General features: G+C 63.4%; 82 protein-coding genes and 1 tRNA gene (2 of these 83 cut by a window edge). 48 read left to right on the forward strand and 35 right to left on the reverse strand.

Translation table 11 applies throughout. The annotated features are described in order from the left end of the window. Together FJ973_RS24595 and FJ973_RS24600 are read right to left on the reverse strand one after the other, a co-directional pair. A protein-coding gene (locus FJ973_RS24595) for a TIGR02302 family protein (protein ID WP_140558122.1) crosses the window boundary here: on the reverse strand, window positions 1-2,087 show its 5' portion. It extends 508 nt beyond the left edge of the window; only the first 2,087 of its 2,595 coding nucleotides appear in the window; the start codon lies at window positions 2,085-2,087; its stop codon lies beyond the left edge, outside the window. A 118-nt stretch (window positions 2,088-2,205) separates the two neighbouring features. Beyond that, window positions 2,206-3,147, reverse strand: coding sequence for a threonine/serine dehydratase (locus tag FJ973_RS24600; RefSeq protein WP_140558124.1), 942 nt, complete (start codon window positions 3,145-3,147; stop codon window positions 2,206-2,208). A gap of 50 nt (window positions 3,148-3,197) precedes the next feature. Between FJ973_RS24600 and FJ973_RS24605 the strand changes: the two genes are divergently transcribed. After that, the gene (locus FJ973_RS24605; protein ID WP_140513877.1) at window positions 3,198-3,500 is read left to right on the forward strand and encodes a metalloregulator ArsR/SmtB family transcription factor; all 303 of its coding nucleotides are present in this window, start codon (window positions 3,198-3,200) and stop codon (window positions 3,498-3,500) included. Between the two features lie 22 nt (window positions 3,501-3,522). On the opposite strand, the gene lysA is transcribed toward FJ973_RS24605, so the two are convergent. From lysA to argH, 3 genes are all read right to left on the reverse strand, one after another. Next, complete coding sequence (lysA, locus tag FJ973_RS24610; RefSeq protein WP_140558125.1) at window positions 3,523-4,791, reverse strand: diaminopimelate decarboxylase; 1,269 nt, start codon at window positions 4,789-4,791, stop codon at window positions 3,523-3,525. Window positions 4,792-4,859: 68 nt separating this feature from the next. After that, entirely contained in the window at window positions 4,860-5,066 is a 207-nt protein-coding gene (locus tag FJ973_RS24615) for a lipoprotein (RefSeq protein ID WP_140525432.1), read from the reverse strand. A gap of 140 nt (window positions 5,067-5,206) precedes the next feature. Beyond that, on the reverse strand, window positions 5,207-6,607 hold the full coding sequence (gene argH, locus FJ973_RS24620; protein ID WP_140558127.1) for an argininosuccinate lyase: 1,401 nt from the start codon (window positions 6,605-6,607) through the stop codon (window positions 5,207-5,209). Between the two features lie 36 nt (window positions 6,608-6,643). On the opposite strand from argH, the gene FJ973_RS24625 reads away from it, so the two are divergent. Further along, a complete protein-coding gene (locus FJ973_RS24625; RefSeq protein ID WP_140558128.1) occupies window positions 6,644-7,324 on the forward strand; it encodes a TlpA disulfide reductase family protein in 681 nt (226 codons plus the stop codon). Window positions 7,325-7,515: 191 nt separating this feature from the next. Here FJ973_RS24625 and FJ973_RS24630 read toward each other — a convergent pair whose 3' ends face one another. Next, on the reverse strand, window positions 7,516-8,274 hold the full coding sequence (locus FJ973_RS24630; RefSeq protein WP_140513873.1) for a Crp/Fnr family transcriptional regulator: 759 nt from the start codon (window positions 8,272-8,274) through the stop codon (window positions 7,516-7,518). Window positions 8,275-8,535: 261 nt separating this feature from the next. On the opposite strand from FJ973_RS24630, the gene FJ973_RS24635 reads away from it, so the two are divergent. The 7 genes from FJ973_RS24635 to FJ973_RS24670 all read left to right on the forward strand — a co-directional run bounded on the left by FJ973_RS24635 (window position 8,536) and on the right by FJ973_RS24670 (window position 16,212). Then, window positions 8,536-8,859 carry a circadian clock KaiB family protein gene (locus FJ973_RS24635; RefSeq protein WP_140500802.1) on the forward strand — a complete coding sequence of 108 codons (324 nt, stop codon included), beginning with the start codon at window positions 8,536-8,538 and terminating at the stop codon, window positions 8,857-8,859. After that, window positions 8,843-10,336, forward strand: a complete 1,494-nt coding sequence (kaiC, locus tag FJ973_RS24640; protein WP_140500803.1) for a circadian clock protein KaiC — start codon at window positions 8,843-8,845, stop codon at window positions 10,334-10,336. Before FJ973_RS24635 ends, kaiC begins: the two co-directional genes overlap by 17 nt. Continuing rightward, window positions 10,333-11,457, forward strand: a complete 1,125-nt coding sequence (locus tag FJ973_RS24645; RefSeq protein ID WP_140558130.1) for an ATP-binding protein — start codon at window positions 10,333-10,335, stop codon at window positions 11,455-11,457. Before kaiC ends, FJ973_RS24645 begins: the two co-directional genes overlap by 4 nt. 412 nt (window positions 11,458-11,869) lie before the next feature. Next, window positions 11,870-13,174, forward strand: a complete 1,305-nt coding sequence (ugpB, locus tag FJ973_RS24650) for a sn-glycerol-3-phosphate ABC transporter substrate-binding protein UgpB (RefSeq protein ID WP_140500805.1) — start codon at window positions 11,870-11,872, stop codon at window positions 13,172-13,174. A gap of 239 nt (window positions 13,175-13,413) precedes the next feature. Beyond that, complete coding sequence (ugpA, locus tag FJ973_RS24660) at window positions 13,414-14,298, forward strand: sn-glycerol-3-phosphate ABC transporter permease UgpA (protein WP_140513871.1); 885 nt, start codon at window positions 13,414-13,416, stop codon at window positions 14,296-14,298. A gap of 8 nt (window positions 14,299-14,306) precedes the next feature. Beyond that, window positions 14,307-15,155: a sn-glycerol-3-phosphate ABC transporter permease UgpE gene (ugpE, locus tag FJ973_RS24665; protein ID WP_140500807.1), complete on the forward strand. Its 849-nt coding sequence runs from the start codon at window positions 14,307-14,309 to the stop codon at window positions 15,153-15,155. A gap of 7 nt (window positions 15,156-15,162) precedes the next feature. After that, a complete protein-coding gene (locus FJ973_RS24670; protein WP_140500808.1) occupies window positions 15,163-16,212 on the forward strand; it encodes a sn-glycerol-3-phosphate import ATP-binding protein UgpC in 1,050 nt (349 codons plus the stop codon). Window positions 16,213-16,257: 45 nt separating this feature from the next. On the opposite strand, the gene FJ973_RS24675 is transcribed toward FJ973_RS24670, so the two are convergent. The 3 genes from FJ973_RS24675 to FJ973_RS24685 all read right to left on the reverse strand — a co-directional run bounded on the left by FJ973_RS24675 (window position 16,258) and on the right by FJ973_RS24685 (window position 20,093). After that, window positions 16,258-17,340, reverse strand: coding sequence for an ABC transporter ATP-binding protein (locus FJ973_RS24675; protein ID WP_140558133.1), 1,083 nt, complete (start codon window positions 17,338-17,340; stop codon window positions 16,258-16,260). Beyond that, window positions 17,337-18,917 carry an iron ABC transporter permease gene (locus FJ973_RS24680; protein WP_181165391.1) on the reverse strand — a complete coding sequence of 527 codons (1,581 nt, stop codon included), beginning with the start codon at window positions 18,915-18,917 and terminating at the stop codon, window positions 17,337-17,339. The genes FJ973_RS24675 and FJ973_RS24680 overlap by 4 nt, the downstream gene beginning before the upstream one ends. A 168-nt stretch (window positions 18,918-19,085) precedes the next feature. After that, window positions 19,086-20,093, reverse strand: coding sequence for an iron ABC transporter substrate-binding protein (locus FJ973_RS24685; RefSeq protein WP_140558135.1), 1,008 nt, complete (start codon window positions 20,091-20,093; stop codon window positions 19,086-19,088). Between FJ973_RS24685 and FJ973_RS31645 the strand changes: the two genes are divergently transcribed. From FJ973_RS31645 to FJ973_RS24700, 4 genes are all read left to right on the forward strand, one after another. Next, window positions 20,092-20,226: a hypothetical protein gene (locus FJ973_RS31645; RefSeq protein ID WP_281407026.1), complete on the forward strand. Its 135-nt coding sequence runs from the start codon at window positions 20,092-20,094 to the stop codon at window positions 20,224-20,226. The genes FJ973_RS24685 and FJ973_RS31645 overlap by 2 nt on opposite strands. Before the next feature lie 164 nt (window positions 20,227-20,390). Further along, on the forward strand, window positions 20,391-20,942 hold the full coding sequence (locus tag FJ973_RS24690) for a sigma-70 family RNA polymerase sigma factor (RefSeq protein ID WP_140500812.1): 552 nt from the start codon (window positions 20,391-20,393) through the stop codon (window positions 20,940-20,942). Window position 20,943: 1 nt separating this feature from the next. Then, the gene (locus tag FJ973_RS24695) at window positions 20,944-21,582 is read left to right on the forward strand and encodes an NrsF family protein (protein WP_140500813.1); all 639 of its coding nucleotides are present in this window, start codon (window positions 20,944-20,946) and stop codon (window positions 21,580-21,582) included. A gap of 238 nt (window positions 21,583-21,820) precedes the next feature. Beyond that, window positions 21,821-23,716 carry a PAS domain S-box protein gene (locus FJ973_RS24700; protein ID WP_224655978.1) on the forward strand — a complete coding sequence of 632 codons (1,896 nt, stop codon included), beginning with the start codon at window positions 21,821-21,823 and terminating at the stop codon, window positions 23,714-23,716. 34 nt (window positions 23,717-23,750) lie between these two features. On the opposite strand, the gene FJ973_RS24705 is transcribed toward FJ973_RS24700, so the two are convergent. The 7 genes from FJ973_RS24705 to FJ973_RS24735 all read right to left on the reverse strand — a co-directional run bounded on the left by FJ973_RS24705 (window position 23,751) and on the right by FJ973_RS24735 (window position 29,161). After that, window positions 23,751-24,629, reverse strand: coding sequence for a 3-hydroxybutyryl-CoA dehydrogenase (locus FJ973_RS24705; RefSeq protein WP_140500869.1), 879 nt, complete (start codon window positions 24,627-24,629; stop codon window positions 23,751-23,753). Window positions 24,630-24,748: 119 nt separating this feature from the next. Then, a complete protein-coding gene (locus tag FJ973_RS24710; protein ID WP_140558136.1) occupies window positions 24,749-25,678 on the reverse strand; it encodes an electron transfer flavoprotein subunit alpha/FixB family protein in 930 nt (309 codons plus the stop codon). A gap of 20 nt (window positions 25,679-25,698) precedes the next feature. After that, window positions 25,699-26,448, reverse strand: coding sequence for an electron transfer flavoprotein subunit beta/FixA family protein (locus FJ973_RS24715; protein ID WP_140525441.1), 750 nt, complete (start codon window positions 26,446-26,448; stop codon window positions 25,699-25,701). Window positions 26,449-26,638: 190 nt separating this feature from the next. Continuing rightward, complete coding sequence (locus FJ973_RS24720; protein WP_140500872.1) at window positions 26,639-27,439, reverse strand: rhomboid family intramembrane serine protease; 801 nt, start codon at window positions 27,437-27,439, stop codon at window positions 26,639-26,641. A gap of 31 nt (window positions 27,440-27,470) precedes the next feature. Further along, entirely contained in the window at window positions 27,471-28,052 is a 582-nt protein-coding gene (locus FJ973_RS24725; RefSeq protein ID WP_140500873.1) for a cob(I)yrinic acid a,c-diamide adenosyltransferase, read from the reverse strand. A 25-nt stretch (window positions 28,053-28,077) separates the two neighbouring features. After that, window positions 28,078-28,269, reverse strand: a complete 192-nt coding sequence (locus tag FJ973_RS24730; protein ID WP_140500874.1) for a twin transmembrane helix small protein — start codon at window positions 28,267-28,269, stop codon at window positions 28,078-28,080. A gap of 25 nt (window positions 28,270-28,294) precedes the next feature. Continuing rightward, window positions 28,295-29,161 carry an SDR family oxidoreductase gene (locus FJ973_RS24735; protein WP_140558138.1) on the reverse strand — a complete coding sequence of 289 codons (867 nt, stop codon included), beginning with the start codon at window positions 29,159-29,161 and terminating at the stop codon, window positions 28,295-28,297. A 58-nt stretch (window positions 29,162-29,219) separates the two neighbouring features. On the opposite strand from FJ973_RS24735, the gene FJ973_RS24740 reads away from it, so the two are divergent. Further along, on the forward strand, window positions 29,220-30,071 hold the full coding sequence (locus FJ973_RS24740) for a YihY/virulence factor BrkB family protein (protein WP_140500876.1): 852 nt from the start codon (window positions 29,220-29,222) through the stop codon (window positions 30,069-30,071). A 97-nt stretch (window positions 30,072-30,168) separates the two neighbouring features. On the opposite strand, the gene FJ973_RS24745 is transcribed toward FJ973_RS24740, so the two are convergent. Both FJ973_RS24745 and gluQRS read right to left on the reverse strand, forming a co-directional pair. After that, on the reverse strand, window positions 30,169-31,065 hold the full coding sequence (locus FJ973_RS24745; RefSeq protein WP_140558139.1) for a DMT family transporter: 897 nt from the start codon (window positions 31,063-31,065) through the stop codon (window positions 30,169-30,171). A gap of 150 nt (window positions 31,066-31,215) precedes the next feature. Continuing rightward, window positions 31,216-32,085: a tRNA glutamyl-Q(34) synthetase GluQRS gene (gene gluQRS, locus FJ973_RS24750; RefSeq protein WP_140558141.1), complete on the reverse strand. Its 870-nt coding sequence runs from the start codon at window positions 32,083-32,085 to the stop codon at window positions 31,216-31,218. A 74-nt stretch (window positions 32,086-32,159) separates the two neighbouring features. Between gluQRS and FJ973_RS24755 the strand changes: the two genes are divergently transcribed. Beyond that, entirely contained in the window at window positions 32,160-32,801 is a 642-nt protein-coding gene (locus FJ973_RS24755; protein ID WP_140513859.1) for a DNA-3-methyladenine glycosylase, read from the forward strand. A gap of 130 nt (window positions 32,802-32,931) precedes the next feature. Then, window positions 32,932-33,489 carry an HNH endonuclease gene (locus tag FJ973_RS24760; protein WP_023677956.1) on the forward strand — a complete coding sequence of 186 codons (558 nt, stop codon included), beginning with the start codon at window positions 32,932-32,934 and terminating at the stop codon, window positions 33,487-33,489. Between the two features lie 364 nt (window positions 33,490-33,853). On the opposite strand, the gene FJ973_RS24770 is transcribed toward FJ973_RS24760, so the two are convergent. Next, entirely contained in the window at window positions 33,854-34,372 is a 519-nt protein-coding gene (locus tag FJ973_RS24770; RefSeq protein ID WP_140513858.1) for a disulfide bond formation protein B, read from the reverse strand. A gap of 84 nt (window positions 34,373-34,456) precedes the next feature. After that, on the reverse strand, window positions 34,457-35,044 hold the full coding sequence (locus FJ973_RS24775) for a YqaA family protein (RefSeq protein WP_140500881.1): 588 nt from the start codon (window positions 35,042-35,044) through the stop codon (window positions 34,457-34,459). A 327-nt stretch (window positions 35,045-35,371) separates the two neighbouring features. Between FJ973_RS24775 and FJ973_RS24780 the strand changes: the two genes are divergently transcribed. Next, window positions 35,372-35,456 (forward strand) — tRNA-Leu (locus tag FJ973_RS24780). Window positions 35,457-35,546: 90 nt separating this feature from the next. Beyond that, a complete protein-coding gene (locus FJ973_RS24785) occupies window positions 35,547-37,043 on the forward strand; it encodes a tyrosine-type recombinase/integrase (protein ID WP_140558143.1) in 1,497 nt (498 codons plus the stop codon). Between the two features lie 24 nt (window positions 37,044-37,067). Here FJ973_RS24785 and FJ973_RS24790 read toward each other — a convergent pair whose 3' ends face one another. Continuing rightward, window positions 37,068-37,586 (reverse strand): hypothetical protein, encoded by a 519-nt coding sequence (locus FJ973_RS24790; RefSeq protein ID WP_210240114.1) that lies wholly within the window; start codon window positions 37,584-37,586, stop codon window positions 37,068-37,070. After that, the gene (locus FJ973_RS24795; RefSeq protein WP_140558144.1) at window positions 37,586-38,209 is read right to left on the reverse strand and encodes a DUF5343 domain-containing protein; all 624 of its coding nucleotides are present in this window, start codon (window positions 38,207-38,209) and stop codon (window positions 37,586-37,588) included. Before FJ973_RS24795 ends, FJ973_RS24790 begins: the two co-directional genes overlap by 1 nt. Window positions 38,210-38,776: 567 nt before the next feature. Between FJ973_RS24795 and FJ973_RS24800 the strand changes: the two genes are divergently transcribed. The 7 genes from FJ973_RS24800 to FJ973_RS31785 all read left to right on the forward strand — a co-directional run bounded on the left by FJ973_RS24800 (window position 38,777) and on the right by FJ973_RS31785 (window position 43,796). Further along, window positions 38,777-39,364 carry a recombinase family protein gene (locus FJ973_RS24800; RefSeq protein WP_140558184.1) on the forward strand — a complete coding sequence of 196 codons (588 nt, stop codon included), beginning with the start codon at window positions 38,777-38,779 and terminating at the stop codon, window positions 39,362-39,364. A 402-nt stretch (window positions 39,365-39,766) separates the two neighbouring features. After that, complete coding sequence (locus tag FJ973_RS24805) at window positions 39,767-40,558, forward strand: ParB N-terminal domain-containing protein (RefSeq protein WP_140558146.1); 792 nt, start codon at window positions 39,767-39,769, stop codon at window positions 40,556-40,558. Window positions 40,559-40,654: 96 nt separating this feature from the next. Then, complete coding sequence (locus FJ973_RS24810) at window positions 40,655-41,434, forward strand: hypothetical protein (protein WP_140558147.1); 780 nt, start codon at window positions 40,655-40,657, stop codon at window positions 41,432-41,434. 485 nt (window positions 41,435-41,919) lie between these two features. Beyond that, window positions 41,920-42,360 (forward strand): hypothetical protein, encoded by a 441-nt coding sequence (locus FJ973_RS24815; protein ID WP_140558149.1) that lies wholly within the window; start codon window positions 41,920-41,922, stop codon window positions 42,358-42,360. Window positions 42,361-42,449: 89 nt separating this feature from the next. Further along, the gene (locus tag FJ973_RS24820; RefSeq protein WP_140558150.1) at window positions 42,450-42,824 is read left to right on the forward strand and encodes a hypothetical protein; all 375 of its coding nucleotides are present in this window, start codon (window positions 42,450-42,452) and stop codon (window positions 42,822-42,824) included. 175 nt (window positions 42,825-42,999) lie between these two features. Further along, window positions 43,000-43,146 carry a hypothetical protein gene (locus FJ973_RS31030; RefSeq protein ID WP_181170953.1) on the forward strand — a complete coding sequence of 49 codons (147 nt, stop codon included), beginning with the start codon at window positions 43,000-43,002 and terminating at the stop codon, window positions 43,144-43,146. 212 nt (window positions 43,147-43,358) lie between these two features. Further along, window positions 43,359-43,796: a hypothetical protein gene (locus FJ973_RS31785; protein ID WP_318013596.1), complete on the forward strand. Its 438-nt coding sequence runs from the start codon at window positions 43,359-43,361 to the stop codon at window positions 43,794-43,796. Between the two features lie 181 nt (window positions 43,797-43,977). On the opposite strand, the gene FJ973_RS24830 is transcribed toward FJ973_RS31785, so the two are convergent. Then, window positions 43,978-44,178, reverse strand: a complete 201-nt coding sequence (locus FJ973_RS24830) for a hypothetical protein (RefSeq protein WP_140525443.1) — start codon at window positions 44,176-44,178, stop codon at window positions 43,978-43,980. 335 nt (window positions 44,179-44,513) lie between these two features. On the opposite strand from FJ973_RS24830, the gene FJ973_RS24835 reads away from it, so the two are divergent. Continuing rightward, window positions 44,514-44,747 (forward strand): polymerase, encoded by a 234-nt coding sequence (locus FJ973_RS24835; RefSeq protein ID WP_140500900.1) that lies wholly within the window; start codon window positions 44,514-44,516, stop codon window positions 44,745-44,747. Between the two features lie 576 nt (window positions 44,748-45,323). Here FJ973_RS24835 and FJ973_RS24840 read toward each other — a convergent pair. From FJ973_RS24840 to FJ973_RS24865, 5 genes are all read right to left on the reverse strand, one after another. Beyond that, window positions 45,324-46,604, reverse strand: a complete 1,281-nt coding sequence (locus FJ973_RS24840; RefSeq protein ID WP_140525444.1) for a GNAT family N-acetyltransferase — start codon at window positions 46,602-46,604, stop codon at window positions 45,324-45,326. Continuing rightward, window positions 46,604-48,004: a lipopolysaccharide biosynthesis protein gene (locus FJ973_RS24845; RefSeq protein WP_140558152.1), complete on the reverse strand. Its 1,401-nt coding sequence runs from the start codon at window positions 48,002-48,004 to the stop codon at window positions 46,604-46,606. Before FJ973_RS24845 ends, FJ973_RS24840 begins: the two co-directional genes overlap by 1 nt. A gap of 176 nt (window positions 48,005-48,180) precedes the next feature. After that, complete coding sequence (locus tag FJ973_RS24850; protein ID WP_210239610.1) at window positions 48,181-48,387, reverse strand: DUF1127 domain-containing protein; 207 nt, start codon at window positions 48,385-48,387, stop codon at window positions 48,181-48,183. Between the two features lie 57 nt (window positions 48,388-48,444). Further along, window positions 48,445-48,942: a hypothetical protein gene (locus FJ973_RS24855; protein WP_140500907.1), complete on the reverse strand. Its 498-nt coding sequence runs from the start codon at window positions 48,940-48,942 to the stop codon at window positions 48,445-48,447. Window positions 48,943-49,360: 418 nt separating this feature from the next. Next, window positions 49,361-49,633 carry a DUF4242 domain-containing protein gene (locus tag FJ973_RS24865; RefSeq protein WP_140500909.1) on the reverse strand — a complete coding sequence of 91 codons (273 nt, stop codon included), beginning with the start codon at window positions 49,631-49,633 and terminating at the stop codon, window positions 49,361-49,363. Between the two features lie 215 nt (window positions 49,634-49,848). Between FJ973_RS24865 and FJ973_RS24870 the strand changes: the two genes are divergently transcribed. Beyond that, a complete protein-coding gene (locus FJ973_RS24870) occupies window positions 49,849-52,434 on the forward strand; it encodes an AAA family ATPase (protein ID WP_140558186.1) in 2,586 nt (861 codons plus the stop codon). Window positions 52,435-52,492: 58 nt separating this feature from the next. On the opposite strand, the gene secA is transcribed toward FJ973_RS24870, so the two are convergent. After that, on the reverse strand, window positions 52,493-55,225 hold the full coding sequence (gene secA / locus FJ973_RS24875; RefSeq protein ID WP_140500910.1) for a preprotein translocase subunit SecA: 2,733 nt from the start codon (window positions 55,223-55,225) through the stop codon (window positions 52,493-52,495). Window positions 55,226-55,484: 259 nt separating this feature from the next. Between secA and FJ973_RS24880 the strand changes: the two genes are divergently transcribed. Continuing rightward, window positions 55,485-56,411 (forward strand): peptidylprolyl isomerase, encoded by a 927-nt coding sequence (locus FJ973_RS24880; RefSeq protein ID WP_140558156.1) that lies wholly within the window; start codon window positions 55,485-55,487, stop codon window positions 56,409-56,411. A 63-nt stretch (window positions 56,412-56,474) separates the two neighbouring features. Here the strand turns inward: FJ973_RS24880 and FJ973_RS24885 are convergent, their stop codons facing one another. Further along, on the reverse strand, window positions 56,475-57,074 hold the full coding sequence (locus tag FJ973_RS24885) for a TetR/AcrR family transcriptional regulator (RefSeq protein WP_140558157.1): 600 nt from the start codon (window positions 57,072-57,074) through the stop codon (window positions 56,475-56,477). Window positions 57,075-57,412: 338 nt separating this feature from the next. On the opposite strand from FJ973_RS24885, the gene argJ reads away from it, so the two are divergent. The 5 genes from argJ (at window position 57,413) to FJ973_RS24910 (ending at window position 60,616) form a co-directional block, all read left to right on the forward strand. After that, the gene (gene argJ, locus FJ973_RS24890) at window positions 57,413-58,654 is read left to right on the forward strand and encodes a bifunctional glutamate N-acetyltransferase/amino-acid acetyltransferase ArgJ (RefSeq protein ID WP_140558159.1); all 1,242 of its coding nucleotides are present in this window, start codon (window positions 57,413-57,415) and stop codon (window positions 58,652-58,654) included. Window positions 58,655-58,683: 29 nt separating this feature from the next. Then, a complete protein-coding gene (locus tag FJ973_RS24895; RefSeq protein WP_140500961.1) occupies window positions 58,684-59,436 on the forward strand; it encodes a GNAT family N-acetyltransferase in 753 nt (250 codons plus the stop codon). A gap of 8 nt (window positions 59,437-59,444) precedes the next feature. Next, entirely contained in the window at window positions 59,445-59,867 is a 423-nt protein-coding gene (locus FJ973_RS24900) for a (deoxy)nucleoside triphosphate pyrophosphohydrolase (RefSeq protein WP_140525450.1), read from the forward strand. Between the two features lie 145 nt (window positions 59,868-60,012). After that, entirely contained in the window at window positions 60,013-60,327 is a 315-nt protein-coding gene (locus FJ973_RS24905; protein ID WP_140500915.1) for a hypothetical protein, read from the forward strand. Window positions 60,328-60,436: 109 nt separating this feature from the next. Then, the gene (locus FJ973_RS24910) at window positions 60,437-60,616 is read left to right on the forward strand and encodes a Flp family type IVb pilin (RefSeq protein ID WP_140500916.1); all 180 of its coding nucleotides are present in this window, start codon (window positions 60,437-60,439) and stop codon (window positions 60,614-60,616) included. 33 nt (window positions 60,617-60,649) lie between these two features. On the opposite strand, the gene FJ973_RS24915 is transcribed toward FJ973_RS24910, so the two are convergent. Continuing rightward, entirely contained in the window at window positions 60,650-61,522 is an 873-nt protein-coding gene (locus FJ973_RS24915; RefSeq protein ID WP_140558160.1) for a methyltransferase domain-containing protein, read from the reverse strand. Between the two features lie 65 nt (window positions 61,523-61,587). On the opposite strand from FJ973_RS24915, the gene FJ973_RS24920 reads away from it, so the two are divergent. The 4 genes from FJ973_RS24920 to FJ973_RS24935 are packed head-to-tail and all read left to right on the forward strand — an operon-like array spanning window position 61,588 to window position 63,978. Then, the gene (locus tag FJ973_RS24920; protein ID WP_140558187.1) at window positions 61,588-62,388 is read left to right on the forward strand and encodes a ComF family protein; all 801 of its coding nucleotides are present in this window, start codon (window positions 61,588-61,590) and stop codon (window positions 62,386-62,388) included. Between the two features lie 27 nt (window positions 62,389-62,415). Next, window positions 62,416-62,685: a glutaredoxin 3 gene (grxC, locus tag FJ973_RS24925; RefSeq protein WP_140500918.1), complete on the forward strand. Its 270-nt coding sequence runs from the start codon at window positions 62,416-62,418 to the stop codon at window positions 62,683-62,685. A gap of 10 nt (window positions 62,686-62,695) precedes the next feature. Next, entirely contained in the window at window positions 62,696-63,556 is an 861-nt protein-coding gene (locus FJ973_RS24930; protein WP_140558162.1) for a carbon-nitrogen hydrolase family protein, read from the forward strand. Continuing rightward, window positions 63,553-63,978 (forward strand): DUF1178 family protein, encoded by a 426-nt coding sequence (locus tag FJ973_RS24935; protein WP_140558163.1) that lies wholly within the window; start codon window positions 63,553-63,555, stop codon window positions 63,976-63,978. The genes FJ973_RS24930 and FJ973_RS24935 overlap by 4 nt, the downstream gene beginning before the upstream one ends. A 4-nt stretch (window positions 63,979-63,982) precedes the next feature. Here the strand turns inward: FJ973_RS24935 and FJ973_RS24940 are convergent, their stop codons facing one another. Next, window positions 63,983-64,468 carry a MarR family transcriptional regulator gene (locus FJ973_RS24940; RefSeq protein ID WP_140558165.1) on the reverse strand — a complete coding sequence of 162 codons (486 nt, stop codon included), beginning with the start codon at window positions 64,466-64,468 and terminating at the stop codon, window positions 63,983-63,985. Window positions 64,469-64,566: 98 nt separating this feature from the next. Here FJ973_RS24940 and FJ973_RS24945 point away from each other — a divergent pair, with 98 nt between their 5' ends. Beyond that, window positions 64,567-65,481 carry a DMT family transporter gene (locus FJ973_RS24945; RefSeq protein ID WP_140558166.1) on the forward strand — a complete coding sequence of 305 codons (915 nt, stop codon included), beginning with the start codon at window positions 64,567-64,569 and terminating at the stop codon, window positions 65,479-65,481. Window positions 65,482-65,487: 6 nt separating this feature from the next. Here FJ973_RS24945 and ubiG read toward each other — a convergent pair whose 3' ends face one another. Next, window positions 65,488-66,237: a bifunctional 2-polyprenyl-6-hydroxyphenol methylase/3-demethylubiquinol 3-O-methyltransferase UbiG gene (gene ubiG / locus FJ973_RS24950; protein ID WP_140558167.1), complete on the reverse strand. Its 750-nt coding sequence runs from the start codon at window positions 66,235-66,237 to the stop codon at window positions 65,488-65,490. 214 nt (window positions 66,238-66,451) lie between these two features. On the opposite strand from ubiG, the gene FJ973_RS24955 reads away from it, so the two are divergent. From FJ973_RS24955 to FJ973_RS24995, 9 genes are all read left to right on the forward strand, one after another. After that, entirely contained in the window at window positions 66,452-67,024 is a 573-nt protein-coding gene (locus tag FJ973_RS24955) for a putative glycolipid-binding domain-containing protein (protein WP_140558169.1), read from the forward strand. Between the two features lie 208 nt (window positions 67,025-67,232). Next, window positions 67,233-68,486: an aspartate kinase gene (locus FJ973_RS24960; protein ID WP_140500924.1), complete on the forward strand. Its 1,254-nt coding sequence runs from the start codon at window positions 67,233-67,235 to the stop codon at window positions 68,484-68,486. An 80-nt stretch (window positions 68,487-68,566) separates the two neighbouring features. Beyond that, window positions 68,567-70,837, forward strand: coding sequence for a phosphoenolpyruvate--protein phosphotransferase (ptsP, locus tag FJ973_RS24965; RefSeq protein WP_140558171.1), 2,271 nt, complete (start codon window positions 68,567-68,569; stop codon window positions 70,835-70,837). Between the two features lie 10 nt (window positions 70,838-70,847). Next, window positions 70,848-71,927: a peptide chain release factor 1 gene (prfA, locus tag FJ973_RS24970; protein ID WP_140558173.1), complete on the forward strand. Its 1,080-nt coding sequence runs from the start codon at window positions 70,848-70,850 to the stop codon at window positions 71,925-71,927. After that, window positions 71,920-72,792 (forward strand): peptide chain release factor N(5)-glutamine methyltransferase, encoded by an 873-nt coding sequence (gene prmC / locus FJ973_RS24975; protein WP_140500927.1) that lies wholly within the window; start codon window positions 71,920-71,922, stop codon window positions 72,790-72,792. The genes prfA and prmC overlap by 8 nt, the downstream gene beginning before the upstream one ends. Before the next feature lie 304 nt (window positions 72,793-73,096). Beyond that, complete coding sequence (locus tag FJ973_RS24980; RefSeq protein ID WP_140558174.1) at window positions 73,097-74,044, forward strand: DUF4167 domain-containing protein; 948 nt, start codon at window positions 73,097-73,099, stop codon at window positions 74,042-74,044. Window positions 74,045-74,263: 219 nt separating this feature from the next. Then, entirely contained in the window at window positions 74,264-76,870 is a 2,607-nt protein-coding gene (gene clpB, locus FJ973_RS24985; RefSeq protein ID WP_140500939.1) for an ATP-dependent chaperone ClpB, read from the forward strand. 61 nt (window positions 76,871-76,931) lie between these two features. Next, window positions 76,932-77,291: an MmcQ/YjbR family DNA-binding protein gene (locus FJ973_RS24990; RefSeq protein WP_140500941.1), complete on the forward strand. Its 360-nt coding sequence runs from the start codon at window positions 76,932-76,934 to the stop codon at window positions 77,289-77,291. Between the two features lie 256 nt (window positions 77,292-77,547). Then, on the forward strand, window positions 77,548-79,038 hold the full coding sequence (locus tag FJ973_RS24995) for a L,D-transpeptidase family protein (RefSeq protein ID WP_140558176.1): 1,491 nt from the start codon (window positions 77,548-77,550) through the stop codon (window positions 79,036-79,038). Window positions 79,039-79,151: 113 nt separating this feature from the next. Here FJ973_RS24995 and FJ973_RS25000 read toward each other — a convergent pair whose 3' ends face one another. Beyond that, a complete protein-coding gene (locus FJ973_RS25000; RefSeq protein ID WP_140513832.1) occupies window positions 79,152-79,784 on the reverse strand; it encodes a TMEM175 family protein in 633 nt (210 codons plus the stop codon). 184 nt (window positions 79,785-79,968) lie between these two features. Between FJ973_RS25000 and FJ973_RS25005 the strand changes: the two genes are divergently transcribed. Further along, window positions 79,969-81,522 (forward strand): MFS transporter, encoded by a 1,554-nt coding sequence (locus tag FJ973_RS25005; RefSeq protein ID WP_140558178.1) that lies wholly within the window; start codon window positions 79,969-79,971, stop codon window positions 81,520-81,522. A gap of 17 nt (window positions 81,523-81,539) precedes the next feature. Here FJ973_RS25005 and FJ973_RS25010 read toward each other — a convergent pair whose 3' ends face one another. Next, window positions 81,540-82,670 carry the 3' portion of a M23 family metallopeptidase gene (locus tag FJ973_RS25010; protein ID WP_181170954.1) on the reverse strand. The gene runs 840 nt beyond the window's last position, so the window shows 1,131 of its 1,971 coding nt (coding positions 841-1,971); its start codon lies off the right edge, out of view; the stop codon is at window positions 81,540-81,542.

Consider the following 82,670-nt stretch of genomic DNA (forward strand, 5'->3'; position numbering starts at 1 on the left):
TTTTGCCCGGCGAGCGGATCGCGGTTCTCGCCTGCGCCCGGTCTGTCCTGACCCTCGCCGCCGCCTTCGCCGAACTGTTCATCGCGGTTCTGGCCGCGCTGGCGCTCGCCGCGTTGCATCTGGTCCATGCGGAAGGTGTCGTTCATCATCTCCTGCTGGCGCCGCAGGATGTCGCCGAGCTTGTCCATCTGCTGGCGCATCTGGCTGTCCTGCTGGCCACCCTGCTGCTGGCGGCCGGCCTGGAGGTTGTTCATCATGTCCTGCAGCTGCGACAGCAATTGCTGCGCCTTGTCGCGATCGCCGGACTTCGCCAGGTTCTCGATCTGGTCCATCATGCGGTCGATGTCGCTCTGGCGTAGTTCCTGGCCGTTCTGCTGCATCTGCGGGGCGTTGGGATTCTGCTTGGCGCGCTCGGCGAATTCCTGCAGGAACTGGTTCATCGCCTCGCGCAGTTCCTTCATCGCCTTTTCGATCTCCGCGTCGCTGGCGCCGTTCTTGATAGCATCCTGCAACGCCTGCTGCGCCTGGCGCAGCCGCTTCTCGGCAGCCGAGAGATTGCCCTCCTCGATGCCGAGCGCGATTTCCCAGAGATAGGAGACCTCGTTGCGCAACTGGTCGTCGCTGTCGGCCATCTTCAACCGGCTGCGCGCGCTCATGATGGCGAGGTAGTGGGACATGTTGTCGAACGTGTCCTCGGGCCGCAGCGTGATCGCATCCATCAGGTCGAGCACGCGCGGCTTGGCGTTGGCGTCGAGCGCCAGCAGGCGGCGCTGCTCGATAACGGCACGCGCCAGCGGATTGGAGAACGGCCGCTCCGGCATCACCAACGTCTTGGTTTCGCTGCTCGCCGTATGCCCGGCATCGTCGGTGGCGACCAGCGTCAGCTTGATCTCGGCGCCAGCCCAGACGTGTTCGGTCAGGTCCTTCGAGGTCCTGGCGGCATTCGCCTTGCCGCCGCGGCGCGGCAGCGTCAGCGGCATGTCAGGCGGACCGTAGAGCGGACGCGCATCGGGAGCCTGCGGATCGGCGAGCGCGAACACGGCCTTGGCGTTGGCGGCGCCATAATCGTCGTCGATCTGGTAATTGAGCTCGAAAGCGCCGTTGACAGCGCGCTTCGGCTCGCCGACGAAACGGATCTGCGGCGGCTTGTCCGGGATCACCGCGAAGGCCCAACGGCCGAGTTGGTCCTCGCCCGACTTCAGCGTCAGCGTGCCATCGCTCGTCAGCTTGCCGATGAACTGGCGTACTTTGGACTGCGCTGCCGGGCTTGCGGCCGGCTTGGCCGCGGCCGTCTGCGGGTCGGCGGGATCGATGGCGCGGGCATTGCCATTCTTGTCGGCATAGGCAAGCGTCTCCTCGCCCGAGCCGCCGGTGACGCGCAGCGAAACATCACTGCCTTCGGGAACGTGGAAAGCCGGCGCCGCCTGGTTGGCGTCTGCGGTCAGGAAGATCGGCGGCTTGCCGGTATAAACGGGCGGCGTCACCCATGCATCGATGCGCGGCGGCACGGCGTCATGCGCGTCCTGGGCGCGGAACGCGTCGGCTATCCGGCCACCGGTCGGTCCGAAGGAAAAAGCGAAGGCGGTGACGAGCAGAAGCGCCGCCACGGCACGCAACCCCCAGGGATCGCGTTCCGGCACGCGCGTGCGCGGCACGTCGGCGCCGAGGCTGTCGAGCCTGTCGGCCATGCGCTTCTGGTGCTCGCGCCACAGAGCCTGCGAGAAGCTGCTTTCGCGACCACTCGGCCGGTCCGTCTGGGTCTGGACGGGGTGGTGCAGCAAATGGTTGGCCGCCTCGATGCGGCGGTCGATCTCGGCGCCGCCCGGCATGCGGAAAAAGCGTAGCGGGTAGAGCGCGGCCAGTGTCGCGACGCCGAAGGCGGCGACCAGCCCGATGCGCGCGGCATCGGGCAGGCGCGGGAAAAGCCCTAGCCAGGAAATGCTGAGAAACAGGCTGGCGACGACGAGAAGCGGCAGCAGGAGCGGCCAGCCCCGTTCGACCATCATCGACACCCGCGTCGCCAGCCGGCTGAGCGCCAGGCGCCCGGCGAGACCGCGATCGCTGCTGAAGATCGGTCGTTCCGTCATCGGCCCTTCCACGGGAGCGGGCGGGATGGCCCGAACCTCACGACTCGAAGAATACCCAGCAAACGCGGCGAAGGCGAGGCAGTTCCTGAAAAACGTGAAGGAGAGAAAGGCGCAGCGATCAGAATTTCGCCGGGTTTGCGTTCGCGCCGCAGACCAGGACGGCGAGCCGTTCGCCGGGTGCCGGCGCATAGCGGCCGGACAGGATGGCGCCGAACGCCGCGGCGCCACCGGGTTCCGAGATGATCCGCACCCGGTCCCACAGCGCCTTCTGGGCGACGACGATCTCGTCGTCGCTGACCAGGATGGAGCGTTCCACGAAGGCCTCGGCGATCGGGAACATCATCTCGCCGACGCGTTTGGGCGCCAGGGAATCGGCGGCGATGCCCTCGGCCGGCGCATCGACCGGATGGCCGGCCTCGAGGGCGCGATAGAGTGTCGGCGCGCCCTCGGGTTCTACGGCAACGATGCGGATACGGCCGGCGAACCAGGCGGCGATGCCGCCGATCAGGCCGCCGCCGCCCACGGCGACCAGCAAAGTGTCGATCTCAGGCAGGTCGTTCTCGATTTCCAGCCCGAGCGTGCCTTGCCCGATAAGCGTTTCCTCCTGGTTGAAAGCGTGGATCTGCAAGGCGCCGGTTTGCTCGGCGAAACGTTCGCTGGCGGCCAGCGCCTCGGCATAGCGGGCGCCGCCGACGACCAGCTCGGCGCCGTAGCTGCGAATGCGCTCCAGCTTGGCCGGCGGGCTCACCTCCGGAACGAAGATGGTCGCCCTGTGGCCGAGACGCATGGCGGCATACGCCACCGCCGCTCCATGATTGCCGCCCGAGGCGGCGACGACACCGGCCCCGGGGACCTGCCGCTCGAGAAGATTGGTGAACGCGCCGCGCGCCTTGAACGAACCGGAATGCTGCAGGCATTCGAGTTTGAGATCGACCGCCAGCGGCGGCCGGTTGAAGTCGGCCATGTCGACGCGCAGCACCGGCGTGTGGCGCACATAGCGACGGATGCGCGGTTCCATCATCGCGATGCGTTCGCGCGTTATGGTGTTGCCGTTGGTCATGGCCATCTCCTTGGGATTGACAGCAATTAGTAACTTGGCAAAATGCCTAAATGCAAGAGGTTGACGTGTTCAAGGCGATTGCCAACGAACGAAGGCTGCGGATCCTCGACTGGCTGAAGGATCCGCGCGCGCATTTCCCGGCCCAGGCGGATGGCGATCTGGTCGAGGACGGCGTCTGTGCGCTGCTGATCGCCGAAAAGCTCGGCATTACCCAGGCGACGCTCAGCGAGCACATGCGTGTGCTCACCCAGGCAGGGCTGTTACGGGCCAAGCGCATCAAGCAATGGACATTCTATCGCCGCGACGAGGACAGGATCGCTGAGACAAGAGCGCTCATCCAGAACCGGCTATAGCTAGGACCGCCTTCGGCGGCTTCTATGCAAGCCAGTCGGGGATCGAATCCAGCCCGATCAGTTCGTCATAGGTCTGGCGCGGGCGCACGACGTGGAAACGATCGCCGTCGACCAGCACTTCCGGCACCAGCAGGCGGGTGTTGTAGGTGCCCGCCTGTACCGCGCCATAGGCGCCGGCGGTGGCGATGGCGACCAGGTCGCCGGACTTGAGCCTTGGCAGGTCGCGGTCGAGGCCGAGATAGTCGCCGGTCTCGCAGACCGGGCCGACGATATCGACCGTCATGCGCGGCGCGTCGGCGGGGGGCAGCACCACCGGTCTTATGTCGTGGAAAGCGTCGTAGAGCGTCGGCCGGATCAGGTCGTTCATGGCGGCGTCGACGACGAGGAAATTCTTGGCATCGCCTTCTTTGGCGAAGATCACTTGCGAGACGAGGATACCGGCATTGCCAACGATCAGCCGGCCCGGCTCGAACATCACCTTCAAGCCAAGCTTGGTGACGTGCTTGCGGACGATCTGCGCGTAGGCGTCGGGGAGCGGTGGCGGGTTGTTGTCGACGCGGTAGGGAATGCCGAGACCGCCGCCGAGATCGACATGCTCGATGGCATGGCCGTCGGCGCGCAGCGCGCCGACCAGTTCCACCAAAAGCGCGAAGGCATCGTCGAAGGGTTGCAGCTCGGTGATCTGGCTGCCGATATGGGTGTCGATGCCGGTGACCTTGATGCCCGGCAATTCAGCCGCGCGCGCATAGACCTGACGCGCCTTCTGCCATGGGATGCCGAACTTGTTCTCGGCTTTGCCTGTCGAGATCTTCTTGTGCGTCCTGGCGTCGACATCCGGATTGATGCGCAGCGAGACCGGCGCCACCTTGCCCAGGGCAACGGCGCGCGACGAGAGCAGTTCGAGTTCGGGCTCGGATTCGACGTTGAAGCACAGGATGCCGGCTGTCAGCGCAAAGTCCATCTCACGCGCGGTCTTGCCGACGCCGGAGAACAGGATCTTGCTGGCCGGGATGCCGGCTGCCAGCGCGCGCCGCAACTCGCCTTCCGACACCACGTCGGCTCCGGCGCCGAGCCTGGCCAGGGTTTTGAGCACCGCCTGATTGGAATTCGCCTTCATGGCGTAGCAGACCAGTGCATCGAGCCCGGCAAATGCCTGGACGAAGACGTGGTAGTGCCTGGTCAGCGTGGCCGTCGAATAGCAGTAGAATGGCGTGCCGACGGTTGCGGCGATGTCCGATATCGCCACGTCCTCGGCATGAAGCACGCCGTCGCGGTAGTCGAAATGGTTCACGAGAGTGGTTCCGAAAAGTTGGAGCAGGGTAGGAGCGGGTTTAGCACTCTAAACCGCTCTGACCGGCTCTAGAGCAGCGGGTCGAGAATGAACTTCTTGTCCGCGACCGGTTTTTCCGGTTCCGGCGGCACAGGCTGGTGGGCCTTCTCGGCGTCCTTGCGTGCCTGCACGGCCGCCTCGTAAGGCGTGTCGAGACCGGACCTTCTGCCGCAAGCCGTAACGGCGGCAAGCGCCGCAAGCAGCGTCAGTGTCACCAAAATCCTGCTTCCGGTCATCGATCCATCCGTCCGAAACTTTTTTCCGCCGCTGCTTTTAGCCGAGTTCTCGGCGCATTGCACCCCGGATATTGCCGTTGCAATATCCTGGATATTGGCGGTTGCAATATCCGGGATATGGCTGGCCGCAATGTCCGGCATCACGCCTTGGCCAGCCGCTTTTTCCAGTAGCGGATCTGCTTCCTGACTTCCGACGGTGCGGTGCCGCCGAAGGAGGTGCGGCTCTTCACCGAGTTCTGCACGGCCAGCACCGAAAAGATGTCCTTCGTGATGCCGGGGTGGATCGACTGCAAGTCTTCCAGCGCAAGCTTCTCCAGGCTCAGTTTCTTCTCTTCGGCCAGCGCCACCGCCCGTCCCGTGACATGATGCGCTTCCCGGAACGGCAGGCCGAGCGTGCGCACCAGCCAGTCGGCAAGGTCGGTCGCGGTTGCGTGGCCGGAGCCGGCAGCCTTCTTCATCGCCGCCGCGTTCACCGTCATATCGGAGACCATGCCGGTCATCGCCGCCAGCATCAGGTCGAGCGTCTCGGCGGCATCGAACACCGATTCCTTGTCTTCCTGCATGTCCTTGCCATAGGTCAAAGGCATGCCCTTCATCACCGTCAGCAGGCCGACCAGATGGCCGGTGACGCGCCCGGTCTTGCCGCGCACCAGTTCGGCGGCGTCGGGGTTCTTCTTCTGCGGCATGATCGAGGAGCCGGTGGAGAAGCTGTCCGACAGCCTGATGAAGCCGAATTGCGGCGTTGACCAGATGATGATTTCTTCCGCCAGCCGCGACAGATGCGTGGCGCATATGGCCGCCAGTCCCAGGAATTCCAGCGCGAAATCGCGGTCCGAGACGCTGTCCAGCGAATTGCGCATGGGCTCGCGGAAGCCGAGCGCACTGGCGGTCTGGTGGCGGTCGATCGGAAAGCTGGTGCCGGCAAGGGCTGCTGCACCGAGCGGGCTCTCGTCCATGCGTTCGATGGCGTCGCGCACCCGCGACAGGTCGCGCGAAAACATCTCGACATAGGCCATGCAGTGGTGGCCGAATGTCACCGGCTGCGCCGCCTGCATATGGGTGAAGCCCGGCATCACCGTCGCGGCGTGCTGCTCGGCCCGCTCCAGCAACGCACTGATGAGACCCTTCAAGGCCTCGGCGACGCGAAAGCACTCGTCCTTGACCCAGAGCCGGAGGTCCACTGCAACCTGGTCGTTGCGAGAGCGGGCCGTGTGCAGCCGGCCGGCGGCCGGACCGATCAGCTCGGCGAGGCGGGCCTCGACGTTCATGTGGATGTCTTCCAGCCTGGTCGAGAATTCAAACGTGCCCGCCTCGATCTCTTTCAGGATCGTGTTCAGGCCGTGAGCGATTTTCTCTTGATCGGCCGCCAAAATAATGCCCGTTTGCGCCAGCATCGCGCTATGGGCGATCGAACCTCTGATGTCCTGCGCATAGAGTTTGCGGTCGAACGAGATCGATGCGTTGATTGCTTCCATGATCGCGGCCGGACCCGAGGCAAATCGTCCGCCCCACATCTGGTTGCTGGTCTTCTTGTCGCTCATGGCTATAAAACCCGTGCTCGGAGCAGTTTTGAGAACATGGCAGACGGAAACAGATTTTTCCCGGCCCCGCGCCTGATCCTCGCCGCCCTGGTGGCGGGAGCGCTGGCCGGCGCGGTCGCGGTATATGTCAGCGAGAGCCAGTCTGGCAACAACGCCGCGTCGCAAGTCGCCGTCGGAGACAGCAAGGACGATGTCGCCTGCGCCGCCAAGAGCGAACGCGCCAAGAAGATCGCCGCAGCCGCCACCGGCGAGGTCGCGGCGCTCTTGCCAGCCGATCCGCCGCAATCGATGAAGAGCCTCGCCTTCAACGGCCCGGACGGCAAGCCGATGACCATCGCCGACCATGCCGGCAAGACGGTGCTGCTCAATCTGTGGGCGACATGGTGCGCGCCATGCCGCGCCGAAATGCCGGCGCTGGACGCCTTGCAGAAGGAGAAAGGCAGCGATGCGTTCCAGGTCGTCGCCGTCAACGTCGATGCCGGCGACGACGTGAAGCCGAAGAAGTTCCTCAAGGACACCGGCGTCGAGGCGCTCGGCTATTACAGGGATTCGACGATGGCGCTGTTCAACGAGCTCAAGACGCGCGGCCTGGCGCTCGGCCTGCCCGTCACCATGCTGATCGACGGCGAAGGCTGCCTGATCGCCCATATGAACGGCCCGGCCGAGTGGTCGGGGCCGGACGCCAAGCGGCTTGTCGAGGCCGCGCTCGGGTCTTGAAGAGGCTGGGACAAGGCTGGGCGCAAGCGCGGCTTGACCACGCAACGGTTCCGCCCAGCCCATCCGCGGCGGCCTGAGCCGACCCGGTCAATTCGTCGAATGCCTGGATCGGCGCCGGCTTGCCGAGATAGTAGTCCAAGCCTCGGCGTCCAGGGACTCACCTTAAGGACATATATGGCGAGCCGTTTGTGCTATCGGCCAGACGAGCCGTTGGTCGGCAGGGGATAGACGCCCTTCAATACTTCGTCGAAGTGATGACTGACCGCCGCATTGCACTCGCAAGCAAGCCACCGCAGGCCGTCGACCTTGCGAACGACGATCCGGGCACGATGGGTCTCAATGAGACCGTGTTCTTTCAGATCGCGTATGACGCGGCTCAAATAGCTCCGGCCGACTCCGAGCATTACGGCGAGCTGTTCTTGTGTCAGCGCCAGATCGGGAGTGCCCGTCCGATCAATGGCGGCCAGCAGCCATTTCGCTGTCCGTTGCTCGATCGAATGCGCGGCATTGCAGGCCACGGACTGGAACATCTGCGCCATCAGGCAGTCCGCGTACCGCGCGAACAGATTCCGTAGCGTCGACGACCTGGACTTCGCCTCTTCAAGGTTAAGCAGGTCGATGCGGAAGAACGAACCTCCCAATTGTACTTCAGCGCGAGCGTAAGCTGGGAGCCTGCCTTGGCTGACAACTCCGCCAATTGCCCCTTCTCGTCCGACCAGAGCCGTCTCGATCGCACGCCCGTCGCTCAGCACGACGAGATAGGAAATCAGGCTGGGACCTCTCGGGAAGTATGCATGGCGAACCGTGTCACCAGGTTCATAAAGCAGTGTTCCGGTGGGGGCCGACCACTCATCCAGCCAAGGCTCGAGGATTGCCCAATCTGCCGCGGTGAGTGCCCGCAGAAGATTGTTGCCGATCATGCCGGAGTCTATGTGGGCGCGGGCTTCCATTTACACTCCTCCGAACGATCGCTTGCGGCCCATATCCCAATAACCGGAGAAATGTCCACTAGTGCGCAGACGCGCAAAGCGCGAATGTCTAAGAAGTGACAGGGGTGCTGATCCAGGCCCCATCGAGCGCGAGCTGTGGCGCGTCGGCTCCAGGCGAAATGCTAGAAGATCGCCCAAGGCGGACAACAAAGCCCTGCGGTTGAATTGCTGGCGTGTCGCGTAGAGCACGTCGATACTGAACCCGTGCAACCAGCGTGAGATATGAACCCGGAACAACCGCCCGCTTCAGGGGCCCATCCCCTTCTCCGGCTCTACATCGCCGGAGACACGCCCGGTGCTCGTCGGGCACTGGAAAGCCGCCTGAAGATAATCGAGGAGATGAGCGCATCCATTGAAATCCAGATATTCGATATCCTGGAACATCCTCATGAGGCGGAGCGAGCAGGGATACTAGCAACGCCGACGCTCTCCGACGAATCCGCTGATCCCCCGCGCCGTCTGGTGGGCGACATCAGCAATATCGCTCAGGTTCTGGACTATTTCGGTTTTCGCAAGAAGGATGATATTCATGACCGCGACGGATGAGATCTCTATCGATCCGGTTCTTGAACGCGTCAATACAGGGATCGAGGCTTTTGACGACTTGGTGATGGGTGGCTTGCCGCGCGGACGCACCACCATCGTGGGCGGCACGCCCGGTAGCGGCAAGACCGTATTCGCCACGCAGTTCCTGGCGCATGGCATCACCGGTCTCAATGAGGCCGGTGTCTTCGTCACTTTCGAGGAGTCGCCAACCGAGATCGAGGTAAACATGGCGAGCTTCGGCTGGGACATCCGCGGCTGGCGAGCGGCGGACAAGCTTGTTTTCGTCGATGCGAGCCCGCGCGATCAGGACCAGGTGGTTGTGGGCGATTTCGACCTCGCCGGTCTTCTGACCCGCATTCTGCACGCGAGCCGAAGCGCCGGGGCAAAGCGCATCGTGCTCGATTCGGTTACCCAACTTTTCGATCATTTCGTAGCCGAGCAGACGGCAGTGCGCCGCGAACTTCTACGTATTGCGACCGCGCTGAAGAAAGAAGGGCTGACGGTCCTTATGACCGCGGAACGCAACAGTGAATATGGTGAAATCTCCCGTCACCGAATAGAGGAGTTCGTCGCAGACAATGTCGTGATCCTTCGCAATGCCCTTGATCGCGAGCGCCGTCGGCGGACCATAGAAGTCCTGAAAATGCGCGGCAGCCGTCACGTTGAGGGCGAAGTGCCCATAACGCTGGTCGCCGAACAGGGCATCGTAGCTGTGCCTCTGTCATCGTTGCGCCTGGAGCAGCAATCAAGCACGAAACGGGTCACCAGTGGTAATTCCGAACTCGACAAAATGTGCAGCGGCGGGTTCTTTCGCGACAGCGTAACCCTTGTCAGTGGAGCCACAGGCACCGGAAAGACTCTACTTGTCACCAACTTTCTGGCGGGCGGAGTGGCTGCGGGCGAACGCGCCTTGCTCGTCGGCTATGAGGAGAGCCGCGGCCAGCTTTTCCGCAACGCGCGTAGCTGGGGCGTCGATTTCGAAGCGATGGAGGCGGATGGTCGCCTGAAGGTAGTCTGCCTTTATCCGGAAGCGCAGAGTTTGCCGGATCACCTTCTGATGATCCGCGAACTGGTGGCGGAGTTCAAACCCGATCGCATGGCAATCGACAGCTTGTCGGCATTGGAGCGCATCGCGCCAGAAACCGGGTTTCGTGAGTTCTTGATCAGCGTCACCTCCTTCATAAAGAAGCGCGAAATTGCCGGCCTTTGCACCGCTACCAACAAATCGCTTGTCGGAGGCCAGAGCGCTAGCGAGCAGCATATTTCCACACTCACCGATTCGATCATTCTGTTGCGCTACATTCAGCAGGAAGAATTCATGCATCGCGGCATGATGGTGCTGAAAATGCGCGGCAGCGAACACGACAAACAGATACGGCGCTTCACCATCGACAGTGGCGGTATGCATCTTGGAAAGCCCTTTGACAGCGCGCCTGATGTGTTCGGCGACTCCGCCGTGGACAACACGTCGACATGAAGAGCGCCTTGAATACGGCGCAAAACGCCGCCGAAATGCTGGAATCGCCCGGAGATACATCTCCGGCTGGCATCAGCCAGCTCAGCTTTCGCCAGTTGATCGAAAATACCGCCGACGGGATGCTGGTGGTCGATTTGGACGGAACAGTGCTCTATGCCAATCCTGCGGCAGCCGTAATTTTTGGACAGCCGCTTGACGAACTCCTCCACGTTCCGCTCGGCCGTCCGGTCGTCTCCGGAGAGATCGCCGAGATCACCGTTCACCGTTCCGGCCGCAAGCCGGCAGAAGTGGAAATGCGTACGGTCGAGGTTACCTGGGACAGCAGGCCCGCATTGCTTGCCAGCCTGCGCGATGTCTCGGCCCAGCGATCAAGAGAAGAAAACGCACGCCAGTCACAAAAGCTCGAAGCCATTGGACGCCTCGCAGCTGGCATTGTCCATGACTTCAACAACCTACTCGCCGTTTTCGGGTCTGGCCTTCGGCTTCTGGAGAAACAGATCGCTAAAGATCCTGCGGATGAGAAAGTCACTCTGCTGGTCGAGGAGATGTTCAGGCGGATCGAAAATGGAGGAGCGCTAACACAGCAACTGCTTGCCTTTTCGCGACGCCAATCCCTGGTCCCGGAACAGATTGATCTCAATGAACGTATCAAGGGGCTGACGACGCTGCTGGAACGGACGTTGGGGAGCGGTATCCGGGTGCAATGCAATCTGGATCCAGCCTTGGACCCTATCCTTATCGATGCCAACCAGCTCGACATCGCCGTTCTTAACCTTGCGGTGAACGCCAGAGATGCAATGAAAGGCAGTGGCACTCTCACGATTGAGACCAGCAATTTTCCAAATGATCTGGAGGATTTGCGTTCAGCGGCGGCTTCATTTGTTCGCGTGACTGTACGCGATACCGGCTGTGGAATGAGCAAGGACACCCTGGCGCGCGTTTTCGAACCATTCTTCACAACAAAATCGGAAGGGCAGGGTACGGGACTCGGGCTAAGCCAAGTTTACGGCTTCATCAAGCAATCCGGTGGGCATGTCCGACTCGATAGCGAAATCGGTCAGGGAACAAGCCTGCATCTCTACTTGCCGCGCGCTTCTGGAACCGAGCGGCAGCAGAACTGAGCGGCGGCAGAACTGAGCGGCGGCAGACCCATTCCCGGCCAGCAGACTGATTGGCCGATGTCAAATCCGTCAGGCTGAGCGCGGGACGGGAATTTCCACGCATCGACCGAGCATTAAACCGACGCCTTTTTCAGCGTTGTCATGTCAGTGTTGTCATGTGCTGTTAGACGCCGTCCGTCGGTGAGGTCGCTGACCGTCTCGAGACAGGTCCCTGGTACATCAATTCAAGCAGCAAGCCGCTATGCAAACCTTTTCCGGGTCACTTTCATCCGGAAGTGAACGCTACTTTAGCCGGACATGAAGTGCGCCTGTCCGCAACAAAACCGTTGTCCGCTGCGCGCGAACGACACATAGTGCCATTGCGGGAGTGCCCCTTTCGCCAATGACAAGCAATGAGAACGGGAGACGAAACATGAAGTTCTTTGGCTTCGCGGCCGGTGTCGCCGTGACCCTGCTTTCCACAACCTCCGCCTTCGCCGTTACGCAGATCAGCTGGTGGCACGCCATGACCGGCGCCAACGCAGAGGTCGTCGACAAGATTTCCAAGGATTTCAACGCCAGCCAGGGCGACTACCAGATTGTTCCGGTTTTCAAGGGCACCTATCCCGAAACGCTGAATGCCGGCATCGCCGCCTATCGCGCCGGCCAGTCGCCTGACATCATCCAGGTGTTCGATGTCGGCACCGGCGTCATGATGGCGGCCCGGGACGCGATCAAGCCAGTGGCCGAGGTGCTGACCGGCGCCGGGATGAACTTTGACAAGAGCCAGTATCTGCCAGGCATCGTCGGTTATTATTCGACGCCGGACGGCACCATGCTGTCCTTCCCCTACAACTCCTCCTCGCCGATCCTCTACTACAACAAGGACATCTTCCAGAAGGCGGGGCTCGACGTGAACAACCCACCCAAGACCTGGAACGAGGTGTGGGAGGATGCCAAAAAGATCAAGGCGAGCGGCGCCGCCGCTTGCGGCTACACCTCGACCTGGCTGACCTGGATACACCTGGAGAACTTCGCGGCGTGGAACGATGTGCCGTGGGCCACGCAGCAGAATGGCCTGGCCGGCGGTGATGTCGAACTCAAGATCAACTCGCCGATCTTCGTCAAACATTTCCAGGCGCTCGCCGATCTGGCCAAGGACGGCACCTTCAAATATGGCGGGCGCACCTCCGAAGCCAAGCAGATATTCCTCGCCGGCGAATGCGGCATCTTCACCGAATCCTCGGGCGGCCTAGGCGACATCGTCAAGTCGGGCATGAACTACGGCATCGGCCAGTTGCCCTATGACAGCGACGCCAAGGGCGCGCCGCAGAACACGACGCCGGGCGGCGCCAGCCTTTGGGTCTTCGGCGGCAAGTCCGACGAGGAATACAAAGGCGTCGCGGCCTTCTTCGCCTATCTGTCCAAGACCGATGTGCAGGAATATCTGCACCAGAAATCGGGATATCTGCCGGTGACGCTCGCCGCCTATGAGGCGACGAAAAAGTCCGGCTTCTACGACAAGAATCCCGGTCGCGAGACGCCGATCCTGCAGATGACGGGCAAGGCGCCGACCGACAATTCGAAGGGCGTGCGGTTGCCGAACCTGCCGCAGGTGCGCGACATCCAGAACGAGGAGTTCGAAAAGATGCTTGCCGGCCAGGAAACCGCCCAGCAGGCGCTCGACAATGCGGTCACGCGTGGCAACGCGGCGATCAAGGAAGCGCTGGGGAATTAGGGCGCGTCCGAACCTATCGAGTTATAGTCCTTGCTCTACGAGGCCCCCCTCTGCCCTGCCGGGCATCTCCCCCTGAAGGGGGGAGACTGGCTGTCGCGACCGTTTTCGGCGATTGTCAAAGCTGGAGAATGGCAGCTGCCGCAGGAACTGCCAATCTTCCTCCAAGAAGGGGAGATGCCCGGCAGGGCAGCGGTGAGCGCCGTAGAGTGCCGCTCGGCTTTCCACGCCGGAGCGGCGCATTGACCCCGCGCGTCGTCTTTCCCAACAAAGTCTTGCCATACCTCCTGGTGGCGCCGCAACTTGCCATCACGCTGGTGTTCTTCTACTGGCCGGCCGGGCAGGCGCTCTACCAGTCGATGCTGAGGCAGGACCCGTTCGGGCTGAGGAGCAGGTTCGTCTGGTTTGCCAATTTCCGCAAGGTGCTTGCCGACCCGGCCTATCTCAACTCGATCAAGGTCACAGTGGTGTTTTCGCTCGCGACCGTGATCGTTGCCATGGGCGTGGCGCTGCTCCTTGCCGTGATGGCGGAAAAGGTGGTGCGCGGCAAAGGCCTCTACCGCACGCTGATGATCTGGCCCTACGCGGTGGCGCCGGCGATTGCAGGCATGCTGTGGCTGTTCCTGTTCAATCCATCGATCGGCTCGCTGTCTTATCTGCTGAGACGTTTGGGCGTCGCCTGGGATCCGCTGCTCAACGGCACCGACGCCATGATCCTTCTGGTGGCGGCGGCCGCCTGGAAGCAGATCAGCTATAATTTCCTGTTCTTCGTCGCCGGGCTGCAGGCGGTGCCGAAAACGCTGATCGAGGCGGCGGCGATCGACGGCGCCGGCGAAACCAAGCGCTTCTGGACCATCGTCTTCCCGCTTTTGGCGCCGACGACGTTTTTCCTTTTGGTCGTCAATACCGTCTATGCGCTGTTCGACACGTTCGGCATCGTCCACGCCGTCACCGGCGGCGGGCCGGGCAAGGCCACCGAGACACTGGTCTACAAGGTCTACAATGACGGCTTCGTCAATCTGATCCTCGGCGATTCGGCGGCGCAGTCGGTCATCCTGATGGTCATCGTCATCGCGCTCACCGCCATCCAGTTCCGCTACGTGGAACGGAAGGTTCATTACGGCTGAGGAGCGCGATGATCGGTCAATCCCCGTTTCGCATTTTCCTTGCACATGCCGTGCTCATCCTCGGCATACTGATCGTGGCCTTTCCGATCTACTACACTTTCGTTGCCTCGACGCAGACGCTGCAAACCATCCTTAGGCCGCCACTGCCTTTCCGGCCGGGCAGCGAGTTCTGGAACAATTACGGCGAGGCGCTGTTCGGCGGCGTCGGCCGCATCGGCGGGCTCGGCGTCGGCAGGCTGCTCCTCAACTCCACGATCATGGCGCTCGGCGTTGCGGTCGGAAAGATATTCATCTCGATCCTGTCGGCCTATGCGATCGTCTTCTTCCGTTTTCCGCTGCGCATGACTTTCTTCTGGCTGATCTTCATCACCCTGATGCTTCCCGTCGAGGTGCGCATCCTGCCGACCTACAAGGTAATGGTCGACCTCGGTATGATCGACACTTATGCCGGACTGATCATCCCGCTGATCGCCTCGGCCACCGCAACGTTGTTGTTCCGCCAGTTCTTCATGACCATCCCGGGCGAGTTGGTCGAGGCGGCGCGCGTCGACGGCGCCGGTCCATGGCGGTTCTTTTTCGATATCCTGTTGCCATTGTCGCGCACCAATATCGCGGCGCTGTTCGTCATTCTTTTCATCTACGGCTGGACGCAGTATCTGTGGCCGCTGCTGGTCACCAACAGCAACGATATGAACACCATCGTCATCGCACTGAAGAAGATGGTCTCCTTCGCCGATGCCGACACCCAATGGCATTTGGTCATGGTCACGGCGATCCTGGCAATCTTGCCGCCAATCCTGGTTGTGGTGCTGATGCAGCGCTGGTTCGTGCGCGGACTGGTCGACACCGAAAAGTGAGAAGCCGATGGCGACGGTCGATCTGAGGGACGTGAAGAAAGTATATGCCGGCGGCGTCGAAGCCGTGAAGGGCGTCTCCATTGCCATTCCCGACAAGGAACTCTGTGTGCTGGTCGGGCCGTCCGGCTGCGGCAAGTCCACGCTTTTGAGGATGATCGCCGGGCTGGAGACCATTTCTTCCGGCACGGTCGCTATCGACGGCAAGATCGTCAACACGATCGGCCCGACCGAGCGCGACATCGCCATGGTGTTCCAAAACTATGCGCTCTATCCGCATATGAAAGTCTACGACAACATGGCTTACGGGCTACGCAATCGCGGTACGCCCAAGGACGAGATCGACAGCAGGGTTCGTTCGACCGCCAAGGTGCTGGAGCTTTCAGCGCTGCTTGACCGGCGCCCGCGCGAGCTTTCAGGCGGTCAACGCCAGCGCGTCGCCATGGGCCGCGCCATCGTGCGCAATCCGAAAGTCTTCCTGTTCGACGAGCCACTCTCCAATCTCGATGCCAAGCTGCGCGGCCAGATGCGGGTCGAAATCAAGAACTTGCAGCGCTCGCTCGGTGTCACCTCGGTCTACGTCACCCATGACCAGTTGGAAGCGATGACGTTGGCCGACATCCTTGTCGTCATGAATGGCGGATTGGTCGAGCAGGCGGGCGCGCCACTCGACATTTACGAAAAGCCGGCCTCGACGTTCGTCGCCTCTTTCATCGGCGCACCGCCGATGAATCTTCTGTCCCTTTCGGGTCCGGCGCTGACCGGCAGCAAGACGAGCGACTTTGCGCCTGCGAATGCCGTCACGCTTGGCTTCCGCCCCGAGGATGCCGATGTCACTTTCGCGGCCGAGGCACCGTCCGGCGCGCTCGTGCTGCCGACAATGGTGGAGGCGGTCGAGCCGGTGGGAGCGGACAGCTTTCTTCACTGTGCGGCAGGAGGCGACCGCATCGTCGTGCGTGTGGCCGCGCGCGCAACAGCCAAGCCCGGCGACCAGTTGCGCGTCGTGGCCAAGGCCGAGAAACTTCACTGGTTCGATCAGGCTGCAAAGAGGGTCGACTGACGCCAATCTTGCATGCTGATCAGCGAGCCGCGAACCGTCGGCCGGTCAGGCGAATACATGCGCCTGTCCCGACACGGTGAGCCGGACGATCTCACCGACCGCCGGCGCGTCCATGCCGGACTTGCGCAGGATCAGCGGCGTGCTGCCGATGGCGGCGGCGTCCGGCGGGTCGGGGCTGTTGAGCAACCGCACCGCGACCGTGCAGGTCGAGCCGGCGAATTCGGATTCCGTTACCTCGCCAAACAGCATGTCCGGCGTGCCGGACATGCCCTCGCGCGATGTCCGCTTCAGTCCGATCTGCTCCGGCCGCAACATGATGCGGGCGACATCGCGGCTGTCCGACGTATCGACGGCGATGCGGCCAAGCGGCGACGTGGCGAAACCACCCGCTATCTTCGCCGGCAGGATGATGGCGTCGCCAAGGAACTCGGCAATCATCCTGTCCTTCGGCTTGAGATAAAGTTCGCGCGGCGTGCCGACCTGCGAGAATCGGCCCTCGCGCATCACAGCGACCTGGCTGGCGAAGGACAGCGCCTCGGCCTGATCGTGCGTCACCAGGATGGTGGTGATGCCGGCGGCTTCGAGCAGTTCCGCCACGGCCTTGCGCATGGAGGCGCGCAGGCCGGTGTCGAGCGCCGAGAACGGTTCGTCGAGCAGCATCAGCCGCGGCTTCATCGCCATGGCGCGGGCGAGCGCCACGCGTTGCTGCTGACCGCCGGAGAGTTCGTGCGGGCGGCGCTTCAGGATCGCCTTGTCCAGCCCCACTATATAGGCGAGCTCGACGATGCGCTCGGATCGCTTGTCCAGCCGGCGGTCCATCCCGAAACCGATATTGTCGCCAATCGTCAGGTGCGGAAACAGGGCGCCGTCCTGTGCAACCAGGCCGATACCGCGGCGGTGCGCCGGAACGGCGCCGCCGCTGTCGGCCAGCATCTTTCCGTCAAGCACGATGCTGCCCTGGTCGGGCGCCTCGAAACCGGCGATCAGCCGCAGCAAGGTGGTCTTGCCGCAGCCGGACGGCCCGACGATGGCCGTGCGGCTGCCGCTGGCGACGTCGAGATCGATGCCGGCAAGCGCCGCGACCGGGCCGTAATGCTTGTGCAAGCCCCTGAGTTCGAGAAAGCTCATCGTCCTGCCATCCGTTTTGACTGGACATAGAGCAGCCAGGTCAGGGGCAGCGACATCGCCACCATGATGAAGGCGTAAGGTGCTGCCGAAGCGTAGTCGATCTCGCCGCTGTAGGACCAGAATGCCATCGCGAGCGTGCGGGTGCCGTTCGGCGCCAGCATCTGGGTCGCGGTCAGCTCGTTCATGATGCCGAGCGCCACCAGCGCCATGCCGGCGGCGGCACCCGGCGCCGACAGGCGGATCGTCGTCGACCACAATGCATGGAGCGGCGACCGCCCGAGGCTGGACGCGGCGCGCTCGAGCTCGACCGGCGCCTGCGCGATCGACGCCCGCAGGCTGATCAGGGCGCGGGGCAGGAACATCAAGGCATAGGCAACCAGGATGGTGAACAGGGTCTGATAGAGCGGCAGGGCGATGCGCACGGTGATGGTGACCAGCGCCAGTGCGATCACGACCCCGGGCAGCGATCCGACGATGTAGTTGCAGCCCTCCAGCAAGCGCTGCAGAGGCCCCGGCGCGCGGATCGAGATCCAGGCCATCGGCATGGCGGCGACGGTGGCGAGCAGCGCGCCGGCGAGCGCCAGGAACAACGTCTGGCCGAGCGCCAGGCCGATCTCGTCGAGCCGCCAGACCTCGGCGCCGCCGGCGGCAAGCCAGCGTCCGATGGTGACGAACGGTACGCCGAGCGCCAGAAGCGTGGTGGCGGCAAGCAGCAGCAGGCAAGGCACGGTCGCCCGGCCGAGCGGCGCGCGCTGTTGGTGGCGCGCGGCGCCCGAACCGACGCGGGCATAGCGCTCTTCCCCGCGCACCAGCACCTCCAGCCCGAGCAGCACGAAGCAGCAGCTCACCAGCACGCCGGCCAGCATATTCGCGGCCGGCCCGTTGAAGGTCGATTGGAACTGGTCGACGATCGCCGTGGTGAAGGTGTCGAAGCGGATGAAGACGTAAAGGCCGTATTCGGCCAACAGGTGCAGGCCGACCAGCAATGCGCCGCCACAGATGGCAAGCCTGAGCTGCGGCAGCACGACGCGCCAGAACACACGCCAGGGACCAAGGCCGAGTGCGGCCGCGGCGTCTTCGAGCGCCGGATCGAGCCGGCGCAGGGCCGCCGATACCGGCAGATAAAGGAACGGGAAATACGCTATGACAGAGACAAGCACGCCGGCCCACAAGCCATGCAGCCCGGGCACCATGGTGATCCAGGCATAGCTGTGCACGAAGGCGGGAATGGCGAGTGGCGCCACGCATAGCCAGGCCCACAGCCGGGCGCCGGGCAGGTCGCTGCGTTCGGTCAGCCAGGCCAGCGCCACCGACAGGATGATGGCGATCGGCACGGCGAGCGCGACAAGCAGGACGGTGTTGGCCAGAAGCTCGCCGACACGCGGCCGGAAAACCAGCGCCGAGACGGTTTCCCAACCGGTCTGCACGGCGACCCAGACGATGAAGGCAAGCGGCAGCAGGGCCAGCAGCGAAACGAAGATAGCGGCGGCAACGATCCATGACGCAGCGCGCCGGCGCGCCCTGCGGCGCGTCCTCGGCGGCAGGCCCGGGCTTGCAATGTCGGCCGCGAACTGCATCGGCTCAGACTTCGCGCCCTTGCCGCCCGGCGGCGGCAATCGAAAGACCACGATCATGGTCGGGAATACAGCGTGTCGTCATCGACGAATGCCATCTCGAAAAAACAAAACGCTCCCGCGGAATTCCCGCGGGAGCACGGCCGGTGTCCTTATTAGGACGAACGGCAACTAAAGCAAGCCGGCCGCCGTCATCAGGTCGGTGGCTTTCTTGGAGTTCAGCGTCGCGGCATCGATGTTCGGCGCCTGCAGGTCGGCCAGCGGCACCAGCTTCGGATTGGACTCTGCGCCCTTGCCGACCGCGTATTCGAAGGACGTTCCGTTCTTCAGCACGTCCTGGCCGCCCTTGCCGGTCACCCACTTCAGGAAAGCCTGGGCTTCCTTGGGATGCTTGCTCGAAGCCAGCACGCCACCGCCGGAGGTCGAGACGAAGGCGCCCGGATCCTGGTTCTTGAAATAATGCAGCGCTACGTTCTTGCTGTTTTCGCCGGTCTTGGCCTGATCGCCGAAGTAGTAGTAGTGATAGATCACGCCGCCTTCGATCTCGCCCGCGTTGACTGCCTTCATCACGGTGCTGTTGCCCTTATAGGCGGTGAAATTCTGCTTCATCGCCTTCAGCCAGTCCGCTGTCGCGGCTTCGCCCTTGAGCTGCAGCAGCGCGCTGACGATAGCCTGGAAATCGGCGCCCGACGGCGAGGCGGCCCAGCGGCCTTTCCAGCTCGGATCGGCAAGGTCGAGCAGCGACTTGGGCAACTGGTCGGCCTTGAGCTTGGTGGTATTGTAGGCAAAGACGGTGCTGCGGGCGGCAACGCCGACCCATTTGCCGCTCGCTGCCTGATAATCCTGCGGAACCTGCGCCAGTGTGTCGGCGTCGACCGGCGCGAACAGGCCGGCATTCTCGACCAGCACCATGGCCGGCGAATTCTCGGTCAGGAACACGTCGGCGGGCGAGGCGGTGCCCTCCGCAACGATCTGGTTGGAGAAATCGCTGTCGCCGCCATTGCGCAGCGTGACCTTGATGCCGGTTTCCTTGGTGAAGCCGTCGGCCCATTCCTTGGCGAGGCTCTCGTGCTGGGCATTGTAGACGATGATGCCTGTATCCTCAGCCATCGCCTGGCCAGCCATCAGGCTGACCGCCACCACCGCGGCGCCGGCAAGGGTGGAAAGAGCGTATTTCATGGGCGTCGTCCTCGATCTCGTTGAACTGGCACGCAGCACCTATCGATACATGACAGGTGTAGTCAACATTTTTGGCCTGCTTCAATCGGCCGCTGGCGGCATAGGCCCATGCCAGGCGGACAATTCCGCGTGATGGCCGCGCGCGACCGACGGTCCAGGACACAGTCGCCGTCGACGAGCCCAAGTTCGCGTTCGCCCGCAATCTTTCGTGACTTGCCGGTAGTTTGCCTTGGACATTATTTCGCCGGCCACGTAACAAATCAGCGCCGAGGCGCGAAGATCGGGGAGTGAACTCTTGTGAGCGGCAAGGACGAGGCCGAGCTTTCCCGGCTGATGCGAGCCGCGATCGCGGGAGATGAAAGGGCCTATGCCGACTTTCTGCACCGGACGGCCGCTCTGGTTCGCGGTTTTGCCAGGCGCAAGATCGTCAAAGGCGGGGTCGATCCCGAGGATGTCGTGCAGGAAACCTTGCTGGCCATTCATGTGAAACGGCACACCTGGCGCCAGGACGCACCTGTGCTGCCCTGGGTCTATGCCATCGCGCGCTTCAAGTTGATCGACGCGTTCCGGCGGCGCGGACGGCGCATCGAGATCGATGTCGACGATATCGCCGAAACCTTCGCCGAGCCGGAAACGGAAACCGTCAGCGAACGCGACATCAGCCGGGCGCTCGACGGCCTGCCGCCGGCACAGCGCTCCGTGGTTTCGTCCGTGTCGGTGGAGGGGCGCTCGATCGGCGACACGGCAGCCAAGTTCGGCATCAGCGAAACAGCGGTGCGGGTTTCTTTGCATCGCGGACTTGCAGCCATTGCCAAGCGGTTCGGGCAGGGGCGGTTTGGGCGGGAATGACATGAGGACCGAGGATCTCATCAAGGCGCTTGATGCCGACGCCCGCAGCAAGGCGATGCCGCTGCGCTCGGCCTGGTGGCTGGCTGCCGGCGTGGCCGCCGTGATCGCGGGCGCGGTTTTCATGATGACGATCGGTCCGCGCCCCGACTTCATGGCTGCCGCACATACGATGCGCTTTCTTTCGAAGTTCCTGTTCACCATCGTGCTCGCCGCCAGCGCCTTCGCCTTCGTCAGGGCATTGTCGACACCGGGAGCATCGACAGGCAAGGCGGCGGCCTGGATGGCGGCTGCGCCCGTGCTCGTGGCAGTGGCCGTGGTGCTGGAGCTTTACGCCGTGCCCGAGGCCGACTGGGGCAGGCGCCTCGTCGGTTCCAACATGATGGTCTGCATGGGGCTCATCCCGCTGATCGGCATCGGCCCACTGGCCATCTTCCTGTGGATGCTGCGCTATGGCGCGCCGACACGGCCGGTGCTGGCCGGCACGGCCGCGGGCCTGCTCGCCGGCGGGCTGGCGGCAACCTTCTATGCCGCGCATTGCTTTGATGATTCGCCGCTTTTCGTCGCCACCTGGTATACGATCGCGATCGCCGCGCTGGCGCTGCTCGGCGCGCTCGGCGGCCGGTTTTTCGTGCGCTGGTAGCGCGACGCCCGCTGCTGCATCCCGCGCATACCGATCCTTAATCATGCCGGCAAATGTTTGCCGGCCGGCGGCATCGCCGATACCCGACGCAACCTTTCCTTAAAATCGATCCGTCAGGATTTTCACGGGAAATGCGATTGCCCACGGGGTGGTACAAATCGTGGCAATGCGAAGGATCATCGGGCCGGCGCCGCACAGACATGCGGGGTTGGCTCTGCTCGTGGGCGGGACAGCGGCGATGACGGCATCGATCCTGCTGTCGCGGCTGGATCCCGGCGCCGAGACGCTCGAATTATGTGTACAGGCGTCGGTCGGTGTGGCAGCCGGCGCACTTCTCCTGGCCTGCATGTTCGCGCGCGTCATCCGCAAGGACCGCCGCCAGATCGCCGAGAGCGAGCAGCGCTTCCGCCGTGCCATGGAGGATTCCTCCATCGGCGTCGCCATCGTCGGCCTCGACGGGCGCATTCTCGAGGCCAACCCGGCTTTCGCTGCCATGCTCGACTACCGCCGCGACGAGATCGAGGCGTTGACCTTCTTCCAGCTCACGCATGCCGACGATCTGGAGATCGGGCGGGAGACGATGGAAGACCTGAAGGCCGGCAAGATCGATTCCTTTCATTTCGAGAAGCGCTATCTCAAGAAGGACGGCACGCCCGTCTGGGCCCGGCTGGCCGGCTCCGTCATTCGCGACGGGAATAGCGGCCGGCCGCTGTATCTCGTCTCGCAGATAGAGGACATCGATGCGCGCAAACAGGCCGAGGCGCGGATCGCCGAGGCCGAAACGCGCTGGAACTTTGCGTTGGCCGGCGCCGGCCAGGGCGTCTGGGACTTCGACAAGCGCAGGGGCGGCACCAACTATTCCTCGACCTGGGTCAAGATGCTGGGTTATGCCGACGGGGAACTCGACGGTGACCCCGATCACTGGCTGGCGATGATACATCCCGACGATCGCGAAGCCGTGGCCGAGGCGGACCGCGCCCATCTCGAAGGCCGCACGCCGTTCTTCGAGGCCGAATTCAGGATGCGCCACAAGGATGGCCGCTGGCTCTGGTTCCTCGACCGCGGCAAGGCGATCGAGCGCGACGAAGAGGGGCGGCTGATCAGGGCGATAGGCAGCCTGACCGACATCACCCGGCGCAAGCAGGCGGAGGAGCGCCTCGCCGTGTCGGCGGCCATGCTGGCCGACGAAAAGGAGCGCCTCAAAGTGACGCTCCAGTCGATCGGCGATGCCGTCATCTGCACCGATGCCGCCAACCGCGTCACCTTCATGAATCCTGTCGCCGAAAAGCTGACCGGTGTCTCTTGCAATGATGCCCTCGGCAAGACGCTCGGCCATGTCTATTGGGCGGTCGACGAGGAGACCGGCCACAGGATCGGCGTGGCGCGGCCTGCGATCGGCGGCCAGGGAGCCGATGACCAGAACAGCCGCGCCGTCCTCATCCGGCGCGACGAGACGCGCTGCAGCATCCGGCAGGTCGTGTCGCCGATCATGAACGAACGCAACGAATTCTGCGGACTGGTCATCGTCTTTCAGGACTTCACCGATGCGCGGGCGCTGCAGCGCCAGCTTGCCCACGCCGCCGCGCATGATGCGCTGACCGGCCTTGCCAACCGCGCGAGTTTCATCCGCGCCATGGAAGAACTGGTCGATCAGGCCCGCAAGGAGGGGATCGGACATCAGTTCATGTTCATCGACCTCGATCATTTCAAACTGGTCAACGACACAGGCGGCCACGCGGCGGGAGACGCATTGCTCAAGCGCGTTGCCGAGGCCGTGCGTGGCGTGCTTGGTCCGCAGGACATGGTCGCGCGTCTGGGCGGCGACGAATTCGCGGTCATTCTGAAGTCGGGCTCGGCTGCCGGGGCCAGAATCGCGGCGCGATCCATCATCGATGCGATACAGGGCCTCGACTTCACCTGGGAAGGCCGTCCTCATTCGATCGGCGCCAGCATCGGACTGGCTCCTATCAACGCAGATTGCGGCGCGGTCGACGAGATCATCGCCAGGGCAGACGCCGCCTGCTACGTGGCCAAGGCTGCCGGTCGCGGATGCGTGTCCATGGCGCCGGAGACCGATGCGAAGGACGACAGGGTCGAAATCGAGACGCCCACGCCCCTGGCCGCCGCGTCGTAAACCCGCGCGGCCAGGCCGTGATCAGTCTGGCGGGTCAGCGTGTCGGAACCGGATGCTCGCCGCGATAATCGTAGAAGCCGCGGCCGGTCTTGCGGCCGAGCCAGCCGGCCTCGACATATTTGACCAGCAACGGGCAGGGGCGGTACTTCGAATCCGACAGGCCGTCATGCAGCACCTGCATGATTGACAGGCAGGTGTCCAGGCCGATGAAATCGGCCAGCTGCAGCGGCCCCATCGGATGGTTGGCGCCGAGCCGCATGGCGGTGTCGATCGCATCGACCGTGCCGACGCCTTCATAAAGCGTGTAAATCGCTTCGTTGATCATCGGCAAAAGGATGCGGTTCACGATGAAGGCCGGAAAATCCTCCGAGACCGTGATCGTCTTGTCGAGCTGCTTCACATAGGTCTTCGCCGCCTCGAAGGTCTGGTCCTCGGTGGCGATGCCGCGCACCAGTTCGACCAGCTTCATCAGGGGAACCGGATTCATGAAGTGGATGCCGATGAAGCGCTCGGGGCGGTCAGTCTGCGCGGCTAGCCGCGTGATCGAGATCGACGAGGTATTGGTCGCCAGTATGGCCTCGGGATTGAGCTGCGGACAAAGCTGGGCGTAGATCTTGCGCTTGACCGTCTCGTCCTCGGTCGCCGCCTCGATGACCAGGTCGGCACCGGCGAGATCGGCCATGGATGGCGCCGCCGCGATGCGCGCCATCGCCTGATTGCGGAGCTTCTCGTCGAGCTTGCCGGACCCCACCTGGCGGGCCATGTTGCCGCTGACAGTGGCGATGCCCTTCTCGATACGGTCGGGCGATATATCGTAGATCAGCACCTTGTAGCCCGAAAGCGCGGAGACATGGGCGATGCCGCCGCCCATCTGGCCCGCGCCGATGATGCCGATCGTTTCGATCTTGCTCATTACACCGATCCCGTCGAAAAAGGCCTTTGCGGCCTGCTTTTTGTGCGGTGCAAACTAAAAGGGTGGGGCGACTTCGTCTACCCCACCCCTCACAATTTAATACGCTTTGCGGCAGGGCGTCAAAGCGCCTTCTGCAACTCCGGCAGGACAACGAACAGATCGCCGACGAGGCCATAGTCGGCAACCTGGAAGATCGGCGCTTCCTCGTCCTTGTTGATGGCGACGATGACCTTCGAATCCTTCATGCCGGCGAGGTGCTGGATGGCGCCGGAGATGCCGACGGCGATGTAGAGGTCGGGGGCGACGACCTTGCCGGTCTGGCCGACCTGCCAGTCATTCGGCGCATAACCGGCATCGACGGCGGCGCGGGATGCGCCGACGGCAGCGCCGAGTTTGTCGGCGACCGGCAGGATGACCTCCTGGAACTTCTCCGAGGAGCCGAGCGCGCGGCCGCCCGAGATGATGATCTTGGCCGAGGTCAGTTCCGGACGGTCGGTCTCCGACAGCTTGTTCTCGACAAAGGAGGAGAGGCCCGGATTGGCCGCAGCGCTGACGGTTTCGACAGCGGCCGAACCGCCCTCGGGCGCCGCCTGGAAGGAGGCGGTGCGCACGGTAATGACCTTCTTGGCATCGGTCGACTGTACCGTCTGGATGGCGTTGCCGGCATAGATCGGCCGCTTGAAGGTGTCCGGCGAGACCACTTCGATGATCTCGGAGACCTGCGCCACGTCGAGCAAAGCGGCCACGCGCGGCGCGACGTTCTTGCCCGACGAGGTTGCCGGCGCGACGATGGTGTCATAGGAGCCGGCCAGCGACACGACGAGCGCCGCGGTCGGCTCGGCGAGACGCTCGGCAAGCTCGTCGGCTTCGGCGAGCAGCACCTTGCTCACGCCCTTCAGCTTGGCGGCGGCGTCGGCTGCGCCCTTGGCGCCCTTGCCGGCCACCAGCACATGCACGTCCGAGCCGATCTGCAGCGCGGCCGACAGCGCCTTGGCGGTCTGGTCGGAAAGGGTAGCGTTGTCGTGTTCGGCGATGAGGAGAATGGTCATTTTATCTGTTCCTTCCGATCTCAGAGCACGCCGGCTTCGTTCTTCAGCTTGTCGATGAGCTCGGCGACGCTCTTGACCTTGACGCCCGCCTTGCGGCCGCCCGGCTCTTCGGTCTTGATGACCTTCAGCCGCGGCTTGACGTCGGCGCCGTAGTCGGCCGGGCTCTTCTCGTCGAGCGGCTTCTTCTTGGCCTTCATGATGTTGGGCAGCGATGCATAGCGCGGCTGGTTGAGGCGAAGGTCGGCAGTGACGATCGCGGGCATCTTCAGCTCAACCGTCTGCAAGCCGCCGTCGACCTCGCGCGTCACCCTGGCCTTGTCGCCCTCCAGCACCACCTTGGAAGCAAACGTGCCCTGCGCCCAGCCGAGAAGGGCTGCGAGCATCTGGCCGGTCTGGTTGGAATCATCGTCGATCGCCTGCTTGCCGAGGATGACAAGGCCGGGCTGCTCGGCCTCGACCACGCCCTTCAGCACCTTGGCGACGCCCAGTGGCTCTGTCTGCTCGTCGGTCTTGACCAGGATGGCGCGGTCGGCGCCCATCGCGAGCGCGGTGCGAAGCGTCTCCTGCGCCTGCTGCGGGCCGATCGACACGACGATGATCTCTTCGGCCTTGCCGGCTTCCTTGAGCCGGATCGCCTCTTCCACCGCGATCTCGTCGAATGGGTTCATCGCCATCTTGACGTTGGCCAATTCCACCGCCGAACCGTCAGCCTTGACGCGAACCTTCACGTTCGCATCCACAACCCGCTTCACGGGCACAAGGATCTTCATTTTCCTGTCACCTCTCTTGAGATAGTTGGGGCGCGCTATACCAGCGTGAACCCTGTCAGAGTTGTCGAAAGCCGACATTCCGGATGGAAATTCTGCTCTTCAACCGCCAAAGGCGGGCGGAAACGCTTCCGTAGTTGCGGCGAACCCGCACGTCAATATGCCACGGCGTCGGACAATTCACTCAATCGGTTCAGTCGGGGCCGGGGGCACTTCCCCGACCCCAGCGTGGCACGGGCTGCGCGGCAATCGGCTCGTTTACGGCCGGATCTACGGCGATGGCGGGCTGGTCGGCGGGTGCGGCCTCTTCGTCCGCGCCCGCAAAAAGCGGCACGCCGCGGCTGCGCAGCACGAGCACCAGCACGGCGCCGGCGATGATGCCGCCTATGTGGCAGGCCCAGGAAATCTGGTCCTCGCCACCGGCGGCGAACATGACGATCTGGAACAGCACCCACAGGAGGAGCGGGATGAAGGCCGGGATGCGCAGCGGAATGCGGGCAAAGGCCAGCACCCAGACCTTCACCCTGGGATAGAGGATCAGGTAGGCGACGACCACGCCGGCGATGGCGCCGGAGGCGCCGATCAGCGGCACCTGCGAGTCCCACGCGATGAGGCCCTGGAAGGCGGCTCCGGCGATGGCGCACAGGAGGTAGAAGATGAGATAGCGGATATGGCCGAGCGCGTCCTCGACATTGTCGCCGAACACCCACAGGAACAGCATGTTGCCGCCAAGGTGGAAAATGTCGGCATGCAGGAATGAGTAGGTGAGATAGCTCAGGCTTTCGGGAATGACGATAAAGCGCGGGTCGAGCTCTGCCGTGTCATGCACCACGGAGGGGATGAAGCCGAGGCCGAGCACGGCGGCATTGGTGAAATTCTCGCCCCCGAGCGCGGTGGCGCAATAGACCAGCGCGTTGGCCAGGATCAGGGCGATCGTCACATATTGCAGCCTGATGTGCCGCAGCCTGTTGGTGTCGTAGAGCGGGATGAACATAGGTGCCTGGCCTCTCCCGCCTTGGCATAGTTCAGCGGTTCTTGCCAGGAACCCATAACACGTCGGCATTTCCATTGTCATTGACCGCCCTGGCGGCGACGAACAGGAAATCGGAGACGCGGTTGATGTATTTCAGCCCGTCGCGGTTGACGTGCTCACCAGGATGCTGTGCGAGCGCCACCATCAGCCGCTCGGCCCGCCGCGCCACCGTGCGGGCGAGATGGAGCGCAGCGGCGGCCGGCGTGCCGCCGTTCAGCACGAAGGATTTGAGCGGCTGGAGGTCGTTGTTGAGGAGGTCGATGTCGTGTTCGACGCGCTCGGTCTGCGCGGCAATGATGCGCAGCGGTTCGTAGCCGAGCGGCTTGCCGTCGTCGGGCACAGCCAGATCGGCGCCGAGGTCGAAGAGATCGTTCTGGATGCGGGCAAGCATGGCGTCAATCGCGGGGTGGCTTGGGGCGGTGTGAACACGAGCCATGCCAATGCAGGCGTTGGCTTCGTCGACAGTGCCGTAGGCGTCTACCCTGAGATCGGACTTCAGCCGCCGCTCACCCGTGCCGAGCCCGGTGGTGCCGTTGTCGCCGGTGCGGGTGTAGATCTTGTTGAGCTTGACCACGTCGCCTCCCGAACGGCCGGTATCCTCATTTGCGCGTGAAATACACGGCCAGCAGGATCAGCGCCAGCGCCACGGCCTGCAGCACGACGCGCGTCTGCATCAGCTTGTTGGAGGTCATGCCGGAACCGCCGCGCATCATGTTGATCAGGCCCCGGACCAGCACGATCACCACGGCGACCATGACCAGGATGGCAAGGATGTTGAAGACGGATGCCATTTTGCGTTTCCAGTCCTTTTCTTGTTCAGGCGCGTTTGGCGAGCAGGCGGTAAAGCATCGATGCCGGCAGGATGCGTTTGAGCGTGGCGCCGACCTTGGCCGGCACTGTTACCACATAGTGCGGGCGCGGGCGCCGCGACAGAAGTGCATGGCGAAGCGCCTTGTGGACCACTTCCGGCCCGGGCTTCAGCGCCGATTGGCTGCCGCCGGTGCGCATCCGTTCCAACTGCGCCTCATAGTCCGCGCGGTGCACGGAATTCTCATGGTCGATATTCCTGAGAAACCAGGCGAGGCCATTGCTGGCGATCTTCGATTTCACCGGCCCCGGCTCGATCAGCGAGACATGCACGCCGCTGCCGGCCAATTCCTGGCGTTGACAGAGCATCAGCGCCTCCAAAGCGTGTTTGGATGCCGAATAGGCGCCGCGAAAACGTACCGGCACCAGGCCAAGGATCGACGAGCAATGAACGATCCGGCCACCGCCCTGGCGGCGCATCACAGGCACGAGCCGGCGGGTCAGGTCGTGCCAGCCGAAGAAATTGGCCTCGAACTGCTCGCGCAAGGCGGCCACCGGCAGATCCTCGACCGCGCCCGCTTGCGCATAGGCGCCATTGTTGAACAGAGCATCGATCCTGCCGCCGGTCCGCTCCAGCACTGAAGCCGCAAGCGCTTCGATGGAGGCAGGTTCGCGATAGTCCAGATAGAACGCCTCGATGCCCTCCTTTTCCAGGGCCGCGATGTCTTCGGGCTTGCGCGCCGTGGCGAACACCCGCCAGCCTTCCGCCTTGAGCGCCCGCGCGCAATAAGCGCCTATGCCGGACGACGCGCCGGTGACGATGATGACGCGCAACGCGCGTGCCGACGGATTCGCCTTATGACCAAGGGTTGCCATTTGCCGCATTCCCTTCCCATATTCGCGGCGTCGAGACAATCGAAGGGGAGCGCGGTTCTTGTTGCGGAATATCGTCGCCCTGCGCCGCGTGCTCTACGACGCGATCGGTCATTTCAACACCGATGACGGCTGGGCGATGGCCAGCCATCTGGCAATCACCTCGCTGATGGCGCTGTTTCCGTTCCTGATCTTCGCCACCACGCTGGCGAGCTTCCTCGGCGCGCAAGCCTTCGCCGACACGGCCGTGCACCTGGTCTTCGACACCTGGCCGGAACAAATCGCCAAACCGATCGCGCGAGAGGTGCTGAACGTGCTCACCGTGCGACGATCGGATCTGCTCACCTACGGCGTGCTGCTGGCCGCCTATTTCGCCTCGAACGGCATCGAGGCGCTGCGCACCTCGCTCAACCGGGCCTATCGCGTCACCGAGACGCGCGGCATCATCTATCGCCGCGTGCAGAGCATCTTCTTCGTGCTGATCGCCACGGCAGGCTTCCTGGCGATCAGCGTGCTCCTGGTCTTCGCGCCATTGCTGGCGCGGCTGGCCGAGGCGCATTTCGAGTGGATAAAACCCTATACGGGCACCATCACGCTGTGGCGCTACGTCATCGCCTCGACCGTCATCGTCGGCGGTCTGTTTTCAGTGCATTACTGGCTGCCGGCCGGCAAGCGCCGTTTCGTCTCGCTGATCCCCGGCATCGTCTTCACGCTCGCCGCATGGCTGATCGGCTCGACCATTTTCGCCACCTATCTCGACCATTTCTCGTCCTATGTGACGACCTATGCCGGGCTTGCCTCGATCATGATCGCGGTGGTCTTTCTCTACATCGTGTCCGCGATCTTCATTCTCGGCGGCGAACTCAACGCAGCAATCAGCCGCTATCTCGAGGCACGCGCGCGGGTGGGATGACCGGCTGAATTGAAGAACTGGAGAATTGGAGAATTGGAGAATTGAAGAAGAAACCCCCAGCGCCAGATGGCACCATTTTCCTCAATTCCTCAATTCCTCAATTCCTCATTTCTACAATTCTTCCCTTGGTCTGCCGCGCCGTTGCCAGACCGACACCGAAGGTCGTGATCGCCATGCCGGCAATCTGAAGCGCGTTGAGCTGCTCGTCGAACAAGGCCCAGGCGATGACGGCCGTCACCGCCGGCACCAGATAGAACAGCGAAGCGACCTTCGACATCTCGCCGTCGCGGATCATCACCATCAGAAGGAAGATGGCGCCGATCGACAGCACCAGCACCAGCCAGGCCATGGCGAAGATCAATTCGCCGTTGATGACGACCGTGTGGGTCTCGAAGGCCAGTGAAGCCAGGATCATCACCGAAGCGCCGCCGACATATTGCCACATGGTCGCGGCGACGAGGTCGCCGCCGGAAGCAAAACGCTTCTGCCATATCGTGCCAGCGCTCATGCCGAGCACCGAGACGAGCGAAGCCGTCAACGTGGCTGACGTCACGCCGCCGCCGAGCGCGCCGAGCTTTGGCCAGAGCACGATGACGACGCCGGCCAGGCCGACCGCGAGGCCGGCCCAATGGCGCGGCAGGATCGCCTCGCCGAGAAACTTGCCGGCGAGCACCGCCGTGATCAGCGGCTGCAGGCCGACAATCAGCGCCGACAGCCCGGCGGGCATGCCCCTGTGGATAGCCCAGAAGACCGCGCCGAGATAGACGCCATGCATCAGAATGCCGGCCCCGGTGGCGTGCAATGCCTCTTCGCGGGAGGCTCTCTTGGAGCCAAGCACGACCACCAGGCCGGCGAACAACGCCGTCGCCAGGACGAAGCGCGCAGCCAGGAACGTAAACGGTTCGGCCCACGGCATGGCATAGCGGGCGCCGATGAAGCCGGTCGCCCACAGGACGACGAAAGTGGCGGGGATGAGCCGCTTGACGCTGTGCATTTTCCGGGGACCGCGCTTGATGAGAATTGAGCCGTGGCGAAGCTCTAGTCCGGTTCAAGCCGGCGCGCAAAACGAAACGATTGATCCATGCATCACCGGAATTCAACCAGCCGCCTTTTCTGCAAGCTGTCTCTTCGGCCTTCGCCTGCGTCAGAGACCGACCATCCGCCTGACATCGTGAGCCGACACGCCCGCTTCGCGCAAGACGGCAAGGCCGGTGTCCTTCAGGCTTTTCGACAGCTTGCGCCCGTCGGGTCCCAGGATCAGCCGGTGATGGAAATAGGCTGGCTGCGGCAGGCCAAGCAGTTCCTGAAGCAGCCGCTGTACCCCGGTGGCGGAATAAAGATCCTGGCCGCGCACGACATGGCTGACGCCCTGCAGCGCATCGTCGACGACGACGGCGAGATGATAGCTGGTCGGGATTTCGCGGCGCGCCACGATCACGTCGCCCCAATCGCGCGGGCGGGCCTCGACGACGCGCGTCGCGGAAAGCGATTCGTCTGAAAATTCGTTCCATGACAAATCCTTGCCGACGCGTGCCATCGCCGCATCGACATCCAGCCGCCAGGCGAAGGGAGCGCCCTCGGCAATGCGGCGCCGGCGTTCCTTCGCCGGCAGAGCCTTGTCGACGGCGGGATAGACCGGCACGCCGTCGGGATCGCGCGGCCAGTCGCGCTTTTCGCTCTCGGTGATGAAAGCCCGGATCTCGCTTCTGCTCATGAAGGCGGGATAGACAAGGTCCTCCCGGATCAGCCGGTCAAGCACCGTCTCATAACAGGCGAAGTGCTCGGATTGCCGTCGTACAGGCTGTTCCCAGGCAAGACCGAGCCATCTCAGATCGGTAAAAATGCCCGCCTCGAATTCCGGCGAGCAGCGCGTGGTGTCGATATCCTCGATGCGCAGCAGCAGGCGGCCGCCGACCGCTCGCGCCAGTTTCTGGTTGAGCAGCGCCGAAAAGGCATGGCCGAGATGCAGTTCGCCATTGGGACTGGGCGCGAAACGGAATGTCAGGAGTGTCATCTCTTGAGCGGCAATCGGGTTGTGCGGCGGTTTTGCCAATTGCTACCGTGCGGCCGGTTCAGGAACAAGAAAGCATGCAACGTATCGCCACATTGGACGACATCGCCCGGGGACTCGACGCGCTTTGCGCGATCGACCCAAGGCTGGAAAAGATCCGCGGCATGGCGGGCGAGGTGCCGCTACGGCTGTCCCAACCGGGATTCTCGAGCCTTGCCTCGATTATCGTCTCGCAGCAGGTGTCGCGCGCCAGCGCCGATGCGATCTTCGGCCGGCTGACGAAACTGGTCGACCCGTTGACGCCGCTGGCGATCCTTGCCGCCGGCGAGGACATGTTTCGCGAGGCGGGCCTGTCGCGACCCAAGCAACGCGGCCTCCTCGCCGCCGCCCAGGCGGTGGCGGACGGCCTCGATCTTCATCATTTGTGTTCGCTTGACGCCGGCGAGGCAATCACGACCATGACGGCCGTGCCCGGTATCGGTCCGTGGACGGCGCAGGTGTATCTGCTGTTCGCCGCAGGCCATCCCGACATCTTCCCGGCGCGCGATGTCGCGCTCCAGACCGCCGTCGGCCATGCGCTCGGCATCGACCCGCGTCCGCAGGAGAAAACACTGATCCAACTCGCCGAATCATGGAGCCCATGGAGAGGTGTCGCATCGCGGCTTTTCTGGTCCTATTATCGCGAATTGAAGGGCAGGGATGCCGCACCCCCGGCCTGAAAGCGCGAAAAAGCATCAAAATCTCGTTTTTTTGTGCCTTCGGACGCGTGACAATCCGCTTCACATCCCTGTCATGTCGGGCTTACAGTATCCGCGCCATTCAGGTTAGAGAACCAAGGAGGCCAACGACGTGACGGTTGCCGTATCTCCGGATGGGCTTCCAGCGCTGGTGCTGAATGCGGATTACCGTCCGCTCAGCTATTACCCCCTGTCGCTCTGGTCGTGGCAGGACGCCATCAAGGCGGTGTTCCTCGAACGGGTGAACATCGTCGCCGAATACGAGCACGCGGTGTCCTCGCCGACCTTCTCGATGAAGCTGCCGAGCGTCGTCAGCCTGAAGGCCTATGTGAAGCCGTCGCGGCATCCCGCCTTCACACGCTTCAATGTCTTCCTGCGTGACCGCTTCCAGTGCCAATATTGCGGCACGCCCGACGATCTGACCTTCGATCACGTCATCCCCCGCCACCGCGGGGGTGCTACGACGTGGGAGAATGTCGTGGCCGCCTGTTCCCCCTGCAATCTCAGGAAAGGCGGCATGATGCCTGCGCATGCCAAGATGTGGCCGTTGCAGAAGCCCTACCAGCCGACGGTGCACGACCTGCACAATAATGGCCGTCTGTTCCCGCCCAACCATCTGCATGAAAGCTGGATGGATTATCTGTACTGGGATGTCGAACTCGAACCCTGAGAGCGTCCGACAATTCGGGACGCTGGCCGTCTGAAGCGATTGTCTCCATGATAGTCTGACATACCCTGATATCGGACCAGCTCGGCCGCGCTCACTTATCAGCGGCTTCGCGTTTTGAGGACCGGCTTCCCCCACTCCGTCGCTGCTTCGCAGCGCCACCTCTCCCCCCTCCGGAGGGAGAGGAAAGGAGCCTGAGGCAATAGGTTCGCGCCATTCCTCTCCCCCGTCGATCGGGGGAGAGGTGGCTCGGCGAAGCCGAGACGGAGTGGGGGTCGACCTGGCTCGGACGTCGAGAGCCGCGCTATCCGACTCGGCCCGCCGGATTTCTGCTCGAACTCTTGTCGTGCCGTTCGGTTGAACGGACTCAGTCGCGCGAAAGAGCGCTGCGGAAGGCCACGGCCGCGAGGACAAGGCTGGCGATGGCGTTCCAGCCGGCGAGCGACAGGCCGAGGATGCGAAGCGCGGCCTTGTCGCAGGAGGGGGGCACGAATTTGTCGAGCGCGTCGAGCACGCCTTTGCCGCCGGTGTCGACCGGGCCTCCGCCCGCGGTGCAATCGGCCGGGCCCTGCCACCAGGCCCACTCCACGCCGGCGTGATAGATGCCGAGATACAGCCCATAGAGCATCAGCAGGCCGCCGATGGCCAGCAAGCCGCGCACCACCCATGCCGGCGCGTGCAGCGCCGATGCAAGCAGCGCCAGCAGCATCAGCGGCACGCCGATATAGTAGGGCGTGCGCTGTTCCAGGCAGAGATGGCAAGGGATGTAGCCGCCAATGTACTGGAAGGCGAGCGCGGAGCCGACAGTGGCGGCCATGGCTACGGCAAGGAACAGGGCCGTCATGGTCCGCTGGCGTCCGGTGTTGGCAGTCATGGTCGCAGTCATGGGGTCTTTCGTCCGTTGTGTTCGCCGCTCGCCCGGTCTTGTGGTCCATGTCGCCACGCCGCCGCGCGGTTTGGGCGACATGAATCAGAAGGCGTATTTGACCAGGATATAGAGCAAAATCAGGGCGGCTGCCGCCGCACCCGCGATCAGGCCGAGGCGCTTTTCGATGAACTCGCGGATCGGCTCGCCATAGCGGCGCAGCAGCCAGGCCAGAAGCAGGAAGCGCCCGCCGCGCGCCACGATTGCCAGCGCGATGAACAGCAAAAGATTGACGCCGATGACCCCCGAAAGGATCGTCACCACCTTGATCGGCGGCAGATGGGCGGCGCCCGAGGTGATCAGCATCAAGATGATGAAGCCGATGCCCGAAGAGACGCGCAGCGCCTCGAACTCGTCATACTTGCCGTAGAATTCGAGGATGGGCCGCGCCAGCGCGTCGTAGGCGTAGTGGCCGATGAACCAGCCGGCGATGCCGCCCAGCACGGAGGCGACGGTGGCGATCAGCGCATAGCGATAGGCGCGATCAGGCCGCGACAGTGCCATCGGCAGATAGAGCACGTCGGCCGGCACCAGGAACACGGAACTCTCGACGAAGGCGATGAAGGCCAGCCACCATTCGGCGGATTTGCGCGCCGCCAGCGACAAGGTCCAGTCGTACAGTCCGCGAAGCATCGGCTCTCCTAATGTCGTAAATGCCTACCGCACGGCGCCCACATGCACGGCGTGGCCGGCATAAGAGCAGGCAGAAAACCAGGGGCATGGATGAAACAGGTGCATGCGTGAAACCAAGACCCGAAGCGCGCCGCGTTCCTTCTTCCGGACGCCAGGCGCTTCGACACGACGTCTGTCTAGAAAGATTTTCCGCGCCGCACAATGGCAGTGCCCGCAGGAAACCGAAAGGGGCGGTTTGGTCGCGGCTCCGCAGGCTATCGGCAACAGGCCAGTTGACGAACAGGCCTCCAACCGTATAGTCCGCGCCATCCAGGCCGCCCGGCCTGAGCCCCTATGGCGGAATTGGTAGACGCGCTCGACTCAAAATCGAGTTCCGCAAGGAGTGCTGGTTCGATCCCGGCTAGGGGCACCACTGGACCTTCTTCGGGCCAGGAAATTCAACAGCATCAAGGGCTTAGAAGTCCCCTGAGGTACAACATTTGGTACCGAAAGAGGGACGGTTATGGTCAACGTGACGATGAAGTATCTGCAGGAGCGACAGGGCAAGAAGCGCGGGACGCTCTCATACCGATACCGCCGCCCGGTGCCTGGGGCGCTCAAGGAGCATCTCGGCAAGGGCGAGTTGGTCGTGCCGCTGGGCAAGACGCTTGTCGCCGCCACGAAGGCTTACGGAAAGGTCGACAAGGAAGTTGAGAAGGCGCTGGCCGAAGCGTGGGATGTGGTGAACGGCAAGGCCAAGCCCCCCAAGGCCCAGCCGGTGAAGACGGCGCGAGAGCTATTCAACGACGCGATTGATCGGGCACGGGACCTCGGCATCAACCCGTATCGTCATGAAAACGACGACAGCGAGGAGGGCGACGACGAGGCGCGGCACCTGATTGCTGACGGCATCGCTGAGAAGTATCGCCCCGGTTACCGGGCAGCGGGCGGAGCCTATGCGACCGGCGTTGATGAGCCAGACGAGCCGGTAGGGGTGACGAAGGCTGACGCGGCATTGCTGCGGGTGCTGATGACGACAGACCCCAAGGCCCCTCCAGTGACCATCATGGACGCCAAGAAGCGTTACCTAGAGAACCGTTTTGCGCTGAGGCAGCCGGGCGAATTAGAGCGGAAGAAGGATGAGCAGCGCGCCGACAGGGCGGCGGACGCCATCGTCGAGGCGCTGGGCCGGATTGCCACGGTGACAAGCATCACGCGGGAAGAGGCCCGCAAGGTGCAAACCTATCTTAAAGGCAAGGTCTCAGCCGCGACCGTGGATCGCTATCTCAACGACATTCGTTCAATCATCAACCACGCCATTGCCGAGTTTCCCGATCTTCACGGGCTCAAGAACCATTTCACGGGGCTGCCTATCCTTGCGGGCGGACGCTGGGGCGGACCCACGGTAGAGGAGGAGGGCAGGCCACTGACGGTCGAGGAAGCGACGGCAATCCGTGACAGGATTGAGCGATTATCCAGACAACCCGACCTTATCCTTATCTGGCGGATGTTGGAGGGCACCGGGTGCCGCCTTGCTGAGGTGACCGGACTGCGGGTTGTTGACGTCGTGTCGGATGGCGACATGCGCTATCTCGACGTCAAGCCGCATGATCGGCGTGGGCTCAAGACTGTGGCATCAATCCGGAGGGTGCCGCTTGTGGGTGACGCGCTCGACGCGGCACGGGCTGCGCTCAAGCTGGTACGTGATAGCGACATGCTGTTCCCGCGCTATGGCGTGGAGGGTGGCAACACGGCTGCTTCGGCGGCGCTCATGAAGCACGTTAGAGAGATCACGCACGACAGGCTGGCGAGGGTGCATTCGTTGCGCCACAACATGGCCGACAAGCTCAAGACGGCTGGGGTCGAGGAAGCAGACCGGAACCTTGTTCTTGGTCACACGCTGGGCGGGGAGGGGAAACGTTATGGTGGCCCCGAGGCGCGGCTTGAGGTTGCTACGAGGGCGGTCAGGAAAGCCTTTGAAGCCATCACGCCGCCCGCCTCAGAGCTCAAAGAAGGCTGACGCTTTGGATGCCCGCGAGGAGCGCTATTTCGAGAGCGCGGCAAGGAATAGAAGCTCTTGCACCACAACTCGAATTTCAGGCAGCAACTGTTGCACGTCCGAAGCCTGAGCGATGAACCTGCGACTATGAGCGGACTTGTCACCGACGTCCTTGAGACGCGGCAGTGCTGCTTTGCAGTTTCGTCCGAGGTTCCACGTCTGCTCCTTCAACGTCTGCTCGATCATGTCACGAAGAAACAGGAAATCCCCGGATGGTCCCTTGATCCGATCAGCGATTTGGTGTGCCTCGAACGCTTCGATAATCAGGGTCTCAATTAGCCGCCTAATCATTACCGCGCTCGCGTCGTACCAACCATGCTCGTAAGTGCCGTTGATCTGGTTCGCCACCTTCTCGATGTAGCCCCGAGTGCCCCTGACAAGTGACATCGGCACGACAAGCTGGCGTTCTGACGGGAGCCCGGTCTCGGGCGGTCCCAAAACAGCGTCAATCTCGGTTTTAATGCCCTTCGCAAGCCGGATCGAATTGGTGACGTCGGCAGCCATTAAGAGCTAGTTCCGTATAGGTGCTTCGCCATACTCGAAAAGACCTTGTCGATCTGTTCGAGGGAGGCATCGGATGAGATGTGGACCTGAATGTCGATGTGAAGGGAGGGTGAAGCCGGGTTGGGCCGCTGAGGTTGCGCCGGGGCGGCAGAAGCAGGCTGGCGCTTTGCCGGTGTATCATGGCCGGGGGGGTCTTGAGGCTCAGCCGCGTCGTCAAAATCGGCCTCCTCAACGAGCGTTTTGAACGTGCTTACGGTCTTGGAGATTGCCTGCTTTCCCACCGACGAACGCGAGGCGAAGACATTTTCCAGTTCCGCATTGCTTCTTTTGTTGGCATCCGGGTAGACGGCAAATAGTTCGGAATAGCCCGACTTAATTCCTTCGCCCAAGACGGCGCGATGCTTAGATGTTCGGTACTCGGACCATCTGGGAGTAGGGACGCTTTGGCCGTCGATCATACCGGCTACGCGTAAGACGGGGACCAGCGTTCCATCATTGCTGGAAGTGAACCCAATTCCCTTCAGCCAGTTTACAGTAACCTTTGATGGAATGCCTGTTCCTCTGATTTTCATCAGAAGGGTTTTGATTTTTCCCGGTACTGTCGTGTAAACAATGTCAACCATTCATCCCTCCGTCCCATCCTGTTTTGCACAGTTGTCTTTGTTAACACAGAAGACTGCAAGCAGGGATGATCACAATCCCCTGGGAATGTTTGGAACAAAAATGTGAGCGGGTGATCGGATAACTGGCACGCGCGCCGACCCCCCGTACCCCTCTTCACTCACCACGCGCCACGTCATGGCGCACCAACCCCACACATTCTCCACGTTTGTCTGACAAACCGTGTAGGGTGATCCATGATTGATGACCCATGCCTCCACACTGTCCTAGCTGGCGTACTTCGCGGCACCCTTAGGGAAACCCGCGTGAACATGGTTCGAGCGCGCGCCGCTCTTACCGAAGCTCGCATGATCGTGAGGGACGACACTGCGCGCCGGCATCATGTCCGCCTAGGTCTCGCTCTAAAGGTGCCCTTCCATCGCCCCTGATCGGTCTCTAGCTCCGCGCGGCTGCCACGACTTAGAACGTGCCGTACACAAACCTATACGTTCGTGAACATGCCGCTTGACATGTGCACTAATCGTCTACTAAGTATCGTTCACCAACTGCCTAAGAGGATAGTGAACACCGTGATCATCGGCTACGCTCGCGTCTCGACCACTGGCCAAGACCTCGACACCCAGCTTGAGAAGCTGACGGCTGCCGGAGCCGAGAAGGTCTTTAGCGAGAAGCGGTCGGGATTGGACGAGACGCGACCCGAGCTTGAGAAGGCGCTGGAGTTCGCCCGCGAGGGTGACGTGTTCGTGGTGACCAAGGTGGACCGTCTGGCGAGATCAGCGGCGCACCTTCACCAAATCGTCAAGACGCTCGACAAGAAGGGCGTTGGGTTCAGGGTGCTGGACGACGCCTCGCTCGATACGACCACGCGGACGGGGAAGCTGGTGTTTGGCATCCTCGCCAGCATTGCCGAGTTTGAGACGGCGCTTCGCAAAGAGCGGCAGATGGAAGGCATCGCCAAGGCGAAGGCTCAAGCCGAGGCCAAGGGTGAGCCGTGGAAGACCGGCAGGCCCGTTACGCTCGACCATGAGCTGATCAAGGCCCTGAAGGCAGAGGGACGGTCTGTGAGGCAGATTGCTAAGGAGGCCGGGTGTTCACCCTCAGCGGTGCAGAAGGTCCTCACAGCGGCGGGAATGCCATTACCCCTTCCACTACATTAGAGACCGCTGAATAAGGTGACCACTGGCACCTACGAAGGCGAATAGGACCCCCACTGGCACCTACGCAGGGCGATAGCCCCACCCAATAGCACTACTGGGGCGAATAGGTTGCCCACTAGCTCTACGCAACGGCCCTGCCCCATCGGGCCTCCACTAGGTCTACGCAACGCAAGGCCATCGGGCCGAGCCCTCGCTCTTCTCCAAGATCGACCATCCTGTTGCAGACCCGACAGGCACCCCTGTTGCTCCTTCCGGGGGCGCTTAAAGGTGTCTCCGGGCGGTCGGTCTTGGTGAGGCGCGGAGGCTTCGCAGGCATCGCGGAATGTTCTGACGCGTGTCTGCCTATCCGTGCATTTCACGGTGGACAGGTTTGTCCTGAAGAGCACAACAGAAGGAGCAAGAATGAACGCTGGAGATCACCTCCAGGAATTGATGAGCCAATTCATAGGGCCAGCCCAAGGTCCCCGTGAGTTACGCCTTCAGGACATCGAAACGGTGCCCGAGTTGTTCCAGCCAAGGGGCGGGATCAGCGAACGGCACGTGTCGGACCTGATCAAGGCGATCAAGGCAGTTGGACCGCTCGACCCGGTGACCGTCATGATGGTCGGGAACAGGACCATTCTGATCGATGGACATCACCGGATCGAGGCATACAGGGCAGCCAAGTGGGCCACTCCGGTGCCCGTCAGGTACTTCGAGGGGACACCTGAGGAGGCCGTCTTGTTGGCTGGTGAGGCCAACTCTAAGGCCAAGCTGCCGATGGACAACACCGACCGGCAGAACTTCGCTTGGCGGCTGGTTCTCATTGACAGGCATAGTATCGCGAAGGTGGCGAGAGCGTCCGGTATTTCGGCGGCTCAGGTGACCATCATGCGGCGCGCTAAGCGGACCTTAGGCGAACAGGCGGGGGACCATGTGTCGTGGTTCCGGGCTCGCCTTGCAGCCAACGGCAAGGAATACGTCAACAGCGGAGATGACGACGAAAGGGACCAATGGATGCAACAGGTTGCTGACCGATACGCCGACGAGTTGACCAAGAAGTTCTCAACCAAGCTGGCACTCAATCCCGAGATCGCCGCCATGGCACTGGCGAGCTACTTTGGGCGGAAGCTCCCGGAGGTCTACGGGTTCCTTAGGGAGCATCTAGGCGAGGACGACAGAAGGGCCATTGAGGTCGAGAACGACGAGTTCTGAGGCCCCCACATCCCTAATCACTACGCTCCCTACTTTAGGGAGGCAGAGCGTTCCAGACCGGGGCGCTCTTTCCACATCAAGGCCCGAAAGGAGACGATGAGCCCAGATGAGAAAGCGCTGGTCACGCTGAGGGGGCCCGGATGGGACCCTAACGACCACGTTGACCGCTACGTTACCCATGAGGCCGTCACGATGTTCATGGCGCAATACCTCGACCGGCACCTAGACGGCACGCCCGTGACCGAACACCGGCCAACCTATCCATGGCAGGGCATGGTCAGCGAGACTGGCTCGTGCGTCTATTGCCCGACCGCGTTCCAGATCATGCAGGCGCATGACGACCCCGCAGGGCTGACCGATCGGGAAGTGCTGTTCTTGGTCATGACCTCGACCGAGGGCGAGAGCTACACCAAGGCGGATTGGCACGCGATGGTCGAAGGCAAGATTGCCGGGGCCAAGGTGCGCCAGGACGCGGACAAGCGCGGCAAGCGGCACAAGCTCGATCACGACGACAGGGCCGAGCGAGGAGGGCGGGAAAGGCTGACCCTCGACCACCTACCGGGCCAGCGGGTGATCCCCGACGAGGCCCTCTCACAGCGCGCCAAGATGCGCCGAACGAAATCACTGAAAGCAGCACAGGAGCGAAGGAAATTGAGACGAATGATAGCGCGGGGCATCGTGGTCCAGCCGAGCAAGGATGAGTGGCGGGCGATGAGCCCGACCGACGTCAAGCAATACCACCAGACGATTGACCGGCTGGTTGCCATGGGCACCCTCGACCCGTTCGCGGTGGACGAGATCGAGAACCCCGAAGGATCGCCGATTGCGTATCTCTACCGCATGGGTCGGATGACCGCCAAGGGTGACCGGGCATGACCCCGGATCAGATCAAGCGCCGGGACTGGGTTGCCACGTATCCGACGAGGGAGGCAGCCCTTGCCTTGGTCGAGTGGATCAAAGCCGACGACTGGGGGAGCGTCTCACAGCTTGACCGGCGATTGCCGGGAATTGGCATCGAATGGACCCAGAGCTTCAACACGGCAGCCGAGCGGTGCTTCGAGGTTTATGGCTATCCGGCTTTGGACGCGGTGACAGTCGCGAGGCGTATTGCCGAGGTCACGACGCGGCCCACAGTGCCACGCAGAGAGGCCACCGGAGGCAGCGGCGAGCTTCCGGGGTCGCCAACTACAGCCGCACCTAGCGCGCGTCCTTGGGGGCTCTGTGACGACACCTACGGGTTCACCCGCAGAGCCTGACACCAACACCTCCATGCAAAATGTGAGGGCCGCCAAGCCCTACCCGCACCCAGAGCAATGACGCACCGGGGCGGACAAGCACGACCAATTGAAGGAACGAACAACATGTATGACGACAACCCGAACAAATACCAGACCGATAACACGACCGTGGCGCAGGCCATGTTCCGGGCTCAAGAAGCACAGGCAGAAGCGGACAAGGCGAAGCAGCACGCTACGGCTGCCGAGGCCTCAGAGCGGGCCAAGAAGGAAGAGATTGACCGCGCTGTCGAACTCTCGATGTCCAAGTTCAACCAGCAGATCGCTGCGCAGCGCCTTGGCGTGCAGACCAACGCGGCGGTCCGCAGTCAGGACGTCGGGGCCTTGGTGACGAAGGAGGCCATCGAAAGCACGAAGGTACGCATACCGTCGCTTTCCAACTATGAGGTGAGCTACAGCCAAGCCAAGGACATGGCGGAGCTTGGGCAGATCAGCAAAGCCGAGTTCAACGCAGCGGTGGCTGAGGGCTTGGCTCAGCGGGGGTTCAGGGCACCTCCGTCTTTCTGAGCGCCGTAGCGGACAAGACAGCCGGGGCGGATAACGCCGCTCCGGTTCCGACTGCGGACAGCGACACCGACGAGGCTGACAAGGACGAGGTGATAGACCTCGACACCGCCGACCCTGCCGAGATCGAGGCGATTGCGGATAGGGCGATCACGGCGTTCAACGAGACAGTGGATCGTGACACGGCTGAACTGATAGTGGCCAAGTTCACCCTTGATGGGACACTCGACGCCAACGTCGTAGGGGTTGATCAGCAGACCCTCGACGCGACCGTGAAGGCATTCGAGAACCGCATGACGAGCGAATGCTTGGCCCCTGTCGGGCTCACCCTCAACGACTACCTCGATTGCTGTGACGAGGCCGACCTTCCGGCGATCCGCTCGCTGGTCGTTAAGGGTGATTGGAAGGCCATCGCAGAACATGCCCAGCGGATCAGAGCTGCGCTCAACAACGAAGGAGACGAATAACGACCTTTCTGCCCCCGATGCATCGCCCCAAGAGGTGTGTCGGGGGCGGGCTTTCGCGGTCCGAAATCGCTCCACTGGTGGGATGAAAATAACTGATTTGATCTGACAGACCGGGTCACGCTAACCCTGCCGCCGCCACGGCATGGGCCGGGGAAAGCGAGAGGGAACGGACCGAATGCACATCAATACCAAACGCCTTGAATTGGAACTGAGCCGCTACAGCCTGTTTGTGGGGATCATGATGCGGAAAGGCCGTTGGGAAACATTCCGCGACTGGTCGGGACAAGGTTTGTCGTCCACGTCTTGGACCGCGAAGGCTTGACGAGAGGTACGACGACAGCTACCCATTGAGGTACGACGCAACTTAGCAACCCCTCGGGGCGACTTCCCCTAAGTTGTTGAATTTTTGACTAAAGTCTGCGCCAAAATGCCCGGTTCGATTTAGTCAAACAGCCCCGGCTAGGGGCACCATTTCAGTCGCCGCTTCGATGCGTCTGCCGCTAATTCCCGATCGGCGTTTCGGCAAATGCGGATATGGTGTTCGAGTTTGTCGTGCGCCGTTTAAAGCCGATATCGCAAGAGCGACATCCGGGAGCGGCTCGCCGGGTGCAGGACTGCATCTTCGGCCTGTCCAATGCGGTAGCCGCTTTCACGCTTCAGGACCTATGTTGGCCGCCTGACCGTTCCTCGGTGTGGATATATCAGGGCTTGAGATTGCCCCTTGCATCAGTTGTTGCTTATTTATCTGAAAGGGAGGAACTCATGCCGATTCGTCAGAAAGCTCAGGAGGCTGGCGTCTTCGATTCCTCCGAAGTGGCCCTGCTTGGCCGCGTGTTCGACAGGCTGAAGCTCGACGCCCGATCGGCCCAGCAACGTGAAGCGATTTCATCCCGCATAATCGCGAATTACATGGCCGGGATCAGGGATGAGGACGAATTGGTTTCGGCATCCAGACAGCCGCTGGGACGCTAACGCAATTCTGGTGCAAGTCGCGTCGAAACGATTCATCGACGAGCTTCGGAATTCACGTGAATACAAAGGGTCAGAGCGAGCGGGTTCCTTCAATGCCGAACCGCGCCAATGGGTCGGCGTAGACACCGGCCATAGTCGCAAGAAACGCCACTCGTGCCGTCCTATCCGACGGCATCCGGGTTCAACAAGGAAATCCCGCGAAGCTGAATTCGGCGACCGTGCCGTCCTCTCTGGTGACCCGAACGAACAGCGCGCCTGGAATGCGGGGTTGCATCGGATGACCGGTTGCCCGTCTGGCAGCCCCTGCGGGACTTGAAGCCGCCACCTCGTGCGTGCCGATAATTCTCTCGCCCAGGATTTCCTCCACCTTGTAGCTGGTCATTTTCCCCGTTGGGCGACGATCTTGACTATCGACAGAAGGAGCCCGGCCTGCTTTTGGCGGTAGGTTCGGCACTTGGCGAGCAGGCCGGGCTGTGCTCCCGGCTGTCAGGTACCTTGGTGGAGGGCTTAGCCGGTGCGAAAGGCAGACTGTCTCCTTCTCCTCGGACCCGCAATTGGGACTGAAGCCCGAAGCATCGACGCATTGGTCCTAAACCCTGAACATAAGCCGCCGTTCCTCATTGGCGTGGAAGCCGTCGAGTAAAGTCCCTTCATCGACGGTCCCTGGACGCCCGCCGTTGCTGCGAGCGGCGGGTGTCCGACTTCGGGGAGAAAGACATGCAGCTTGGCGAGATCATCGCGAACACCTTCGCCGTCCTGCTGCTGATTTGTTTTCTCGCGATCGTGTTCTTCCTGTTTGGAAAGCCGCTGTGGCCGGACCACTATGCTCGCATGTCGATTATTCTCCCGGTCGACGCGATGACCACGGCTTCGGTGAGACGGACCGGCGCGCATCCTCACCTGCCGGACACTTTCGACATGGCGCTCGCTCGCCCAAGACCGTCCCCGTAGGGCTCCGTGGCGGGCTTCTACGCGTCCAGGATTCTGGCGCCGGCAGCTTTCCCATGGCGGCTCACCCGCTGGTTCCGGCAGGTGGATTTCTCGCGTTCAGCGCCTGTTCCTCGCAATCCGCGCGCCACCGCCGAAAGCGACGGGGAAGAATGAGGACGAGTGGCTCAAGTTAGATCTGGTCGGCCGTTTCAAGTTCCTGAAGAGCAATGAAGATTAGCCTCATGCTCGCTGCCGGATTTCGTGAAGGCGGACCAAAGTCCCAGGGTCTGGTCCCAAAGGTCTTATGTTACCACTTAAGTTCCGTGAATGTCCTTTATATGTTCGAATGAATTAGCTAATTCTGATGTCCGCCACGAGGAAAAGCGCTGAAGAAAAACGGATGCGCCGCCGGCAAGCGACATGAATTATACCCAAAATCGCATCACCTTTGTCGCGCTTTGTTGAAAGATTGTGACTGTTGCTCAAGCAGGCGCTGGCGAATAAACGCTATCAATACAGTGACTGTTTATCCCATGAAGCAACCAAATGCTCAGGCTTGAAGCAAGCATCCACGCGATCCAGAAGATGCGAGCGCGTCTATCGTCTCTTGAGCAGGCTCTTCATCCGGTTGCGCAGCAGGCGGGCCATGTTGCGGGTCTCCCGGTAGAGATGCAGTTGCGAGGCCGCCTGGCGGGCGAGACGGTCGGCGTCCGGCGTCAGGCCGATCACCAGCGTGCCCATCGGCTTGCGCTCGGTCCACAGCCTGCTCATCACCGGATGGTCGGGCACGGCACAGGAATCGGTCATCATGATGTTGGGGTCGTCGAGATGCTGCCTGGTCACCTCGATCATCAGCAGCGTGCCTGGCGAATAGCCGGCCAGAGTTTCGTCGTAGGCCGTCTTCCAGGTGTAGGCAACGCCGGCTTCGACGAAGACGATCAGGCACGCAATGGTGCGGCCGTCGAGCGTCAGCGAATGGATGCGGCACAGGTCCTGCTCGGCCAGCCTGTGCACGGCCTCGCGGGCGAAGGCGGCGCGGTAGCGGTCGATCGCCATGGCCGTGCGCTCGCGGCCCTTCCAGCCGGCCGCCTCCAGCGTCAGGAAGCTCTCGATGGCGTGACGGATCTCGTCGGGGCCGCGCGCCACGACATGTTCAAGCTTGCCGAGGTCGCCCAGCCGCCGCTTGAGGCGGCGGAACTCGCGGTAATGGTGCGCGCGCAGCGAAGCCTTCAGATAGTCCTCGGCGTCGCGTTCGCTCTCGAGCAGCGGACGCTGGGCGTGACCGGTGGTGACCAACATCAGGCCACGCGTTTCGGCCACGGTGGCAACCAGGCTCGCCACCGCGCCGTCGAGCCTGATGTCGGGCAGGACGAACACTTTCGGCAGCTTCAGATGCGGGCGCGACAGCATGGAGAAGAAATCCTCGAGGACACCGACCGGATCGTCGCGGTCGACCAGCGGGGTGCCGAGCGGGCCGAACGGGCTCGACCATGTGCGCATGACCGGAACCCCGAGCGGCACCACCGGCCGCTCCACCGAGAACGGCACCAGAAGGCGTAGCCGGTTGCGGTATTCATCGCCGTCACGGATGACGGCCAGACGCACCTCGCGGTCTTCCAGCCGGGGCATTGCGGGCGCGAGGAAACGCGGGTTGAAGAAGACGTTGGGCTCGATGGTGCGGGCGCACAGATAATCCAGCTCCTCGACGAGGTCGAACCCGGCCGACGCCGGATAGATGGCCAGTTTCCGCTCGGGCCGGTTGTTGGCGAGGATCTCGATATGGGCCGGGTCGGTGTCGCGCCCCAGTCCGGCAAGGCCGGACACCATGGCGCCGGCGGGGCCGCCGCTGGTTTCCTCGAGCAAGGGGATGGCGGCCATCACGCGGCTCCTTTGGCTGGCACGAAGATCGTCATGACGATGCCGAGCTTGCGCCAGACCGTGAAGGACAGCGCGCCGGCCTCGAAGATCATGGCGAAGGCGGTGGCCATTGCGGCGCCCCACAGGCCGAAGAGCGGGATCAGCACCACGTTCAGGCCAATGTTGAAGGCCAGCGTCATGGCATAGACGGCGGCGCAGACATTCTGGTTGCCGCTCATGGTGAGCAGGCTTTCGCACGGGCCCACGGCGGCGCGCGCCACGACGCCGAAGACGAGCAGGAACAGAAGCGGATAACCCGATGTGAATTCGGGACCGAACAGCATCAGCATCGGTTTGCCAAGCGCCAGCACCAGCAGCGCCATGGCGAGCGATGGCCAGAAGGTCCACGACACCGTCTCGCGGGCGAAGGCGGCGAGCTTTTCCGGCTCGCCATGGGTGAACTGGGCATAGCGCTGAGCGACGCCTGCCTTGACGGCGAAGTAGACGAAATGCACCAGCGCCAGTGTCTTGACCGTGGCGAAATAGACGGCGACGTCGTTGGGGTCCATATAGGCGCCGACCATCAGCACGTCGGCATTGGTGAGCAGGAAAAAGAAGCTTTCGACCAGGAAGATCGGCAGCGAGACAATGAACCATTGTGCGAAATGCACCTTCAGCGGCCCGGCCGGAATCTGCTTTTCCATGCGCCGGGTGACGCCGATAAGCTGGGCGAGCGTGGTGACGTAAGTGGCGGCGATCGAGGCGAAGATCGCGGTCTTCGCCTCGGGCGCGTAGCCGGCGAAAAGCATCAGCGCCATGAACAGCAGGATCAGCACGGGCCGTATCAGATAGGTCGGCGCCAGGGCGAACAGCGCCCAGCTGTTCGCCCTGGCCTGGCCTTGCAGCAGGTCCGACAGCGCTATCATCGGCAGGCAGATGACGCCGAGGATGAACGGCAGGACATAGTAGTTTTTAGTCCATGACGAAGCGAGCCACACGCCGAGTGCGCCGAGCCCGGCGATGACCGTCGAAGCGATCAGGACGAACAGGCGGCTGGCCACGACGATACCGCGCAACTCGTCGATGAGGCCGCGCTCGCGGTATTCGGGAATGAAGCGGATAACCGAGGTGTGGAAGCCGAGGCAGGCGAGATTGCCGACGATGACCATGGTCACCCAGACAAGGACGAAGATGCCGTATTCGAACGAGCCCATCCAGCGTGCCATCAACACCTGGCTGACGAAGGCGATGACGGCGCTGACGATGCGGATGGAAAAGGCAATGACCGACATGCGGCCGGCCTCGCCGCGCTCGTCGGCGGTGAACAGCACGGCGTCGACGCGGCCAAGCAACGGCTCCACGCGCAGCGCCAAACGCTGCGGCAAGAACCGCCCGGCTGTCGTGGCCGCGGAAAAGCGCACCCCGATTGTTCTCCGTTTTCCGCTTCTTTCCAGGCTTTGGTGTAGCGGAGACACCTTAAGAAAGGGTGGGTGGAAGAGGCATGCACAATGGCAGAGAGGCCAGCGAGGACGACCGGTGTGGGTTCCATGCCGCAAGCAGGAGACAGGCGCTCTGTCGTTCCAACTCCCAGCCAAGCCTAAGAGCGGCGCGCTTCGCCGTGAGTTGCGACATAGTCGATCTCGGAACGGCTGATGCCGATGTCTTTCAGCATGAAATCGGGCATCGCCTCCAGGTGACGCCGCTCATGTCGGAGGCGCTGTCCGCGCGCCAGCCAAGCGAGGATGGCCATCGGCCGCCATGGTGGGGCGCGCAGCCTTGCCAGGAAGATAGCTATCTCGGGCATGGTTTCTCCTCGCGACGCGTAAAAGGCCTGCCGGCACTGTTCCGGCAGGCGGTGCCGTCAGTCGGCCTTTTTCATGGCGTCGCATGAGACATTCGGGTTCATGTCGGCGAAGGCGCCGGTCGGGTTCTGCTTCCAGGCCCAGACATGAAGTTCGTAGAAGGGGCCGAGGCCATAGCGGTTGGGGGCGCTGTCGAAGTTGAACAGCTGGCCTTCGAGCGACGCGGGACCCTTCGCGGTGATATATTCGACGGCCACCAGCTTCAGCTTGCCATCGGCCATCGGCTCGTACATCACGGCCTCCGGCTTGGCGAGGTCGACGGCATCATCCTTGAGATAGGCGCCGTTGACGTAGTGAATGCCCATCGCGCCGCCGGTGATGCCGCTGGCGCAGGGAATCGGCGCATAGCCCTCGGCGGTGGCCGCCGCGACATTCACGAAGCGGCCGTTGGCCGCCCGCACCTCGGCGGCCAGCCGATTGCCACTCTCCGCAGATGCGGCAGTGGCGGTGATCGCCATGATGGACAGCGCGGCAAGGCGCCAGAAATTGACGTTCATTTTATTCTCCATTGGTTGTTGGTGACGCGCAGGCGGCAGGACCGGCCTGTAAGGCCCTGCTGCCATGCCTGCGCGTTGGATCGTCAGTTGCGGGACGGGTCCGATCCGTTCCTCTCTAGCCGGGCGGCGGTCTCATTGATGCCACCACCAATATTCCCAGTAGTCCCGCCGCATCTCGTGCTCCGGCAGGCCGACGTCCCGCCTTAAATAATCGTCTTGCGGTGGCAGGCGCCTGCGCCGGCTTCGCAATGGCGCGAGCAGCGCGGAGACAATCCGCGATGCGAGACCACGCCGGGAGGGTGCATGGTCGAACGCCGCGACGGCGGCTGCCGTTTCGGGAGGAAACAGCACGGAAAGCCGACACCCATCGCTGCCCAGGACGATCTCACGCTCATTGTTCCATCCTTGGTCCATAGGGTCAGCGATAAAAGTAAGGGTCCAGGACCCTCACCTCCGTGATCTTGTCCACCGGTAGCGAATTCTTCTGCGCCGTGCTGCGGATCGCCTCCGGCGAGGGGGCGTCGTAGATGCAGAAACTCTTGTTCCTGTCGGGCGACACGAAGGAGTGCAGCCAGGTGACCCCCTTCTCGGCGTTGCGCATGATGATGCCGCCGAGCGCCGTCGCGCCGACGTCGTTCGTCGGCACGTTGAGCCCGTCGGGGAATGTCCGTTCGATCAGATAGCGAGGCATGGAGTGGCTTCCTTTTGTGACTGATTCACGCTCGAAATGAGCGCGGTTGGAGAAAAATCACGATCGTCGAAAGCGCACATCGGAGCCTTTCCCCATATTGCGCGGGACGATTCCCTATGTTTTCGACGTTTGGTCTGGGAGCCACACTACGGATACCGAAGCGGGGGTATTTTGGAGAAGGGTCGAGGGACGACGATACTTATGGGCCAGTGACGATGCTTCTGGAACGGCAGGCACAACTCGATCAGTTGGAGGAACTGCTCGCGGAGGCCGCGCGCGGTCGCGGCCGCGTGGCGGCATTGCTGGGCGAGGCCGGCGCCGGCAAGACGGCACTCGTCGAGGCGTTCGTAACCCGTGCCGGGCAGCACGTTTCCATATTCCGCAGCGCTTGCGAGGACCTGTCGATTCCCGATCCGCTTGGACCGCTCTATGATCTGGCCCGGGACGCGCAGTGGGCACTGCCCCGGGCAATCGACGACCGCCAAGGTCAGCGGCTGCCCCTGTTTTCAGACGCTCTCGAGGTTTTCGAGGCGAGGTCTCGGCCGGGTTTGCTGGTCATCGAGGATATGCACTGGGCCGACGACGCGACCCTGGATTTCGTCCGTTTCCTGGGCCGGCGCATCACCAACACGCATATGCTGGTGCTGTTCACGGCACGCACCGACCGCAGCGAAGGGCAGATGCGTGCGCGCCGGGTGCTCGGCGAAATTCCAGCCGGCAACGTCCAGCGCATCGAAGTGCCACTGCTCAGCGAGGCGGCGGTGTTGTCGCTTGCCGAAGCAGCCAACCGCGACGGCAGCGCAATCTATCGCGCCACCGCGGGCAACGCCTTCTTCGTCACCGAATTGCTGGCTGCCGAAAGCGAGATGATCCCGCCGGCCAGCGTCCGCGACGCCGTGCTGGCGCGTGCCGAGCGCCTGTCGCAGGGAGCGCGCTCGATGCTCGACGCGGTGTCTGTGTTTCCACGCCGCGCCGATGCCTGGGCGCTGCGCGGCCTCTGTGGCGTCGCCAGCGCCGGCCAGCTGGCGGAATGTGTCTCGAATGGCTTGCTCGACGATCTCGGCGATGGCTACGCCTTCCGGCACGAGATCGCCCGTCGCGCCATCGAGATGGCGCTGACCTCGAGCCGTCGGCGCGAATTCAACCAACGCGCGCTTTCCGCACTGCAGGAAAACGCCGAGGTGGCTACCGCAAGGCTTGTGCACCATGCGGTGGAGGCCCAGAATCTTGAGGCGGTGCGCGAGCTTGCCCCGCTCGCAGCGCGCGAGGCTTCCCGCGTCGGCGCGCATCGCGATGCCGCCGGCTACTACGAGGTCGCCTTGCGGCATGCCGACAGCCTGCCGATGAGCGACCGGGCGAGGCTTTACGAAGGATATGCGTTTGAATGCCATCTGATCGGCCGCATCGATGCGGCCATCGAGGCGCAGAGCCAGGCGCGCCGGCTACAGCAGGCGCTGGGCGACACGCTCAGGGAGGGCGACAGCCTCAGATGCCTGTCGCGCTTCGCCTATCTGGTGGGTGACCGCGAACAGGCGGACCTGTTCGGGGCCCAGGCAGTGGAACTGCTGGAACAGGCGCCTGCCAGTCCGGAGCTTGCCATGGCCTATTCCAATCTCTCGCAGCTGGCGATGCTGGCCGAGAAGCTCGATGAGACGCTGCTGCTTGGCGGCAAGGCAGTCGCTCTGGCCGAACGGTTGAACAAGCCGGAGATAATCTGCCACGCGCTCAACAATCTTGGCTCGGCCGAGCAGTGGCTTGACCTGGCCAAAGGCCGGTTTCACCTCGCCCGCAGCCTTGAAATCGCGCTCGTGCAGAATTTCCAGGAGCACGCGGCACGCGGCTTCACCAATTGCGCCTGCGCCGAAATGAACCAGCTCGATCTTGTGCGCGCGCAATCCTTTCTCGACCGCGGCATTGCCTATTGCGTTGAGAACGACCTCGCGACCTGGCGCGACTATATGCGGGGCGTGCAGGCGCAGCTGCTTTTGCGACGCGGCCTTTGGGACGATGCGGCGGCCATGGCTCTCGACGTCATCGACGATGCTGCAACGACAGCCCTGGTGCGTTACCCATCCCTGGTCGCGCTGGCGAAACTGCGCATAAGGCGAGGCGATCCGGCTGGGCCGGTGCTGGAGGAAATGAAGCGGTTCCTGGACAGGGGAATGGAGCTGCAGCGGCTGGTGCCTTACACGGCGTCGATGGCCGAACTGGCATGGCTTGGGCAAGGCGACGCCAGTGAGGCGCTTCGCCTGATCGAGCTGGCAGAAAGCCTGTCGCCGACGAGGGCGATGTTCGCCGAACTGGCCGTCTGGCGGCTGCTCTTGTCGCCTGAAAGCGACCCTGGCGATACGACCGGCATGGCGGAGCCCTATCGCCTGCTGCTCGCCGGCGATTGGCACGGTGCCGCGACGCTGTGGGCCCGGCTGGGTGCTCCGTTCGAGCAGGCGCTCGCCCTGCTGCGCGGCGACGAGCCGGCCCTGCGCCTGGCCCTGGATATATTCGAGGGGCTCGGTGCCCGGCCGGTCGCCCAGCACGTCCGCGCCGTCATGCGGCAGAATGGCGTCAATAACATTGCAAGGGGACCGCGGCAGAGCACGCGCGCCAATCAAGCTGGCCTGACGCTGCGCCAGATGCAGGTCCTGCAACTGATCGAACGCGGTTTTTCCAACAAGAGAATAGCCGAGCACCTGACCATCTCACCGAAGACCGTCGATCATCATGTCTCGGCGGTGCTGGGCAAGCTGGACGCCATTTCGCGTGGCGAGGCGACCGCCGCCGCGCGCGATTCCGGGCTGATCTGAGCACGTAGGAATCTCGCCCGGATCAGAAATCCGGGAATGTGAGCCCTGCAGGTTTTCCTTACGCGAAAGCGCCGTGGCAGTGCTTGTATTTCTTGCCGGAGCCGCAGGGGCACGCTTCGTTGCGGCCGACCTTGCCCCAGGTGGCGGGGTTGTTGGGGTCGCGGTCTTCGGGGGCGACGATGGCGTTGCTTTCCTGGCGCACCAGAAGGGCGGTTTCGCCGCCTTCGAAATCGTTCTCGCCGGTGGTACCGTCAATATGCGTGCCGAACATGTCGGGGGCTTCCGGCGGCGGGGCCTCGGCAGCCTGGCGGACCAGTTCGACGCGCATCAGCTGCGCGGTGACGGCCTGGCGCAGATTGCCCAGCATCGCCTGGAACAGCTCGAACGCCTCGCTCTTGTATTCCTGCAAAGGATCGCGCTGGGCGTAGCCGCGGAAGCCGACAACCGAACGCAGATGGTCGAGATTGACGATGTGCTCGCGCCACAGATGGTCGAGCGTCTGCAGCACCACGGAGCGCTCGACATAGGTCATCACCTCGGGCCCGAAGCGCTCGGCGCGCTCCTTGGCGGCGGCGTCGGCGGCTTGCGTGATGCGCTCGCGAATGTCGTCCTCGGCGATGCCTTCTTCCTTGACCCATTCCTCAATCGGCAGGTCGAGATTGAGGAACTCGGCGACCTCGGCCTTCAACCCGGCGACATCCCACTGCTCGGCATAGGCGTTCTCGGGAATGGCCTTGGCGACGATCTCGTCGATAACGCCTTCGCGCATCTCGGCAATGGTCTCCGACAGGCCTTCGCCGTCCATCAGCTCGATGCGCTGTTCGAACACGACCTTGCGCTGGTCGTTGGAAACGTCGTCATATTTCAGAAGATTCTTGCGGATGTCGAAGTTGCGCGCCTCGACCTTCTTCTGCGCCTTTTCCAGCGCCTTGTTGATCCAGGGATGGATGATGGCCTCGTCTTCCTTGAGGCCGAGCTTCTGCAACATGCCGTCCATGCGCTCGGAGCCGAAGATGCGCATCAGATCGTCCTGCAGCGACAGGAAGAATTTCGAGCGGCCGGGGTCGCCCTGGCGGCCGGAGCGGCCACGAAGCTGGTTGTCGATGCGGCGTGATTCATGGCGCTCGGTGGCGAGCACGTAGAGGCCGCCGGCGGCCAGCGCCTTTTCCTTCAGGCGCTCGACGTCGGCATAGATTTCCTTTTCCCGCGCCTCGCGCTCGGGCCCTTCGGGCATGTCGCCCAGTTCCTCGGCGATGCGCATCTCGGCATTGCCGCCGAGCTTGATGTCGGTGCCGCGGCCGGCCATGTTGGTGGCGATGGTGATGGCGCCGGGCTTGCCCGCCTGGGCGACGATCGCCGCCTCGCGCTCGTGATGGCGGGCGTTCAGCACCTCGAAATCCTTAAAACCTTCCTTGCGCAGCCGCTCGGCCAGTTGCTCGGACTTCTCGATCGAGGTGGTGCCGACCAGCGTCGGCTGGCCCTTGGCGCTGGCTTCGCGGATCTCCTTGACGATCGCCTTGTATTTCTCCTCGACCGTCCGGTAGACCTCGTCGTCCTCATCCTTGCGGATGACCGGCAGGTTGGTCGGGATCTCGGTGACTTCGAGGCCGTAGATGTTGCCGAATTCCTCGGCCTCGGTCAGCGCGGTGCCGGTCATGCCGGAAAGCTTCTTGTAGAGGCGGAAATAGTTCTGGAAGGTAACGGAGGCGAGCGTCTGGTTCTCCGGCTGGATTGCCACATGCTCCTTGGCTTCAAGCGCCTGGTGCAGGCCTTCCGAATAGCGGCGGCCGGGCATCATGCGGCCGGTGAACTCGTCGATGATGACGATCTCGCCGTTGCGCACGATATAGTCCTTGTCGCGCTGGAACAGGCGGTGCGCCTTCAGCGCATTGTTGACGTGATGGACGATGGCGACGTTCTCGACGTCATAGAGCGACTCGCCCTTGAGCAGGCCGGCGTCGCGCAGCAGGTTCTCGAGCTTCTCGGTGCCTTCCTCGGTGAAGATGGAGGTCTTCTGCTTCTCGTCGATCTCATAATCCTGCGGCTGCAGCTGGATGATGAAAGTGTCGATGGTGTTGTACATTTCCGAACGGTCCTCGAGCGGACCGGAAATGATCAGCGGCGTGCGCGCTTCATCGACCAGGATGGAATCGACTTCGTCGACGATCGCGTAGTTGTGACCACGCTGTACCATCTGGGCGCGCTCGTACTTCATGTTGTCGCGCAGATAGTCGAAGCCGAGTTCGTTGTTGGTGGCATAGGTGACGTCGGCGGCGTAGGCGACGCGGCGCTCCTCGTCGGACAGGCCATGGACGATGACGCCGACCGAGAGGCCGAGGAACTTATAGACGCGGCCCATCCATTCGGAGTCGCGGGTGGCGAGATAATCGTTGACGGTGACGACGTGGACGCCATTGCCGGCCAGTGCATTGAGATAGACGGGCAAGGTCGCGACCAGCGTCTTGCCCTCACCGGTGCGCATCTCGGCGATGCCGCCATTGTGCAGCACCATGCCGCCGATCAGCTGGACGTCGAAGGGGCGCATGCCGAGCACGCGGCGCGCCGCCTCGCGGGCGGTGGCGAAGGCCGGGATCAGCAGGTCCTCGAGGCTGGCGCCGTTGGCGATGTCTTGGCGGAACTTTTCCGTGCGGCCGGCGAGCTCTGCATCGGAGAGCGCCCGCATCTCGTTTTCCATGGCATTGATCGCCTCGACACGGGGCCGGGTCGACTTGACCCTGCGGTCGTTGGAGGAGCCGAAAACCTTACGGGCGAGACCGCCGAGACTGACCATCCAATGGTCCTTTCGATAGAATTCTCAAACTGAGACGAGCGCCGGCCGGCCCCATCAAATCCACGTGAATGCGCCGCCTGTATGCGGGCAACGCAAAAAGCGCCCGGAAAACGGTTCTGGACGCAAAGTCGTTGGACAGATAAGAGGGGGCTCAACTGATGTCAACGCCGCGCTGGCCCTGCCGGTCGCGCCAAATTCGGCCACAATCTGGCTGATCTGGAAGCCTCCTGTCCTTCACATCCTCATCGGAGTCATCTTAATGTCCCTGTTGTTCCGCCGTGCGTCGCTCGCCAGCCTCGGCCTGGCCGTCGGCCTGTCGGCTCTTTGCCTGTCGCCGCTGATGGCGCAGGAAACCGCACCAGCCCAGCCGGCACCACCAGCGGCACCGGCCGCACCGGCGGCACCGGTCGATCCGAATACAGTGGTTGCCACCGTCAACGGCCAACCCCTCACCGAAGCAGATCTCGTGCTTGCCGAAGGCGAGCTGTCGCAGCAGTTCGCGCAACTCCCGGCCGAGCAACGCCGCGCCGCGGCGCTTTCGGCCGCAATCGAGATCCGCGTCATGGCCGCCCAGGCCGTCTCGACCGGTCTCGACAAGGATCCCGATTTCCAGCGCCGCATGGCCTTCCTGCAGCAGCGCGCGCTGCATGGCGAGATGGTCGAGAAAGGCGTCGTCGACAAGGTCACCGACGCCGAGATCCGCGCCCGCTACGACCAGGAGATCGCCAACACGCCGCCGGTCAACGAGGTGCATGCCCGTCACATCCTGGTGAAGACGAAGGAAGAGGCCGAGGCGATTATCAAGCAACTCGACGGCGGCGCCGATTTCCAGAAGCTCGCCAACGAGCACACCTCGGATCCGAGCGGCAAGACCAGTGGCGGCGATCTCGGCTGGTTCGGACCTGGCCAGATGGTGCCGGAATTCGACAAGGCCGCTTTCGCGCTCGAGGTCGGCAAATACACCGAGCAGCCGGTGCAGTCGCAGTTCGGCTGGCATGTGATCAAGCTCGAGGACAAGCGCACCAAGCAGCCGCCGGCCTTCGACGACGTCAAGGACCAGGCCAAGCAGGCGGTCATCCGCGACAAGTATTTCGCGCTGGTCAAGTCGCTGCGCGCCGATGCCAAGGTCGAAATTCCCGACGCCAATTTGAAGAAGGCCGTTGATACGCTGGAAAGCGCCAAGTAAACCAGAACGGTTTCGAAAAAGGGGCGCGGCGGCCAAAGGGCGCCGCGCCCTTTTTACGTCAGTTCAGCCGTCGGGCCCTTCTATGCCTCGCAGGAGGTAGCGGACCACCTTGCGTATCGTCGCCTCGTCTTCGTCGAGCCGGTTGGTCAGGAGCTGCCGCCAGGCATAGGAAGCCACCAGGTCGGCGGCCACAGCCGGATCGACATCGGCCGCGACCTCGCCCCTTGCCCTGGCGCGCTCGATGATCTGGCCGGTGTGGGCCCGGCGCCCGCCGGTATAGCCGGCAAGGGCCGCGGCCGCCGTTTCGTCCGACTGCGCCTCGGCGATCAGCGACCTGAACACGCTGCCCGACGACGTCTCGCGCCAGTGCGCGAACAGGTTCTTGAGGAAGCCGACGAGATCCTCTTCCAGTCTTCCCGTATCGGGAACATCGACGCGTTTCTGGCGCTGATAGACCTCCAGCAGCAGCGAGGCCTTGCTCGGCCACCAGCGATAGATGGTCGGCTTGCCGGCACGCGCCCGCCGCGCCACGGCCTCGATCGAGAAGCCGGCATAGCCGGCCTCGACCAACACTGCCTCGGCGGCATCGAGAATGGCTTCCGCGCTGTCGGGATTGCGCCGCGCTCCGATGGATTTACGCGCCGTATCCACCACTTCGGCCATCCTGTCGCCCTCGCCGTCGGTTTAGGCCGGCAATATAAGTGATCCGACGATGGAACGAAACGGCCCGTTCTTGGCGGCTGACGCAGGAGACATTTGCCTGCCATGTCTCCCGCACGATGCGCAGGCCGCCATGGTGCTGACCAACTCCGGCCGCGCGCCCGCACCGAGTCGCAACGATCGCAACTTGGGCGGGGCGGCGCCAACGAACTGCGACGGAGCCGGCTGCGAACCGGTCAGGGCCAATTCCGGTTCTCACGCGGCCACCAAAACGCCTTGCGCGGGCGCGCCGTATCGGGCAAACCGACGTTTCTCCGCCGATTTTTCCCGTCCGAGGTCCCATGTCCACGACGATTTCGCCGCTCGCGCCGAAGAAATACCCCAAGATGCCTGAGATCGAGGGGGTGCGCATCGCCACCGCCGAAGCGGGGATAAAATACAAGAACCGCACCGATCTGCTCACCATGGTCTTCGAGCCCGGCACGGCGGTCGCCGGCGTGTTCACAAAGTCGAAATGCCCCTCGGCGCCAGTCGATTTCTGCCGGCAGAACCTTGCCGCGGGCAAGGCCCGGGTGCTCGTCGTCAATTCCGGCAACGCCAATGCCTTCACCGGCAAGAAGGGCCGGGACTCCACCGCGCTGACGGGCGAAGCGGCAGCCAAGGCTGCCGGCTGCACGCCAGGCGAGGTGTTCCTGGCCTCGACCGGCGTCATCGGCGAGCCGCTTGACACAACCAAGTTCAGCCATCTGCTGGCTGGTCTGGTCAGCAACGGCAAGCCCGACCTGTGGACCGAGGCGGCCAAAGCCATCATGACCACGGACACTTATCCGAAGGTGGCGACGCAGACCGTCAAGCTCGGCGAGACCGATGTCACCATCAACGGTATTTCCAAGGGCGCCGGCATGATCGCACCCGACATGGCCACGATGCTGTCCTTCGTCGCCACCGATGCGCCGATCGCCGCCCCCGTGCTGCAGGATCTGCTGTCGCGCGGCACGGCCAAGACCTTCAACGCGGTGACCGTCGACAGCGACACCTCGACCAGCGACACGCTGCTGCTCTTCGCCACCGGAAAGGCCGTCAAACGCGGCGCGCCGGAGATAACCGATCCCAAGGATGCCCGTCTGGGGGCGTTCCGCCGTGCGCTCGGCAAAGTGCTGAAGTCGCTGGCGCTGCAAGTGGTGCGCGACGGTGAGGGCGCCCGCAAGCAGGTCGAAGTCACCGTTACCGGCGCGAAATCGGCGCGCTCGGCCAAGCGCATCGCGCTCTCGATCGCCAATTCGCCGCTGGTCAAGACGGCGGTCGCCGGCGAGGACGCCAATTGGGGCCGCGTCGTCATGGCCGTCGGCAAGGCCGGCGAGCCGGCTGACCGCGACCGCCTGTCGATCTGGTTCGGCGACAACAGGCTGGCGCATGAGGGCGAGCGCGATCCGGCCTATTCGGAGGAAGCGACCTCGGCGTATATGAAGCGCGACGACATCCGCATCCGCGCCGATATCGGCATCGGCCGCGGCAAGGCGACGGTGTGGACCTGTGACCTCACCAAGGAATACGTCGCCATCAATGGCGACTACCGGAGCTGACGGACTTGGTTTCCAAACATCCGGCCAGCATGCTGGCGACAGTGCGCCGCTATGAGGCGGCCGGGTTCCGCGCCTGGCCCGCGGCGGCAGTCCATTATGACGGCACCTGGGTGGTGCGGCTGACGGCCGGACATCCGGCCAAGCGGCTGAATTCGGTCAATCCGCTCGATCCCGGCGACACCCAGCACATCGCTGACCGCATCGGCCGCGCCAGCCGCCGTTTCGATGCCTATGGCAGGCCGCTGACCTTCCGCATGTCGCCGCTATCGGGTCCGGATCTCGCCAGCCATCTCGACCGCGAGGGTTGGAGTCGGTTCGACGAATCGCTGGTGATGCGGCTGCCGCTGGCCGATGCCCAGCTCGATGCCGCCATGGACCAGATCCCGTTGAAGGACATCAGCCGCTTCATCGGCGCATCGCTCAAGGTCAGCGGCTCGGACGCGTCGCTGCGGCCAGGCCTGTCGGAGATCATCGGCGCCATCCAGCCCGAGGCCGGGCTGTTCGCGCTCGAGGCTGGAGCGGAACCACTGGCCACGCTGATCTGCGTCCATGACGGCGATCTCGCCGGCCTGTTCGAGGTCGCCACCGACAAGTCGGCACGCAACAAGGGCCACGGCCGCAACCTGATCCTGTCGGCGCTGAAATGGGCGCGGCTGCGCGGCGCGCGGGAAGCCTGGCTGCAGGTCGAGGCCGGCAATGTGCCGGCGCTGGCGCTCTATCATTCGCTCGGCTTCGACGAGGTCTATCGCTACCACTACCGCCGGCCGCCTGTTCATGGGTGAAATCGGGCATGAATGATGTGACGATCGCCGGCAAGCGCCTGCTCCTGGTCGCCGCCTGCGCCCTGGTCGACGCCGACGGGCGCGTGCTCCTGGCGCAGCGGCCCGAGGGCAAGCAGCTTGCCGGGCTCTGGGAGTTTCCCGGCGGCAAGGTCGAGCCCGGCGAGACGCCGGAGCAATGCCTTATCCGCGAACTCTATGAGGAGATCGGGATCGAGACCGACATCCCGTGCCTGGCACCGCTCACCTTCGCCAGCCATAGCTACGACGATTTCCATCTTTTGATGCCGCTTTTCATCTGCCGCCGCTTTCGCGGCATCGCCCAGCCGAAGGAGGGGCAGGCGCTGAAATGGGTGCGGCCCAGGCAGATGCGCGACTACCCGATGCCGCCGGCCGACGCTCCGCTGATCCCGTTCCTGATCGACCTCCTGTAGGCGAACAGAACCGCTAGCGGCCTGTGGCTGAGCGGAGCTGCGGGGCGCATAAGCCAGCATTAATGGAAGATTTATCTCATCATGAAAAATTGATGCAAGGCTGCCTCGTCGCGGCCGTGCCGGCGATTTTCTGGGGAGCGACAGCATGAGCCTAGACAGGGATTGGGATTCGATCCGGCCCGACCGCAGTTTTCGCGCCGCGGATGCGGGCATGGGCGTGCTGCGCGTCACGCTGCTGTTCGGGTCGGCCGCGGTGGCGCTGGCCCTGATCGCAACGCCCTTCCTCGAGAGCCAGACGCGCTCGCAATCGGCTCGGAATTTTGCCAGCGGTCTCGACATGACTGCCACTGGTTCGATCACTCGTCGCGATACCTATACGGTGCGCCGCAGCGTGCTTCAGCCGCAGCCCGATTCGGTCTGCATCATCCGATCCGACGGCCGGACCAGCGGCGACTGCTGACCGGGTCCAAGACATTTTCAGAGGCGGCGGTTTCATCGCCTATTAAGCCTGTGCCGTTAACCTTTCTTAACAGGTCGGCGGTATGGTTCCGGCAAGAGGGATCGACGTGATGAAAACAGTGCTGCTGCGTTTCCTGAACGATGAAAAGGGCGCCACGGCCGTCGAATACGGCTTGATCGTCGCCGTACTGTCGCTGACGATCGTCGGCGGCATCAGCCAGGTCTTCAACGCGATCACCTGGCTGTTCAGCGACAATGGCAGCAGGCTTGCCAACGCTTTCGCCCCCTGATCTGGCTGTCCGCGTCCGCGTCCGCGGACACTATCATTGCCCCTTGGGCTGCTCCAACACAGTCTTCAGCGAGATCTTGGCCGAACCCGGCTTGAGCGGCTTTTGCTGCGATGCATCGGGCGCCCAGCCGGACATCCAGACCATCGAAAAGCTTGCGCGGATGCGGCCGTCGGGATCCGAAAACCGCTCGGCGTAGATTTGCGCGGCGCGGGCGAACAGCTGGCGTGTGCCCGGCCGCCGGCTGCGATCGGCAAGCGCGCTGGTTTCGCCCATGGCGCGCAAATCGGCCATCAGGTTGAAAAGACTGTCATAGCGCACCGTCACCGTCTCGACATCGGCGACCGGCAGAGCGAGGCCGGCGCGCTGCAGCAGCGCTCCCGCGTCGCGAACGTCGGTGAACGGAATGACGCGCGGGCTGGCGCCGCCGTGAAGCTCGGTCTCGGCCGCCAGCAGGCTTTCACGCAATTCGCCGAGCGTGCCGGCGCCGGCGAAGGCGCCGAGGAAAAGCCCGTCCGGACGCAGCGCACGGCGGATCTGCACCAGCATGCCGGGAATGTCGTTCATGGCCTGCAGCGACAGGAGCGACACCGCCAGGTCGAGGCTTTGCGGCTCGAAGGGCACGGTTTCCAGCGGCGCGACCATGCCGGCGGAATCGCCCAGGAAAGCCGCATCCGCCTCGACACGGACGATGTCCGCCACCTTGCCGCTCGCGGCGAGGATGTCGGCTGCGGCCGACGTCTGGCAAAACAGCACCGCTGCCCTGCTAAACCTGCGCTCCACGGCACCCAGCCGGTCGGCAAGGTCGTCGGCACTGCGCCGCATCAGGAAATCCGCGCCGCCGACCGGATGATCGAGCGCGCGCCGCTTGTGCGCCAGCCACAGTGAGGTGTCCATTATCGGCAGCAAACGGGCAGATCCTTGTTTGTCCATTCCCCGATGGAGTTGATATAGTGGCGCACAGCACCCACCACGTGGCCGATCCCATGCCCAAGATCAAGCCTCTGGACATCAGGAACCTTGCACGGTCGGCGGCGAACTGGCCGGCGCGCATCCTGTTCCCGCCTGTCTGCGCCGGCTGCCGCAGGCATGTCTCGCGGCCCGGCGTTCTGTGCGGCGCCTGCTGGCCGAAACTGCGCCTCCTGGAGCGGCCCTGGTGCCCGGTGATGGGCACGCCGTTCACCCACCATATGGGTGAGGGCTTTCTGTCGGCCGAGGCGATCGCCGATCCGCCGCCCTTCGAGCGGGCGCGGGCGGCCGTCGCCTATTCCGGCGTCGCCCGCCAGATGGTGCAGGGGCTGAAATACCAGGATCGCACCGACCTGGCGCCGTGGATGGCGCGTTGGATGCTGCGCGCCGGCGCCGACCTCATTGCCGAGGCGGATGTGGTGGTGCCGGTCCCGCTGCACTGGCGTCGCTTCTTCAGGCGGCGGTTCAACCAGTCAGCGGAATTGGCGAGGGCGGTCTGCGAGCTCAGCGGCCTGTCTTTCGCACCCTCGGCCATGCGGCGTGTCAAGCTCACGCGCCAGCAGGTCGGGCTGGAGCGCAAGGACCGCGAGGAGAATGTGCGGGCCGCCTTTCGCGTGCCTGCTGAAGCGGAAATCGAGATCGCCGGCCGCCGCGTGCTTTTGATCGACGACGTCTACACCACGGGCGCCACGGTTCGCGCCGCCAGCAAGGCGCTGAAAAAAGCAGGGGCCGGCGCCGTCGACGTGCTGACCTTCGCACGCGTGCTGCCGGGGGACTTTCGGGCCGACGAGTTCACGACTATATAAGTCGGCAACAAACAGTGGAAATTCGTCATGGTCGACGTCACCATCTATACACGCATGATGTGCGGCTACTGCACGGCCGCCAAGCGGCTGCTCGAGCGCAAGGGCATCGCCTATACGGAGCATGACGCGTCGTTTTCACCGGAACTGCGCCAGGAGATGATTTCGCGCGCCCATGGCCGCACAACCTTTCCGCAGATTTTCGTCGGCGACACGCATGTCGGCGGCTGCGACGACCTCCACGAGCTGGAGGCGCAAGGCCGACTGGACAAGTTGCTCGCCAATGGCTCGACGAATTGAGGATATGACGATGGGTGTTTTCAAGGCGGCCGCGATCCAGATGCGTTCGGGGGAGAGGCCGGAGCGCAACGCAATCGAGCTCGAGCGGCTGGTGCGCGAGGCAGCCGGCCAGGGGGCGAGCTACATCCAGACACCGGAAATGACCGGAGCGCTGGTGCGTGACAAGAAGGCCGCGTCTTTCACCTCAGAGGACAAGGACATCATCGTCGGGACCGCCCGCCGACTGGCCCGCGAACTTGGCGTCCACCTGCATATCGGCTCGACCGCCATCCTGCGCGCCGACGGCAAGCTCGCCAACCGGGCGCTGCTGTTCGGTCCGGACGGCGCCACGCTCGCCTCCTATGACAAGATCCATATGTTCGACGTCGATCTCGACAATGGCGAGAGCTGGCGCGAATCCGCGACCTACGAGCCCGGCACGGAGGCGGTCGTCACGACCATCGAAGGCGCCAAGCTGGGCTTTGCCGTCTGTTATGACCTGCGGTTTCCGCAACTGTTCCGCGCCGAGGCGCTAGCCGGCGCCGACCTGCTTTCCGTGCCCGCCGCCTTCACTCGCCAAACCGGCGAGGCGCATTGGCACGTGCTGCTCAGGGCCCGCGCCATCGAGAACGGCGCCTATGTCGTGGCCGCTGCGCAAGGCGGCCTTCACGAGGACGGCCGCGAAACCTATGGCCATTCGCTGATCGTCGATCCGTGGGGCCGCGTCATCGCGGAGGCGGCGCACAATGAGCCGGCGGTGATCGTCGCCGAGATCGACTCCGCGCAGTCGCTGGCGGCTCGCAAGAAGATCCCCAATCTGAAAAATGCGCGGGATTTCGCTATCAATGCCGGTTCGTCCGAGGCATCGCGTCTCAGGGGAGCGGCCTCTTGATCCGCTTCTCCCTGATCTGCGAAAACGATCACGAGTTCGAGGGCTGGTTCCGCAGCAATGACGATTTCGACACGCAGAAGAAGCGTGGCTTCGTCGATTGCCCGACCTGCGGCTCGCACAAGGTGGAGAAAGCCCTGATGGCGCCGGCCGTGTCGACGGCGCGCAAGCAGGAAACGATAGCGCTCGCCATGGGCGAGGCGCAGAAGCAGGCGCTGGCGCAGCTGAAGGCAATGGCCGAGAAGGTTCGCGAGAATGCCGATTACGTCGGCGACAAATTCGCCGAGGAAGCGCGCAAGATCCATTTCGGCGAGACCGACCCGCGCGGCATCTATGGCGAGGCGACGCTGGAGGAGGCCAAGAGTCTGGCCGAGGACGGCGTCGAGTTCATGCCGATCCCGGTGTTTCCGGAGGATCGGAACTGAGCGGTCAGCTTACGCTGCCGATCAATTTTTCAAGCAGGCGCGAAAGCGTTTCCCGTTCGGCTTGCGTCAGGCCGGAAAGAATCTCGTGCTCGTTGGCGACGTGGGCCGTAACGGCCTCGTCGATCAAAGCGAGACCTTTTTCAGTCAACCGCACGACGATGCCGCGCCGGTCATTGGGGTGCGGACCGCGCACGATCAACCCTGAGGTTTCGAGCCGGTCGAGCCGGTTGGTCATGGCGCCCGAGGTCACCATCGTCGCCTCGTAAAGGGCGGTCGGGGTCAGCGCGTAGGGCGCGCCCGAGCGGCGCAACGTCGCCAGCACGTCGAATTCGCCGGCCTGCAATCCATAGCGCGCAAACAACGGCGCGAGGCGCTCGCGGGCAATCAGCGAGGATGCTTCATTCAACCGCCCGATCACGCCCATCGGCGAGACGTCAAGGTCCGGCCGCTCCCTGTTCCATTGTTCGATCGCCTTTGCCGCCCTGTCCATCTACTCTGCCATGTATCTTGACGTTAAGAATCTTTTCGTTATCTTATCGGAAAATGAAGTGGCGGCCAAGTGCCGGCGACGATGACGAGGACCATCAGATGAAATTTCTCTGGGATTCGGCGCTTGGCCTGTTGGTCGTGACGGGCGGCCTGCTTGGCCTCACGCTGCCGTTCGGCAAGCTTGCGACCGCCGCCGGCGTTCCAGCCATGGTCTGGGCCTTCGTCATCTCGCTCGGCGCCGGCGGCGCGCTGTTGCTGGCTCTCCTGCTGCGTGGCGAGCGCATCAAGCTTACGGCGCGCAAGCTGCGCTATTTCTTCGTCACGGCGGCGGTGTCCTATGCCTTTCCCAACCTCTTGATGTTTTCGGCCATCCCGCATCTCGGCGCGGGATACACGGGCATCATGTTCACGCTATCGCCGGTGATCACGCTCGTGTTCTCGATCTTGCTTGGCGTTCGGCGCCCCAACCTGCTCGGCGTCATCGGCATTGCGGTCGGCTTCATCGGTGCGGTCATGGTCGCGCTCACACGCGGCGAAGCTGGCCAACCGGCCGATTATTTCTGGGTAACGATCGGATTGCTGATCCCGGTCAGCCTTGCCGCGGGCAACATCTACCGCACCGTCGACTGGCCCGAAGGAACCGGCCCGATCGAGCTTGCCGTGGGCAGCCATCTGGCGTCGGCGACCTTGCTTCTCCTCGGCATCCTGACGCTTTTCGGCTGGCAAGCGTTTGTTCCGCTGGGCGCGGTACCGCCTGTGGTCGTCGCGCAGATGGCGTCGGCTTCGGCAATGTTTGCCTTCTTCTTCCGGCTGCAGGCGGTGGGCGGCCCGGTCTATCTCAGCCAGATCGGCTATGTGGCGGCGGCCGTCGGGCTGTTCGCGGGCACGATCTTCCTCGGCGAACACTATCAGCTGCTGACCTGGGCAGGCGCTGTCATCATCACGGCCGGCGTGTTCATCACCACCAAGGCGCAAAGCCGGCCCAGCGCGAAGGCGCAGAGTCAGGCGGCGTGAGCCGGTTCAGACCGTGCCCTTTTCCGCCAGCACCATGTAGTTGACGTCCATGTCTTTCGACCGCTGCCAGCGGTCGGCAAGCGGGTGGTAGACGACGCCGGTGCGGTCGATGACGGTCAGGCCGGCGCCGCTGAGCGCCTTTTCCAGCTCTTCCGGGCGCACCAGCTTGCCGAACTGATGAGTGCCGCGCGGCAGCCAGCGCAGCACATATTCGGCGCCGATGATGGCCAGCCCTAGCGCCTTCAGCGTGCGGTTGATCGTGGCCACGAACATGATGCCGCCGGGCTTGACCATCTCGCCGCATTTGGCGACGAACAGGTCGATGTCGGCGACATGCTCGACCACTTCCATATTGAGGATAACGTCGAATTTTTCGCCGGCGTCGGCCAGGTCCTCGGCCGTGGTGGCGCGGTAGTCGATCGTCACGCCAACTTCGGCGGCGTGCAATTTGGCCACTTCGATATTGGTGGCGGAAGCATCGGCGCCGACCACTTCGGCGCCAAGCCGCGCCATCGGCTCGCACAGCAGGCCGCCGCCGCAACCGATGTCGAGAAAGCGCAGGCCCTCGAATGGCCGTGCCGCGCGCGGATCGCGGCCGAAGCGCGTTGCCACCTGGTCGCGTATGTAGGCAAGCCGGATGGGGTTGAACTTGTGCAGCGGCCGGAACTTGCCGTTCGGGTTCCACCATTCGGCGGCAAGGGCGGAAAAGCGCTCCACTTCTCCGGCATCGATCGTCGATCGTCGGGGCTCTGGCATCGATTGGTCTCCTCGGACGCTAGCAAGTCGGGCGTGGGGGAGGGAAAGTCAAGGCTGCATTTTCGCCTGCTGACAGTGCGAGGCCGGCACCGCCGACAAGCGCCCTCTATTGCCGGCGGCGCCCTGTCAGGACGTGTCAGCTCAGGGAGCACCTCGGCCGAAACAAAAAAAGCGGCGGCGTGCGAAAAAAGGAAAATCGTGTTGAGAAAAGGAGATGGCCGTGATTCAGACCGCATCGATCCTTTGGCGCAGGCTCGACCTTGAAGGTCACGATTCCTGCATGCTCTCGCAGCGGCCCGGCGGGCACGGCCTGAAGGGGCAGGCCATCTTCCTGCAAGACGACAAGCCGTGTTGCATCGCCTACGAGGTGGATTGCGATGCCGGCTGGCACACGCGCTCGGCACGTATCGAGGGCTTTCTCGGCCCGCAAGAGCTTTCCATGGGGATCGAGCGCCATACTGACGGCTCCTGGACGCTGGATGGCGAGCCGCAGCCGGAGGTGGCCGGCCTGATCGACGTCGATCTCGGCTTCACGCCGGCTTCGAACCTCCTGGCGATCCGCCGGTTCGCGCTCGCCGTCGGCGAGGCGACGCCGGCACCGGCCGCCTATCTGGCCTTTCCCGAGCTCAGAATGACGCGGCTCGACCAGGCCTACCGGCGCCTCGACGCGGCCCGCTACGCCTATGCCGCGCCGGCTTTCGGCTATGAGGCGGTGCTGGAGGTCTCTCCACTCGGCTTCGTGCTCGACTATCCGCATTTGTGGAAAAGCATCGTGCGCCTGGGCTGACGCCCGTCGCCGTGTGAGCCTTGCCGGTTGGGCCCTGCGCAAAATGAAGTTACCGTTCAGCCCGCGCGGCGCTCTTCTTATGAGCCGTCGCTTGCGAAGCCTGGATGTTTTGGCTAAGGAGGCCGCGCATTCAGCGGCCGGCGCCAGCCGGGCGCTTTCCTCGGTTTTTCGGCGCAGAGCCGGCTTCAGTCAAAGGCATTTCGCTTCCATGGCGCGCATCGTGATGAAATTCGGCGGAACCTCCGTCGCCGACATCGCCCGCATCCGCAATGTGGCGCGTCACGTCAAACGGGAGGTCGATGCCGGTCACGAGGTGGCGGTGGTGGTCTCGGCGATGGCCGGCAAGACCAACGAACTGGTCGGCTGGACGCGCGAGGCCTCGCCGATGCACGACGCGCGCGAATATGATGCCGTCGTCGCGTCCGGCGAGCAGGTGACGGCAGGCCTCCTGGCGATCACCTTGCAGAACATGGGCGTGCACGCCCGCTCCTGGCAGGGCTGGCAGATCCCGATCAAGACCGACAACGCGCATGGCGCGGCACGCATCCTCGACATCGACGGCGCTTTCCTGGTCAAACGCTTCGGCGAGGGCCAGGTGGCCGTCATCGCAGGTTTCCAGGGCATCGGACCGGACAACCGCATCGCAACGCTTGGTCGTGGCGGCTCCGACACCAGCGCGGTGGCGATCGCGGCCTCCGTCAAAGCCGACCGCTGCGACATCTATACCGACGTCGACGGCGTCTACACCACCGATCCACGCATCGAGCCCAAGGCGCGGCGGCTGGCCAAGATATCGTTCGAGGAAATGCTTGAAATGGCCTCGCTCGGCGCCAAGGTTCTGCAGGTGCGATCGGTCGAGCTTGCCATGGTGCACAGGGTGCGTACCTTCGTGCGGTCGTCCTTCGACGATCCCGACGCGCCCGGAATGGGGGATTTGCTCAATCCGCCCGGAACGCTTATTTGCGACGAGGAAGAAATCGTGGAACAGCAGGTCGTCACCGGAATTGCCTATGCCAAGGACGAGGCGCAGATTTCGCTGCGCCGTGTCGGTGACCGGCCGGGCGTTGCCGCCGGCATCTTCGGGCCGCTGGCCGAGGCCAACATCAACGTAGACATGATCGTCCAGAACATTTCCGAGGACGGCAAGCTTACCGACATGACCTTCACGGTGCCCTCCGGAGACGTGGACAAAGCGCTGGCCGTGCTCGACCGGCTGAAGGCCGATGTAGGCTACGACGTCGTGCAGTCGGAAGCCGGCATGTCGAAGGTCTCGGTCATCGGCATCGGCATGAGAAGCCATGCCGGCGTTGCCGCCACCGCCTTCAAGGCGCTGGCCGACAAGGCGATCAACATCCGCGCCATCACCACCTCCGAGATCAAGATTTCGATACTGATCGACGGTCCTTACACGGAACTCGCGGTTCGCACTTTGCATTCCGTCTACGGTCTGGATAAGCAGTAGCAGACTGAATCAGTTGTTGCGTGCGTGCCGGCGGCGGCCGAAACTGCGCCGGCAAGAAGCCTATTGGAGAAGAAGCCGCGATGCGTGACCCGGCCAGTGGCCCGCGCGTTCTGCTGAAACGGCTCCGCGAGCTCATGCAGGAGCCGCTGGAGCCGCAGGAGCGGCTCGACCGCATCGTGCGCGACATCGCCTCCAACATGGTCGCCGAAGTGTGCTCGCTCTATGTGCTGCGCGCCGATTCCGTGCTCGAACTCTACGCCACCGAAGGCCTGAACCCGAACGCGGTGCACCTGGCGCAGCTCAGGCTGGGGCAAGGTCTGGTCGGCACGATTGCCGCCAGCGCGCGGCCGCTCAACCTGTCCAATGCGCAGGAACATCCGGCCTTCGCCTACCTGCCGGAAACCGGGGAAGAGATCTACAATTCCTTCCTCGGCGTGCCGGTGCTCAGGGCAGGGCGCACGCTGGGCGTGCTGGTGGTGCAGAACAAGACCATGCGCCACTATCGCGACGACGAGGTCGAGGCGCTGGAAACCACCGCCATGGTCATCGCCGAGATGATCGCCACCGGCGATCTGGCGCGGCTGACGCGGCCCGGCCTCGAGCTCGACCTGCGCCGCCCGGTCAGCTTCACCGGCCTGTCGTTCAACGAGGGCGTCGGGCTCGGCCATGTCGTGCTGCACGAACCGCGCATCGTCGTCACCAACCTGTTCAACGAGGACAGCGAAGAGGAAGTCCGCCGGCTCGAGGCATCGCTCGGCTCGCTCAGGCTTTCCATCGACGACATGCTCGAGCGCCGCGACGTCGCCTTCGAGGGCGAGCATCGCCAGGTGCTGGAAGCCTACCGCATGTTCGCCAACGACCGCGGCTGGGTCCGGCGGCTGGAAGAGGCGATCCGCAACGGCCTGACGGCGGAAGCCGCGGTCGAAAAGGTGCAGAGCGACATGCGCGCGCGCATGCTGCACATGACCGATCCTTATCTGCGCGAGCGGATGAGCGATTTCGACGACCTCGCCAACCGGCTTCTGCGCCAGCTGATGGGACGCGGGCCTGACGATGTCGCGGCCTCGCTGCCGAAGGATGCCATCATTGTCGCCCGCTCGATGGGCGCCGCCGAACTGCTCGACTACCCCCGGGACAAATTGCGCGGACTGGTGCTCGAGGATGGCGCCGCCACCAGCCACGTCGTCATCGTCGCGCGCGCCATGGGCATTCCCGTCGCCGGGCAGATGAAGGGCGCCGTTTCCATGGCGGAAAACGGCGATGCCATCATCGTCGACGGTGAGGAAGGCGCGATTCATCTTCGTCCGCAGTCGGATCTCGAAGCCGCCTATGCCGAAAAGGTGCGGTTCCGGGCGCGCCGGCAGGAAGTCTACCGCGAACTGCGCAAGAAGCCGTCGGTGACCAAGGATGGCGTTGCGGTCGACCTTTTGATGAATGCCGGGCTTGCAGTCGACCTGCCGCAACTGGCCGAATCGGGTGCCGCCGGGATCGGCCTGTTCCGCACCGAATTGCAATTCATGGTCGCCTCGACCTTTCCCCGTGCCGAGGCGCAGGAGCGGCTCTACCGCGACGTGCTCGATGCCGCGCGCGGCAAGCCGGTCACCTTCCGCACCATCGATATCGGCGGCGACAAGGTGCTGCCCTATTTCAAAGGCGCCATCCAGGAAGAGAACCCGGCGCTCGGCTGGCGGGCGATCCGCCTGACGCTGGACCGTCCGGGATTGCTGCGCACCCAGATCCGCGCCCTGCTGAAAGCCTGCGGCGGGCGGGAGCTCAAGCTGATGCTGCCGATGGTCACCGAGCTCGGCGAGATCGCCCAGGCGCGCGAAATCATCGACCGCGAGGTGCGGCATCTGTCGCGCTTTGCCCATCATTTGCCGACCAGCCTCAAGCTCGGGGCAATGTTGGAGGTGCCGTCCCTCCTGTTCCAGCTTGACGAGTTGATGAAGGCGGTCGACTTCGTCTCGGTCGGCTCGAACGACCTGTTCCAGTTCGTGATGGCGGTCGACCGCGGCAACACGCAGCTTTCCGATCGCTTCGACACGTTGTCGACGCCGTTCCTGCGGGTGCTCAAGACCATCGCCGATGCCGGTGCCCGCAACCACACGCCCGTCACACTCTGCGGCGAACTCGCCGGCAAGCCGATCTCGGCAATGGCGCTGGTCGGCCTCGGTTTCCGTTCTATCTCGATGTCGCCCGCTTCGATCGGTCCGGTCAAGGCGATGCTGACCGAATTGCCGCTGGAGGCGTTGAAAGCGTTCTTTGACGACAATCTGATGGCGCCGGTCCAGGGGCTGCCGATGCGGGCGCTGCTGCAGGCCTTTGCCGACGACCGCTCAATTCCGTTATAGCACCTTTGCAATGATCTCCCTTCCCCGCGACCGCATGGATCAAGTCGTCAAGCGTTTCGAGATGCTCGAAGCGCAGATGTCGGCCGGCCCGGCGCCGGATGCCTATGTGAAGATGGCATCGGAATATGCCGAGCTCCAGGAGATGGTGGCCAAAGTCAGAGCCTTGCGTGCGGCCGAGCAGGAGCAGGCCGATCTCGAGGCGATGCTCGCCGACAAGGGCACCGATGCCGAGATGCGAGCGCTCGCCGAGGCCGACCTGCCAGGCGTCGATGAGCGCATTGAGGCGTTGCAGAAGGACATCCAGATCCTGCTCTTGCCCAGGGATGCGGCCGATGACAAGAACGCCATCCTGGAAATCCGCGCCGGCACCGGCGGCGACGAGGCAGCATTGTTCGCCGGCGACCTGTTTCGCATGTATGAGCGCTATGCCGCTTCGCGTGGCTGGCGGTTCGAGACGGTATCGGCCAGCGAGGGCGATGCCGGCGGCTATAAGGAAATCATCGCCACGGTTTCCGGCAAGGGGGTTTTCGCGCATCTGAAATTCGAGTCCGGCGTCCACCGGGTGCAGCGCGTGCCCGCGACCGAGGCCAGCGGACGCATTCACACCTCGGCGGCCACGGTGGCCGTGCTGCCGGAGGCGGAGGAAGTCGACATCGACATCCGGGCCGAAGACATCCGCATCGACACGATGCGCGCGTCGGGCTCGGGCGGCCAGCACGTCAACACCACCGATTCGGCAGTGCGCATCACCCATTTGCCGACCGGCATCATGGTGGTGCAGGCGGAGAAATCGCAGCACCAGAACCGGGCCAAGGCCATGCAGATCCTGCGGGCCCGGCTCTACGACCTGGAACGCAGCAAGGCCGATGAGGAGCGCTCGGAATCGCGCAAGTCGCAGGTCGGCTCCGGCGACCGCTCGGAACGCATCCGCACCTACAATTTTCCGCAAGGCCGCGTCACCGATCATCGCATCAACCTGACGCTCTACAAGCTCGACCGGGTGATGATGGGCGAACTCGACGAAGTCATCGACGCTCTGATCGCCGATCACCAGTCGAAGCTGCTCGCCGATATCGGTCTTGATGGCTGATCCTTTGCCCCAGGCGCTGGGGCCGCTGCTGCGGGCAGCGCGAGCGCGCTTGGCGGCGGTCGATAATCCGGCGCTCGATGCAAGACTGATCGTGGAGCACTTTTCAGGTACGACCCGCACGCAGGCCATTGCCGATCCCGAACATGCGGTCGATGCCGCCGCTCTTGTCCAGATCGACCGCGCCTTGAGGCGCCGCGCGGGCGGCGAGCCCGTGCACCGCATCCTGGGCTATCGGGAGTTCTACGGGTTGCGGCTGTCGCTGTCGCCGGAAACGCTGGAGCCGCGGCCCGACACCGAAACGCTGGTCGAGGCCATACTGCCCTTTGTCAGGGCAACCGTCATGCGCGAGGGCGAGTGCCGCATCCTCGATCTGGGAACCGGCAGCGGAGCCATCGCGCTGGCGCTGCTCAGCGCCGTGCCGGCAGCGATTGCCACCGGGGTCGACTTCTCGGAAGGGGCGTTGAGGACGGCAACGCGCAATGCCGCGCAATTGGGGCTTGGCGACCGGTTCACGGCGCTGCTGTCCGACTGGTTTGAAAAAGTTTCTGGTCGATACCATGTAATTGTCGCAAACCCTCCCTATATACGATCGGAGGACATCGGAAATCTGCAGGATGAAGTCCGGGATTTCGACCCGCGCCTGGCCCTGGATGGCGGCGCGGATGGGTTGGCCCCTTACAGGGTCATCGCCGCTGAGGCGGCTAAGTTTCTAGAAGCCGGAAGCAGGATTGCGGTCGAGATCGGCTACACACAGCACATCGAGGTCACCGCTATATTTCGCTCGTCCGGCTATGCGGTCGCTGGTGCGTTCGGCGACCTCGGCGGAAACGACAGGGTTCTTGTCTTTCAACGGGGAAAGCCTTGACGCAGTGCGAAAAAAACCGCTTGGCAATGCCGGGGAATGCGGCTAGGGTCGCGTTAACCGGATGAGACGAAGCAGGCAGTGCTCTTAGCGATTCGGTTTTCCTTGGAAATAGCTGCCTTCTTGCGCAAACGACGCCCAAGCTTCGTGCGGGAATCGTCCGGCAAGTGATGTAACCGGAACAGGATGGCACGTGGCGCCAACGCAATTGATGCGGGCGAACGCCGGTGAAGAAACGAAACGGCTGGCTGCATGAGCGCCACCGTTCGTGAAGAGTTTTCGAAAATTTCAATATGAAGAGAGTCGAATGAGGCCACAACAGCAGAACAGGCGCATGCGCGGTCGCAACAACAATGGCGGCGGCGGCAACAACAACAATAACAATAACAACAACCGCAAGGGGCCAAATCCCCTGACGCGCAACTACGAGAGCAACGGCCCGGACGTGAAGATCCGTGGGTCTGCTCAGCAGATCGCTGAAAAGTACGCCACCCTTGCCCGTGATGCGCAAAGCTCCGGCGACCGGGTGATGGCGGAGAACTATCTCCAGCACGCCGAGCACTATAATCGCATCATTGCCGCCGCGCAGGCGCAGATGCCGATCCAGAACGTCCAGCAGAATCGCGACGAATTCGACGATGATGGCGATGAGGATCGCGACGAGTTCGACAATGTCGGCAACGCCGGCAACAACGTTGCGGATGCGCCGGTTCCGGTGATCAACCACGGCGCGGGTCCGCAGCCGGTTATCGAAGGCATGCCGGCCGAAGTCGCGCTGAACCGGGAAAACGGCCGCGATCGTGATAATCGCGATCGTGATAATAATGGCGGGCGCAACAGTGGCGGCCGCGACAACAATGGCGGACGCCATCGCGACCGCCGCCCCAATGGCGGCTATGGCCAGAACAGCCAGCGCGGCGATTATGGTTCGTCCGCCGAGCAGGGTGCCCAGCAGCAGCGCAACGAGACGGCCGAACAGGCCGAGGCCGTCACGCCAGCCGAATCCGCCGCGCCGGTCGAGCAGGCGGCGCCGCTGTTCGAGAACCTGTCGCCGGCCGGGCTCGCAGCCCAGGCCGAACTCAATGAGACGGCCGCGGAGACTAGTCCCAGCCGTCGTCCGAGGCGTCCGCGCCGCCCGCGCGGCAATGCCGACCAGATCACCAGCGGCAACGACAATGCCGACGCTGGCGAGGTGGTCGCGGCGCCGACGGACAATGGCAACGCCGACACCGCGGTCGCCGACATCGACAACTGAGCGGCGACGCTTCCATGCATTGAACGGCGGAGAGAAATCTCCGCCGTTTTCGTTTTGCGCGGCCGTGGAATATTATGCTTTCGCAGCCATCGAGACGTCTTGAGGGTTCGCGGGTTGCGCACCATATCAGCCTCAACTGGATCCGGCTCTCACGGGCGGGTCCGTCACCGCAAACTGATCCGGTGCCGCAAAGCGGGCCGGTGATGGAAGGAGACAGGTATGAATCTCGAGAAATACTCGGAGCGCGTGCGCGGCTTCATCCAATCCGCGCAAACCATGGCGCTCTCGCGCAACCACCAGCAATTCACCCCCGAACATATCCTGAAAGTGCTCGTCGATGACGACGAGGGTCTGGCTGCGTCGCTCATCGAGCGCGCCGGCGGCAGCGTCCGCGACGTCAAGCTCGGCATCGAGACGGCACTCGAAGCGATGCCCAAGGTGGAGGGCGGCAACGGCCAGCTCTATCTGGCACAGCCGTTGGCCAAGGTGTTTTCGACGGCCGAGGAACTGGCCAAGAAGGCCGGCGACAGCTTCGTCACGGTCGAAAGGCTGCTGACGGCGCTTGCAGTCGAGAAATCGGCCAAGACATCAGACATACTGGCCAAGGCCGGCGTTACCGCGCAGGCGCTCAACCAGGTGATCAACGATGTCCGCAAGGGCCGCACCGCCGATTCGGCGAATGCCGAACAGGGCTATGACGCGCTGAAGAAATACGCGCGCGATCTCACCGCCGATGCCCGCGCCGGCAAGCTCGATCCGGTCATCGGCCGCGACGACGAGATCCGCCGCACCATCCAGGTGCTGTCGCGCCGCACCAAGAACAATCCGGTGCTGATCGGCGAGCCGGGCGTCGGCAAGACGGCGATTGCAGAAGGCCTGGCGCTGCGTATCGTCAATGGCGACGTGCCGGAATCGCTGAAGGACAAGCAGCTGATGGCGCTCGACATGGGCGCGCTGATCGCCGGCGCCAAATATCGCGGTGAGTTCGAGGAGCGGCTGAAGGCCGTGCTTTCCGAGGTCACTGCCGCTGCCGGCGGGATCATCCTGTTCATCGACGAGATGCACACCCTGGTCGGCGCCGGCAAGGCGGACGGCGCCATGGATGCGTCCAACCTTCTGAAGCCGGCGCTGGCGCGCGGCGAACTGCACTGCGTCGGCGCCACCACGCTCGACGAATACCGCAAGCATGTGGAGAAGGATGCCGCACTCGCCCGCCGCTTCCAGCCGGTCTTCGTCGAGGAGCCGACGGTGGAGGACACGGTCTCCATCCTGCGCGGCCTGAAGGAGAAATACGAACAGCACCACAAGGTGCGCATTTCCGATTCGGCGCTGGTCGCGGCGGCGACGCTGTCCAACCGCTACATCGCCGACCGGTTCCTGCCGGACAAGGCGATCGACCTCGTCGACGAAGCCGCTTCGAGGCTTCGCATGCAGGTCGACTCCAAGCCCGAAGCGCTGGACGAGATCGACCGCCGCATCATGCAGCTCAAGATCGAGCGCGAAGCGCTGAAGGTCGAGAAGGACGAGGCTTCGAAGGACAGGCTTGCCCGGCTCGAGAAGGACCTCGCTAGCCTTGAGGAGGAATCGACCGAGATGACCTCGAAATGGCAGGCAGAGAAGCAGAAGCTCGGGCTCGCCGCCGATCTCAAGAAGCAACTTGACGAGGCGCGCAACGAACTGGCCATCGCCCAGCGCAAGGGCGAGTTCCAGCGCGCCGGCGAGCTTGCCTATGGCAAGATCCCGGAACTGGAAAAGAAGCTGAAGGAAGCCGAGGCCCAGGACGGCAAGGCTGGCATGGTCGAGGAAGTGGTCACGCCCGATCATGTCGCCCACATCGTCTCGCGCTGGACCGGAATTCCGGTCGACAAGATGCTGGAAGGCGAGCGCGACAAGCTGTTGCGCATGGAAGACGAGATCGGCAAGCGCGTCGTCGGCCAGGGCGAGGCGGTGCAAGCGGTTTCCAAGGCAGTGCGGCGCGCTCGCGCCGGCCTGCAGGATCCGAACCGGCCGATCGGCTCGTTCATGTTCCTCGGCCCGACCGGCGTTGGCAAGACCGAACTGACCAAGGCGCTGGCGAACTTCCTGTTCGACGACGAGAGCGCGATGGTGCGCATCGACATGTCGGAGTTCATGGAGAAGCATTCGGTTGCCCGATTGATCGGCGCGCCTCCCGGCTATGTCGGTTATGAGGAAGGCGGCGCGCTGACCGAAGCGGTGCGGCGCCGGCCCTATCAGGTCGTGCTGTTCGACGAGATCGAGAAAGCGCATCCCGACGTGTTCAACGTGCTCCTGCAGGTGCTCGACGACGGCCGGCTCACCGATGGGCAGGGCCGCACGGTCGACTTCCGCAACACGCTGATCATCATGACGTCGAACCTCGGCGCCGAATACCTGGTCAATCTCGGCGAGGACCAGGATGTCGACCAGGTTCGCGACGAAGTGATGAACGTCGTCAAGGCGTCGTTCCGGCCGGAGTTCCTCAACCGCGTCGACGAGGTGATCCTGTTCCATCGGCTGCGCCGGCAGGATATGGGCCGCATCGTCGAAATCCAGCTCAAGCGGCTGGAAAACCTGCTGGTCGACCGCAAGATCACGCTGTCGCTGGACCAGGAGGCGATCGACTGGCTGGCATCCAAGGGTTACGACCCTGCCTATGGCGCGCGGCCGTTAAAGCGGGTGATGCAGAAAGACCTGCAGGATCCGCTGGCTGAGAAGATCCTGCTCGGCGAGATCCTCGACGGCTCGACCGTCAAGGTGACCGCTGGCTCCGACCGGTTGAATTTCCGTTCGAAGCCGACGGTCGTCGCGACCGAAGCGGCAGCCTGATTGAACGCCGCGCGCCCAGGACGGGCGCGCGGCTTTTCCGCGTCTTTCGGCAGGAGCACGCATGACGCTGGACGACTATAACGGCTTCTGCGCCTCGCTGCCCGCCACATCGCATGTCGTCCAGTGGGGCGGCGCCCATGTCTGGAAGGTCGGCGCCAAGGTCTTTGCCATCGGCGGCTGGAGCGAGGGCCGCGATCCTTTCATCACCTTCAAATGCTCCGACATTGCCTATGATGTGCTGAAGGAGCAGCCGGGCTTGCGGCCCGCACCCTATCTTGCCTCGCGCGGCATGAAATGGATCCAGCGCCAGACAAGCCAGAGCATGGATGATGGCGCGCTGAAGGATTACCTGCGCGAGAGCCATCGTCTTGTCGCCCTGAAGTTGACGAAGCAGGCGCGAAAGGAACTGGGACTTGCCTGAGGCTAAAGCGCGTCACGCTCGACGGATTCAGGCGACGCGCTTTAGCTTTTTGTTCTATGCATATCTTTCGCCCCAAACCGGGCCGCTTTTGGATAATATGCATTTAGCTGATATTCGTCGAGGCGCCGGAAAACCGCCATCTTCATGCCCGGTTCATATTGGAACCTTATGGTCGGGCGGTGGTTCGCTGGCGAAGGACTCGCTACGCGCGAAAGCCGCCGGCGACGGCAATTACGGACCGGAGAGTTTGCCCACGATGTTGCGGACGATCTTCACCCTTTCGGCACTTGCGGCCGGACTGGCGTTTTCAAGCGCGTTCGCCGCGCCGACTGAGGACGCTTCGCCGCGGGTCGTCCGCCCCGCTGACGGCGGCATCCTGCTGGCCCAGGACGGCAATCTCGACATCTATTACGACGCCAGGGGCAACCGCGTCATCGTCGATGCGGACACGGGCAAGGTCGTCGCCATCCAACCGCCGCAGACCAGGCTCGACCGACGCGCGCTGCGCCGCGAGACACGGCTGCGCGAACTCGGCCGCGTTCCCGCCGACGACGACCGCTACTATCTCGACGATCCGGAAGACATGGCACGCTTCCGCCGCAGGCAGATGGAAGACGAAGGCCGGGTCATCGCGCCGCCCGTCCAGGAATATGATCCCTATGGCGACAATTCCGTCGAGGCCTACCCGCCGGCCCCCGGCGGCGACGGCGTCTACGACGACAACTATCCGGAAGCGCCCCAGCCGGCAACGCCGCCCTCCGTCAAGCGCCAGCCGCTGAACGAGGCCTCGATAGAGCCGGTCCAGCCCACGGCTCCCGCCGCGCAGCCGGCGCCTGCAGACGAAGCGGGATTACCGCCGAAAGCAGGCGGCAAGACTGTGGTCGACCCGTCGCTTTCGCTCGGAGCACGCCAGGATGTCGCGGCTCTGCAGGTGCTGCTTGATCGCGGCGGCGCTTCGCCTGGCGTCATCGACGGGCGCTTCGGTTCGAATGTCGACAAGGCGCTGGCTGCCTACAACCAGATCACCGGCAGCAATCTGCGATCGACCGACGCCGTCGGCATCCAGGCGGCCCTTGCACAATCGGGCGGCGATGCCTTGGCCAACTACACGATCACACCGGAGGATGCGGCCGGTCCCTATGTTGCGTCGATCCCGGAAGATTACAGCCAGAAGGCGCAGCTCGACCGCATGGGCTATACGTCGGTCACGGAAGCGCTTGCCGAGCGCTTCCACATGGACGAGAACTATCTCAAGGCGCTCAACCCGGAGGCCAATTTCAACCGTCCCGGAACGATCATCAAGGTTGCCAATTTCGGCAGACTGGTGTCGTCGCCGGTGGCTCGTATCGTCGCCGACAAGGGCAAGAAAGAGGTCTTTGCCTATGATACGGCGGGCAAGCTGGTCGCGGCCTATCCCGCCACCATCGGCTCGTCCGACACGCCGTCGCCGTCCGGCATTCATGCCGTGTCCCGTGTCGCGCTCGATCCGAACTACACTTACAACCCCAACATCAATTTCAAACAGGGCGAGAACAATAAGGTCCTGACCATTCCGCCCGGCCCGAATGGCCCTGTCGGCTCGGTGTGGATCGCGTTGGACAAGCCGACCTACGGCATCCATGGCACGCCGGATCCCTCGAAGATCGGCAAGACCGAAAGCCATGGTTGCGTGCGACTAACCAATTGGGATGCCCGCGAACTGGCCAAGCTGGTTTCGCCCGGTGTGACGGTGGAATTCGTCGACTGAGACGATGCGGCGTTCGTCGCTGGTTAGAGCGGTTCAGTGTTCGATGGACTTCCGAGCCGCTCCAGCGCTGCGCGCTTTTCCCGGGAAACCGCCACGTTTTTCCTGGAATTGCTCTACCCGATTATCCTGCGCAACCATTTCGCGCTCGGTGTCGCGGCATAAATCAGCTGCACCATGAGAATGAAGCCGACGCTGAGCAGCGGGGTGACCAGACAGAGCAGGGCGCCGACCGCCCACAGAAGCTGCGCCTTGACGATGCGCAGGTAGACCGTGCGTTTCGTTTCGACGTCGACATCATCCGCCAGAAGGCCATTTTTCTCCGCATAGCGCCAGCTGGCGATCAGGGTGACGCCGAGCATCAGCAGATTGAGCCAATAGACGGCGACCGCGGTTCTGAATTCGAGGAAGTCGGCCAGAAGATCGGTCGAGAACGGCAGCAGGGCGATAAAGGCGAGAAAGCACAAATTGAGCGTTGCCAGCCGCCTGTCGGATCTGGTGATCAACCCATGCTGCGCCTGCTGGCCGAACCAGAAGATGGTCAGCGTCAGGAAGGAAAGCGCATAGGTCAGGAAGCGCGGCGCCAAGGCCAGGACGGCGTCGAGGAGATCGCCTTCGGAATGGATCGCCTCGTGCGTCGGTACACGAATCTCCAGAACGATCAGGGTCAGCGCGATGGCGAAGACGCCGTCGGTCAGCCCGACGACGCGGTGGAGCCCGGACTGGGATGGTTCGAGCGGTCGCTTCATCGATTTTCTCCCCCTGTCTGATCGGCTCCCGTCCGATGCCGCGTGAAAGCTTAGCATGCCGGCGCTTGTTTGCACCTGCGTGGGCCGGCACCTGCCAATGCGGCCAGGTGGCTGCGCAGCTGGTTTCAACCACCGGGACCGCTGGCTGGTTGTTGCGGGCGCGCCGCGGGTTTATGCAGGTTGCATGCATGCACCGAGCAAAGCCGCTGCCGTCCCGCCGCCGACCGCCAACGGTACGTTCTGCCCGCAGTCGCAGCGGCGCTATGTGCTGATCGCCACGATCCTGGCTTCAGCGCTTGGTTTCATCGACGGTTCGATCCTTGCCATCGCCACGCCGGCAATCCGCGTCGATCTCGGCGCCAGCCTGGCGCAAGCGCAGTGGATATCCAATGCCTATGCGCTGACGCTTTCGGCGCTCATCCTTGCCGGCGGTGCTGCGGGCGACCGCTTCGGCCTGCGCCGCGCCTTCGTCGCCGGCATCGCGCTGTTCATCGCCGCTTCATTGGCCTGCGCGCTGGCGCCCAATCCGGCGGTGCTGATCGCGTTTCGCGCAATCCAGGGCGTCGGCGCGGCGATCATGGTGCCGGGCAGCCTTGCCATCATTGCCAAGGCCTATCCGAAAAAGGAGCGCGGCCGCGCAATCGGCATCTGGGCCGCCGCTTCGGCGCTGACCACGGCACTCGGTCCGGTGCTGGGCGGTTTCGTGCTGTCGACCCTTGGCAATGGAATCTGGCGTGCGATATTTGCCATCAACCTGCCGCTTGGGCTGGTTTCGATCTACCTGCTGCTCGCCAAGATCCCGGCGGATCGGCCGACCGAAAAGCGCAGCCTCGATCTTGGCGGCGCGGCGCTGGCGACACTGGCCTTCGGGTTGCTGGCCTACGGGCTGACGGCGATGAACGCGGAGGCTGCCGGATTCATGTCGGGTTCGGCAATCGTTGCAGGCGTGGTCCTGCTTTTCGTCTTCATTTTCTACGAGCGCCGGCAGCGCGAGCCGATGATCGATCTCAATCTGTTTCGCATCGGCGCCTTCGCCGGCGCCAATCTCGCGACCTTCTTCCTCTATTTCGCGCTGTCGGCCAATCTTTTCTACCTGCCCATGCTTTTGATCGCCGGCTGGGGGCTGAGCACGGCCGAGGTCGGCTTCATCTTCCTGCCGCTGTCTGCGTTGATCGCACTGCTGTCTGGGCCTGTCGGCCAGTGGTCCGACCGGATCGGACCGCGTTTTCCGATCGCCAGCGGCAGTCTGGTGGTTGCCTTCGCCTTCGCCGGGCTTGGCTTGTTGACGCATGCCGGTATCCACAATTTCTGGACCGGAACATTTCCGCTGATGGCGCTGATGGGGTTCGGCATGGCGCTGGTGGTGTCGCCGCTGTCGACCGCGATCATGACGGCGGTGGAAGACAAGGATACGGGCGCGGCCTCCGGTATCAACAATGCCGTCTCGCGCATAGGCGGCCTGATTGCGGTTGCGGCTATGGGGTCGCTTGCCGCCTGGGTCTACGCGAAGGCCCTGGATGGCAGCGCCTTGCCCGGCGTGCCGGGGTTCGGTGAACCGGCGACGACCGGACTGGCTCCGGCTGTCGACGCCGCACGGCTTGCCGCTAGCGACGCCGCATTCTCGGCTGTTTCCTTTGTAACGGCGCTGCTTTGCCTGCTTTCGGCTGTCATCGCCTGGATGACGATTTCAGGCGAATCATTGCCATGGCGCCGGCCCGCCGAAAACCCTCGCGACTGACGGGTGGATCGAAGGAACTATCCTTCGATCTTGGCGCTCGCGACCTTCAGCGAATCACTGTCTTCCTGCTTCAGCAGGTCGTCGATGCGCTCGCGTTCACGCTTGAAGGCAACAAGGTCCTCGCCCTTCAACACCTTGCCGACCGGCAGGCGGACGCGCATCGGATCGACCTTGGTGCCATTGACGATCAGCTCGTAGTGAAGATGCGGGCCGGTGGCGAGGCCGGTCTGGCCGAGATAGCCGATGGTCTGGCCTTGGCGGACGTGAACGCCCGGTTCGATGCCTTTGGCAAAAGCGCTCTGGTGATTGTAGGAGGTCTCATAGCCGTTGGCATGGCGAATGATGATCTGCTTGCCATAGCCGCCGGCCCAGCCGACCTTCTCGATGACGCCATTGCCCGCGGCGATGATCGGCGTGCCGATGGGGGCTGCCCAGTCGACGCCGGTATGCATGCGGACATAGCCGAGGATCGGGTGCCTGCGCGCGCCAAAGCCGGAGCGGAACTTTCCGGCCGGCAACGGATTGCGCAGCAGGAACTGCTGGGCGCTCGAGCCGTCCTCGTCGAAATAATCCGTGCTGCCGTCCTGCATCTGAAAGCGGTAGAAATTGCGCGTCTGACCGCCGAAGGTCGCCGAGACGTAAAGCAGTTCGGAATTGTCCGAGGTCTGGTCGTCGCCGTCGGGCTGCGAGAACAGCACTTCGAGACGGTCGGCCGGATTGAGGCGGGACTGGAAGTCGACATCGGAAGCCAACAGCTTGATGAGCCGCTGCGTCATGGCCTTGGACATGCCGTAGGAATAGGCGGCGCGGTAGATGCCGTCATAGACGTTGGGCAGGTTGCCGCGCACCACCACTGGCGCCGACGAATCATCGAACGCCGTCAGCAACTCCGGATTGGGCTCCGGTTCCTGCGCCGGCACATACTGGCCGCGATCGTCGAGCGCGATGGTGACGATATGCTGGGTCCGATCGTAGACGCTGGTGCGCACGACCTTGGCGGCGTCGCCATGGACCTCGAGACCAACACGCAGCACGGTTCCAGCCTTGAGCGCCGGGGCGTTCAAGAGCTTGGTGATCGCCTCGGCCATGCCGGCGGCGTCCTCGCCCGTATAGCCCGAATCTGCGAAGGCTTCCGTGATGGCGAGATC

It is taken from the genome of Mesorhizobium sp. B2-1-3, assembly GCF_006442495.1.
Lineage (GTDB): Bacteria > Pseudomonadota > Alphaproteobacteria > Rhizobiales > Rhizobiaceae > Mesorhizobium.

Bases quoted from the DNA above. Each gene is read 5' to 3' on its own strand.
- FJ973_RS24600 (WP_140558124.1), bottom strand. From the start codon at position 3,147: ATGACCAACGGCAACACCATAACGCGCGAACGCATCGCGATGATGGAA.
- FJ973_RS24605 (WP_140513877.1), top strand. From the start codon at position 3,198: ATGCAAGAGGTTGACGTGTTCAAGGCGATTGCCAACGAACGAAGGCTG.
- FJ973_RS24615 (WP_140525432.1), bottom strand. From the start codon at position 5,066: ATGACCGGAAGCAGGATTTTGGTGACACTGACGCTGCTTGCGGCGCTT.
- argH (WP_140558127.1), bottom strand. From the start codon at position 6,607: ATGAGCGACAAGAAGACCAGCAACCAGATGTGGGGCGGACGATTTGCC.
- FJ973_RS24625 (WP_140558128.1), top strand. From the start codon at position 6,644: ATGGCAGACGGAAACAGATTTTTCCCGGCCCCGCGCCTGATCCTCGCC.
- FJ973_RS24630 (WP_140513873.1), bottom strand. From the start codon at position 8,274: ATGGAAGCCCGCGCCCACATAGACTCCGGCATGATCGGCAACAATCTT.
- FJ973_RS24635 (WP_140500802.1), top strand. From the start codon at position 8,536: ATGAACCCGGAACAACCGCCCGCTTCAGGGGCCCATCCCCTTCTCCGG.
- kaiC (WP_140500803.1), top strand. From the start codon at position 8,843: ATGACCGCGACGGATGAGATCTCTATCGATCCGGTTCTTGAACGCGTC.
- FJ973_RS24645 (WP_140558130.1), top strand. From the start codon at position 10,333: ATGAAGAGCGCCTTGAATACGGCGCAAAACGCCGCCGAAATGCTGGAA.
- ugpB (WP_140500805.1), top strand. From the start codon at position 11,870: ATGAAGTTCTTTGGCTTCGCGGCCGGTGTCGCCGTGACCCTGCTTTCC.
- ugpE (WP_140500807.1), top strand. From the start codon at position 14,307: ATGATCGGTCAATCCCCGTTTCGCATTTTCCTTGCACATGCCGTGCTC.
- FJ973_RS24670 (WP_140500808.1), top strand. From the start codon at position 15,163: ATGGCGACGGTCGATCTGAGGGACGTGAAGAAAGTATATGCCGGCGGC.
- FJ973_RS24675 (WP_140558133.1), bottom strand. From the start codon at position 17,340: ATGAGCTTTCTCGAACTCAGGGGCTTGCACAAGCATTACGGCCCGGTC.
- FJ973_RS24680 (WP_181165391.1), bottom strand. From the start codon at position 18,917: ATGCAGTTCGCGGCCGACATTGCAAGCCCGGGCCTGCCGCCGAGGACG.
- FJ973_RS31645 (WP_281407026.1), top strand. From the start codon at position 20,092: ATGGGCGTCGTCCTCGATCTCGTTGAACTGGCACGCAGCACCTATCGA.
- FJ973_RS24685 (WP_140558135.1), bottom strand. From the start codon at position 20,093: ATGAAATACGCTCTTTCCACCCTTGCCGGCGCCGCGGTGGTGGCGGTC.
- FJ973_RS24695 (WP_140500813.1), top strand. From the start codon at position 20,944: ATGAGGACCGAGGATCTCATCAAGGCGCTTGATGCCGACGCCCGCAGC.
- FJ973_RS24700 (WP_224655978.1), top strand. From the start codon at position 21,821: ATGACGGCATCGATCCTGCTGTCGCGGCTGGATCCCGGCGCCGAGACG.
- FJ973_RS24705 (WP_140500869.1), bottom strand. From the start codon at position 24,629: ATGAGCAAGATCGAAACGATCGGCATCATCGGCGCGGGCCAGATGGGC.
- FJ973_RS24710 (WP_140558136.1), bottom strand. From the start codon at position 25,678: ATGACCATTCTCCTCATCGCCGAACACGACAACGCTACCCTTTCCGAC.
- FJ973_RS24715 (WP_140525441.1), bottom strand. From the start codon at position 26,448: ATGAAGATCCTTGTGCCCGTGAAGCGGGTTGTGGATGCGAACGTGAAG.
- FJ973_RS24720 (WP_140500872.1), bottom strand. From the start codon at position 27,439: ATGTTCATCCCGCTCTACGACACCAACAGGCTGCGGCACATCAGGCTG.
- FJ973_RS24730 (WP_140500874.1), bottom strand. From the start codon at position 28,269: ATGGCATCCGTCTTCAACATCCTTGCCATCCTGGTCATGGTCGCCGTG.
- FJ973_RS24735 (WP_140558138.1), bottom strand. From the start codon at position 29,161: ATGGCAACCCTTGGTCATAAGGCGAATCCGTCGGCACGCGCGTTGCGC.
- FJ973_RS24745 (WP_140558139.1), bottom strand. From the start codon at position 31,065: ATGCACAGCGTCAAGCGGCTCATCCCCGCCACTTTCGTCGTCCTGTGG.
- gluQRS (WP_140558141.1), bottom strand. From the start codon at position 32,085: ATGACACTCCTGACATTCCGTTTCGCGCCCAGTCCCAATGGCGAACTG.
- FJ973_RS24755 (WP_140513859.1), top strand. From the start codon at position 32,160: ATGCAACGTATCGCCACATTGGACGACATCGCCCGGGGACTCGACGCG.
- FJ973_RS24770 (WP_140513858.1), bottom strand. From the start codon at position 34,372: ATGACTGCGACCATGACTGCCAACACCGGACGCCAGCGGACCATGACG.
- FJ973_RS24775 (WP_140500881.1), bottom strand. From the start codon at position 35,044: ATGCTTCGCGGACTGTACGACTGGACCTTGTCGCTGGCGGCGCGCAAA.
- FJ973_RS24785 (WP_140558143.1), top strand. From the start codon at position 35,547: ATGGTCAACGTGACGATGAAGTATCTGCAGGAGCGACAGGGCAAGAAG.
- FJ973_RS24790 (WP_210240114.1), bottom strand. From the start codon at position 37,586: ATGGCTGCCGACGTCACCAATTCGATCCGGCTTGCGAAGGGCATTAAA.
- FJ973_RS24795 (WP_140558144.1), bottom strand. From the start codon at position 38,209: ATGGTTGACATTGTTTACACGACAGTACCGGGAAAAATCAAAACCCTT.
- FJ973_RS24805 (WP_140558146.1), top strand. From the start codon at position 39,767: ATGAACGCTGGAGATCACCTCCAGGAATTGATGAGCCAATTCATAGGG.
- FJ973_RS24810 (WP_140558147.1), top strand. From the start codon at position 40,655: ATGAGCCCAGATGAGAAAGCGCTGGTCACGCTGAGGGGGCCCGGATGG.
- FJ973_RS24815 (WP_140558149.1), top strand. From the start codon at position 41,920: ATGTATGACGACAACCCGAACAAATACCAGACCGATAACACGACCGTG.
- FJ973_RS31030 (WP_181170953.1), top strand. From the start codon at position 43,000: ATGCACATCAATACCAAACGCCTTGAATTGGAACTGAGCCGCTACAGC.
- FJ973_RS31785 (WP_318013596.1), top strand. From the start codon at position 43,359: ATGGTGTTCGAGTTTGTCGTGCGCCGTTTAAAGCCGATATCGCAAGAG.
- FJ973_RS24830 (WP_140525443.1), bottom strand. From the start codon at position 44,178: ATGACCAGCTACAAGGTGGAGGAAATCCTGGGCGAGAGAATTATCGGC.
- FJ973_RS24835 (WP_140500900.1), top strand. From the start codon at position 44,514: ATGCAGCTTGGCGAGATCATCGCGAACACCTTCGCCGTCCTGCTGCTG.
- FJ973_RS24840 (WP_140525444.1), bottom strand. From the start codon at position 46,604: ATGGCCGCCATCCCCTTGCTCGAGGAAACCAGCGGCGGCCCCGCCGGC.
- FJ973_RS24850 (WP_210239610.1), bottom strand. From the start codon at position 48,387: ATGCCCGAGATAGCTATCTTCCTGGCAAGGCTGCGCGCCCCACCATGG.
- FJ973_RS24855 (WP_140500907.1), bottom strand. From the start codon at position 48,942: ATGAACGTCAATTTCTGGCGCCTTGCCGCGCTGTCCATCATGGCGATC.
- FJ973_RS24865 (WP_140500909.1), bottom strand. From the start codon at position 49,633: ATGCCTCGCTATCTGATCGAACGGACATTCCCCGACGGGCTCAACGTG.
- FJ973_RS24870 (WP_140558186.1), top strand. From the start codon at position 49,849: ATGCTTCTGGAACGGCAGGCACAACTCGATCAGTTGGAGGAACTGCTC.
- secA (WP_140500910.1), bottom strand. From the start codon at position 55,225: ATGGTCAGTCTCGGCGGTCTCGCCCGTAAGGTTTTCGGCTCCTCCAAC.
- FJ973_RS24880 (WP_140558156.1), top strand. From the start codon at position 55,485: ATGTCCCTGTTGTTCCGCCGTGCGTCGCTCGCCAGCCTCGGCCTGGCC.
- FJ973_RS24885 (WP_140558157.1), bottom strand. From the start codon at position 57,074: ATGGCCGAAGTGGTGGATACGGCGCGTAAATCCATCGGAGCGCGGCGC.
- argJ (WP_140558159.1), top strand. From the start codon at position 57,413: ATGTCCACGACGATTTCGCCGCTCGCGCCGAAGAAATACCCCAAGATG.
- FJ973_RS24895 (WP_140500961.1), top strand. From the start codon at position 58,684: ATGCTGGCGACAGTGCGCCGCTATGAGGCGGCCGGGTTCCGCGCCTGG.
- FJ973_RS24900 (WP_140525450.1), top strand. From the start codon at position 59,445: ATGAATGATGTGACGATCGCCGGCAAGCGCCTGCTCCTGGTCGCCGCC.
- FJ973_RS24905 (WP_140500915.1), top strand. From the start codon at position 60,013: ATGAGCCTAGACAGGGATTGGGATTCGATCCGGCCCGACCGCAGTTTT.
- FJ973_RS24910 (WP_140500916.1), top strand. From the start codon at position 60,437: ATGAAAACAGTGCTGCTGCGTTTCCTGAACGATGAAAAGGGCGCCACG.
- grxC (WP_140500918.1), top strand. From the start codon at position 62,416: ATGGTCGACGTCACCATCTATACACGCATGATGTGCGGCTACTGCACG.
- FJ973_RS24930 (WP_140558162.1), top strand. From the start codon at position 62,696: ATGGGTGTTTTCAAGGCGGCCGCGATCCAGATGCGTTCGGGGGAGAGG.
- FJ973_RS24940 (WP_140558165.1), bottom strand. From the start codon at position 64,468: ATGGACAGGGCGGCAAAGGCGATCGAACAATGGAACAGGGAGCGGCCG.
- FJ973_RS24945 (WP_140558166.1), top strand. From the start codon at position 64,567: ATGAAATTTCTCTGGGATTCGGCGCTTGGCCTGTTGGTCGTGACGGGC.
- ubiG (WP_140558167.1), bottom strand. From the start codon at position 66,237: ATGCCAGAGCCCCGACGATCGACGATCGATGCCGGAGAAGTGGAGCGC.
- FJ973_RS24955 (WP_140558169.1), top strand. From the start codon at position 66,452: ATGGCCGTGATTCAGACCGCATCGATCCTTTGGCGCAGGCTCGACCTT.
- FJ973_RS24960 (WP_140500924.1), top strand. From the start codon at position 67,233: ATGGCGCGCATCGTGATGAAATTCGGCGGAACCTCCGTCGCCGACATC.
- ptsP (WP_140558171.1), top strand. From the start codon at position 68,567: ATGCGTGACCCGGCCAGTGGCCCGCGCGTTCTGCTGAAACGGCTCCGC.
- prfA (WP_140558173.1), top strand. From the start codon at position 70,848: ATGATCTCCCTTCCCCGCGACCGCATGGATCAAGTCGTCAAGCGTTTC.
- prmC (WP_140500927.1), top strand. From the start codon at position 71,920: ATGGCTGATCCTTTGCCCCAGGCGCTGGGGCCGCTGCTGCGGGCAGCG.
- FJ973_RS24980 (WP_140558174.1), top strand. From the start codon at position 73,097: ATGAGGCCACAACAGCAGAACAGGCGCATGCGCGGTCGCAACAACAAT.
- clpB (WP_140500939.1), top strand. From the start codon at position 74,264: ATGAATCTCGAGAAATACTCGGAGCGCGTGCGCGGCTTCATCCAATCC.
- FJ973_RS24990 (WP_140500941.1), top strand. From the start codon at position 76,932: ATGACGCTGGACGACTATAACGGCTTCTGCGCCTCGCTGCCCGCCACA.
- FJ973_RS24995 (WP_140558176.1), top strand. From the start codon at position 77,548: ATGTTGCGGACGATCTTCACCCTTTCGGCACTTGCGGCCGGACTGGCG.
- FJ973_RS25000 (WP_140513832.1), bottom strand. From the start codon at position 79,784: ATGAAGCGACCGCTCGAACCATCCCAGTCCGGGCTCCACCGCGTCGTC.
- FJ973_RS25005 (WP_140558178.1), top strand. From the start codon at position 79,969: ATGCATGCACCGAGCAAAGCCGCTGCCGTCCCGCCGCCGACCGCCAAC.